The sequence below is a fragment of the Pseudomonas aestuarii genome (assembly GCF_027988105.1).
GTDB classification, from domain to species: domain Bacteria; phylum Pseudomonadota; class Gammaproteobacteria; order Pseudomonadales; family Pseudomonadaceae; genus Aquipseudomonas; species Aquipseudomonas aestuarii.
Window position 1 is genome coordinate 507,864 of record NZ_JAQJZJ010000001.1, and the last position, 110,680, is coordinate 618,543.

Below are 110,680 nucleotides of genomic sequence, written 5' to 3' on the forward strand. Positions count from 1 at the left end.
GGAACTCGTGTCCCAGGTATACGTCTTTGACCAGTTGATTGGCCAGAATGGCGTCGGCATCGCCTTCGGCGATCAGCTGGCCATCGCTGACGATGTAGGCAGTCTCGCAGATATCCAGGGTTTCGCGGACGTTGTGGTCGGTGATCAGTACGCCGATGCCCTTGGCCTTGAGGTGGTGGATGATCTGTTTGATGTCGCCGACCGAGATCGGGTCGACGCCAGCAAAGGGCTCGTCGAGCAGGATGAATTTCGGATTGGAGGCCAGGGCGCGGGCGATTTCCACGCGGCGGCGTTCGCCACCGGACAGGCTCATGCCGAGGTTGTCGCGGATGTGGCTGATATGGAATTCCTGCAGCAGACTTTCCAGTTCTTTGCGACGGCTGGCCCGATCCAGTTCCTTGCGGGTCTCGAGGATGGCCATGATGTTATCGGCCACGCTGAGCTTGCGGAAAATCGAGGCTTCCTGCGGCAGGTAACCGACGCCCGCACGGGCGCGGCCATGCATCGGCAGGTGGCTGACGTCGAGGTCGTCGATCAGTATGCGGCCCTGATCGGCCTGCACCAGGCCGACGATCATATAGAAGCAGGTGGTCTTGCCTGCGCCGTTGGGGCCGAGCAGGCCGACGATCTGCCCGCTGTCAATGCTCAGGCTGACGTCACGCACGACTTGGCGACCTTTGTAGCTCTTGGCCAGGTGCTGGGCTGTCAAAGTGGCCATTGCTACTGCGCCTGCTGTTCGGCTGGTGGGTTCTTCGGCTGGATCACCATGTCGATGCGTGGCCGCGGCGTAGTGATGTTGGTGCCTGTGGCGCGGCCTGCATTGACGATCTGGCGCTGGGTGTCATAGACGATTTTCTCGCCCTCGAAGGTATTACCTTCCTGGATCACCTTGGCCTGGTCGATCAGCACGATGCGTTCATTCTGGGCGAAATACTGGATGGTCAGGCCGTAGGCCTTGACGATCTGTTTGTCCGCGGACGGCTTCTGTTCGTAATAGGCGGGCTTGCCGACCGAGGTGAAGATTTCGATGTCGCCCTGTGCGTTCTGGGTAATGGTCACAGTGTCGCCGGTGATCTTCAGGGTGCCCTGGGTGATCACCACGTCGCCGCGATAGACCGCGACGCCTTGGCGATCGTCCAGTTCGGCACTGTCGGCCTGGACGCGGATCGGCTGCTCGCGGTCAGTGGGCAGCGCCCAAGCGCAGGTGCTCGCGAGCGCGGCGCTCAAGCTGAGCAAAAGTGGGAAGGTTTTAACGAACCTCATGCAGGCCTCTTACGTTGGACAGCAGGAGCATCCTGCCGTCATTCAAATACGCTTTCATTCCTTGTGCCGTTGTCACTCCATTGGCCGCGACGATTCTAACGGCTTGCTGGGTCTGCGCATATTCCTTATCCGGAAATACGGTAAGACGGCTGGTGGTCAGGATAGTCGGGCGGCCCTTGGCATCGGTGCGTTCAACACGGACGTTGTCGATCAACTCCACTTCCTTGCCTTGTGGCGCCACTTCGGCGCGTTCGCTGCTGACCTTCCAGGGCAGTTCGGTGCCGCGATACAAGTGCAGGAAGGGGCTGCTCAGCAGGGTGATGTCGCTGCTCTTGATGTGCTCCAGCTTGTCGCTGGTCATCTGGTAATGCAGCTTGCCGTCAGCCTGGTATTGCACGGTAGTGGCATTGACCACGTAGAAGTCGATGGTGTTTTCGCCGTCGGCTTGTGCCGGGCGCTCGGAGAAGCTGTCGGGGTTGATGTTCCAGTAGCCGACGGCGGCGAGTAGTGCGGCCGCGAAAGCGTAAAGGATGGGGGGCAGCAGTTTGCGCAGCATAGTGGGCTCTACAGGTAGGCGGCTTGGGCGGCGTCGAGGCTGCCTTGGGCACGCATGATCAGCTCGCAGAATTCGCGGGCTGCGCCTTCGCCGCCGCGGGCCAGGGTCACGCCATGGGCATGCTGGCGCACAAAAGTGTCTGCGCTGGCGACCGCCATGCCCAGGCCAACCCGGCGGATCACCGGAAGGTCGGGCAGGTCGTCGCCCAGATAGGCGACTTGCTCATAGCTTAGGCCGAGTTCGCCAAGAAGTTCGTCGAGAACCACAAGTTTGTCTTCGCGGCCCTGATACAGGTGCTGGATGCCCAGGTTTTTTGCCCGGCGCTCGACCACCGGGGTCGTGCGTCCGCTGATTATGGCGGTGCGCACACCCGAAGCGATCAGCATCTTGATGCCGTGGCCGTCGAGGGTGTTGAACGTCTTGAATTCGCTACCGTCGACCAGGAAGTAGAGTTTGCCGTCGGTGAGCACACCGTCGACATCGAAAATCGCCAGTTTGATGGCCTGGGCACGGTGTTGCAGGTCGGGGTTCATCACGTCAGCGGGCATCACATTACTCCGGCGCGTAGCAGGTCGTGCATATTCAGGGCGCCGACCGGGCGGTCGTCGCTGTCGACCACCACCAGTCCGCTGATTTTGTGGTCTTCCATGATTTTCAGTGCTTCGGCGGCGAGCATCTCGGCGCGGGCGGTTTTGCCGTGTACGGTCATCACGTCATCGATACTCGACTGGCGCACATCGATGCCGCGATCCAGGGTGCGGCGCAGATCGCCATCGGTGAAGACGCCGGCCAGGCGTCCGTCGTCCTCGACGACTACGGTCATGCCCAGGCCTTTCTGGGTCATTTCCAGCAGGGCGTCACGCAGCGAGGTGCCGCGCTGCACGCGAGGCAGGCTGGAGCCGGCATGCATGACATTCTCCACTTTCAGCAGCAGGCGGCGGCCGAGTGCGCCGCCGGGGTGGGAGAAGGCAAAGTCTTCGGCGGTAAAGCCGCGGGCTTCCAGCAGGGCAATGGCCAGGGCGTCGCCGAGGACCAGGGATGCGGTGGTGGAAGAGGTCGGGGCCAGGTTGAGTGGGCAGGCTTCCTGGGATACGCGGGCGTCCAGGTTGACTTCGGCGGCCTTGGCCAGCGCTGAATCGGGGTTGCCAGTCATGCTGATCAGGGTGATGCCGAGGCGCTTGATCAGCGGCAGCAGGGTAACGATTTCCGCCGTCGAGCCCGAGTTGGACAGGGCCAGGACCACATCGTCGCGGGTGATCATGCCCATGTCACCATGGCTGGCTTCGGCCGGATGCACGAAGAATGCGGTAGTGCCGGTGCTTGCCAGGGTGGCGGCAATCTTGTTGCCGATATGCCCTGACTTGCCCATGCCGACCACTACCACGCGGCCCTTGCTGGCCAGGATGAGGTCGCAGGCGCGAATAAAATTGCTATCGATGCGTGGCAGCAGCTCTTCAATCGCCTCGAGTTCCAGGCGAATGGTGCGTTGTGCGGACTTGATCAGCTCGTTGGACTGGCTCATTGGCGTCTTTTAGGCAGGTCGAGTAAAAGGCGGCGATTATAGCGGGAAAGATTCGCGCACTCACCTTTGAATCGTTCGGCGGCTGGCTTTGAGCGCTTTTGACGCTCGCCTGCGGGCAAATGTTCACTGGTGCAGCCGGCGGTTTGTAAACATATGTTCGGCCTTGGGCAGGCTAATTCGGCAATGTTATAGTGCCCGGCCATTTCGCCCGGTCCGGCAACTGCGGTGTCTTAGCAACGCTGGCGGGCGTCTGTCAGGGAGGCTGCATTCCAAGGAGCAGAGATGAGTGCCGAGCAGCAATATGCGGTCGAGCTGAAAAACCTCAGTTTTCAGCGGGGCGACCGCGAGATTTTCAAAAATATCGACATTTGCATTCCGCGCGGCAAGGTCACCGGTATCATGGGGCCTTCCGGCTGTGGCAAGACCACGCTGCTGCGCCTGATCGGTGCGCAGCTCAGGCCGAGCAAGGGCGAGGTGTGGGTCAATGGGCTGAACCTGCCGAGCCTTTCGCGCAGCGAGCTGTTTGACATGCGCAAGCAGATGGGCGTGCTGTTTCAGAGTGGCGCCTTGTTCACCGACCTGGATGTGTTCGAGAACGTCGCGTTTCCGCTGCGTGTGCACACTCAACTGCCTGACGAAATGATTCGTGACATTGTCCTGATGAAGCTGCAGGCCGTGGGTCTGCGCGGTGCGCTGGAGTTGATGCCGGATGAACTGTCTGGTGGCATGAAACGCCGCGTAGCGCTGGCGCGGGCGATTGCCCTCGATCCGCAGATACTGATGTACGACGAGCCTTTCGTGGGCCAGGACCCGATTGCCATGGGGGTGCTGGTGCGCTTGATTCGTTTGCTCAGCGATGCCTTGGGTATCACCAGTATCGTGGTGTCCCACGATTTGGCGGAAACCGCCAGCATTGCCGACTACATCTACCTGGTGGGCGACACCAAGGTGCTCGGTCAGGGCACGCCAGACGAGTTGATGAACTCGGATGACCCGCGTGTTCGCCAGTTCATGCAGGGCATTCCAGACGGGCCGGTGCCGTTCCACTATCCGGCGGCAGGCTACCGCGACGATTTATTGGGGGGGCGCTGATGCGCAAGACATCTACGCTCGAGCGGATCCGTCTGTTTGGTCGCGCCGGCATCGATGCGGTGGCCACGCTGGGACGGGCGACGGTATTTCTGGTGCGTGCGCTGTTCGGCCGCAGTGGGGCCGGCAACCCGCTGCAGCTGCTGATCAAACAGCTGTACTCGATAGGCGTCATGTCCCTGGCGATCATCGTCGTGTCGGGGGTTTTTATCGGCATGGTGCTGTCGTTGCAGGGGTTCAACATCCTGTCTGACTACGGTTCGGAGCAGGCGGTCGGGCAGATGGTCGCCCTGACCTTGTTGCGCGAGCTCGGCCCCGTGGTCACCGCCTTGTTGTTCGCCGGGCGCGCGGGATCCGCGCTGACCGCGGAAATCGGCAACATGAAATCCACCGAGCAATTGTCCAGTCTGGAAATGATCGGTGTCGATCCGCTCAAGTACATCGTGGCGCCGCGCCTGTGGGCCGGTTTCATCTCGATGCCGTTGCTCGCGGTGATCTTCAGCGTGGTCGGTATCTGGGGTGGGGCGATGGTCGCCATCGACTGGCTCGGCGTTTATGAAGGTTCGTTCTGGGCCAACATGCAGAACAGTGTTTCGTTTCGTGAAGACGTGCTCAATGGTGTGATCAAAAGCATCGTGTTCGGCTTTGTCGTTACCTGGATTGCCGTTTTTCAAGGCTATGACTGTGAGCCGACCTCGGAAGGCATCAGTCGGGCTACCACTAAGACAGTTGTTTACGCCTCGCTCGCCGTGCTGGGGCTGGACTTTATTCTGACCGCTTTGATGTTTGGAGACTTCTGATGCAAAACCGCACACTGGAGATTGGTGTCGGCCTGTTCCTGTTGGCCGGGCTATTGGCCCTGCTGCTGCTGGCGTTGCGCGTCAGTGGTCTGACGGTGGGTAGCAGCGATACTTACAAGGTCTATGCGCACTTTGAGAATATCGCCGGTCTAACGGTACGGGCCAGGGTGACCATGGCCGGGGTGACCATCGGTAAAGTGACCGCCATCGATCTGGATCGCGATACCTACACCGGGCGGGTCACCCTTCTGCTGGACAACAGCGTGGACAACCTGCCCGCCGACTCGACTGCCTCGATCCTGACCGCCGGTTTGCTCGGTGAGAAGTACATCGGCATCAGCGTTGGCGGTGATGAAGAGGTGCTCGTCGATGGCAGTACCATCTACGACACCCAGTCTTCGTTGGTGCTGGAGGATCTGATCGGCAAATTCCTGCTCAATTCGGTCAATAAAGACGAGGCTAATTAATGAGGACTGCCACTATGCTCAAGACCCTGCGTAACGGTCTGGTCACTCTGTTATTGGCCATGCCGCTGCTGGCTGTAGCTGCGCCAAGTGCCTATCAGGTGGTGGAGCAAACCACGACCACGCTGCTGGAAGACCTCAAGGTCAATAAAGACCAATACCGCAACGATCCAGCGGCTTTTTATGCCTCGCTGAACCAGATACTTGGTCCGGTGGTGGATGTTGAGGGCATTTCCCGTGGGGTGATGACCGTGCGTTATTCGCGCCAGGCCACGCCTGAGCAGATGCAGCGCTTTCAGGAAAACTTCAAGCGCAGTCTGATGCAGTTCTATGGCAACGCCCTGCTCGAATACAACAATCAGGATATTCGCGTGCTGCCACCCAGTGGCAAGCAGAATCCGCAGCGCACTTCGGTGAACATGGAGATCAAGGACGGCAATGGCACCCTCTACCCGCTGTCCTACACCATGGTCAACCAGGATGGCGGCTGGAAAATGCGCAACCTGATCATCAATGGCATCAACGTCGGCAAGCTGTTCCGCGATCAGTTCGCCCAGTCCATGCAGAACCACAGCAATGATCTGGACAAGGTTATCGACACCTGGGCCGATACCGTCGCCAAGGCCCGTCAGTCTAAATCTACGGGTGAGTCGTGAGTCGGGCCGCCATCGTCGAGCAGTCGCCCGGGCTGTTTCAGCTATCGGGCGTGCTCGATTATCTCAGTGGTCCACTCTTGCGCGAGCAGGGAGGGCGGCTGATTGCCGCCAGCCAGGCGGCCAGCTGTGTGATCGATTGTGGGGCTGTGGACAAGTCCAGCAGCGTCGGCCTGTCGCTGCTGTTGGCATTCATGCGCGATGCCCAGGTGGCAGGCAAGGGTTTGGTGGTGCGCGGTCTGCCCGGGGATATGCGCGAGATAGCCGGTGTCTCCGGGCTGCTGGACGTGCTGCCGCTGGAAGTTTGAGTCTGCTCGCTTGCTCGTCTCCGGTCGGGATAGCCCCGCGTGGGGTTCGCAGGCGAGTGGCTTTTTTTGTATGATGCGCGACCGCGAGCTTTGTAGTCTGTCGGGCTTGCCGCTGTGCTTCTGCGGAAAGTCCTCCAGCTCCCAAGACTCTGCTGTCGTTTTTCAATGCGTTGATCGAGGTTGAGCATGCAGGCCCTAGAAGTAAAAAGCCTCCTGGAGGCCAAACTGCCGAACACCCAGGTGGAAGTTGAAGGCGAAGGCTGTAACTTCCAGCTGAATCTGATTAGTGATGAGCTGGCCGGCCTGGGTCCGGTCAAACGTCAGCAGCAGGTCTACGCTCACCTCAATCCCTGGATTGCCGATGGCAGTATCCATGCGGTGAGCATGAAATTCTTCAGCCGTGCCGATTGGGCCGCGCGCTCCTAAATCGAGAGAGACATGGACAAACTGATTATTACCGGCGGTGTGCGCCTGAATGGCGAGATCCGCATTTCCGGGGCGAAGAATTCCGCCCTGCCGATTCTCGCGGCCACCCTGCTGGGCGATGCGCCGGTGACCATCTGCAACCTGCCGCACCTGCACGACATCACCACCATGATCGAGCTGTTCGGGCGCATGGGCATCGAGCCGGTCATCGACGAGAAACTCAGTGTCGAAGTCGATGCGCGGGCGATCAAGACGCTGATCGCACCCTACGAACTGGTCAAGACCATGCGCGCCTCGATCCTGGTGCTCGGGCCGATGGTGGCGCGTTTCGGTTATGCCGAAGTCGCCCTGCCCGGTGGTTGCGCCATCGGTTCGCGTCCGGTCGATCTGCACATTCGCGGCCTCGAGGCCATGGGTGCGACCATCGATGTGGAAGCCGGCTATATCAAGGCCAAGGCGCCCGAGGGCGGGCTGCGCGGTGCACATTTCTTCTTCGATACCGTGAGCGTGACCGGTACCGAAAACATCATGATGGCCGCCACCCTGGCCAAGGGCCGCAGCGTGCTGGAAAACGCCGCGCGCGAGCCGGAAGTGGTGGACCTGGCCAATTGCCTGATCGCCATGGGCGCGCAGATCAGTGGTGCCGGCACCGACACCATCACCATCGATGGGGTAGAGCGCCTGCACGGTGCGCGCTTTGATGTGATGCCCGACCGTATCGAAACCGGCACCTACCTGGTGGCGGCTGCGGCGACTGGTGGCCGGGTCAAGCTGAAAGACACCGATCCGACCACCCTGGAAGCGGTGCTGTCCAAGCTGCAGGAAGCTGGCGCGGAAATCACCACCGGTAGCGACTGGATCGAGCTGGACATGAAAGGCAAGCGGCCGAAAGCCGTGAACCTGCGTACGGCTCCCTACCCGGCGTTCCCCACCGATATGCAGGCGCAATTCATTGCCCTCAACGCTATTGCCGAAGGTACCGGTACGGTAATCGAGACCGTGTTCGAGAACCGCTTCATGCACGTCTATGAAATGACGCGCATGGGTGCGCAGATCATGGTCGAGGGCAACACCGCGATCGTCACCGGTGTCGACAAGCTCAAGGGTGCCCCGGTCATGGCCACCGACCTGCGTGCTTCGGCCAGCCTGGTCATCGCCGCCCTGGTCGCCGATGGCGATACCCTGATCGACCGCATCTACCACATCGACCGTGGTTACGAGTGCATCGAGGAAAAACTGCAGATGCTCGGCGCTAAAATTCGCCGCGTGCCGGGTTAGGTGATGCTGATCCCAGCGACGCCCAACAACCAGTCCGCATGGGCTGGTCTGGTCCAGTTCCAAAGGAAATCCGCTTCATGCTGACCATTGCGCTATCCAAGGGCCGCATCCTCGACGACACCCTGCCGCTGCTCGCCGCGGCAGGCATTGTGCCGACCGAGAATCCGGATAAAAGCCGCAAGCTGATCATCCCCACCACGCTCGACGACGTGCGCTTGCTGATCGTGCGTGCCACCGACGTGCCGACCTATGTCGAGCATGGCGCTGCGGATCTCGGCGTGGCCGGCAAGGACGTGCTGCTGGAGTACGGCGGCCAGGGTTTGTACGAACCGCTGGACCTGCGCATCGCCCGCTGCAAGCTGATGACCGCCGGTGCGGTCGGCGCGCCGGAGCCCAAGGGTCGGCTGCGCGTGGCGACCAAGTTCGTCAACGTGGCCAAGCGTTACTACGCCGAGCAGGGGCGCCAGGTCGACATCATCAAGCTCTACGGCTCGATGGAGCTGGGTCCGCTGGTGGGCTTGTCCGACAAGATCATCGATGTGGTCGACACCGGTAACACCTTGCGTGCCAACGGCCTGGAAGCCCAGGAGCTGATCGCCCACATCAGTTCGCGGCTGATCGTCAACAAGGCGTCGATGAAGATGCAGCACGCGCGCATCCAGGCGCTGATCGATACCCTGCGCGAAGCGGTCGAGTCGCGACACCCCAGCTAATACCTGCCATGCGGCAATTAGCCGCGTGACCGCCAAGGACGGCGGAAATGCCGAACATGCAGGAGCAATTTTCGGCCGCCTATCCGTGTCATAGCCAATTATCTCGGGCGTCCATGCGGTGGGCTTGGTAGCCTAGCGACGCCCGAGCATTTGCCAATCATGAGGCCCGCTATGACCGCTGCTATCGCCATCCGCCGACTCAACGCCGCCGACCAGGATTTCGCCCGTCATCTGGATCATCTGCTCAGCTGGGAAGGTGTGTCAGACGATGCGGTCAACCAGCGCGTGCTGGAGATCATCAAGGCCGTGCGCGAGCGTGGCGACGCGGCTCTGGTCGAATTCACCGAGAAATTCGATGGCCTCGACGTGGCCTCGATGGCCGACCTGATCCTGCCGCGCGAACGTCTGGAACTGGCCCTGACCCGCATCACCCCGGCACAGCGCCAGGCTCTTGAACTCGCCGCCGAGCGCGTGCGCAGCTACCACGAGAAGCAGGTGCAGGATTCCTGGACCTACACCGAGGCCGACGGCACCGTGCTCGGCCAGAAAGTCACCCCGCTGGATCGCGCCGGCCTCTATGTGCCGGGTGGCAAGGCCTCCTATCCGTCATCGGTGCTGATGAACGCGATTCCGGCCAAGGTCGCCGGAGTGCCGGAAGTGGTGATGGTGGTGCCGACCCCGCGTGGCGAGATCAACGAACTGGTGCTGGCGGCTGCCTGCATCGCCGGGGTCGACCGGGTGTTCACCATCGGTGGTGCCCAGGCCGTGGCGGCATTGGCCTACGGCACCGAAAGCGTGCCGGCGGTGGACAAGATCGTCGGTCCCGGCAACATCTACGTCGCCACCGCCAAACGCCATGTCTTCGGCAAGGTCGGCATCGACATGATCGCCGGTCCTTCGGAGATCCTCGTCGTCTGTGACGGCCAGACCGACCCGGACTGGATCGCCATGGACCTGTTCTCCCAAGCCGAGCACGATGAGGATGCGCAATCGATTCTGCTCAGCCCGGATGCGACCTTCCTCGACCGTGTGGCCGAGAGCATCGCCAAGCTGTTGCCGACCATGGAGCGCGCCGAGATCATCCGCGCCTCCCTCGAGGCCCGTGGTGCGTTGATCCAGGTGGTCGACATGGCCCAGGCCATCGAGGTGGCCAACCGCATCGCCCCGGAACACCTGGAGTTGTCCGTCGCCGATCCCGAGCAGTACCTGCCGCAGATTCGTCACGCCGGTGCGATCTTCATGGGCCGCTACACCGCAGAAGCATTGGGCGACTACTGCGCCGGGCCGAACCACGTGCTGCCGACCTCCGGCACTGCGCGCTTCTCCTCGCCGCTGGGCGTGTATGACTTCCAGAAGCGCTCGTCGATCATTCAGTGTTCCGCCGCCGGTGCGTCCGAGCTGGGCAAGACCGCTTCGGTGCTGGCCCGTGGCGAGTCGCTGACCGCCCACGCGCGCAGTGCCGAGTACCGCATCAAAAGCTAAATGCAGCTTCGTAGGGTGGGTCGGGCCGCGCAGGTTGAGCGCAGCGATACCCATCACAAACGCAACGAATTCGAGGAGAGAAGGGCAGATGAGCAAATTCTGGAGCCCCTTCGTCAAAGACCTGGTGCCCTATGTACCGGGCGAGCAGCCGAAGCTGGCCAAGCTGGTCAAGCTCAATACCAACGAAAACCCCTATGGTCCGTCGCCCAAGGCGATTGCGGCGATGCAGGCCGAGCTCAACGACAGCCTGCGCTTGTACCCGGACCCCAATGGCGAGCGCCTCAAGCAGGCGGTGGCCGATTACTACGGTGTGCAGCCCGCCCAGGTGTTCGTCGGCAACGGTTCCGACGAAGTGCTGGCGCATGCCTTCCATGGCTTGTTTCAGCATGACAAACCGTTGTTGTTCCCGGACATCAGCTACAGCTTCTACCCGGTGTATTGCGGCCTCTACGGCATCGCCGCGGAAACCATTGCGCTGGACGAGCAGTTCCAGATCCGCGTCGAGGACTATGCCCGGCCGAATGGCGGCATCGTCTTCCCCAACCCCAACGCGCCGACCGGCTGCCTCTTGGCTCTGGAGGCCATCGAGCAACTGCTCAAGGCCAATCCCGACAGCGTGGTGCTGGTCGACGAGGCCTATATTGACTTCGGTGGACAGAGCGCCATCGCGTTGGTGGGCCAGTACCCGAACCTGCTGGTGACCCAGACCCTGTCCAAGTCGCGTTCGCTGGCTGGCCTGCGCGTCGGCCTGGCGGTCGGCCACCCGGACCTGATCGAGGCGCTGGAGCGAATCAAGAACAGCTTCAACTCCTACCCGCTGGACCGCCTGGCGATTGCCGGCGCGGCGGCGGCCTTCGAGGATCGCGAGTATTTCGAGGGTACCTGTCAGCAGGTCATCGACAGCCGTGAGGCTACGGTGGCTGGCCTGCAGGCGCTGGGGTTCGAGGTATTGCCCTCGGCAGCGAATTTCGTCTTCGCCCGTCACCCGCACAAGGACGCGGCCACTCTGGCGGCTGGCTTGCGTGAGCAGGGGGTGATCGTGCGCCACTTCAAGCAGGCGCGCATCGCCCAGTTCCTGCGCATTACCATTGGCGCGCCGGAGCACAACCAGGCGTTGCTGGATGCGCTTGCAAGCCTGTAACTCAAGGTAGGACGGCCTGTTCGCACCGCCCTCAGCGAGGCGCACAGGCCGCAGTTGGGCGGTTGCCAAGCCGCGGGATAAAGCGCGCGGCGGGGTGGTTGTCAGTCTTCTTTCACGGGCGGGCGCACGCCTATTTCGGCGCTGAGTTCCTGTCGTTCGCCGTTACGCATGATATCGATGCGGATCTTTTCGCCGGGCTTGGTACGGGCCACCTGGTTCATCGAGCGGCGGCCGTCACCGGCTGCTTCGCCATCGATGTTGAGAATCAGGTCGCCGGGTTGCAGGCCGGCCTTCTGTGCCGGGCCATCGCGGTAGATGCCGGCAACGACGATGCCCGGGCGACCTTCAAGGCCGAAAGACTCCGCCAGTTCCGGGGTCAGCGGTTGCACTTCGATGCCCAGCCAGCCGCGTATCACCTGACCCTGTTCGATGATCGCCCGCATCACTTCCAGCGCCAGTTTCACCGGGATGGCGAAGCCAATACCTTGCGAGCCACCGGTCTCGGAGAAGATCGCGGTGTTGATGCCGACCAGGTTGCCGTGGGCATCGACCAGCGCGCCGCCCGAGTTGCCCGGGTTGATCGCCGCATCGGTCTGGATGAAGTCTTCGTAGGTGTTGAGGCCCAGCTGGTTGCGCCCGGTGGCGCTGATGATGCCCATGGTCACGGTCTGGCCGACGCCGAAGGGGTTGCCGATGGCCAGGGTGACATCGCCGATCCTGATATTGTCCGAGCGTCCGAGGGTGATCGCTGGAAGATCATGCAAATCGATTTTCAGCACGGCGAGGTCGGTTTCCGGGTCGCTGCCGATTATCCGGGCCAGGGTTTCGCGGCCATCGCGCAAGGCCACCACTATCTGGTCGGCGCCAGTCACCACGTGGTTGTTGGTCAGCAGGTAGCCCTCGGTGCTCATGATCACCGCCGAGCCGAGGCTGGATTCCATGCGCCGCTGCTTGGGCAGGTTGTCGCCAAAGAACTTGCGGAATTTCTCGTCCTCGAGCATGGGGTGAGGCGGCTTGTTGATGAATTTGGTGGTGTAGAGGTTGGCCACCGCTGGCGAGGCAGTGCCCACTGCGTCGGCATAGGACACCGGGCCTTCCTGTGTTGGGCCATAGACAGGCGCCTGGCGTAGCCGCACATCATGGATGGGCAGGCCAACCCATTGTGGGAAGTACTGAATAATCAGCAGCGCCAAAAGCACACCGACCAGCAGCGGCCAGCCGAGAAAACGCAGGGCCTTGAACATCGATGAAATCCTGAAGGTTGCGGGGAGACTGATGCGCCCCTTAAGGTGCGCCATTATAGAGGGCCGATTGCCAATGTGGCAGCGGCCTGTCACCGCAGGCGAGGAATCCATATGGCTATTGCCTTGACCACCCTGGTGGAAGAAGCACAGCGCTACTTGAATGCCGCTCGGATCAGTGACTACTGCCCGAATGGTTTGCAAATCGAAGGGCGGCCCCAGGTGCGGCGTATCGTCAGCGGAGTCACCGCCAGTCAGGCCCTGGTCGATGCCGCGGTGGAGGCTCAAGCCGATGTGCTGCTGGTGCACCACGGCTATTTCTGGAAGGGCGAAAATCCCTGTATCACCGGCATGAAACAGCGCCGCTTGAAAGCCCTGCTGAGCAACGATATCAGCTTGCTGGCCTATCACCTGCCGCTCGATCTGCACCCGGAGGTCGGCAATAACGTGCAGTTGGCCGCCCAGCTCGATATTACCGTCGAAGGGCCGCTCGACCCGGATGACCCGCGGACGGTTGGTTTGCTTGGCTCCTTGCGCGAGCCCATGAGCCCCCGCGATTTCGCCCGGCGGGTGCAGGAAGTGCTCGGCCGTGAGCCCTTGTTGGTTGAAGGCACGGAAATGGTCCGCCGGATCGGTTGGTGCACCGGCGGCGGGCAGGGCTATATCGACCAGGCTATCGCGGCTGGCGTTGACCTCTATCTGACCGGCGAGGCTTCCGAACAAACCTTCCACAGCGCTCGCGAGAACGGCATCAGCTTTATCGCCGCCGGCCACCATGCCACCGAGCGTTATGGCGTGCAGGCGCTGGGTGATTACCTGGCGCGTCGGTTTGCCATCGAACACCTGTTTATCGACTGTCCCAATCCAATCTGATGTCCGTGGGCGGCCGATTCCGTGGGTATAAAGCTAGATCGTTTCGATCTAGTTGGCCCCCTGATTAGAAGCGGGTGCTGTGCTAGAGTGCGCCATCGTCCACGGCCCGCCGGCCCAACCACACTGCAAATCGTGAGTAACCATGCTCGAAAAACTGACCCACCTGAAACAGCTGGAGGCGGAAAGTATCCACATCATTCGTGAAGTGGCCGCCGAATTCGACAACCCGGTCATGCTCTATTCGATCGGTAAAGACTCCGCCGTGATGCTGCACCTGGCACGCAAGGCGTTCTTTCCCGGCAAGCTGCCATTCCCGGTGATGCATGTCGATACGCGCTGGAAGTTTCAGGAGATGTATGCGTTTCGCGAAAAAATAGTCAACGAATACGGCCTGGACCTGATCACCCACATCAACCCTGATGGTGTGGCGCAGGATATGAACCCCTTCACCTACGGCAGCGCCAAGCACACCGACGTGATGAAGACCGAGGGCCTGAAGCAGGCTCTGGACAAGTACGGCTTCGATGCGGCCTTCGGCGGCGCCCGGCGCGACGAGGAGAAATCCCGCGCCAAGGAGCGGGTCTACTCCTTCCGCGACAGCAAGCACCGCTGGGACCCGAAGAATCAGCGCCCCGAGTTGTGGAACGTCTACAACGGCAAGGTCAAGAAGGGCGAGTCGATCCGCGTGTTCCCGCTGTCCAACTGGACCGAGCTGGACATCTGGCAATACATCTATCTGGAGCAGATCCCGATCGTGCCGCTGTACTTCGCCGCCGAGCGTGAAGTGATCGAGAAGAACGGTACCCTGATCATGATCGACGACGATCGCATCCTCGAGCATCTCTCGGATGAAGAGAAGGCGCGCATTACCAAGAAGATGGTGCGTTTCCGTACGCTCGGCTGCTATCCGTTGACCGGTGCGGTGGAATCCACGGCAACCAGCCTGACGGACATCATTCAGGAAATGCTCCTGACCCGAACTTCAGAGCGTCAGGGCCGGGTCATCGACCACGATGCGGCCGGTTCGATGGAAGAGAAAAAACGTCAGGGGTATTTTTAAGATGTCGCACCAATCCGATCTGATCAGCGAAGACATCCTCGCTTACCTGGCCCAGCACGAACGCAAGGATTTGCTGCGCTTTCTCACCTGCGGCAACGTCGACGACGGCAAAAGTACCCTGATCGGCCGTCTGCTCCACGATTCCAAGATGATCTACGAAGATCATATGGAAGCCATTACCCGCGACTCGAAGAAGTCCGGCACCACTGGCGAAGAGGTGGATCTGGCGCTGCTGGTCGACGGCCTGCAGGCCGAGCGCGAGCAGGGCATCACCATCGATGTGGCCTACCGCTATTTCAGTACCGCCAAGCGCAAGTTCATCATTGCCGACACCCCCGGCCATGAGCAGTACACCCGTAACATGGCCACCGGTGCCTCCACCTGCGACCTGGCGATCATCCTGATCGATGCCCGTTATGGCGTGCAGACCCAGACCAAGCGTCACAGCTTCATTGCCTCGCTGCTGGGTATCAAGCACATAGTCGTGGCCATCAACAAGATGGACCTGAAGGGCTTCGATCAGGGCGTATTCGAGCAGATCAAGGCCGATTACCTGAAGTTCGCCGAAGGTATCGCCCTCAAGCCGAGCTCGCTGCACTTCGTGCCGATGTCGGCGCTCAAAGGCGACAACGTGGTCAACACGAGCGAGCGCGCGCCCTGGTATGACGGCCAGTCGCTGATGGAAATCCTCGAAACCGTGGAAGTCGCCGGTGACCGCAATTTCACCGACATGCGCTTCCCGGTGCAGTACGTCAACCGCCCCAACCTGAATTTCCGCGGCTTCGCCGGCACCCTGGCCAGCGGCATCGTGCGCAAGGGCGACGAGGTAGTGGTGTTGCCGTCCGGCAAGGGCAGCAAGGTCAAGTCCATCGTCACCTATGACGGCGAGCTTGAGCATGCCGGTCCAGGCCAGGCGATTACCCTGACCCTGGAAGACGAGATCGACGTTTCCCGTGGCGACATGCTGGTACACGCCGATAACCGCCCGCAGGTGGTCGACAGCTTCGACGCCATGCTGGTGTGGATGGCAGAAGAACCGATGCTGCCGGGCAAGAAATACGACATCAAGCGTGCCACCAGCTATGTGCCGGCCTCGATTGCCAGCATCACCCACCGGGTCGATGTGAACACGTTGGAGCATGGTCCGGCGAGCAGTCTGCACCTGAACGAGATCGGTCAGGTACGCGTGGCCCTGGATGCGTCCATCGCCCTGGACGGCTATGCGCACAACCGCACCAGTGGCTCGTTCATCATTATCGATCGATTGACCAATGGCACCGTGGGTGCGGGCATGATCATCGCCGACCCGGTCAGTGCGCAGCATGCCGATGGCCACCACGGCAAGCTGGCCCACGTGTCGACCGAAGAACGCGCCGCGCGCTTGGGTCAGCAGCCGGCCACCGTGCTGTTCAGCGGCCTGTCCGGCGCCGGCAAGAGCACCCTGGCCTATGCCGTGGAGCGCAAGCTGTTCGACATGGGCCGTGCGGTCTACGTGCTGGATGGCCAGAACCTGCGCCACGACCTGAACAAGGGCTTGCCGCAGGATCGCAGTGGACGTACCGAGAACTGGCGCCGTGCCGCCCATGTGGCGCGTCAGTTCAACGAGGCCGGTCTGCTGACCCTGGCGGCTTTCGTTGCGCCGGACGCCGAAGGCCGCGAGCAGGCCAGGGCGCTGCTTGGTGCCGAGCGCTTGATCACCGTCTATGTGCAGGCTTCTCCGCAGGTCTGTGCCGAGCGCGATCCTCAGGGCTTGTACGCGGCGGCTGGCGACAACATTCCGGGGCTGTCCTTCCCCTATGATGTGCCCCTGGATGCCGACCTGGTAGTCGACACCCAGAGCTTGTCGCTGGAAGAGAGCGTCAGGCAGGTGCTGGCGTTGTTGCGTGAGCGTGGCGCGATCTAAATCCGCTGCGCAATAAAAAGCCCCGCCATGTGCGGGGCTTTTTATTGGTAATGAGATTTTGCTGATGAGTTTCGCGGGCTGCGATGGGCCTCTATCGTCAGTGCCCTTGCATAACAAAAGCCCCGCACGAGGCGGGGCGTTTGATTCGCTGCACGGTCGCCGGGGCAGCCGAGTGAGCGGTTGTTATTTTTTCTTCAGACCGTAGCTTTCGTCGAGCATGCCCGGTACATCGGCGCTTTTCGGCGCATAGTCCTTGGGCATTTCCTGGGACGCCGGAGCCTTCAGGCGCTCGCGTCGTTCGCCGCCGCCGTCTTCTGCGTGCAGGCTGGCCAGCAGGCGCTGGCGGGTCAGTTCGTCGAGTGCCAGACGGTTGGCCCCTTCGGACAGGTGTTGCTGCACGTCCTGATGGCTCTGGGAGAGCTTCTTCACCAGATTGGCAGTGGTATTGAAATGGGTTACCACTTCGCTTTGGTAGGCGTCGAAGCGTTCCTGGATCTCGTCCAACTGGCGTTGTGTGCGGCCGGGGGCTGCATTGGGCGCAAGGCGAGCAATCAGGAAACCGATGGCGATGCCGGCTACCAGGGTGATGGCCGGTAACAACCAGGCTGTGAGCGTCTGTTCCACGAGTCCTTCCTCTCTAAACGGCTTTGCTTTACGTTAACGGCTGGAACCTGCGCTGTATACCGCAATGTAAAGCTGTGCGATGCAGGCTGTCAGCTAGACGAGTCGACCCTCTACGAGGTCACGGAGTTCACCGTTGCTCACCCGCGAAACCCCTGTTTTTATCGATGGCCCCTGCGGCCAGTTGGAGGCCCTGTGGCTGGATACCCCCGACGCCCGTGGCGTGGCGCTGATCTGCCACCCCAATCCGGTGCAGGGCGGAACCATGCTCAACAAGGTCGTCTCGACCCTGCAGCGCACCGCCCGCGATGGCGGCCTGGCTACCCTGCGCTTCAATTATCGGGGTGTCGGCGCCAGTGCCGGTGATCATGACATGCACAGCGGCGAGGTGGATGACGCGCAGGCGGCAGCCCATTGGCTGCGCCTGCACTATCCGCAGCTGCCCCTGACCCTGCTGGGCTTTTCCTTTGGCGGCTTTGTCGCTGCCAGTCTCGGTGGGCGCCTGGAGCAACAGGGCATAGAGCTGGCGCATTTATTCATGGTGGCGCCAGCGGTCAGCCGGCTGACCGCCGAGAATCCGCCGGCGCAGCGCTGTCCGCTGACACTGATCCAGCCCGAGGCCGACGAAGTGATCGATCCGCAGGCGGTTTATGCCTGGTCCGCCGGCTTGGGGCGTGCCCATGAGCTGTTGAAAGTGGCAGAATGCGGCCACTTTTTTCACGGCAAGCTTACGGATCTCAAGGATCTGCTGCTGCCGCGTCTCTCGAACTGATTACAGCTTATAAGCGATAGCCATGACCACTCGTATCCTTACCGGCATCACCACCACAGGCACCCCGCATCTCGGCAACTACGCCGGCGCCATTCGTCCGGCGATAGTCGCCAGTCGCGCCGCCGATGCGGACTCCTTTTATTTTCTCGCCGATTACCACGCGCTGATCAAGTGTGATGATCCGGCGCGGATCCAGCGCTCGCGCCTGGAAATCGCCGCGACCTGGCTGGCCTGCGGACTCGATGTGAGCCGGGCGACCTTCTATCGCCAGTCCGATATCCCGGAGATCCCCGAGCTGTGCTGGCTGCTCAGCTGTGTCGCGGGCAAGGGCCTGCTCAATCGTGCGCATGCCTACAAGGCGTCGGTCGACAAGAATGTCGAGCAGGGCGAGGATCCGGATGCCGGCATCACCATGGGCCTGTTCAGCTACCCGGTGCTGATGGCCGCAGACATCCTGATGTTCAACGCGCACAAGGTGCCGGTCGGCCGCGACCAGATCCAGCACGTCGAAATGGCGCGCGATATCGCCCAGCGCTTCAATCACCTGTTCGGCCAGGGCAAGGAGCTGTTCACCCTGCCCGAGGCGGTGATCGAGGAAGACGTCGCGACTCTGCCGGGCCTGGACGGGCGCAAGATGAGCAAGAGTTACGACAACACCATTCCGCTGTTCGGCAGTGCCCGGCAGCTCAAGGACGCCATCGCGCGCATCGTGACTGACTCCAGGCTGCCCGGCGAACCCAAGGATCCGGACAGTTCCCATCTGTTCACCCTGTATCAGGCCTTCGCCGCACCGACCCAGCAGGCGGATTTTCGCGCCGAATTGCTCGGGGGCTTGGCCTGGGGTGAGGCCAAACAGCAATTGTTCCAGCTGCTCGAGGCCGAGTTGGGTGAGGCGCGTGAGCGTTACCACGCCCTGATCGAACGGCCCGCCGAGTTGGAAGATATTCTGCTGGCCGGCGCGGCCAAGGCGCGCAGGATCGCCACGCCCTTCCTCGGCGAGCTGCGCGAGGCGGTAGGCCTGCGTTCATTCCGCAGCCAGCCCATCGGCGCCGAGAGCGGTAAGAAGAAGGCGAGCAAGAGTGCGCGGTTCGTCAGCTTCCGCGACGACGACGGTAGCTTTCGCTTCCGTCTGCTGGACGCCGCTGGCGAGCAGTTGCTGCTGTCCAGGTCGTTTGCCGACGGCAAGTCGGCCGGGCAGGTGAGCAAACGCCTGCAGTCGGGCGAGCCGCTGGATCTGCGCGAGGAGGGTGACGCCTTCGGTGTATGGCTGGACGGCGAGTGTGTGGCGCATAGCCCGGACTTTGCCGATGCCAGCGCGCGTGAGACGGCGATCCAGCGTTTGCGCGAGGCGCTCGCTGCTCAGGAGTAACCAGCGATGGCTTTGTGGGAGGGGGCTTTAGCCGCGATGCATCGGCATCGGCAAGCTGTCGCGGCTAAAGCCCCTCCCACGGACCGGTCCGCCGTCTATAAGCCGATTGCCAAGCCGCGGGGGCGTCGTTAAAGTTACGCCCCCGTTTTACTGGCCCGGCTAACGAATATGACCCCCCTTGCGCGCTACCAGGCCGATCTCGAGCGGCCCGAATTTTTCCATGATGCAGCCCAGGAAACGGCGGTGCGTCATCTGCAGCGCCTGTACGACGACCTGGTCGCCGACGAGCAGGGCAAGTCAGGTCTGCTTGGCAAGTTGTTCGGCAAGAAGCCGCAGCGGCCGGTAAAGGGTCTGTATTTCTGGGGCGGGGTTGGCCGCGGCAAGACCTACCTGGTCGACACTTTCTTCGACTCGTTGCCGTTCGAGCGCAAGGTGCGCACGCACTTCCACCGTTTCATGAAGCGGGTGCACGAAGAAATGCGCACCCTCAAAGGCGAGAAGAATCCGCTGGTGATCATCGGTCAGCGCTTTGCCGCCGAGGCGCGGGTGATCTGCTTCGACGAATTCTTCGTCTCCGATATTACCGATGCGATGATCCTCGCCACTCTGCTCGAGGAGCTGTTCAAGAATGGCGTAAGCCTGGTGGCGACCTCCAACATAGTGCCGGACGGCCTGTACAAGGATGGCCTGCAGCGCGCGCGCTTCCTGCCGGCCATTGCCTTGCTCAAAGAGCATACCGAGATCGTCAACGTCGACAGTGGTATCGATTACCGCCTGCGGGCGCTGGAGCAGGCGGAATTGTTTCATTGGCCACTGGATGCGGCGGCCGAAGAGAGCCTGGAGAAGAGCTTCAGAAGCCTGTTGCCCGAGCACTGTGTGGTGCAGGAGCACGAGGCCTTGATGGTCGAGAACCGCAGCCTGACTGCGCGCAAGGTCGGCGATGACGTGGCTTGGTTCGAGTTTCGCGAGCTGTGCGACGGTCCGCGCAGCCAGAACGATTACATCGAGCTGGGCAAGATATTCCACGCGGTATTGCTGGCCAATGTCGAGCAGATGGACGTGCATATGGACGATATGGCGCGGCGCTTCATCAATTTGGTGGACGAGTTCTATGATCGCAACGTCAAGCTGATCATTTCCGCCGAAGTCGAGCTGAAGGACCTCTACACCGGTGGCCGCCTGAATTTCGAGTTCCAGCGCACCCTGAGCCGGCTACTCGAGATGCAGTCCCATGAGTTTCTGTCGCGGCCGCATAAGCCGTAACGACCGGTTTGCCCGGCAAGTCGATGAGTGTTCCGCGTCAGCCAAGGGCGCGGCCGCGCCGCCGCGCCCTGGTTCGCTTGTGGCGTGCCTAGACCTGAGCGTCCTTGTGCTGGAATTGTCGACGATACAGGTTGGGTGACAGCTCCGTGTGCTGGCGGAACAGGCGGGCGAAGAAGCTGGCGTCGTCGTAACCGACTTCGTAACTGATGGTCTTGATGCTCTTGCGCGTGGCACTGAGCAGGCTTTTCGCCGTTTCGATGCGCAGTCGTTGCAGGTAGTGCAGGGGTTTGTCGCCGGTGGCGGCCTGAAAGCGGCGCATGAAGTTACGGATGCTCATGCCGTGTTCGCGGGCCACGTCCTCGAAGCGGAATTTGTCGGCGAAGTGCTCTTCCAGCCATTGCTGGATCTGCAGGATGGTCAGGTCGTGGTGCAGTTTCTGCCCGCCAAAGCCGATTCGGCCGGGGGTGTAGCTGCGCTGCACTTCGTAGAGAATGTCGCGGGCCACGCCCTGGGCCACGCTGGCACCGCAATAGCGTTCGATCAGGTAGATATAGAGGTCGCAGGCCGAGGTCACGCCGCCGGCGCAGTACAGGTTGTCGGCGTCCGACAGGTGTTTCTCCTGGTTGAGCAGTACCCTGGGGAAGCGCTCGGCGAACTCGCGGAAGAAGCGCCAGTAGGTGGTGGCTTCCTTGCCGTCGAGCAAGCCAGCCTGGGCCATCCAGAACACCCCTTTGGCTTCGCCGCAGATTGCGCTACCGCCTGCGTGGCACTCTTGTAGCCAATGGAGTATCTGCGGGTGGCGCAGGCAGAGCGCGTCGAAATCATCCCAGAAGGTGGGCAGGATAATCACATCGGATGGGTCGAGGCCGCCGTCAACCGGGATCATCACGTTGCTGAAGCTGCGCACCGGCTGGCCGTCCGGGCTGACCAGGCGAATCTCGAAGGTTTCGGTCAGGCCGAGCCCTTGCTGTTTGCCGTAGCGCAGGCTGGCCATGTGGAAGAAGTCCTTGGCCTGCATCAGGGTCGAGGCAAAAACCCCTTCGGTGGCGAGAATGCTGACGCGCCGCAAGGGCAGTGGCTGCTGGGTAAGCATAGTTAGGGTTCTTATCAAGGCTAAGTGGTCATTGTCTGGCTGGATCGTCTTATTTATTGGCGGTTGTGTCCAGTGCGAGCAAGCGTTTGCTTGGTTAAAGTCAGGGTTTCGATAATCCGCTACGTCGCAAGGTGCCAGCATGATCCCCAGAACCCTGTTCAGCTCCGACCATGAGCTTTTCCGCGATAGCGTACGCAAGTTTCTCGAGCAGGAAGCCGTGCCCTTTCATGCGCAGTGGGAAAAGGACGGCCATATCGATCGCCAGCTGTGGAACAAGGCGGGCGAGGCGGGGATGCTCTGCTCGCATATCCCGGAAGAATACGGCGGCATGGCTGCCGATTTTCTCTACAGTACGGTGGTGATCGAGGAGGTCGGTCGTCTGGGGCTGACCGGGATCGGCTTTTCCCTGCATTCTGACATCGTCGCGCCCTACATCCTGCATTACGGTTCGGAGGCGCTAAAGCACAAATACCTGCCCAAGCTGGTGTCCGGCGAAATGGTCACGGCCATCGCCATGACCGAACCGGGCGCCGGTTCCGACCTGCAGGGCGTGAAAACCACGGCGGTGCTGGATGGTGACGACTATGTGATCAACGGCTCCAAGACCTTTATCACCAACGGTTACCTGGCCGATCTGGTGGTCGTGGTGGCCAAGACCGATCCGCAGGCCGGGGCCAAGGGCACCAGCCTGTTTCTGGTCGAGGCCAGCACGCCGGGCTTCGCCAAGGGCAAGCGCCTGGAAAAGGTCGGCATGAAGGCCCAGGACACCGCCGAGCTGTTCTTCCAGGATGTGCGAGTGCCCAAGGAGAATCTGCTGGGTCAGGCCGGCATGGGCTTCGCCTACCTGATGCAGGAACTGCCCCAGGAGCGGCTGACCGTAGGTATTGGCGCCCTGGCCTCGGCCGAGGCGGCGTTGCAGTGGACCCTGGATTACACCCGCGAGCGCAAGGCGTTCGGCAAGGCCATTGCGGATTTCCAGAACACCCGCTTCAAGCTGGCGGAAATGGCCACGGAAATTCAGATTGGCCGGGTCTTTCTCGATCGCTGTCTTGAATTGCACCTGCAGGGCAAGCTGGATGTGCCCACCGCGGCGATGCTCAAGTACTGGGGCACCGACCTGCAGTGCAAGGTGCTCGACGAGTGCGTGCAATTGCATGGCGGCTACGGCTACATGTGGGAATACCCAGTGGCGCGCGCCTGGGCCGATGCCCGGGTGCAGCGCATCTACGCTGGCACCAACGAGATCATGAAGGAAATCATTGCGCGTTCGTTGTAGGGGTGGGGGCTGGATGTAGAGCGGGTATTGGCCCGCCCTGCATCAGGCTCCGCCAGTTTTCAGGGGGCTGGGTTGGGTTGCATCTTGTGAATCGCCTCTATGCCGGCCAGCAGTTCATCGTCGAGGGTCAGCTCACTGCTCATCAGGTTGGCCTCCAACTGCTCCATGGTGGTGGCGCCGATGATGTTGCTGGTCACGAAGGGTTGGGCGGTGACGAAGGCCAGGGCCATTTGCGCCGGATCCAGGCCGCGTTCGCGAGCCAGGGCGACATAGCGTGAGCAGGCGGCCTCGGATTGCGCGTTGGTGTAGCGGGTAAAGCGGCTGAACAGGCTGATTCGTGCATTGGCCGGGCGGGCACCGCCTTCGTATTTTCCAGAGAGCATGCCGAAGGCCAGGGGCGAGTAAGCCAGCAGACCGCATTGTTCGCGCATGGCGACTTCCGCCAGGCCGACCTCGAAGCTGCGGTTGAGCAGATTGTAGGGGTTCTGAATCGACGCCACGCGCGGCCCGCCGCGGCTCTCCGCCAGTTGGAGGAATTTCATGGTGCCCCAGGGGGTTTCGTTGGACAGGCCGATGTGGCGGATCTTGCCGGCTTTGATCTGTTCCTCGAGCACTGCCAGGATTTCTTCCAGGGCGGTGAACTCGCTGTCCTGATGGCGATAGCCGAGCTGGCCGAAGAAGTTGGTCGGGCGTTCCGGCCAGTGCAGTTGGTAGAGGTCGATCCAGTCGGTCTGCAGGCGTTTCAGGCTGGCGTCCAGTGCGGCGACCAGGTGTTCCCGGTTGAATTTCAGGTTGCCGCCACGGATGTAGTCGATTCCGTTGCCCGGGCCGGCGATCTTGCTCGCCAGTACCCAGTCGGCGCGATCACCGTGTCGTTTGAAGTAATCGCCGATGATCTGCTCGGTCTTGCTGTAGGTCTCGGCGCGCGGCGGCACCGGGTACATTTCGGCAGTGTCGAGGAAATTGACGCCGTGGGCCTTGCTGCGTTCTATCTGGGCGAATGCCTCGTCAGCGCTGTTCTGTTCGCCCCAGGTCATGCTGCCGAGGCAGAGGGCGCTGACACGCAAATCGGTGCGGCCTAGCTGGCGATACTCCATTTGCTGCTCCTTTTCGTAAAACAACCATACAAGCAGGTTGAATTTTTTTTCGCAATCGGCATAATTGCGCACCTCTTTCTGCGGTGGAAGTGATGCGCCGCCTGCCGAAGAATCTTGCCGTATTACGGACGCGCTGACCCGAGCCCCCGATAGCGCCCGTTTTCGGCTGCCTTTGACTTGTCAAAGTAAGCACTATTCAGTAAGATCCGCCGTCTTATTTATCAGGGCGGCCCCTGAGGCTATAAAGAATGAAAACTTTTACTGCTAAACCGGAAACAGTAAAGCGCGACTGGTTCGTCGTCGACGCTGCGGGTCAGACACTGGGTCGTCTGGCTACCGAAATTGCCAGCCGTCTGCGTGGCAAGCATAAGCCTGAGTACACTCCGCACGTAGATACTGGCGACTACATCGTCGTGATCAATGCAGAGCAGGTACGTGTGACTGGTGCCAAGACCACCGACAAGATGTACTACTCTCACTCCGGTTTTCCGGGCGGCATCAAGTCGATCAGCTTTGAAAAGTTGATCGCCAAGGCGCCAGAACGTGTGATCGAGACCGCGGTAAAAGGCATGCTGCCGAAGAACCCGCTGGGTCGCGACATGTACCGTAAGCTGAAAGTGTACGCGGGCGCTGCTCACCCTCACACTGCTCAGCAGCCCCAAGAACTGAAGTTTTAACGGAATAGTTCATTATGTCGGCGACTCAAAATTACGGCACTGGCCGTCGCAAGACTGCAACCGCTCGCGTGTTCCTGCGTGCGGGCACTGGCAAAATTTCCATCAATAACCGCACTCTCGACGGTTTCTTCGGTCGCGAAACTGCCCGCATGGTAGTTCGTCAGCCGCTGGAATTGGTTGAGATGACCGAGAAGTTCGATATCTTCGTCACCGTTCTCGGTGGCGGTGTGAGTGGCCAGGCTGGCGCAATCCGCCACGGCATCACTCGCGCACTGATGGACTACGACGAATCGCTGCGTCCTGCCCTGCGCAAGGCTGGCTTCGTGACTCGCGATGCACGTGAAGTTGAGCGTAAGAAGGTTGGTCTGCGTAAAGCGCGTAAGCGTCCGCAGTACTCCAAGCGTTAATTCGCTACCTGCGTTCAAGAGCGCCCGGTTTCCTTTTGGAGCTGGGCGTTTTTTTTGGGCGACTGGTTCTCTGCGACATCATGCCGCAGTCGTGTGCGCCGCGCGCTGTAAGGGATTGAGCTGTTTCCTGTAAGGTAATTACCTTGTCAGAAAAGGGGCTTTTCTTTACCATTTGGCGGATTTTTTGCGCGACTCGATTTTTACCTAGTAGAGGCCTGACAACAGGCCACAAAGCTGATGGGAGACGACTGAATGAGCAATGACGGCGTGAATGCAGGCCGGCGTCGCTTCTTGGTGGCGGCCACCTCTGTGGTGGGTGCTGCTGGAGCGGTGGGTGCCGCGGTCCCGTTCGTGGGGTCATGGTTCCCGAGCGCCAAGGCTAAAGCTGCCGGTGCACCTGTGAAGGTGAACGTTGGCAAGATCGAGCCTGGCCAGCAAATGGTTGCCGAGTGGCGGGGGCAGCCGGTTTTTATCGTGCGCCGTACCGAGGAAATTCTCAGCAACCTGATAAAGCTCGAACCACAACTGGCCGATAGTGATTCGCAGAGTTCCGTGCAACCGAGCTATGTCGATCCGAAAACCCGTTCGATCAAGCCGGAGTTGCTGCTGCTGGTTGGGTTGTGCACCCACCTGGGCTGCTCGCCGTCCTTCCGTCCGGAAGTGGCGCCTGCCGACCTCGGGAGCGAGTGGTTGGGGGGATATTTCTGCCCTTGCCACGGTTCTCGCTATGACCTCGCTGGCCGGGTCTACAAAGCGCAGCCTGCGCCCTTGAACCTGCCGGTGCCGCCGCACACGTACGAGACGGATGATGTGATCATCATCGGTGTGGATCAGGAGCAAGCATGATGAGTAAGTTCATGGAATGGGTGGATGCGCGCTTCCCGGCGACCAAGATGTGGGAAGAGCATCTGAGCAAGTATTACGCACCGAAGAACTTCAACTTCTTCTATTTTTTCGGCTCCCTGGCATTGCTGGTGCTGGTCAATCAGATCGTCACCGGCGTCTGGCTGACCATGAGTTACACACCCTCGGCTGAAGAGGCGTTTGCCTCGGTCGAGTACATCATGCGTGACGTCGAGTACGGCTGGATTCTGCGCTACCTGCACTCCACCGGTGCTTCGGCATTCTTCGTGGTTGTCTACCTGCACATGTTCCGCGGTCTGCTCTATGGCTCCTACCAGAAGCCACGCGAGCTGGTGTGGATCTTCGGCATGCTGATCTACCTGATGCTGATGGCGGAAGCCTTCATGGGTTACCTGCTGCCGTGGGGGCAGATGTCCTACTGGGGCGCCCAGGTGATCATCTCGCTGTTTGGTGCCATTCCGGTCATCGGCGCGGACCTGACCCAGTGGATTCGCGGTGACTATCTGATCTCCGGGATCACCCTCAACCGCTTCTTCGCCCTGCACGTGGTTGCGCTGCCGATCGTGATCCTCGGTCTGGTGGTTCTGCACATCCTGGCATTGCACGAAGTCGGTTCGAACAACCCCGATGGCGTTGAAATCAAGAAGAAGAAAGACGCGAACGGGATACCGCTGGATGGCATCCCTTTCCATCCCTACTACACCGTGAAAGACATCGTCGGCGTGGTGGTGTTCCTGTTTGTCTTCTGCTTCATCGTGTTCTTCTTCCCGGAAATGGGCGGTTACTTCCTCGAGAAGCCCAACTTCGAGGTGGCCAACTCGTTCAAGACGCCAGCCCACATTGCCCCTGTCTGGTACTTCACGCCGTTCTACGCGATCTTGCGTGCGATCCCCGACAAGCTGATGGGGGTCATCGCCATGGGGGGCGCCATTGCCGTGCTGTTCGTGCTGCCGTGGCTGGATCGTAGTCCGGTCAAGTCGATGCGTTACAAGGGCTGGCTGAGCAAGATCTGGCTGCTGGTGTTCTGCGTGTCCTTCGTGATTCTGGGCGTGCTGGGCGTACTGGCGCCGACTCCGGGCCGCACCCTGCTGTCGCAGGTGTGTACCTTCCTGTACTTCGCGTACTTCATCCTGATGCCGTTCTACACCAGGATGGAGAAGACCAAACCGGTTCCGGAAAGGGTGACGGGCTGATGAAAAAGCTATTTGCTGCGTTTGTTATTGCTGCGCTGCCAGTCTTCGCCTTTGCTAATGAAGCGGGCGTGCATCTGGACGAAGTGGATATCGACCTGACCGATAAGGCCGGCATGCAGGATGGTGCGCGTACCTTCGCCAACTACTGCATGGGCTGTCATAGCGCCAAGTTTCAGCGCTATGAGCGGGTGGCCGATGACCTGGGTATCCCGCATGAATTGATGCAGGAGAACCTGATTTTCACTGGCGCCAAGATTGGCGACCATATGAAGATCGGCATGCAGGTCGAAGATGCCAAGGCCTGGTTCGGGGCGGCGCCTCCAGATCTGACTCTGGTCGCTCGCGTGCGTGGCACCGACTGGCTGTATACCTACCTGCGTACCTTCTACGAGGATCCGAGCCGACCTCTGGGCGTCAATAACGAGGTGTTCCCGAACGTCGGTATGCCCAACGTGCTGGCCTCCCTGCAGGGGCGTCAATACATAGGTTGCAAGCAGGTTCAGGTGGTCGAGCATGGCAAGAAGCAGTTCGATCCGTTGTCGGGCACCCCAATAACGCATGAGGCCTGCGATCAGTTGGTCATCGAGCCGAAAAGCGGTGCCCTGAGCGAAGAGGAGTTCGACACCAAGATCAAGAATCTGGTGACCTTCCTGGCTTACTCGGCGAATCCGGTGAAGCTGGAAAGTCAGCGTATCGGTGCCTATGTGCTGCTGTATCTGGCCTTCTTCTTCGTCTTCGCTTACCTGCTCAAGCGTGAGTACTGGAAGGACGTGCATTAACTTCTTGTCGCTTCACTGTTGTCCTGCGCGCCCCTTTGGGCGCGCAGTCTTTTCTGCTTCCAATAACCTATATAAGCGAGGAGGACCGCCATGAGCGTGACCAACCGGTTAGCCTGCTACTCCGACCCCGCCGACCACTATTCCCACCGCGTACGCATTGTGCTCGCCGAGAAGGGTGTCAGCGCCGAGATCATCAGTGTCGAAAAGGGCCGCTATCCGGCAAGGCTGCTGGAGGTGAACCCCTATGCCAGCTTGCCGACCCTGGTCGACCGTGATTTGGCGTTGTACGAGTCGACAGTGGTGATGGAATATCTGGATGAGCGCTATCCGCATCCACCGTTGTTGCCGGTATATCCGGTGGCGCGGGCCAATAGCCGCCTGCTGATTCATCGTATTCAGCGTGATTGGTGCGCTCAGGTCGACCTGATCCTCGATCCGCGCAGCAAGGAGCCGGCTCGCGTGCAGGCCCGCAAGGAGCTCCGCGAGAGCCTCACCGGCGTTTCGCCGCTGTTCGCCGACAAGGCCTACTTTCTCAGTGATGAGATGAGCCTGGTAGATTGTTGTTTGCTGCCGCTGCTCTGGCGCCTGCCGGTGCTGGGTATCGAGTTGGCCAAGCCGGCCAAGCCGCTGCTCGATTATATGGACCGTCAGTTTGCCCGCGAGGCCTTTCAGGTCAGTCTTTCCCCCGTTGAGCGCGATATGCGCTGAAGCTGAGGAGGCTTTGATGAACTCCAGTCGTCCTTACCTGGTTCGTGCACTTTACGAGTGGATCGTCGACAACGATTGCACGCCACATTTGTTGGTCAATGCCGAATTTCCTGGTGTGCAAGTGCCGCCAGGCTTCGCCAGTGATGGGCAGATCGTGCTTAACGTCTCGCCCAGTGCCGTGCGTCATCTGCATATGGATAATGAGGCGGTGAGCTTCGAGGGGCGCTTCGGCGGGACGCCGCACAGCCTCTATGTCCCGGCTGCGGCCATACTGGCAATTTATGCGCGCGAGAATGGTCAGGGCATGGTCTTCGATCTGGAGCCGCCAGTGCCGGATGATGACGAAGGCGATGGCCCGGGTGATCAGGGGCCGCCAGATGACGAGCCGCCGCGCCCCAGTGGGCGGCCCAGTCTGAAGGTAGTCAAGTAAACAAAAAAGGCGATCCACTGGATCGCCTTTTTTTGTGTGCGGAGAAAGGTCAGTCGGTGTATTGGAACAGCTTGACGATCTTCTGTACGCCGGAGGTGCCCTGCGCCAGGCCGGTCGCCCGATTGGCTTCCTGGCGTGAAACCAGGCCCAGCAGGTAGACGATGCCGTTCTCGGTAACCACCTTGATCCGCGAGCCCGGTACGGTGGCGTCGGCGACCATCTGGGCCTTGATCTTGGTGGTCAATAGCGTGTCGTTGCTGCGCGCGAGCAGTGAGGTCGGTTGCATTACCTGCAGCTCGTTATGCACCTTGGTGACGTCCTGAACCTTGCGTGCCGCCTGTTCGGCAGTGTTTTTCAGTTCGCTGCGTGGCGTCTGGCCGGCCAGCAGCACCACGCCGTTGTAACTGGTGACCACGATGTGCGAAGTCGGGTCGGTCAGGTCGACGTGAGCGCGGGCGATATTGGCGCTGACTTGCGGGGCGATGAACTGGTCGTCGATTTTGTTGCCGATACTGCGGCTGCCGCAGCCGGCAAGGATCAGGCTGCACAGCAGCCCGGCAAGGATCAGTGGTGAACGGGTCATTCTTCACTCCCAAACAGTTGGCGGTCGATCAAGTCACACAGGCAGTGGATCACCAGCAGGTGAACTTCCTGAATGCGCGCGGTGATCTTCGACGGTACGCGAATTTCCACATCTTCCGGTAATAGCAGTGAGGCCATGCCGCCGCCATCGCGGCCCGTGAGGGCGACCACGGTCATTTCACGGTCATGGGCGGCCTGTATGGCCTGGATCACGTTGGCCGAGTTGCCGCTGGTGGAGATCGCCAGCAGCACATCGCCCGGCTGGCCGAGCGCGCGGATCTGCTTGGAGAAGATCTCGTTGTAGCTGTAGTCGTTGGCGATTGAGGTGATGGTCGAACTGTCGGTGGTCAGGGCAATGGCCGGCAGGCTAGGACGTTCGCGCTCGAAGCGGTTGAGCAGTTCGGAGGAGAAGTGCTGGGCATCGCCGGCCGATCCGCCGTTGCCGCAGGTGAGAATCTTGCCCTCGCTGAGCAGCGCCTGAACCATGGCCATGCTGCCCTGCTCGATGAACGGAACCAGTACGTCCAGGGCCTGTTGCTTGGTTTCAATGCTGGCCAGGAACAGCTGGCGAATACGGTCTTGCATTTCCATCAGAGATTTAACCTTCAGTGTGGCGCCGGTTCAGGTGTCAAAGGCGTTTTGGATCCAGTGCAGCCGGGGAGTCGAGTTGCCTTCGGCGTTTATGGCAATCACGTCGAACCGGCACGGGTATTTGGCCCAGCGCGATTCCTGCTGCAAAAAGTACATGGCGGCTTTGGTGAGCTTCTCGCGCTTGCGCGCATCAACACTCTCCACGGCGCCGCCCCAGGCGGAGTGCCGACGGTAGCGGACTTCGACGAATACTACTGTATCGGCGTCGAGCATGACCAGATCAAGCTCGCCGCGGCGGCAGCTCCAGTTCTGCGCCAGGAGCTTCAGGCCGTGTTGCTGCAGATGCAGGCGGGCCAGTTCCTCGGCAGCCTTGCCGCTGCTTTGCGTGCTGCTGTGGTCGATCAATTGAGGCTGTCGGGCAGGCGCTCGACGCGACCGTCGCGAAACTCGGCCCAAGGCAGTTGGCGTTCGATACGCTGCGCCGGGTTGAGGCTGAGGCTGCCGGACAGACCGTCGATCCGGGTTTCCGGCAAGGCCTTGAGCTGACCCAGGCGCGGTGCCAGGAGGTAGGCGTCGGCACCCATGGCGTAGAGCCGGCCGAGACTGCCGCCGGCTTGCGGCCATTGGCTTTCGACTTGCTGGCGCACCGGGTCGTTGACGTTCAGCAGCCAGGGCGTTTCGCAAAAGCGGATGCCGTTGAGGTCGTTGTACTGCGCATCGCTGTGGTTGCCGGTAAACAGATGCGAAGTGGCATAGACGGGCACATCCCCGGCATATTGGAAGGCCAGGATCGGTTTGATCTGCTGCGCTTGCTGCGGGGTGGCCGCCAGGAAGATGAAGTCGATGTCCTGGCGCCGTGTTGGCTGCGCAGCCACCGCAACACCCAGGGTGTTCTTCAGGTGCTTGGTGCGTGCTTCGCTTTCGCGCAATTGGAACAGTTCGGCGATTTGCCGCGCCAGTTCGACGGGCTTGTCGACATGTTCGGCGGCGATCAGGGTGCCGCCCTGGGCTTGCCAGCTCTGCCGGAAAGCATCCAGTACCCGGTCGCCCCAATCACCGCGCGGCACCAGGGCTGCTGCCCGGCGCATGCCGTCGGCCCAGGCGCGGCGTGCCGCTTCGCGCGCTTCATCCTCGGCGGCGAGGCCGAACTGGAACAGCTGAGCCGGGCCTTCCTGGCCTGGGTCGCCGTAGTTCAGGGCCAGGGTGGTGATCGGTAATTGCTCGCGATCACTGAGCTGCTTGACCAGTGGTTTTTCCAGCGGACCGATAACCAGTTGCACGCCGGCGGTCTGTGCCTGACGGTAGAACTCATCCAGTGAGGCCATGCGTGAGCTGTCATAGAACTGGATGTTCGGCGGGTTTTGCCCGGCCTGCTGAGCCTGATAGTGGGCCGAGAGAAAGCCGTCGCGCAAGGCGCGCGCTACGCCTGCAAGCGGGCCTTCTTGTGGTAGCAGCAGGGCGATTTCCTGCAGGGGTTGGCTGGACAGCTCTTGCAGTTTTAGCAGTGCGGGCGGCAATTGCAGGGCGGCGGGATGCTGCGGGTGTTGTGCCAGCCAGTCATCGATGGCGGTTTGCTGTTGCTGCAAGGTGCCGGGGGTCTTGGCGGCCAGAGCCAGGCCTAGCCATCCGCTCAGGTCGGCTCCGTCGCTGGATTGCAGTTGCACGCTTGGCAGGCTGGAGACCAGGCTCCAGATGGTTTCGTGGTTGCGGGTGGCGGGTTCGCCGCTGAGCAGTGGGGCGATGTACACGCGTTCGCGCGCCGCGGCAAGGATCTGTCCGTCGGCTTGCAATGCATTGGCGCGAGCCAGTTGGGTGCGCACTTGCTGTTCGACCGGCAGTTCTGCCAGGTGCTCCAGGCTGGGATGGCTGAGCGCCTTCAAGGCGACTTTGGGTTTTTCGCGCGCCAGGGCCAGTTCGGCGGCCAGGGTGCTGGCGTAGATCTGTGGGGCCGGTTTCAGGCTGTTGAGTGGCACTTGTTCGAGGATGCTGTCGGCGCGAGCGATATTATTCTGCTGGTAAGCCAGGTCGGCGGCAGCCAGGCGCAGCAGGGCGGCTGGTTCGGCTTCGCTTTCGGTGGCCTGCAGCAGCAGTTGCTCGATGCTGGCTTGAGGCGTGCGCGGCAGTTCTCCCAGGCTGGATGAGGGCGGGCTGGCGCAGGCGGTAAGCAAGCCAGCAAGGCAGAGAACGAGGAGTGGACGCAGGCAGGCGATCATGTAAGCGTTCCTGATACTTGATCAAATGAACGGCGAATTGTACCCAAGGCCTGGCTTGGGCGCGATGTCGATGGCTAAGAACCTGTTCACGATTTGCTGCGCTCGGTGATGCTGCGTTAAAAATGCCTTCGGATTGCTCATCTACAGCTCCTAGACTCCGCATCCTCAGCCGTTTTTGCCTTGCCTGACCGTCGCTCGCTTAAATCGTGAACAGGTTCTAAACGGGCTACAATGCGCGCTTTTCCGATTGAAGAGGCTGGCGCTGTGATCACTCCCGGTGCGTTGAATTCCACTATTGGCACCCTGTATGTGGTCGCCACGCCAATTGGCAACCTGGACGACATCAGTGCGCGGGCGCTCAAGGTGCTCGGTGATGTGGCCCTGATCGCCGCCGAGGACACCCGCCACTCCGTGCGACTGATGCAGCATTTCGGGATTGCCACGCCGCTGGCCGCCTGTCACGAGCACAATGAGCGCGATCAGGGTGGGCGCTTTCTGGCGCGGCTGCTGGCCGGTGAGGACGTGGCGTTGATTTCCGACGCCGGTACGCCGTTGATTTCCGATCCGGGCTATCACCTGGTGCGTCAGGCGCGTGCCGCCGGGGTTGCCGTAGTGCCGGTGCCGGGAGCCTGTGCGTTGATTGCGGCGCTGTCGGCAGCGGGCTTGCCCTCCGACCGGTTTATTTTCGAAGGATTTCTGCCGGCCAAGACCGCCGGCCGGCGTGCACGCCTGGAGCAGGTAAAGGAAGAGCCGCGCACGCTGATCTTCTATGAGGCGCCGCACCGCATCCTCGAGTGCCTGGAAGATATGCAGGTGGTGTTCGGTGATGAGCGCCCGGCGCTGCTCGCACGGGAAATCAGCAAGACCTTCGAGACGCTCAAGGGCCTGCCATTGGCAGAGTTACGCGCCTGGGTGGCGGCTGACAGCAATCAGCAGCGCGGCGAGTGCGTGGTCTTGGTCGCTGGCTGGCAAGCACCGGAGGGCGAAGCGGCGGTCAGCACCGAAGCGCTGCGTGTGCTCGAGCTGTTGCTCAAGGAAATGCCACTCAAGCGCGCGGCGGCGTTGGCGGCGGAAATCACTGGAGTGCGCAAGAATTTGCTCTATCAGGCGGCGCTGGAGCGGCAGAAGGACGCTTGAGCCTTGTTCTATCGGGCGCGTGCCGGTAACCTTGGCGGCGGAGAGTCGATCGGACAGTCGCTGCCGTGTTTCGTTCTGCGAAATGCGGGGGAGGAAAGTCCGGGCTCCATAGGGCGGAGTGCCAGGTAACGCCTGGGAGGCGTGAGCCTACGGAAAGTGCCACAGAAAATAACCGCCTAAGCGCTTCGGCGCCGGTAAGGGTGAAAAGGTGCGGTAAGAGCGCACCGCGCGGCTGGTAACAGTCCGTGGCTAGGCAAACCCCACTCGGAGCAAGACCAAATAGGGTTCCATTGGCGTGGCCCGCGCTGGAACCGGGTAGGTTGCTAAAGGCGTGCAGTGATGTACGTCGTAGAGGAATGACTGTCCTCGACAGAACCCGGCTTACAGATCGACTCTCCACCTTTCCTCTCTACCCGTGACGCCCTCATTACTTCGCTTTTCTAAGACCAAAAAAATCTTACTCTTAACAAATCACTTTAAGTTCGAAGTGCAGCTAGCTGTACACGCTCAAATTGCCTCGCAAAACTCAGCCTAATGCTCTGCTCTTACTCCTCTTTTGTATGCTAAATCGCCGTTCTGTAAGGGTTTTTCCCTCCAGGCGCGCCTTGACGGTGGGGTGTGGGCATTCCTATAGTGTGCGTAGGTGGTAAGAAGTGGCATGAAGTGGGGTTTTTTGGGCATGGATAGCTAATTTAAGGGGAAGCGCAGCTGTGTTTCGTGGAGCCAACGCCATCAGTCTCGACGCCAAAGGGCGGCTCGCGATGCCAAGTCGGTATCGGGACGAGCTCGTGTCGCGTTGTGCGGGCCAGCTTATCGTGACTATCGATGCCATCGACCCCTGCCTCTGTGTCTACCCACTGGCTGAGTGGGAGCTGATCGAGAACAAACTGCGCGAATTGGCCTCCTTCCGTGAAGAGAACCGCCGTTTGCAGCGTCTACTGATCGGAAATGCCGTTGACCTCGAGCTGGATGCAAGCGGTCGCTTTCTGGTGCCGCCGCGTCTGCGCGAGTACGCCAGGCTGGATAAACGCGCGATGTTGGTCGGCCAACTGAATAAATTTCAACTGTGGGACGAAGATGCCTGGAATGCGGTCGCCGATGCCGATTTGGCGGCCATCAAGCAGCCGGGTGCTCTGTCCGACGAACTACGTGACTTGATCCTGTGACTATGACCAGCAACTTTCGCCATATTACTGTGCTACTCGACGAGGCTGTCGACGGGTTGGCCGTGCGAGCGGGTGGCTGTTACCTGGATGGTACCTTCGGCCGCGGCGGGCATAGCCGGTTGATCCTCGAAAGGCTCGGGCCAGATGGGCGTTTGCTGGGGTTTGACAAGGACCCCTTGGCGATCGCCACGGGGAATGAGTTAGCGGCCGAAGACGGCCGCTTTGTCGTTGTGCAGCGCAGTTTTGCGGAACTTGGCGAGGAAGCTGCTGTCCGCGGGCTGGTTGGCAAGGTCAGCGGAATCCTGCTGGACCTGGGCGTTTCCTCGCCGCAGCTGGACGATGCCGAGCGCGGTTTCAGCTTCCTCAACGACGGACCGCTGGACATGCGCATGGATCCCTCGCGCGGCGTCAGTGCGGCGCAGTGGATCGCCAGTGCCAGTGAAGAAGAAATCGCCCGGGTCTTCAAGGAGTATGGCGAAGAGCGTTTCGCCAAGCGCATGGCTCGCGCCGTGGTGTTGCGTCGTGCCGAGCAACCCTTTGAGCGCACCGCCGACTTGGCCCAGGTGCTGACGGTCGCCAACCCGGCCTGGGAGAAGGGCAAGAATCCGGCGACCCGCGCGTTCCAGGGACTGCGCATTTACATCAATAACGAGCTCGGCGATCTGCAGCGTGGTCTCGACGCCGCACTGGAGACCCTCGAAGTGGGTGGCCGCTTGGTGGTGATCAGCTTTCACTCCCTCGAGGACCGCATCGTCAAGCAGTTCATGCGCAAGCATGCCAAGGGCGAACGGGACGAGTACCCGCGCGATCTGCCGATCATCCCCAAGGCCTTCGAGCCCCGTTTGAAGCTGATCGGCAAGCCGCAGTTCGCGTCCGAAGCCGAGCTCAAGGCCAATCCGCGCTCGCGTAGCGCCGTCATGCGTGTGGCGGAGAAAATGCGATGAACGCAGTCTTCGCCAAGCCATTGCCAAAGGGCAGCCTGCTGATGCTGGTGCTGTTCCTTTGCGTGCTTGGTACGGCGTTGGCGGTCTCTTACTGTGCGCACTGGAATCGTCAGTTGCTCAATGGGCTGTATGCCGAGATGAGCATCCGCGACAGAGCCCAGGCCGAATGGGGCCGTTTGATTCTCGAGCAGAGCACCTGGACCGCCCCCAATCGTATTGAAACCCTGGCCCGCGAGCAGCTGAAGATGCGTCTGCCCGACGCCGCCGAAGTGCGCATGGTGGCCCGATGATCAAGCTCGAGGGGGCACTTTATCCCTGGCGCTTCCGCTTGGTGCTGCTGCTTCTGGCGCTGATGGTCGGTGCGATTGTGTGGCGCATCATTGATCTGCATGTGTTCGACCATGACTTCCTCAAGGCCCATGGCGATGCGCGCAGCGTGCGGCATATTCCGATTCCTGCGCATCGTGGTTTGGTCACCGATCGCAATGGCGAGCCGTTGGCGGTCAGTACCCCGGTCACCACGTTGTGGGCCAATGGCAAAGAGTTGCAGGCAGACAAGGCCCGCTGGCCGGCCTTGGCGGCGGCGCTGGGGCAAGAGCCAAAGGCGCTTGCCGTGCGCCTGCAGGCCAATGCCGAGCGCGAATTCCTCTACCTGGTGCGTGGTCTGACGCCGGAGCAAGGGCAGCGAGTTCTCGACCTGAAGCTGGCGGGTGTATACGCCATCGAAGAGTTTCGGCGTTTTTATCCCGGCGGCGAAGTGACCGCCCACGTGGTCGGCTTTACCGATATCGACGATCGCGGTCGCGAAGGCATGGAACTGGCATACGATGAGTGGCTGGCCGGCGTGCCGGGCACGCGTCAAGTACTCAAGGACCGCCGTGGTCGTTTGATCAAGGATGTTCAGGTCGCCCAGAATGCCAAGGCAGGTAAAGCGTTGGCGTTGTCGATCGACCTGCGTCTGCAGTACTTGGCGCATCGCGAGTTGCGCAATGCCCTGGTCGAGTTCGGGGCCAAGGCTGGCAGCCTGGTGATGATTGATGTGAAGACCGGCGAAGTGCTGGCGATGGTCAATCAGCCCACCTACAACCCGAATAACCGCCGCGATATGCAGCCGGCCGCCATGCGTAACCGGGCGATTATCGACGTGTTCGAGCCGGGCTCGACCATGAAGCCGTTCTCCATGAGCGCCGCGTTGAACAGCGGCCGCTGGAAACCGACCGATACCGTTGACGTGTATCCGGGCACCTTGCGGATTGGCAGGTACACGATTAGGGATGTTTCGCGCAGCACTGGGCCGTTGAACCTCACCGAAATTCTGATCAAGTCGAGCAACGTCGGCATGAGCAAGATCGCTTTCGATATTGGTGGCGAGTCCATCTACGCGGTGATGCAGCAGGTCGGGCTGGGTCAGGACACCGGTCTCGGTTTTCCGGGCGAACGGGTCGGCAATCTGCCCAATTACCGTGAATGGCGCAAAGCCGAAACCGCCACCCTGTCTTATGGCTACGGCTTGTCGGTAACGGCCGTGCAGTTGGCGCACGCCTACTCGGTGCTGGCCAATGGTGGTCGCAGTGTGCCCTTGTCGCTGACCCGCATGGACCGTAAGCCGGACAGCGTGCAGGTGATCCCTGAAACCATCGCCAAGACCATGCAGGGCATGCTCCAGGAAGTGATCGAGGCCCCCGGTGGTGTGTTCCGGGCCAAGGTTCCGGGTTACCACGTCGCGGGCAAGAGCGGTACCGCGCGCAAGGTTTCGAAAGACTCGAGAGGTTATCGGGATAATGCCTACCGTTCATTGTTTGCCGGCTTCGGTCCTGCCAGTGATCCGCGGATTGCCGTTGCCATCGTCATCGACGAGCCGAGCAAGGGCGGTTACTACGGTGGTTTGGTCTCCGCGCCGGTATTCGGCAAAGTCATGGCCGGCGCCCTGCGGCTGCTGAATGTCGTGCCGGATAACCTGGCGCCGCCGGTCGAATCGCAAGCGACGGCAGTGAACGCAGTCAAGGGAGGGCGCATCTGATGCCCATGCCTCTGAATCAATTGTTGCCTGAAGCCGCCGGTGCGGTGCTGATCCGTGAATTGACCCTGGATAGTCGCAAGGTGCGCCCCGGTGATTTGTTCCTTGCCGTGCCTGGTAGCCAGCAGGACGGCCGCGTGCATATTGCCGATGCGATTGCCCGCGGGGCCGCAGCGGTGGCCTATGAGGCCGAGGGTGCTTCAAGCATGACGGCCAGCAGCGCTGAGCTGGTGGCGATCAAGGGTTTGGCTGCTCAGTTGTCGGCCATCGCCGGGCGCTTCTACGGTGAACCGAGTCGCAGGTTGCACCTGGTTGGCATCACGGGCACCAACGGCAAGACCAGCGTCAGCCAGTTGTTGGCCCAGGCGTTGGATCTGCTGGGTGAGCGCTGCGGCATCGTCGGCACCCTGGGTAACGGATTTTACAACGCCTTGGCCCTCGGTCGGCATACCACCCCGGATCCAATCGGCGTGCAGGCCACCCTGGCCGACCTGAAGAATGCCGGTGCCCGCGCGGTGGCGATGGAAGTCTCCTCCCATGGCTTGCATCAGGGCCGCGTCACCGCGCTGGCGTTCGACGTGGCGGTGTTCACCAACCTGTCGCGCGATCATCTGGATTATCACGGTTCGATGGACGCCTATGGCGCGGCCAAGGCGGCCTTGTTCGCCTGGCCGGGTTTGCGTTGCCGGGTGCTCAATCTGGATGACCCATTCGGTCGCGAGCTGGCCCGCGCCGAGCATGATTCGCGCCTGATCAGCTACAGCCTGGAAGATCCCGCGGCCTATCTGTACTGCCGTGACGCCCAGTTCGACGAGCAGGGGGTACGGGTCAAGCTGGTCACGCCGCGCGGCGAGGGCAACGTGCGCAGCGCACTGCTGGGGCGCTTCAACCTGAGCAACCTGCTGGCCGTGGTCGGTGCGTTGCTGGGCATGGATTATCCGCTCGACGAAATCCTCAAGGTGCTCCCGCAGTTGCAGGGACCAGTGGGGCGCATGCAGCGCCTGGGCGGCGCCCGCCAGCCCCTGGTGGTGGTCGATTATGCGCACACCCCGGATGCCCTGGAAAAAGTACTCGAAGCTCTGCGCCCGCATGTCAAAGGTCGTCTGCTGTGCCTGTTCGGCTGTGGTGGTGACCGGGATCGCGGCAAGCGTCCGCTGATGGCCGCCGTGGTCGAGCGTCTCGCCGATGGCGTGCTGGTCACCGACGACAACCCGCGTGGCGAGGCTCCCGAACAGATCTTCAGCGATATTCGCGCAGGTTTTGCCATGCCCGATCATGTGCAGTTCATCCACGGACGCGGCCAGGCCATTGCCCAGTTGATCGCCGCCGCTGACCCGGCCGATGTGCTGGTGTTGGCGGGTAAGGGTCATGAGGACTATCAGGAAATCAACGGCGTGCGCCAGCCATTCTCCGATCTGGTCGAAGCTGGCAAGGCCCTGGCTGCATGGGAGGTTGGACATGCTTAAAGCCCTGCGCTTGAGCGAAATCTGCGCGCCGCTGAATGCGCGCCTGATCGGTGAAGATTGCGCCTTTGATGCGGTCAGCACCGACAGCCGGGCGATACAGCCGGGCCAGCTATTCATCGCGCTGACCGGACCGAACTTCGATGGTCACGACTATCTGGTAGATGTCGCGGCCAAGGGGGCGGTGGCGGCGCTGGTCGAGCGGGAAGTGGCGGGCGCGCCTTTGCCCCAGTTGCTGGTGGCGGATACGCGCCTGGCGCTTGGCCGGCTCGGCGCCCTGAATCGTCAGGCCTATGGCGGCCCGCTGGTTGCGGTCACCGGCTCCAGCGGCAAGACCACGGTCAAGGAAATGCTGGCCAGCATTCTGCGCACGGCGTTCGTCGAGCAGGGCTGTGCCGTGCTGGCCACCCGCGGCAATCTGAACAATGAACTGGGGGTGCCGCTGACCCTGCTGGAACTGGCCGCGCAGCACAAGGCAGCGGTGATCGAGCTGGGCGCTTCGCGCGTCGGCGAAATCGCTTACACAGTTGGCCTGGCGCAGCCCCATGTGGCGATCATCACCAACGCCGGCACCGCCCATGTGGGCGAGTTTGGCGGGCCGGAAAAAATCGTCGAGGCCAAAGGCGAGATCCTCGCAGGGCTCGGTGCGGGCGGGGTTGCCGTGCTCAATCGTGACGACTCGGCCTTTGCACTCTGGCAGCAGCGCGCCGGCGACAAGCGGGTCCTCAGTTTCGCCTTGCACGATTCGGCGGCCGACTTCCATGTCAGCGACCTGGACCGCGATGCGCGCGGTTGTTCGGCGTTCACCCTGCATTGCGCCGATGGCTTGGCACGCATCCAGCTCAACCTGCTCGGCGAGCACAATGTGGCCAATGCCTTGGCTGCAGCGGCGGCGGCGTGGGCCCTGAGCGTGCCGTTGGTCGATATCAAGAATGGTCTGGAAAACCTGCAACCGGTCAAAGGCCGCGCGGTAGCGCAGTTGGCGGCAAAGGGCGTGCGGGTGATCGATGACAGCTACAACGCCAACCCCGCGTCGATATGCGCGGCGGTTGATATACTCGCCGGCTTCTCCGGTCGCACCATTCTGGTGCTCGGGGACATGGGCGAGCTGGGCGCCTGGGCCGAGCAAGCTCACCGCGAGGTGGGCCAGTATGCGGCGGACAAGGTTGCCGCGCTTTATGCGGTTGGCCCGCTGACGGCGCATGCGGTTGCCGCATTCGGTGCAGATGGCCGGCATTTCGCCGATCAAGCCAGTCTTATCGATGCGTTACGCCACGAACAAGGCGACACCACCATTCTAATAAAAGGCTCACGCAGCGCCGCGATGGAAAAAGTCGTGGCGGCACTCTGTGGCACTTCCGGGGAGAATCACTAAATGTTGCTGCTGTTGGCGGAGTACCTGCAACAGTTCTACAAAGGCTTCGCGGTCTTTCAGTACCTGACCCTGCGCGGCATTCTCGGGGTGCTGACCGCGCTGGCGCTGTCATTGTGGCTGGGCCCCTGGATGATCCGCACCTTGCAGATCCGCCAGATCGGCCAGTCGGTACGGAGCGACGGGCCGCAATCGCACCTGTCGAAGAAGGGCACGCCGACCATGGGCGGTGCGCTGATTCTCTCCGCGATCGCCATCAGCACCCTGCTCTGGGCCGACCTGAGCAACCGCTATGTGTGGGTGGTGCTCGCGGTAACCCTGTTGTTCGGCGCGATCGGCTGGGTCGATGACTACCGCAAGGTGATCGAGAAGGATTCGCGCGGCCTACCGAGTCGCTGGAAGTACTTCTGGCAATCGGTGTTTGGCCTGGCAGCGGCCTTGTTCCTATATATGACTGCGCAGAGCCCGGCAGAAACCACCCTGATCCTGCCATTGCTCAAAGACGTCAGCATTCAGTTGGGCTTCGGCTTCGTGGTGCTGACCTACTTCGTCATCGTCGGATCGAGCAACGCGGTCAACCTGACCGATGGCCTGGATGGCCTGGCGATCCTGCCCACCGTGATGGTCGGCGGCGCCCTGGGGATCTTCTGCTACCTGTCGGGCAACGTGAAGTTTGCCGAATACCTATTCATTCCCTACCTGCCGGGGGCAGGCGAGCTGATCGTGTTCTGCGCCGCGCTGGTCGGCGCCGGCCTGGGTTTCCTCTGGTTCAACACCTACCCGGCGCAGGTGTTCATGGGCGATGTCGGCGCGCTGGCGCTGGGCGCGGCCCTTGGCACCATCGCGGTGATCGTCCGTCAGGAAGTGGTGCTGTTCATCATGGGCGGGGTGTTCGTCATGGAAACCCTGTCGGTGATCATCCAGGTCGCTTCGTTCAAATTGACCGGTAAGCGGGTGTTCCGCATGGCGCCGATTCACCACCACTTCGAGCTGAAAGGCTGGCCCGAGCCGCGCGTCATCGTACGTTTCTGGATCATCACCGTGATTCTGGTGCTGATCGGCCTTGCCACCTTGAAATTGCGTTGAGGAGACTATGAGCCTGATCGCTTCCGACCAGTTCCGCATCGTTGTCGGCCTCGGCAAGAGCGGCATGTCCCTGGTGCGTTTTCTCGCGCGCCAGGGCCTGGCCTTTGCCGTGGTCGATACCCGGGCCAATCCGCCGGAGCTGAGCACCCTGCGCGAACAGTTCCCGCAGGTGGAGGTGCGTTGCGGCGAACTGGACGTGGATTTCCTCTGCCGTGCCAGCGAGTTGCTGATCAGTCCTGGCCTGGCCATCGCCACCCCGGCGCTGCAGGAAGCGGCCAGGCGCGGAGTGAAGCTTTCCGGGGATATCGAGCTGTTCGCGCGTTATGCCAAGGCCCCGATCGTGGCCATTACCGGTTCCAACGCCAAGAGCACGGTGACCACATTGGTCGGCGAGATGGCGGCGGCGGCCGGCAAGCAGGTCGCGGTCGGCGGCAACCTGGGTACTCCGGCGCTGGATCTGCTCGGCGACGAAGTCGAACTGTATGTGCTGGAACTGTCCAGCTTCCAGTTGGAAACCACCGATCAATTGAACGCCGAAGTGGCGACCTGTCTGAACATCAGCGAAGACCATATGGATCGCTACGCCTCGCTGGCGGCTTATCACCTGGCCAAGCACCGGATCTTTCGCGGCGCGCGCCAGGTGGTGGTCAATCGCGACGATGCCTTGTCGCGACCGCTGGTAGCGGATGACATGCCGTGCTGGTCGTTTGGCCTGGGCAAGCCGGACTTCAAGCGCTTCGGTCTGCTCGAGGAGAATGGCGAGAAATACCTGGCCTATCAGTTCGACGCGCTGCTGCCGGTGCGCGAGCTGAAAATCCGTGGTGCGCATAACCAGTCCAATGCCCTGGCGGCGCTGGCACTGGGGCAGGCGGTCGGGCTACCGATGGCACCGATGCTGGAGGCCCTGAAACGCTTCGCCGGCCTGCCGCACCGCTGCCAGTGGGTCGGTGAACGTAACGCCGTGAGCTACTACGACGATTCCAAGGCGACCAATGTCGGCGCCGCCCTGGCGGCTATCGAGGGCCTGGGCGCGGACATCGCCGGCAAGCTGGTGTTGATCGCCGGCGGCGACGGCAAGGGGGCCGACTTCTGCGCCTTGGCCAAGCCGGTCGCGCAGTTCTGCCGTGCCGTGGTGTTGCTCGGCCGCGATGCCGAGCGCCTGGCTGCGGCGCTCGACGACAGCGTGCCGCTGATCCGGGTGACCAGCCTGGAGGAGGCCGTGCAGCGCTCCGCCGAACTGGCCCAACTGGGCGATGCCGTGCTGCTCTCGCCGGCCTGCGCCAGCTTGGACATGTTCAAGAATTTCGAAGAACGCGGACGCCTGTTCGCCCAAGCCGTGGAGGCGCTCGCCTGATGCTCGCCTTCCTGCGCCCATCGCCGTCCCCGCTGTCCAGTCGTCGTGGCCTGGACATGGACTTTCCGCTGCTGGCCGGCTGTCTGACCCTGCTCGGTCTGGGCCTGGTGATGATCGCGTCCGCCTCTACCGAGGTGGCCGCGGTGAATGTGGGTAGCCCGCTGTACTACATGATCCGTCACCTGATTTACCTGTTGATCGGCCTCGGCGCCGCCATTGTGGTGCTGTTGATCCCGCTGGAGACCTGGCAGCGTCTTAGCGGGGCGGCGTTGCTGGCCGCCTTGGCCATGCTGGTGCTGGTGCTGGTACCGGGAATTGGCCGCGAAGTGAATGGTTCGATGCGCTGGATCGGCTTCGGTGCATTCAACGTGCAGCCGTCGGAAATCGCCAAGTTGTTCGTGGTTATCTACCTGGCGGGCTACCTGGTGCGTCGTCAGGCAGAAGTGCGCGAAAGCTGGGCGGGTTTCTTCAAGCCCTTCGTCGTCTTGCTGCCGATGGCGGGTTTACTGCTGCTGGAGCCGGACTTTGGTGCCACCGTGGTCATGATGGGCGCCGCAGCGGCCATGCTGTTCCTCGGCGGCGTCGGCCTGCTGCGTTTCGGCCTGATGGTCGGGCTGGCCGTCGGGGCGATCTTCGTCCTGGTGCAGACCCAGGAATACCGCTTGCAGCGCCTGATCACGTTCACCGACCCCTGGGCCGATCAGTTCGGCTCCGGCTACCAATTGACCCAGGCGTTGATCGCCTTCGGGCGCGGCGAGTGGTTCGGCGTCGGCCTGGGTAACAGCATTCAGAAACAGTTCTATTTGCCTGAAGCGCACACCGACTTCGTGTTCGCCGTGCTCGCTGAAGAGCTGGGCATGGTGGGCGCCCTGGCCACCGTTGGCTTGTTCGTCTTTGTCTGCGTACGCGCCCTGTATATCGGCCTGTGGGCCGAGAAGGCCAAACAGTTTTTCGCCGCCTATATCGCCTACGGCCTGGCGTTCCTCTGGATCGGCCAGTTTCTGATCAATATCGGGGTCAATATCGGCCTGCTGCCGACCAAGGGCCTGACCTTGCCGTTCCTCAGCTATGGCGGCAGTTCCCTGGTGATCTGCTGCGTCAGCCTGGCGTTGCTGCTGCGGATCGAGTGGGAGCGGCGCACCCAGTTGGGCAGCGAGGATGCCGATTTCAGCGAGTCTGATTTTTTTGACCCGAAGCCTGCGCAGGAGCCTGCCAATGCCCGGTAATGTGCTGATCATGGCCGGCGGTACCGGCGGGCATGTGTTCCCGGCGCTGGCCTGTGCCCGCGAGTTCCAGGCGCGCGGTTACCGCGTGCATTGGCTGGGCACCCCGCGCGGCATCGAGAACGAATTGGTCCCGGCCGCCGGCCTGCCGTTGCACTTGATCAACGTCACGGGGCTGCGCGGCAAGGGCGCGCTGTCGCTGCTCAAGGCGCCGTTCCAGCTTATCAAGGCACTGTTCCAGGCGCGTAAAGTGGTGCGTCAGCTGCAGCCCGTGTGCGTGCTCGGTATGGGCGGCTTCGTCACCGGCCCCGGCGGCCTAGCGGCCCGGCTGGGCGGTGCGCCGCTGATCATCCATGAGCAGAATGCCGTGGCCGGCACCGCCAATCGCAGCCTGGCGCCATTTGCCAGCCGCGTGTGCGAGGCCTTCCCCAATACCTTCGGTGCTTCGGCCAAGCGCCGCACCACTGGCAATCCGGTGCGCGAGGAGCTGTTTCTGGAGACCCCGCGCGCAGCGCTGCGCGATCGCCGGCCGCGCCTGCTGATTCTCGGTGGCAGCCTGGGCGCCGAGCCGCTGAACAAGCTGCTGCCCGCGGCACTGGCAATGGTGCCCGGCGAGGTGCGCCCGGAAGTGTTCCACCAGGCCGGCAAGCAACACGATGTCATTACTGGCGAACGTTACCGCGATGCCGGCGTCGAAGCGCAGGTCGCTCCGTTTATCAAGGACATGGCCCGCGCCTACGCCTGGGCCGATCTGGTGGTATGCCGCGCCGGTGCCTTGACCGTCAGCGAACTGGCCGCGGCCGGTCTGCCGTCGTTCCTGCTGCCGCTGCCCCATGCCATCGACGATCACCAGACGCGTAACGCCGACTATCTCGCCAGGGAGGGCGCTGCCGTCCTTCTGCCACAACGCTCCACAGACGCCGCCACGTTGGCTGCACAGCTGTCCGAGGTCTTGATGCACCCTGAACGATTGAACGAAATGGCGCGTACCGCGCGGCGTCTGGCCAAGCCCGATGCAACCCGCACTGTTGTTGATATTTGTCTGGAGGTGGCCCGTGGTTGAGAGTCGCAAAACTTTCCCGCAGCCTGAAATGCGCCGTATCCACCGCATCCACTTCGTCGGCATCGGTGGTGCCGGCATGTGCGGCATCGCCGAAGTGCTGCTCAACCTGGGCTATCAAGTGTCCGGCTCCGATCTCAAAGCATCGGCGGTCACTGAGCGACTGCAGAGCTTTGGTGCGCAGATCCACCTCGGCCATCGCGCCGAGAACGCCGAGAACGCCGATGTGCTGGTGGTCTCCAGTGCCGTGAATACCTCCAACCCGGAAGTGGCCGCCGCCTTGGAACGACGTGTTCCGGTGGTGCCGCGTGCGGAAATGCTCGCCGAGCTGATGCGTTACCGGCATGGCATTGCGGTGGCCGGCACCCATGGCAAGACCACCACCACCAGCCTGCTGGCTTCGGTGTTTGCCGCCGGTGGCCTGGACCCGACCTTCGTCATCGGTGGTCGGCTGAATGCGGCGGGCACCAATGCCCAGCTGGGCGCCAGCCGCTACCTGATTGCCGAAGCGGATGAAAGCGATGCCAGCTTCCTGCATTTGCAGCCGATGGTCGCGGTGGTCACCAATATCGACATGGACCACATGAGCACCTACGAGGGCGACTTCAACAAGTTGAAGAAAACCTTCGTCGAGTTTCTGCATAACCTGCCGTTCTACGGCCTGGCGGTGATGTGTGTCGACGATCCGATCGTGCGCGAGATCCTGCCACAGGTGAAGCGCCCGGTCATGACCTATGGCTTCGGCGAAGATGCCGACGTGCGCGCGATCAACGTGCGCCAGCAAGGCATGCTGACCTTCTTCACCGTGTTGCGGCGCGACTGCGAACCGCTGGATGTCTCGGTCAACATGCCGGGCAATCACAACGTCCTCAATGCCCTGGCGACCATCGCCATCGCCACCGATGAAGGCATCAGCAATCAAGCCATCGTCCAGGGCCTGTCGGGCTTCCAGGGTGTCGGCCGGCGCTTCCAGGTTTACGGTGATCTGCCAGTAGACGGCGGCAGCGTGATGCTGGTCGACGACTACGGCCACCACCCGCGCGAAGTCGCGGCGGTGATCAAGGCGGTGCGCGGTGGCTGGCCGGATCGTCGTCTGGTGATGGTCTACCAGCCACATCGCTTCAGCCGTACCCGCGACCTCTACGAGGACTTCGTCCAGGTTCTGGCCGACACCAACGTGCTGCTGCTGATGGAGGTCTATCCGGCCGGCGAAGAACCGATCCCGGGCGCCGACAGCAAGCACCTGTGCCACAGCATTCGTCAGCGTGGCCAGTTGGATCCGATCTACATCGAGCGTGGCGTCGACCTGGCGCCGCTGATCAAGCCGCTGTTGCGCGCTGGCGACATCCTGCTGTGTCAGGGCGCCGGTGATATCGGGGGGCTGGCCCCGCAACTGCTGCAAAGCACGCTGTTCGCCGCGGCTGCCGGCGAGTCGAAAGAAGCGGAGGCCAAATGAGCGCCGAAACCTTGAAGTCGCATCTGCCCGTATCTGCTTTCGGCCGGGTGGCCGTGCTGTTCGGCGGCAAGAGCGCCGAGCGCGAAGTCTCGCTGAACTCCGGTAATGCCGTGCTCAAGGCGCTGCAGGGTGCCGGCGTGGATGCCTTCGGCATCGATGTCGGTGACGATTTTCTGCAGCGTCTGTTAGCCGAGAAAATCGACCGCGCCTTCATCGTACTGCACGGTCGCGGCGGTGAAGACGGCAGCATGCAAGGCCTGCTCGAGTGCGCCGGCATCCCCTACACCGGCAGCGGTATTCTGGCTTCTGCCCTGGCCATGGACAAGCTGCGCACCAAGCAGGTCTGGCAAAGCCTCGGCCTGTCGACTCCGCGTCATGCGGTATTGACCAGTGCCGAGGACTGCCGCGCCGCCGCCGCTGAGTTGGGTTTCCCGCTGATCGTCAAGCCGGCCCATGAGGGCTCCAGCATTGGCATGGCCAAGGTGGCCGATGTCGACGCCTTGATCGCCGCCTGGCAGGACGCCGGCCAGTACGATTCGCAGGTGCTGGTCGAACAATGGATTCACGGTCCGGAATACACCATCGCCCTGCTGCGCGGCCAGGTGCTGCCGCCGATTGCCCTGGGCACGCCGCATTCGTTCTACGACTACAACGCCAAGTACCTGGCCAGCGACACCCAGTACCGCATCCCCTGTGGCCTCGATGCGGCCAAGGAAGAAGAGCTGAAAAACCTCAGTGTGCGGGCCTGTGAAGCGGTCGGTACCCAGGGGTGGGCGCGGGTCGATGTGATGCAGGACGCAGCCGGGAAGTTCTGGCTGCTGGAGGTCAACACCGTGCCGGGCATGACCGATCACAGCCTGGTGCCAATGGCGGCGCGTGCTGCCGGTCTGGACTTTCAACAACTGGTGTTGGCGATCCTCGCCGACAGCCTTGAGGCGCGGGGTTAAACCATGATCGCCACTCTGCGTCACCAGCCAGGCTCTGCCCGTGCACCGTTGCGCGGCAAGCCTGCGCAGCGCGGTGCCAGCCGCCCGGTGGCCAAGGAGCCGATCAGCCTGCGTTTGCCGAAACCCAATTTCGCTCTGCTCAAGCGCATCACCTGGCCGCTGTTGTTGCTGGTGTTGGGCTTCGCGGCATACGAGTTGGCGCAACGCCTGCTGCCCTACGCGGACCGGCCGATTGCCAAGGTCAGCGTCGAGGGCGATCTCAGCTACATCAGCCAGCAAGCGGTTCAGCAGCATATCGAGCCGTTCGTCAAGGCGAGCTTCTTCAGTGTCGACTTGCCGGGCATGCGTCATGAGCTGGAACAGATGCCCTGGATCGCCAGTGCGCAGGTGCGGCGGGTTTGGCCTGACCAGTTGGTGGTGCGTCTCGAAGAGCACCTGCCGATCGCTCGTTGGGGCGATGAGGCCCTGCTGAACAACCAGGGCAAGGCCTTCGCCCCCAAGGAGCAGGCGAACTATCAGCACCTGCCGCAACTCTATGGCCCCAAGCGGGCACAGCAGAAGGTAATGCAGCAGTACCAGATGCTCAGCCAGATGTTGCGTCCCCTGGGCTTTTCCGTGGTGCGCCTGGAGCTGCGTGAGCGCGGCAGCTGGTTCCTCTCCACCGGTCAGGGGATCGAGATGCTGTTGGGTCGCGACCACCTGGTGGAAAAAGTGCGTCGTTTCATCGCCATCTACGACAAGGCGTTGAAAGAGCAACAAACGAATATCGCGCGAATCGATCTGCGTTACGCCAACGGCCTGGCCGTGGCGTGGCGTGAGCCGGTTGCGCCCACGGCGGCTGATACCGCTGTCGTGCAGTGAATCAGGAGAAGGCGAGACCCATGGTAAACGTGCAGAGTGGCAAGATGATCGTTGGCCTCGATATCGGCACCTCCAAGGTGGTGGCGCTGGTTGGTGAAGTGACTGCCGATGGTCAGTTGGAGATCGTTGGTATCGGCACCCATCCGTCACGCGGCCTGAAGAAGGGCGTGGTGGTCAATATCGAATCGACCGTGCAGTCGATTCAGCGCGCGGTGGAAGAGGCGCAGCTGATGGCGGGTTGCCGCATCCACTCGGCCTTTGTCGGCGTGGCCGGTAATCACATTCGCAGCCTCAACAGCCACGGCATCGTGGCCATCCGTGATCGTGAAGTCAGCCCGGCCGACCTCGAGCGCGTACTGGATGCGGCCCAGGCCGTGGCGATCCCGGCGGATCAGCGGGTGCTGCACACCCTGCCGCAGGATTACGTGATCGACAATCAGGAAGGCGTGCGCGAGCCGTTGGGCATGTCCGGCGTGCGCCTGGAAGCCAAAGTGCATGTGGTGACCTGTGCGGTGAATGCGGCGCAGAACGTCGAGAAGTGTGTGCGTCGTTGCGGCCTGGAGATCGACGACATCATTCTCGAGCAGTTGGCTTCGGCCTATGCGGTGTTGACCGACGACGAGAAAGAGCTGGGCGTATGCTTGGTCGACATCGGCGGCGGTACCACCGACATCTGCATCTTCACCGAGGGGGCGATCCGGCATACCGCGGTGATCCCGATCGCCGGCGACCAGGTCACCAACGACATCGCCATGGCGTTGCGCACGCCGACCCAGTACGCCGAAGAAATCAAGATTCGTTATGCCTGCGCCCTGGCCAAGCTGGCCGGTGCCGGCGAGACCATCAAGGTGCCGAGCGTCGGCGATCGTCCGCCGCGCGATCTGTCGCGCCAGTCCCTGGCCGAAGTAGTCGAGCCGCGCTATGACGAGCTGTTCACCCTGATCCAGGCCGAGCTGCGTCGCAGCGGCTACGAGGACCTGATCCCGGCGGGCATCGTGCTCACCGGCGGCACCTCGAAGATGGAAGGCGCGGTCGAACTGGCCGAGGAGATTTTCCACATGCCGGTGCGCCTGGGCATGCCGCAAGGCGTCAAGGGCCTGGCCGACGTGGTGCGCAACCCGATTTATTCCACCAGCGTTGGCCTGTTGCTGTATGGCCTGCAGAAGCAGGCTGACGGTATCTCGATGTCTAGCATCGGCAGCTACAGCGATGAAGCCAAGACCCCGGTATTCGAGCGCATGAAGCGCTGGGTACAGAGCAATTTCTGATTTGAAAAGCGTTTTTGCAGTAGGCGTTACAACTAGAAGGCAAAGGAGAGGGAAAATGTTCGAACTCGTAGACAACATCCCGCAAAGTGCGGTCATCAAGGTAATTGGCGTGGGCGGCGGCGGCGGTAATGCAGTCAACCACATGTCGAAGAACAACATCGAAGGCGTCGAGTTCATCTGCGCCAATACCGATGCACAGGCACTGAAAAACATCGGTGCGCGGACCATTCTGCAGCTGGGCACTGGCGTGACCAAAGGCCTGGGCGCGGGCGCCAACCCTGAAATCGGCCGCCAGGCTGCCATGGAAGACCGCGAGCGCATCGCCGAAGTACTGCAAGGTTGCGACATGGTCTTCATCACCACCGGTATGGGTGGCGGTACCGGCACTGGCGCTGCGCCGGTGATCGCCCAGGTGGCGAAGGAAATGGGCATTCTCACCGTCGCTGTGGTGACTCGTCCGTTCCCGTTCGAAGGTCGCAAGCGGATGCAGATCGCCGAAGAGGGCATTCGTGCCCTGGCGGAAAGCGTCGACTCGCTGATCACCATTCCCAACGAAAAACTGCTGACCATCCTCGGCAAAGACGCCAGCCTGCTGTCGGCGTTCGCCAAGGCGGATGACGTGTTGGCCGGTGCCGTGCGCGGCATCTCCGACATCATCAAGCGTCCGGGCATGATCAACGTCGACTTCGCCGACGTGAAAACCGTGATGAGTGAAATGGGCATGGCCATGATGGGCACTGGCTGCGCCAGCGGTCCGAACCGTGCGCGTGAAGCCACTGAGGCGGCAATCCGCAATCCGCTGTTGGAAGACGTCAACCTGCAGGGCGCGCGTGGCATCCTGGTCAACATCACCGCCGGTCCCGATCTGTCCCTGGGCGAATACTCCGACGTGGGTAACATCATCGAGCAGTTCGCTTCCGAGCACGCCACCGTCAAGGTGGGCACCGTGATCGATCCGGACATGCGCGACGAGCTGCACGTCACCGTGGTTGCCACGGGGCTGGGCGCTAAAATCGAGAAACCGGTCAAGGTGATCGACAATACCGTGCAGGTCACGACCAGCAGTGCTGCTTCGTCGGCTGCGACGCCAGCTTCGCGTAGCGAGCAAAGCGTCAATTACAAGGACTACGAACGCCCAACCGTTCAGCGTCAAAGCCACGCCGGCGGTGCCGCCGCGGCCAAGCTGAACCCACAGGATGACTTGGATTATCTGGACATTCCGGCCTTCCTGCGTCGTCAGGCCGATTGATGGAATGTATCAGGAGTATTGGGGTGATTGGTGTTCAGCAAAGGCCGGTTCTGCTATTATCGCCGGCCATTGTTGAAAACAATTCGCAACTAGTGCTATAGCGGCCAAAGCCATGATCAGACAACGTACCCTGAAGAACATTATCCGCGCCACTGGCGTCGGCCTGCATTCCGGGGAGAAGGTATACCTGACCCTGAAGCCGGCACCTGTGGACACCGGTATCGTGTTCCGTCGTACCGACCTTGACCCTGTCGTGGAAATTCCCGCGCGAGCAGGCAATGTCGGTGAAACCACCATGTCGACCACGTTGGTCAGTGGTGACGTCAAGGTGGATACGGTAGAGCACCTGCTTTCGGCCATGGCTGGCCTGGGCATCGATAACGCCTACGTCGAGCTCTCCGCATCCGAAGTGCCGATCATGGATGGCAGTGCTGGTCCCTTTGTATTCCTGATTCAGTCCGCTGGGTTGGAGGAGCAGGAAGCCCACAAGAAGTTCATCCGTATCCTTCGCGAAGTGACGGTCGAAGAGGGCGACAAACGCGCCACCTTCGTGCCTTTCGAAGGCTTCAAGGTGAGCTTCGAGATCGATTTCGATCACCCGGTTTTCCGCAACCGTACCCAGTCGGCCAGTGTGGATTTTTCCAGCACCTCCTTTGTCAAGGAAGTCAGTCGCGCACGTACCTTTGGTTTCATGCGTGACATCGAGTTCCTCCGCTCGCAGAACCTGGCCCTTGGCGGCAGCGTGGATAACGCCATCGTGGTCGACGAGTTTCGCGTGCTGAACGAAGACGGCCTGCGTTACGAGGACGAATTCGTCAAACACAAGATCCTCGATGCCATTGGCGATCTTTACCTGCTGGGCAATAGCCTGATCGGTGAGTTTCGCGGCTTCAAATCGGGGCATGCCCTGAACAATCGTCTACTGCGCGCGTTGATCGAGCAGACGGACGCTTGGGAAGTGGTTACCTTCGATGACATCAAGAATGCGCCTATCTCTTACATGCGTCCGGTTGCGGCGGTGTAAGTAAAAACTCTCTCTTCCTTTGTTTTCGAAGCCACCTCAGGGTGGCTTTTTTTTAGCTGCGAAACAGCAGCCGGCCTGGGCTTTATCCAGGGGCGCGATGGCGATGCACCTGCGGGTAATCGGCCTGTCATCGGGTGGGTTGGGCGCACCATTGGCAATGGCGATGACCCGGCCAGATTGCTTACGCGGTGCGCCCCGATAGTGGTACCTGCCCGCTGAGCACGTGGCGCCGCTAACCCACCCTTCGTATTTCAGGACTGGCGCGACACTGGCCGGGTGTGGCGCTATTCGCGGGGTTGGCCGTGCTTGGCCAGACGCTCCAGGGCGGCGCGCAGCTTGGGGTCGGTTATGCCATCGGCAGTTGCCTGAAGGTTCTCGGCAGCACTGCTGGACAGGCTGTTTGTGCGACCGGGTGCACGCCTTTCGACAGTTGGCGGTTGCACCTTGAACAGGATCTTGGTTAAGGTCGCGAACTCTTCGAGTGTCTGCAGCTGCCTGAGCAGGCGCCGTTGCTGATAACGCAAGCGGGTGGCCCAGTGGCCGTCGTTGACTATAAGAAGCAGGCAGCCCTCGCGCCAGGACGCTACATGGCAGTGTTCGCGGGCCGCGGGTTGCAGCTGGCTTTCGAGCAAGTGCTGCAGGCGATCAATGCGTTGCGCCTGATTGAACAGCGCTTTCAAGGGCTTCGCTTCGCGCATTAGCGCGGCGGGGGCTTTGGCCGGCAAAGGACGAAACGTCATGGCAGGACGCCTGAGATTGTGGGGTCACCATGGTAGCAGACTCTCTGCTGCCGACTTGGACTCCACCTTAAAGGGGAAGCCATGCACATCATTCTACTCAGTCGGGGCCATGGCGCCGCGCGTTCGCTGAGCCTGGATTTACGTTGGCTGCTGGTGGCGTTGCTCGTGCTCATAGCGGCGGCGCTTGGCAGTGGCGTCGCGGTGGGGGCGTGGGTCACGCCGCAAGTGGAAAACGCGCCAGGCAGTGCGCAGTTGACCGAGGCACTGAATCGGCAACGTGCAGAAGTGGGCGCGGTGCGGGTCGATGCGCAGCGTCAGTTGGATGCCTTCGCCGCCCATGTTGCCGAGTTGCAGTCCCGCTTGACTCGCCTGGATGCGCTGGGTGAGCGCTTGACCGAGCTGGCCGAGCTGGATGCCAGTGAGTTCGATTTTTCCTTGAGCGTGGGTCAGGGCGGTCCCGAGGAACTGTTCGGTGGCTCGGCCTATGCGCCACCGTCATTCATCAGCACCCTCGATGATCTGGCCCTGCGCCTGGACAGCCGCGAGCAGCAGCTCGAGGTGCTGGAGCAGCTGCTCGCCGATCGCCAGCTCAATGAGGCCGAGTACCTCGCGGGTCGGCCGGTACTGCAAGGCTATATCTCCTCGCCATTTGGTCGGCGTACCGACCCCATGAACGGGCGCTTGAGCATGCACAAGGGCGTCGACTTCGCCGCCAAGGCTGGCAGTGATGTGGTTGCAGTGGCCGCTGGCGTGGTGACCGCGTCCGGGCGGCGCTCGGGCTACGGCAATGCCGTGGAAATCAGTCATGCCGATGGCTACGTGACCCTGTATGGGCATAACCAGGCCAATCTGGTGCAGGTTGGCGATCTGGTGCAGCGTGGCCAGGTTATCGCCAAGGTTGGCAGCACCGGCCGTTCTACCGGTCCGCATGTGCATTTCGAAGTCAGTCAAAATGGCCGGGTGGTCAATCCCACCAGCTACATCGCTCGAGTCAGCGACGTCGAATAACGCCGCTTTCTTCATCTCCGTTTCCGGGTAGAATGCCCCCTTCGCACGCAGCCATGAAGGCTGCATGGGCGACTCATGGGCCGCCCTCCATCCATACGCGTGGAAGACCCTGCCGATATGTTTGCGCCTTTGTTGAAAAAACTCTTTGGAAGCAAGAACGAGCGTGAAGTCAAACGCATGCTCAAGACGGTTCAGGTCGTCAATGCCTTCGAGGAGCAGATGCTCGCACTCTCGGATGAGCAACTGCGTGCCAAGACTGCCGAGTTCAAGACCCGCCTGGGCAAAGGTGAAACCCTCGATCAGTTGCTGCCGGAGGCCTTCGCGGTAGCCCGTGAAGCGGGCAAGCGCGTCATGGGTATGCGCCACTTCGATGTGCAGCTGATCGGTGGCATGACCTTGCATGAAGGCAAGATTGCCGAAATGCGTACCGGCGAGGGCAAGACCCTGGTGGGGACCCTGGCGGTCTACCTCAACGCGCTGGAAGGCAAAGGCGTGCATGTGGTCACGGTCAACGACTACCTGGCGCGGCGTGATGCCAACTGGATGCGTCCGCTGTACGAGTTCCTCGGTTTGTCATTGGGCATCGTTACGCCCTTCATGCCGCCGGAAGAAAAGCGTGCCGCCTATGCTGCCGACATCACCTATGGCACCAACAACGAATTCGGTTTCGACTACCTGCGCGACAACATGGCCTTCAGCATGGAGGACAAGTTCCAGCGCGAGCTGAATTTCGCCGTGATCGACGAAGTCGACTCGATCCTTATCGACGAGGCGCGTACCCCGTTGATCATCTCCGGTCAGGCCGAAGACAGCTCCAAGCTGTATACCCAAATCAACCAGCTGATTCCGACCCTCAAGCTGCACATCGAGGAAGAGGAAGGCGAGGTCACTCAGGAAGGCCATTACACGGTCGACGAGAAGACCCGCCAGGTCGAACTGAATGAAGCAGGCCACCAGTTCGTCGAGGAAATGCTCACCGAGGTAGGCTTGCTGGCCGAGGGCGAAAGCCTCTATTCGGCGCATAACCTCGGCTTGCTGACCCACGTCTATTCCGGCTTGCGGGCGCACAAGCTGTTCAACCGCAACGTCGAATACATTGTGCAGAACGATCAGATACTGCTGGTCGACGAACACACCGGTCGCACCATGCCGGGCCGGCGCCTGTCCGAGGGCCTGCACCAGGCCATCGAGGCCAAGGAAGGTTTGCCGATCCAGGCCGAGAGCCAGACCCTGGCCTCGACCACCTTCCAGAACTACTTCCGCCTGTACAGCAAGCTGTCCGGCATGACCGGTACCGCCGACACCGAAGCCTTCGAGTTCCATCAGATCTACGGTCTGGAGGTGGTCGTGATTCCGACCAACCGGCCGATGGCACGTAAGGATTTCAACGACCTGGTCTATCTGACCCAGGAAGAGAAGTACGCGGCGATCATTACCGATATCAAGGAATGCCAGGCCCTGGGCCGGCCGATTCTGGTCGGTACGGCGACCATCGACAGTTCCGAATATGTCTCGCGCCTGCTGACCAAGGAAGGCATCGAGCACAAGGTGCTGAATGCCAAGTTCCATGAAAAAGAGGCCGAGATCATCGCTCAGGCAGGGCGTCCTGGCGCACTGACCATCGCCACTAACATGGCCGGTCGCGGTACCGATATCGTCCTGGGTGGTAACTGGGAGGTCGAAGTGGCGGCCCTGGAAAATCCCACCGACGAGCAGATTACCCAGATCAAAGCCGACTGGCAGAAGCGCCATCAGCAGGTGATCGAGTCCGGCGGCCTGCATGTGGTCGCCTCCGAGCGTCACGAGTCTCGGCGCATCGACAACCAGTTGCGTGGTCGCTCCGGTCGTCAGGGCGACCCGGGCTCCAGCCGCTTCTACCTGTCGCTGGAAGACAACCTGATGCGCATTTTCGCCTCGGATCGGGTGAAGAATTTCATGAAGGCCCTGGGCATGCAGCCCGGCGAAGCGATCGAGCATCGCATGGTCAGCAACGCCATCGAGAAGGCGCAGCGCAAGGTCGAGGGACGTAACTTCGACATGCGCAAGCAGCTGCTGGAATTCGATGACGTCTCCAACGAGCAGCGCAAAGTGATTTATCACATGCGCAATAACCTGCTGGCTGCCGATGATATTGGCGAAACCATCGCCGAGTTCCGCAAGGAAGTGCTGGAAGGCATCATCAACCAGCATATCGCACCGCAATCGTTGCCCGAGCAATGGGACATCGCCGGCCTGGAGGAGGCCCTGTTCGCCGGCTTCGGCCTCAGGCTAGTGATCCAGCAGTGGCTCGACGACGATCACAAGCTCTACGAAGAAACCCTGCGCGAGCGCATCTTGCAAGAGCTGATCGCGGCCTACAACGAGAAGGAAGAGTTGGCCAGCGCCGAGGCGCTGCGAAGCTTCGAGAAGCAGATTCTGCTGCGCGTGCTCGACGACCTGTGGAAAGACCATCTGTCGACCATGGATCACCTGCGCCACGGCATTCACCTGCGCGGCTACGCGCAGAAGAACCCCAAGCAGGAGTACAAGCGCGAGTCGTTTAACCTGTTCCAGGAGCTGCTTAATTCGATCAAACGCGACACCATCCGGGTCTTGTCCCATGTCCAGGTGCGTCGCGATGACCCGGTCGAGGAAGAGGCACGTCTGCGCCGCGAGGCCGAGGCGTTGGCCGAACGCATGCAGTTTCAGCACGCCGAGGCTTCTGCCCTGATGCCGCCCGCCGCTGAAGCTGAAGACGGTGAAGTGGCAGTGGCGTCGCCGCCAGTGCGTACCGAGCCGAAGATCGGCCGTAACGAGCCTTGCCCCTGCGGTTCCGGCAAGAAGTACAAGCATTGTCACGGCCAGGTCAACTGACAGGCTCGTAGATAAGCGACGGCGGGCTTCGCGCGCCGGGTTTCTCAACGGCCTGTTGCTCACCGGCTTGAATGGGTAGATTGCTCATGCTACCTACAACGCCGCGAACGGCTTGGCCGCTCGCGGCGTTTTACCATCGAATTCGCTCGTGCCCTGTGGCGCGACACTTACATCCCTCAAGGAGCACACCCTATGGCTGTTGGTCTTGGCCCGCTGTCTACCCTGCACCCGGTTCCAGGTTTCGAGCTGGGTATCGCTTCGGCCGGCATCAAGCGCCCTGGGCGCAAGGATGTGGTAGTCATGCGCTGCGCCGAAGGCTCCAGCGTGGCCGGGGTGTTCACCCTCAATGCCTTCTGCGCCGCACCGGTGATCCTGGCGCGCAAGCGGGTGCTGGGGAGCGTGCGCTATCTGCTAACCAATACCGGCAATGCCAACGCCGGCACCGGCGAGCCCGGCTTGCAGAATGCCATGCGCTGCTGCGCCAGCCTGGCGCAGCTGGCGGGTGTCGAGGAGGGGGCAGTGCTGCCGTTCTCGACCGGGGTGATCGGCGAGCCCTTGCCGGTGGAGAAAATCGAGGGTGCCTTGCAGGCAGCCCTGGACGACCTGGCGACCGACCACTGGGCCGCAGCGGCCACCGGCATCATGACCACCGACACCCTGCCCAAGGGCGCCAGCCGCCAGTTCGTGCATGACGGGGTAACGGTCACTGTCACCGGCATCAGCAAGGGCGCCGGGATGATCAAGCCGAACATGGCGACCATGCTCGGTTACATCGCTACCGACGCCAAGGTCAGCCAGAGTGTGTTGCAGGACCTGTTGCGCGATGCGGCGAACAAGTCGTTCAACCGTATCACCATCGACGGCGATACCTCGACCAACGATTGCTGCATGTTGATCGCCACTGGCCAGGCACCGCTGGAGGAGATTACCCAGGCCAGCGGCGCGCTGTTCGCCGCACTCAAGCAGGCGGTGTTCGAGGTGTGCATGGAGGTGGCTCAGGCCATCGTGCGCGACGGCGAGGGTGCGACCAAGTTCGTCACCGTCCAGGTCAATGGCGGGGCGACCCACCAGGAGTGCCTGGACGTCGGCTACGCGGTGGCCCATTCGCCGCTGATCAAGACGGCGCTGTTCGCCTCCGACCCGAACTGGGGGCGCATCCTCGCCGCCGTCGGTCGCGCCGGTGTGGCGCAACTGGATGTCAACCTGATCGACGTGTTCCTCGGCGACGTGTGCATCGCCAGCCATGGTTGCCGTGCTGCCAGCTACACCGAAGAGCAGGGCGCGGCGGTGATGGCCGAAGCGGAAATCACCATTCGCATCGAGCTGGGGCGTGGCACCTGCAGCGAGACGATCTGGACCACCGACCTGTCCCATGAGTACGTGAAGATCAACGCCGAATATAGGACTTGAAGGCAGCCTGCTGCCTTTAGGGCGCAGGGTTGCAGCGATCGGGCCCGGGTTATTCCCGTTGTTCATGGGGGCATGAACAACGGGAATTTGCTATTGAGCGGCGCGGCGTCTTAATGTCCGTTGACCCTTCAGTCACCGCATATCGCAAGGAGTGCCCCCCCCATGTCCCTGGTTCTGATCATTGGCGACAAAACCTACTCTTCCTGGTCGCTGCGCGCCGCCTTGGCCATGGAGCTGGCCGAGGCGCCATATAGCGAAGTGTTGATCCCGCTCGATCGCCCGGACACCCGCGCGCGCATCCTGGCGCACTCGCCGACCGGCAAGGTGCCGCTGCTGCAGACCGAGGAGGGGCCGGTGTGGGATTCCCTGGCGATTGGCGAATACCTCGCCGAAAGCTACCCCGAGGCCTACCTGTGGCCGCGCGGTGAATACGCCCGCGCGGTGGCACGCAGTGTCTGTGCCGAGATGCACAGCGGTTTTATGGCGCTGCGCACGCATCTGCCGATGGACCTCAAACGCGATCAGGCAGTAGACGAGATGCCGGTTGATGCCGACGCCGATATCCGGCGCATCTGTGCGCTCTGGGCCGAGTGCCGCGGCAACTTCGGCGAGGGCGGGCCCTTCCTGTTCGGTCACGCCAGCCTGGCGGATGCCTTCTTCGCCCCTGTCGCGGCGCGGCTGCGCAGCTATCGGGTGGCGTTGCCCGAGGTGGCGGCGGCGTATGTGGCTACGGTCTATCAGTGGCCGGCCTTCCAGCGCTGGTTTCAGGCGGCTCAGGCGGAGCGGTTGGAGTGAAACGCATTCATGTAGCCGCTGCGGTGATCCGCGCGGCAGATGGCCGCATCCTGATCGCCAAGCGCCCGGACGATAAGCATCAGGGTGGGTTGTGGGAGTTTCCTGGCGGCAAGGTTGAGCCCGGCGAGGCGGTGGAGGCTGCCCTGGCTCGCGAGTTGGAGGAGGAGTTGGGGATTCGCCCGACGGATGCACGGCCATTGATTCAGGTGCATCACGACTACCCGGACAAGCAGGTGTTGCTGGATGTCTGGGAGGTGTCGGCTTTCGTCGGCGAACCCCACGGTGCCGAAGGTCAGGCGCTGGCCTGGGTCGGCTCGCGGCAGTTGGCCGAGTATCAGTTTCCGGCGGCGAACCAGCCGATTATTGCCGCAGCCCGTTTGCCCGACCGCTACCTGATCACCCCAGAGGGGCTTCCCCCGCAGGCTTTGTTGCAGGGGGTGCGCCTGGCGCTGGCTAGCGGCATCCGGCTGATCCAGCTGCGTGCGCCGGGTATGTTCGACGCCGAGTACCGTGACTTGGCCCTGGATATCCAGGGACTCTGCGCGGGCAAGGCGCAGTTGATGCTCAAGGGACCGCTGGAGTGGCTGGGCGATTTCCCTGCAGCGGGCTGGCACCTGACCGCCGAGCAGCTGCGCCGCTATGCCGACCAGGGACGCCCCTTGGCCCAGAGTCGTTGGTTGGCGGCTTCCTGTCATTCGGCGCACGAGCTGGCACTGGCAACGCAGATGGGGGTGGATTTCGTCACCCTGTCACCGCTGCAAGCCACCCCGACTCACCCCGATGCACCGGCGCTGGGCTGGGCTCTGGCCGGTGAATGGCTGCGCCGTTTCAATCAGCCAGCCTACCTGCTTGGCGGTGTTGGCCCGCAGCACCTGGCGCACGCATGGCAAGTGGGCGCTCAGGGAGTCGCCGGCATCCGGGCGTTCTGGCCAGCGCCGGCGGATTGAGGGAGCAGGCTTACTGCAATGCTCTAGCCCATGCAATTGCTGTTAGACACATCGAGCTGCGGCCCTTAACCTGCGCGATCACTTTCGCTCGTAGGTGATCCGGCCCATGGCCTCCGTGTTGAACGTTATCCTGCCGGTCTTTGCCCTGATCCTGGCCGGCTACCTGTGCCGGCGCGCGGGCATTCTCGGGCCGAGCGCCGCCTCGGAAATCAATCGCCTGGTGGTCTGGCTATGCCTGCCGGCGTTGCTGTTCGAGGCCACGGCCACAGCGGTGTGGGCGCAGATCTGGCAGCCGCAGTTCATCCTCGCCTATAGCCTGGGCACCCTGGCGGTGTTCCTGTTGACGCTGTTCTGGCGTCTGCGCCGGGTCGGCAATCTGGCCGATGCCAGCATCCAGGGGCTCAGTGCGTCTTACGCCAACACCGGCTACATGGGCATTCCGTTGTGCCTGCTGGTCTTCGGCGACGAGGGCCTGCAGCCGGCACTGATCGCCAGTCTGATCGTGATCTGTGTGCTGTTTGCCCTGGCGGTGGTGTGCATCGAGGTCGCCCTGCAGGATGAAAAGAACCTGCCGCGGGCGACGGCCAAGGTGCTGCTGGCGTTGGCCAAGAACCCGCTGGTCGTTGCGCCCTTGCTCGGCGGTCTGTGGGCGCTGGGCGGCCAGCCGCTGCCAGCGCCGCTGCATCGCTTTATCGACCTGCTGGCCAGTGCCACCGCGCCCTGTGCGCTGATTTCCCTCGGTCTGTTTCTCGCTCACAAGCAGGTCGGCCGCAGTGAGGGTAGCGTCGGCCTGGTGCTGATCAAGCTGATCGCTCACCCCCTGATTACCTGGGTACTGGCGTTCCATGTACTGCAACTGCCCCCCATGTGGGCCGCTGCGGCTTTACTGTTGAGCGCGCTGCCGACCGGCACTGGCCCCTATATGCTGGCCGAGTTCTATCGCCGCGACGCGGCGGTGGTCTCCAGCACTATCCTGCTGTCGACGCTCGGCTCGCTGCTCAGCTTGTCGCTGTGCCTGCTGCTGCTTGAGCGTTGAGGCTGGTAACGGTAACGGTAGCGGGGAGCGGTCGGTACAGCAGCAGGCGGTAGCAGCCCAGGCTGATCAGCCAGTCGAACAGGGCTGTCCACAGGTTGTGCGAGAAGAAGTGCGCGCCCTGCAGCATGCGGCCGACCGAGAAGGTAATGCCCAATGTCAGCGCCACGACGAGCGCCGCCCTGGCCAGGCCCGGGCGGCGGTCGCGCAGCACGAAGAACAGCGCGAACAGCGCGAAACCCGCACCAGCGTGGCCGCCGGGCCAGCAGCGACCGGGGTGCTCGGTCGCGGCGCGGCTGCTGAGCAGTGGCGTGTAGCTTTCCTCGCCGCCGAACTCGCTGAGGCTCCAGGGGCAGTGCACGCCGGTCAGGGTTTTCACCGGCGTCACATAGCTGGTCGACAGGCCCATCGCCAGTACCAGGTAACCCAGCGGCCGGCGCCATGTCCGCCAGCGGTCTATCAGCAGGCTGAGGACGAAACCGACAATGGCCAGTACGCCGATGGTGATCACGGCCTGTTTGGCGCGGTCATGCAGGATGTCTTCGAGAAACCTGCTATGGCGACCGATAAAGCCGCTCTGCGGATCGTAGGCCAAGTGGGCGATGGCGAAGTCCAGCGCGGTTGGATCTGCCAGCAACAACACCAGCATCAGGGCCAGGGGCAGGCCAAAGCCCAGGTAGAAGTTGAACGGCCTTGATACGGCTGGATGAAGTTCAAAACGCATGATCACGATCCTTGGTCTGGGCGGTGGTGGCGAGTCGCTCGGTGCCGGTTGCGTGCGTCTGCTGCCAGCCAAGCAGGTGATGGCTGAAGTCGTAACTGGCGCTCTGGTAGTAGCTGATATCGCGTTTGACCAGCGGGTCGCTGGCCGTGACACTCGATTCGTGGCTCAGGCCCAGGGCGTCCTCATGACGGCGCATGCTCTGGTGTGGGCTGAGAATCGCCAGGTCATGCCCGTCGAACAGGCCCAGGTGCTGGTAATTGCCAATCAGGGCGCGGCCTGGCGCTGCATCCGCGCGCAGTACATTGCGGCCAAAGAAGGTCGAGGTGTAGTCGACATTGAGCAGGCCGAGCAAGGTTGGGGCCAGATCAATTTGGCTGGTCAGGCCGGCATGTTCGCCTGGTTGGATAAAGGCCGGGGCGTAGATGAACAGCGGGATATGGTAGTTGGCCACCGGCAGGTCTTCGGTGCCGGCACTGCCCGCGGTGTGATCGGCGACGAAGACGAACAGGGTGTTGGCAAACCAGGGTTTGTGCCGCGCCTGCTCGAGAAACTGGCCGATGGCATGGTCGGTGTACTTGACGGCGCCTTCGCGGCCATAGCCCGATGGGATGTCGATACGTCCGCTCGGGTAGGTGTACGGCCGGTGGTTGGAGGTGGTCATCAACTGCAGGTAGAACGGTTTGCCAGCGGCATGGTCGGCGTCGGCCAGCCTCAGCGTCTCTGCGTAGAGGTCTTCGTCAGCCATGCCCCAGGCATTCTTGAAGTGGATGTCGTGCTCATTCACATTGCTCTGATCGACCACGCGGTAACCATTGCCGCCGAAAAACGCGCTCATGTTGTCGAAATAGCCGCGCCCGCCATAGACGAAGGCACTGTCGTAGCCGAGGGCCTGGAATTGTTGACCGAGGCTGGCAAAACCGCTTTCACGGCCGATGCGTTTGACGATTGAGCGCCCGGGCGTCGGCGGCATCGACAGGCTGATGGCTTCGAGCCCGCGGTCGGTGCGGGTGCCTGTGGCATAGCAGTGGGTGAAGAACAGACTCTGCTGGCTGAGGCGGTCGAGGTTGGGGGTCAGGCCGCGAGTGTCGCCGAAGCTGCCCAGGTATTTGGCGCTGAGGCTCTCTATGGTTACCAGTATCACGTTGCGCCGCTGTGCCAGACCGGGATTATCAATCAGCCGGCGAATATCCATAGGTTCGCTGCCGATGAAGCGTGCGTTGGGTTCGCTCAGCTCGGCGCGTAATTGCTGGGCGATTTGCTCCTGGTCCAGGGTGGCGTAGAACTGGGGATAATCCAGCTCGTTGTTGCGAAAGGCGGCGAAGAATTGGTAGGGGCCATTGCTGGCCAGTTCACGTTGATAGGCATTGCCGTCCGCGCCGCGGGGGAAGTCCTGGTCGAGCAGCAGGCTACTGATGCAGGCCGCCAGGACAATGCCGGCCACGGCCCATGCACGATTGCGCCAGCTCAGCAGCGGTGCCTTGAGGGCGGCATCTGTGGCGCTGCGCAAGAGCATGGCGGCAACCGCCGCCATGACGGCCAGAGCCGCCAGCAGCGGGTAGATCGGATAAGACTCGAGAATGTTGTTGAGCACCTCGTCGGAGTAAACCAGGTAATCGACGGCGATAAAGTTGAAGCGCACGCCAAACTCGTCCCAGAACAGCCACTCCGCCACGGCGGTAAACAGCATGGCGAACAGGCTGACAGCCACTACGCCATGGAGCAGGCCGCGGTGCCAGGGCTGCAGCCAGATGCGTCGTGGGCAAAGCAGCAGGTAAAAGGCCAGCGGCAGTGCCGCGTAAACCACAAAACCCAGGTCATAGCCCAGGCCGGTGGCATACACACGGGCGAGTTCGCTCAAGCCGAGATCCGCTTCGCCGAGGTGACTGAGCAGCAAGGCGCTGCGGGTAAGGGTAAAGATCGTCAGCCAAACCAGTAGAATCAGCGCCAGGTAACGCAGTTGAGCAAACTTCAAGGCTGGCATCGTATGATCCGTCAGCGGAAAGATGCCGTGCACTCTGCCGATCTGGATGTGAGGTAAATGTAGAAGCCGCGTGAAAAAAACATCAAATCGTAGCGGCACGCTTGAGGATTGAACCGATATGCGCATTCTTGTGGTGGAAGACAACCGGGATATTCTGGCCAATATCCTCGATTACCTGACCCTGAAGGGTTATAGCGTCGACTGCGCGCAGGATGGCCTGAGTGGCCTGCATCTGGCGGCCTCCGAGCACTATGATCTGATCGTGCTGGATATCATGCTGCCGGGCATCGATGGTTATCAGCTGTGCAAACGCCTGCGCGAGGATGCCCGGCGTGATACGCCGATCATCATGCTGACCGCGCGCGATGCCCTCGACGACCGTCTGCATGGCTTGAGCGCGGGGGCCGACGATTACCTGCTCAAGCCGTTTGCCCTGTCCGAACTGGTGGCGCGCATCGAAGCGATCCTGCGGCGCAGTCAGGGTAATCGTAAGCGCCAGTTGCAAGTCGGCGAGCTGGTCTATGACCTTGACACCCTGCATGTCAGTCGCGCCGGTCAGCCGTTGAAGCTCAACCCCCTGGGCCTGAAGCTGCTCGCCGTGTTGATGCAGCGCAGCCCGGCGGTGGTGCGCCGCGAGGCCCTGGAAGAGGCCCTGTGGGGCGACAATTGCCCGGACAGCGACAGCCTGCGCAGCCATATCCATCAGTTGCGCCAAGTGCTCGACAAGCCTTTCGCCACACCCTTGCTGCACACCATTCACGGTATCGGCTATCGCCTGGCGGAGTCTGCAAGTGGTGTCTAAACAACCGTTGCTGAGGCGCATCGTGATCGCCTTCGTGCTGATGACACTGGTGGTCAGCGGCGTGTTTTCATTGAGCATCGTGGCGATTGTGCACTTCGTCGAAGAGCACCTGGTGTCGCAGGAGCTCGATCGCGAGCTGAGCATCGTTATCGATGAAGATCTGCAGCGTGGTGCCAGGCCGCGGCTGGATTCCAGTACCCGGTTTTTCGCCTCGCATCTGCCGGAGTATCAGGTGCCGCCGCAGTTCGCCGAGGCGGACGACGGGTTTTCCGAGGTGGTCGAGGGTGACCAGGCCTTTTATCTGTTCAAGCGCAGCAAGAACGGTCGGGCCTTCATGCTGGTGCAGCAGCAGCACGAGTTCGAGGCCCGTGAACAGGTGCTGTTCAATGTGGTGCTGGCCGGCTTTCTGCTCAGCATGCTGGTCGCCTGGAGCCTTGGCTGGCTGTTGGCGCGGCGGGTGATGGCGCCGGTGATACGCCTGGCCAATCAGGTGCGCCATCGCGATCAGTTGCATGCGCTGGCCCCGGCCCTGGCGCCGGAATATCCGGACGATGAGGTCGGTCACCTGGCGGCGGCCTTCGACAGTACCCTCGGCCAGTTGCGCCATTCCCTGGAGCGCGAGCGGCTGTTCACCAGTGATGTCAGCCATGAGCTGCGCACGCCGCTGATGATCATCGCCAGCTCCTGTGAGCTGCTGGCGGAGGCGCCCAACCTGGATGCGCGCCAGCTTGAACAGATCCAGCGCATCGCTCGTGCTACCGAGGAAATGGGGGACCTGGTGCAGACCTTTCTGATGCTGGCGCGGGCCAGCCCTCAGGAATCGAGCCAGGGCGGTAGCGCGACCCTGGCCGCGGTCGCCGATGAGCAGAGCAAGCGCTGGGCGCCACTGATGCACGAGAAGGGCCTGCAGTTCCAGTTGATCGAGGAGGGCGAAGATGACTCGCACTACAACCTGACGTTTCTGCGTACGGTGATCTCCAATCTGCTGCGCAATGCCTTGCACTACACCGAACGGGGCTCGGTGCGGCTGATTCTCCAGAATGGTGGTTTTCGGGTCGAGGACAGCGGCGTTGGCATCCCCCTGGATCAGCAGGAACAGATGTTCCAGCCCTTTGTGCGCGGCGTCCAGTCACGTGGCGAGGGCCTGGGACTGGGCCTGTCCCTGGTCAGGCGGATCTGCACGCATCAGGGCTGGACGGTGCAGGTGCGTGACCTGCCGCCGCAGGGGAGTGCGTTCGAGGTCAGCTTGCACCGCTGAAGCCGCCGTCGTGCGACCTGCGGCCGATGCACCGGCGCTTCACGTTTTTTTCACAGTCTGTTGACGCTAACTTGATGCCTTGGTCGTTAGTTTGGCAGCCGTGGATTCCTCTGTGGAGCAGGTTGTCATGTCTAGCGCTAAACCCGTCGAGTTGGATTTCTCGCGCAAGTACGACCCCGAACACGCCCGTCAGTATTTGGCCAAGCATCAGGATGGCCTGTCCCGCCGGTTATCCCATTGGCGCGACGAGCAACTGGCCCGACATGCCCTGAAGTTGGCGGGTGAGCCCAACCTGGTGCTCGACTTGCCGTGCGGCGCCGGGCGTTTCTGGCCGCTGCTGGCTAAGCAGCCGAACCGGGTGATCCTCGCTGCCGACAACTCAGCGGACATGCTGGCGATGGCCATGGCCGGGCAACCGGCAGATGTCGTGGCAAGGGTAAAGCCCTTTAAAACCTCGGCTTTCGCCATCGACCTTGGTGACAACGCGGTCGACAGTATTTTCTGCATGCGCCTGCTGCATCACATCGCCGAGCCCGAACATCGCCTGATCATGCTGCGTGAACTGCACCGGGTGACGCGCGATACCCTGATCATTTCGCTGTGGGTCGATGGCAACTATAAATCCTGGAAGCGCCGGCGCCTCGAGGCCCGCCGTGCGGCGCAGAGCAGTACTGCGAGCAATCAGAACCGTTTCGTCATCGCCCGAGCAACCATCGAGGCGGAGTTCAAACAGGCCGGTTTCGATATCCTCGGCCACAAGGATTTTCTCCCGGGCTATGCCATGTGGCGGGTCTATGTCCTGCGCAAGGGCAACTGAGATGAGTAGCCTGATTACGCGAGTACGGACCGAGCCGGTGCCCAGTACCTTCGAGCGTTGGTGGCAGATCCAGGGCGAGTGGGTGGAGGCGCCCAATCAACGTCGTGGCGGCGAGAGCGGTGTGCAGCGTCGGCGTAACCAGGCGGGGCAGCTGCTGTACCTCAAGCGCCAGACCGGGCACCTGTATCGCTCCTGGCTGCACCCCTTGGGCCGGCCCACGGCGTTGCGTGAATTGCATGCAATGCAGCAACTGCAGCGACTCGGCATCCGTGTGCCCACGCTGGTCTATGCCGCTGCGCAAAAACAAGCCGGACAGTGGCGTGCGCTCTTGGTCACCGAGGCGCTGGATGGCTTCGTCAGCCTGGAGCAGTGGTACGGCAGCGAAGCGCTGCGGCATGGCGGCACGCAACTGAATCGCTGCATGCTGGAGCAACTGGCGGCGATGCTCAGTCGCCTGCACCGGTTCGGCTGGCAGCATGGCTGCTTGTATGCCAAGCACATCTTCATCAAACCTCAGGCCGTCGACGACGGCGGTGGGGTCGAAGTGGCGCTGCTCGACCTGGAGAAAAGTCGTCGCCGGTTGTTCAGCCGCTCCGCATCGCGGCGTGACATGGGGCAACTGTCTCGCCATCGTGGGGACATGCCGGCTGCCGATTGGCAGCTGTTGTTCGAGGCCTACAATCGTTCGATGGCCACCGGAGAGGCTGTTTCCCATGAGTTCTGAAGTCGCAGTCACCGGGCTCGATGGCAGCGCGCTGAAGGGGCAAACCGGCTGGCGGCGTATCGTCCATGCGTTCGGCTATTCCCGGGCGGGGCTGCTGGCCGCGTTCAGGGGCGAGGCTGCGTTTCGTCAGTTGCTGCTGCTCAATGCCGTGCTATTGCCCCTGGCGTTCTACCTGGATGTTGGCAAGGTCGAGCGCGCGCTGTTGATCAGCGTATGTGTGCTGGCGCTGATCGTCGAGCTGCTCAACTCGGCGATCGAGGCCACGGTGGATCGTATCTCCCTGGAATTGCACCCCTTGTCGAAACAGGCCAAGGATCTGGGCAGCGCCGCGCAATTGGTGACCATGAGCCTGATTGCCCTGGTCTGGGCAGTGATACTGCTGTAACCGTACCGGCCTTTGACGGCAGGCGAGTGGCTGCGGCCTAATGGACGCTGGTTACCTTTGTCGCTGCCCGCCGAGCCCCTCATGCCTGTGTCTGCCCGCTCCCCCTCCAACATGCGTCCCAGCACCCTGCATCTGCCGCAGGGCAGCTGGCCGACGGTACTCGATTGCTTGTGTGCGCATTTTCCGGCGATCAGTCGCGAGGTATGGCTGCAGCGCATGGCACGTGGGCGTGTGCTGGATGCCGACGGCGCGCCAATCGGTCCGGCGCATGTTTATCGGGTTGGCCTGCGCGTGCATTACTTTCGCGAGGTGGTAGCGGAGACGCCGATTCCCTTCGTCGAAACTGTGCTCTATGTCGACGAGCACCTGCTGGTGGCCGACAAGCCGCATTTTCTCCCGGTGATGCCCGCCGGCGAATACGTCGAGCAGACGCTGCAGGCGCGGCTGGCCAAGCGCCTGGGTAATGCCGACCTGGTGCCGCTGCACCGTATCGACCGGCATACGGCCGGCCTGGTGCTGTTTTCCTGTAACCGGCAGAGCCGCGGCCAGTATCAGGCGCTGTTCCGTGAGCGGCAGATGGACAAGCGCTATGAAGCCCTGGCGCCAGGCCTGCCTGGGCTGGATTTCCCCCTGCGACGGGCCACACGCCTGGCCGCCGGCGAGCCGTTTTTCCGCATGCAGGAAGTCGCCGGCATGGCGAATACCGAGACCCGCATCGAGGTGGCGCAGCAGTTGGGCGAGCACTGGCTCTACGGGCTCTATCCGGTAACGGGGAAAAAGCACCAGCTGCGGGTGCATATGGCCGCCTTGGGCGCGCCCATCGTCAACGATCCCTTCTACCCCGACATCAGCGAAGGGCCCGATGCGCCCGACGACTACAGTCGGCCGCTCAAGCTGCTGGCCCAGGGCCTGGCCTTCATCGACCCGCTGAGTGGCGAGCAACGCCGCTTCGAGAGCCGGCTGAGTCTGCTCTGAGGGTTTTTCCTTGAAGCCGGGCGCAAGGCTTCAAGGTTGCAGGGCGTTCCGTTCGGCGCGCAGCGACAGCCCGCCGGTGAGCCCCGATGCGCTGTCTGCGGCCGCGACAGCTTAGGCTGTCGCAGTGCTTGCACATCAACAGGTGATCACGCCGGTTGCTTCGGCGCCGCCTGCCAGAGCACTTCATCGACGCCCTGGCGCTTGGCGATCAGGCGGGCGGCAACGAACAGCAGATCGGAGAGGCGGTTGACATAGGCCAGTCCGACGCCGCGCAATGGCTCCAGCGCGTTCAGCTGCTGGCAGCGGCGTTCGGCGCTGCGCGCCAGGCTGCGGCAGACGTGGGCCTGGGCGACCAGGCGGGTGCCGCCCGGCAGGATGAAATTCTGCAGCGGGCCGAGTTCTTCGTTCCAGCGATCGATGGCGGCTTCCAGGCGTTCCACTTCGGGCTGTTGCAGGGCCTGGTACTCGGGCATGGCCAGCTCGCCTCCGAGGTCGAACAGGCGGTGCTGGCAGGGCGCGAGCACCGCGCTGATTTCGCTCAAGCCCGGCCACCTCGCCTGGTATTCAACGAGGTCGGCCAGCAGCAGGCCGAGCTGGCTGTTGAGTGTATCCACCTCGCCCATGGCCTCCACCCGCGGGTGATCCTTGGCCACCCGACGGCCGTCGGCCAGCCCGGTTTCGCCGGCATCGCCGGTGCGTGTATAAATCTTCGACAGTCGATAACCCATGTTCAATGACCTGTGTGGGGGACGGCTTCAGCCAGAGGCAGGCGCAGGGTGAAGCAAGTGCCCTGGGCTTCCTTGGACTGCACTTCCATCTGCCCTTTGTGGTTGTTGGTGATGATGAAGTAGGAGACCGACAGGCCCAGCCCGGTACCTTGGCCGACTTCCTTGGTGGTGAAGAACGGCTCGAAGATGCGCTTGCGCACTGATTCAGGCATGCCGACGCCGTTGTCTTCCACCTGGATTTCCGCCCAGGGCGGCGCCAGCCGGGTGCGCAAGGTGATCTGTCCGGGCGGGTTGCAGTCTTCGCGTTGATGAATCGCCTGGGCGGCATTTTTCAGCAGGTTCAGCAGGACCTGTTCCAGTTCGTTGGCGATGCCCGGCACCGGGCCGAGGCTTGGGTCGAATTCGCGGCGGATGACCAGGCTTTTGAAGTCAAAGCTGTCCGTGAGGTCGAAGTTGTTGCCAGCGATTTCCAGCGCCTGGTCGATCACGGCACTCAGTTGGCAGGGTGCCAGTTGGCGGTTGCTGCGGCGACTGAAGCTGAGCATGTGGCTGACGATTTTCGCCGCACGCGTGCCGGCCCGCTGGATGTCATCGAGCAGGCGCGGGATCTCCCGTGCGTGCAGGTAACGGTCGATGGTTTCCAGGCACACGCCAATCTGCTCGGCCTGTTCGCGATTCTTCTCCAGTTCCGGGGACAAGCGCCGGCGGATATTCTGCACGTTGTGCAGGATGGCGCCGAGCGGGTTGTTGATCTCATGGGCCATGCCCGCCGCGAGGCCGCCGACCGAGAGCATCTTTTCCGACTGCACCATCATCTCTTCCAGGCTCAGGCGCTGGCTGATGTCGTCGATGCGGATCACCACGCCGCGCCCGGCCCCACCGGTCAGCGGGTAGAAGGTCAGGGCGTAGTGATGCGGTTCTTCGTCCTTGCTCCAGGTCACACGCTCGATTTTTTCCACCCTGTGCTGTTCGACGGTGCGTCTGAGCATCGGCAGAAAGGGTTTCAGCGGCGGGAAGGCGAGGAACACCGGCTGGTTCAGCGCCTGAGCCAGGCGCGTGCCGGAAATGGCGCTGGCCTCCTGGTTCCATTGGGTGACGTAAAGCTGTTCGTCGAGGGCGATCAAGGCCGAGGGCATGGAGTCGATGATGCTGTTGAGGTAGTTCTGGAAGCCGGTGAGTTTTCTCTCGATCTTGCTGCGAACCTGCACTTCCAGCTCCAGTTTGCGGTTGGAATGGCGGGTTTCTTCGGCCTGGTGCTGCGCCTGGTCGAACGCGGCCTGGGCGTCGTCGCGGGCGCGTTTGAGTTGTTGCTCGCGTGCCTCGATACGCATCAGCATGGTATTGAAGGCGTCGGCCAGACTGCCGATCTCGTCCTGGTTGCCACGCTTGGCCCGTAGGGCATAGTTCTCCTCGCGGGTGACCTGGCGCGACAGTTCTTCCAGCCGGCGAATCGGCTTGGTCACCAGGCGGCGGATCTGCCGTGCTACCAGCAGCCAGAGCAGCACGCTGAACGCGAGAATCGCCAGGCTGGCGCTCAGGGTGCCGGTATAGAAGGCGCCGGGCAGTTCGCCGGAGGCGACCAGTAACAGGTGGCCGGGGGCGGCGTCGGGCTGCGGCAGTTCGATCAGCAGGTTGGTGCGCAATTCGCGGTGGCGCCAGCTGTCCAGTTGTTCGACGCGCTGTGGCAAGTCGAGGAAGTCCCCGTGCTGCAGCTGTGCCAGGCTCACGCCCTGGCTGTCGTAGATCACTGCGGCGCGCAGTGGCGGGTAGTCATCCAGGCGCTGCAGCAGGGCCTGGGCAGCGCTCGCCGAGCTCAGCGCCTCCTGGCCCATGGCGGGGCTGGCGATCAGTCGGCCGAGGGTGTGCAAGGCCTGCGGTGCGACGCTCTGCTGGGAAATCCAGTAGGCCGCGCTGATAAACGCCAGGTTGGCCATCAGCAACACGGCGGCCAGCAATACCAGGAGCGCGGTGAGCAGTTTGCGGCCGACGGGCAGGTTTTCGAGGCGCTGACGCAATTGCATGGACGGGCACGTCGCAGTGGCGAGGAAGTTCGAGCAGGGTAACGCGCGGCTTAATGGCTGGGCAATCCGCATGCATCAAGGTGCTGCACCAGGCGCTCATGCAGCGCCGCCAAGAGCGGCAAGGCCAGGCCATGGTGCTGCGCCGCGGCACAGGCATGGCCGAGCAGGTAGGCAATTTCGGTGCGCCGGCCCTGGGCGACATCCTGATGCATCGAGGAGTAGTTCGCCGCGGTAGCCTGGATTACCCGTTGCACGTCGGCATATAAGTCCTGTGCGGCAGCAGGCTGGCCACAGCTGTGCAGCAGTTGCCCAAGCTCGGCGCAGAGCGTGGCGACCTCGGCCCGGTGTTCACTCAGGCCGCCATTGCGGCAAGCGTAGAGCACGGTCAGTGGGTTAATGGCGCAGTTCAGTGCCAGCTTGCGCCATAGCCGGCTGAGGATGTCCGGGCTCCACTGGTGGGGAATGCCGCTGCGTTCGAGGTCGGCCAGCCAGGCCGGCGGGTGGTCGTCGAGCGGATCGCCGAGCCAGGTGTGGCCATGGCCGGCGAAGACCACACGCCACTCTCCGTCAGGGGCGGCGCCATCGCGAAAGGCGCCTTCGGTGCTGGAGGCGAGAATACAGCGCGCCTGGGGGACTCGAGCGGCCACGGCCTCCTGGCTGCCCAGGCCGTTTTGCAGAAGAACCAGCTCGGCGCCAGGCGCCAGGCGCGGCTTGACCGCTGCAATGGCGCTTTCGACATCGTAGGCCTTGCACGCCAGCAGCAGGCGCTGAATTGGCGCCGGATCGGCAGCGGTTTGTCCCGGCACGGGGTAGTGTCGGGCTTGGCCCTGCTCGACCAGGGTCAGGCCGCCCGCGCGCTGATAAGCGTCGAGCCGAGCCGAGTCGCGCAGGATCAACTGCACCGGCACGCCGGCACGCGCCAGGCGTGCGGCCCACAGGCAACCCAGGCTGCCGGCGCCGAGGACATGCCAGCTCATTGCCGGCGCCGTCTAGGTCGCATGCGGCAGGCGCATGGCGGCGACCCGGCCGCTGACATAAGATTCCGGCAGCAGCTTGGTCGCATGCGCGATCAGGCTCTCCGGGCCGATGGGCAAGGCTTTGGCGTCGAGGCCGACCAGGCAGATCCCGGCCTTGAGGCTGATGAAGCCTTCGCTGGTCTTGAACGTTTTGAGGTTAAGCCCTTCGTGCAGGCGCTTGAAGCTGCTCGGCGAACACTCGTGCAGGTCTTCGAGCAGGGTAATGAGGGCGAAATGGGTGTCGTCCAGCCGCACCAGCACGTCCAGCGGGCGCACCAGTTGCTGCAGGCGGCGGGCGACGCCATGCAGCAGCTCGGTGTAGAACCCGCTGCCATGACGCTGGCGCAGTTCGCCGGCCTCCTGCAGGCCGATCAACAGGTAACAGAGCGCGCCACCGCGCGATTCGATCTGGCGCAGGCTGTCGAGCAGCTTCTGCCGCAGGTAGCGGGCGTTGCCCAGGCCGGTAAGGGTATCGACGAGGTTGCGCTGTTCCAGGCTGGCGATGTTTTCCGTTAGCAGGCGGTTTTCCTGCAGCAGGCGTTGCAGGGTGTTGCACAGGCGGTCGGCGGCGTAGACCCGTGGCACCAGTTGTTCGTTCATCTGCGCCTTGTTGATGAAGTCGTCGACCCCGCGATCGAAGGCTTCGCTCAGCACGTTTTCACCTTCCTTGCCGGTCAGCAGCATGACGTAGGTGTAGTGATCGGCCATTTCATCCAGCTGGCGGACCCGCCCGGTCAGTTCCAGACCATCCATTTCCGGCATCAACCAATCCGCCAGCAGCACGCTGGCCGGACGCAGTTCAAGCTGACTGATGGCTTCTGCGGCGCTGTAGGCGAAGCGTACATCCTGGTAGCCGGCCTGCCTCAGGGCGCGACCGATCATTGCGCTGGAGAACTTGGCGTCGTCCACCACCAGGATGCTGAGATGGGGGTTGGGCATGGGCAGGCTCGTAGGGGGAATCGCATGAGCCCGGTACATCGCCAGGCAGTGTGTATCGCTATGGCTATATAATGGCCGGGTTTTTCAATCGTCATCAAGCCACGCGTGCCCCGTCCGTGATCTGGGTCGCGCCGTCTATCTGGAGAAAACCCATGCCCTCGTTCGACGTGGTGTCCGAGCTGGACAAACACGAAGTCACCAATGCTGTCGACAACGCCATCAAAGAACTTGAGCGTCGTTATGACTTGCGCGGCAAAGGCAGCTTCGAGCTCAAAGATCTGACGGTCAACCTGACCGCCGATGCGGATTTCCAGCTGGAGCAGATGGTCGAGATTCTCAAACTCTGCCTGGTAAAGCGCAAGATCGATGTGCAGTGCCTGGAGTTCAAGGACGCCTATCCCTCGGGCAAGAGCGTCAAGCAGGAAATGACCCTGCGTGAAGGCATCGACAAGGAGCTGGCGAAGAAAATCGTTGCTCACATCAAGGACAGCAAGCTCAAGGTGCAGGCTGCCATCCAGGGTGAGCAGGTACGGATTACCGGCAAGAAGCGCGATGACCTGCAGGAAGCGATTGCCGTCCTGCGCGCCAAGGACTTCGGCATGCCACTGCAATTCGATAACTTCCGCGACTGATGCGGCAAGCCTGTCGGGCCAGTGGCTCGTCGGCAGTGAGTGGAAAGCGCCCGCCAAGGCTTGCCATGGCGGGCGCGTTTTAACCGTTGTAAAAGGAGTGTCAAATGGAGATGAGTGTCGAGCAACTGGTGAAGCTGTCTGAAGCTTGGCTGCCGGCGGTACTGCAATACAGTGGCCAGTTTACCCTGGCGATCATCACACTGCTGGTCGGTTGGTGGTTCATCAACACCCTGACCCATAGAGTCAGTGCTGTACTGGCTCGGCGTAATGTCGACCGCGCCCTGCACAGTTTTATTGGCAGCCTGGCCAGCATGGTTCTCAAGGTGCTGCTGCTGGTCAGCGTCGCCTCGATGATCGGTGTGGAAACCACGTCCTTCATCGCCGTGATCGGTGCCGCAGGCCTGGCCATCGGCCTGGCCCTGCAAGGCAGTCTGGCGAATTTCGCCGGTGGCGTATTGATCATGCTGTTCCGGCCGTTTCGCGCCGGCGACTGGATCGAGGGGCAGGGCGTCTCGGGCAGCGTCGACAGCATCCATATCTTCCACACCACCCTGAAGACCGCGGACAACAAGGTGATTGTCGTGCCCAATGGCAGCCTGTCCAACGGCAACATCACTAATTATTCGCGCGAAGCCACGCGCCGCGCCGACATCAACCTGGGCATCGACTATTCCAGCGACATCAAGAAAGCCCGTGATGTGCTGCTGAAAATCGCCGAGGACCCGCGTATCCATCGCGAGCCGGCTCCCGTGGTATTCGTCACGGGCCTGGGCGACAGTGCTGTCAACTTGTCATTGCGCGTCTGGGTGGCCACGCCGGATTTCTGGCCGGTGACCTTCGGCTTCACCGAGTTGGCCAAGGAGCGTTTGACCGAAGCCGGCATCGGTATTCCGTTCCCGCAGCGCGTGGTGCATCTGGTTCAGCCCAGCTGAGCCGGCGCAAGTAAGCTGTCGCGCAGGATGCGCCTATGAAAATGCCGCTTTCCCTCGACAGGAATGCGGCATTTTTTTTTGCGCCTGGGCCCGCCCGGGTTGCCCGCGGTGTGCGGATTGGTGCGGGCGGCAGGCCGGACGGTTACTGGAGTTACAGGCGCAGGCCGCCATCCAGCTCGAGGATGCGACCGGTGTAGTAGTCGTTCTCGAGGATATAGGCCACCGAATGGGCGATCTCGGCCGGTTTGCCCATGCGCCGCAACGGGATGCCCAGGGTCATTTTCTCCAGTGCTTCCGGTTTCATGCTCAGGGTCATCTCGGTTTCGATGAAGCCCGGCGCCACGCCGGCCACGCGAATGCCGTAACGCGCCAGTTCCTTGGCCCAGACCACGGTATCGGCGGCGACGCCGGCCTTGGCCGCAGAATAGTTGGCCTGGCCCATGTTGCCAGCGCGGGAGATGGAGGAGATGTTGACGATCGCGCCCTGGTCCTTCAGTTCGATCATCTTCGCCGCCACTTCACGGGTGCAGAGGAATACGCCGGTCAGGTTGACGTCGATCACCGACTGCCACTGGGCCAGGCTCATCTTGCTCATTTCGCCGTCTTTGACCTTGATGGTCAGGCCGTCACGCAGGATGCCCGCGTTGTTGATCAGGCCATTGATCGCCCCGAAATCTTCGGCGACCTGGGCGACCATGTGCGTCACCTGCTCTTCGTTGGCCACGTTGCACAGGTAGGCGCGCGCTTCGGCGCCAAGGGCCTTGCAGGCGGCTACGGCTTCGTCGAGTTTTTCCTGGTTGAGGTCGACCAGCGCCAGTTTCACGCCTTTCTCCGCCAGGTATTCGCCCATGGCGCGGCCCAGACCCTGGCAGCCGCCGGTGATGATGATAACTTTGTCTTTGAGTTGCATCGCGATTCCCCTAAAAGTGTGCCGTGTAGCCCCGCTGGCGCGCTGTAACAGCTATTCTAGGGCGCCTGTCCGTTAGTGACGGATTCTTTGCAAGGAGTCATAAGGTGAGCGTGAAAGCCGCTAAGCATGCCCGAGAATTGCTTCTCAAGGAATACCGAGGGGTGCTCTCGACTCATTCGAAGGCCATGCCGGGCTTTCCTTTCGGATCAGTGGTGCCCTACTGCCTGGACGCTCAGGGCCTGCCTCTGATCCTGATTAGCCGTATTGCCCAGCACACCCATAACCTCAGGCAGGACGCCAAGTGCTCGCTGTTTGTCGGTGAGCGTGGCGCCGCGGACGTGCAGGCCGTCGGTCGCCTTACGCTACTCGCCGAAGCACGACAATTGTGTGACCAGGATGCAGTCGAAGCGGCCGCTCGGCGTTATTACCGCTATTTTCCAGAATCGCAGAACTATCACCGCGCCCACGATTTCGACTTCTGGGTGCTGGAGCCAGTGCGCTGGCGCTACATCGGCGGATTCGGCGCGATCCACTGGCTGGCGCAAGTAGCACTGAGCAACCCGTTTGCGGCGACAGACAATGCGGGTGCCCGCGAGCAGGACATGCTGGAACACATGAACAGTGACCATGCCAGTGCCATCGGCCATTATGTCGCGCTGGCCGGTCTGCCGGCCCAGGTGCCGGCCGAACTGGTGGGCATCGACAGTGAAGGTTTCCACCTGCGCATTGGCCAAAGCGTGTATTGGCTGGCCTTCCCCGCACCCTGCAACACCCCCGGCGAGGTGCGCCAGGCCTTTGTGCAGCTGGCTCGGGCAGAAGTCTGGCCGACCGGTGGTGCCGTTTCCGCTTGAATTCAGCGCAATGCCCCATACTTCTAACTTATTGGAAGCCGTTCTTCCGTTAAGGAATCCTTGATGCGTGTTTTTCTGTTTTTGTTCTTGTTGTTCCCGATCATCGAGCTGACGCTACTGATCCAGGTCGGCAGTGCGATTGGCGCACTGCCGACGGTGTTGCTGGTTATCGGTACGGCCATTGCGGGCGGCATTCTGCTGCGCGTTGCCGGACTGGCCACCGCCTGGCGCGCGCGCGAGAAGCTGGCGCGCGGCGAGTTGCCCGAGCAGGAAATGCTCGAAGGCTTGCTGATTGCCGTGGGTGGCGGCCTGTTGCTGTTACCGGGTTTTATCAGCGACATATTCGGTGCGCTGTGCCTGATCCCCTTCATTCGGCGCTTGCTGGTCAACAAGATTCGCCTGCGGGCGGCCGAGCAAGCCATGCGTCAGCGGGCCTTTGCCGATGATCTGGCGGCACGCTCCGGGCAGGCGCGGCCGGGTGCCAGTCAGCCAAATGTGCTGGAAGGTGAGTACAAGCGTCACGACTGACAGGTTGGTACTGGATCCAGTCGCACGGCAAGGGCTGGACGCTGCCCTGTGCCTGGCATTTTCGCTTGCCTGGTCAGTGTCGATACAGCGTCGCTGGCGTCCCTCGACAGCAAAAAAAACATCGCTGACCCTTGAAATCCCCTTGTGCGCCCTTATGTAGCGGTCACCGCAAGGTTTTCTGCTGGTTTCGGCAGAACAGACTTCCGCGTCGCACTTCGGTGCAGCGCAACCGGCTCCGCCGGACTTTGCCAACCTGCTGGTGTGAACGCCAGCCGATGTAAATAACTATTTGGGAGAGATCGACAATGAAGCTTCGTCCTTTGCATGACCGCGTCGTGATCCGTCGCAGCGAAGAAGAAACCAAAACCGCAGGCGGCATTGTGCTGCCGGGTTCCGCTGCCGAGAAGCCAAACCAGGGCGAAATCGTCGCCGTAGGCACCGGCCGCGTGCTGGACAACGGTGAAGTGCGCCCGCTGGCCGTCAAGGTCGGTGACAAAGTGGTGTTTGGTCCTTACTCCGGCAGCAACGCCATCAAGGTCGATGGCGAAGAGCTGTTGGTCATGAGCGAGAGCGAAATCCTGGCCGTTGTCGAAGCCTGATTGCCGTCTCCGCCACAACGTATTGCGCTCCACCAAAACGAATTTTGAGGAATATCCATCATGGCTGCTAAAGAAGTTAAGTTCGGCGACTCCGCTCGCAAGAAAATGCTCGCCGGTGTAAACGTCCTGGCTGATGCCGTTAAAGCGACCCTCGGGCCAAAAGGCCGTAACGTGATCATCGAGAAGAGCTTCGGCGCTCCGACCATCACCAAGGACGGCGTTTCCGTTGCCAAAGAAATCGAGCTGAAAGATCGCTTCGAGAACATGGGCGCCCAGCTGGTCAAAGACGTGGCTTCGCGTGCCAACGATGACGCTGGCGACGGCACCACCACCGCCACCGTACTGGCTCAGTCGATCGTCAACGAAGGCCTGAAGGCCGTCGCTGCCGGCATGAACCCGATGGACCTGAAGCGCGGCATCGACAAGGCGACCATCGCCATCGTTGCTCAGCTGAAGGCTCAATCCAAGCCGTGCTCCGACAGCAAGGCCATTGCTCAGGTCGGTACCATCTCCGCCAACTCCGACAGCTCCATCGGCGACATCATTGCCGAAGCCATGGGCAAAGTCGGTAAAGAAGGCGTGATCACCGTTGAAGAAGGCTCGGGCCTGGAAAACGAACTGTCGGTTGTAGAAGGCATGCAGTTCGACCGTGGCTACCTGTCGCCGTACTTCATCAACAAGCCGGACACCATGGTCGCCGAACTCGACGGCCCGTTGATCCTGCTGGTCGACAAGAAGATCTCCAACATCCGCGAAATGCTGCCAGTACTGGAAGCCGTGGCTAAAGCCGGCCGTCCGCTGCTGATCGTTGCCGAAGACGTTGAAGGCGAAGCCCTGGCGACTCTGGTAGTGAACAACATGCGCGGTATCGTCAAGGTTGCTGCCGTCAAGGCACCGGGCTTCGGCGATCGTCGCAAGGCCATGCTGCAGGACATCGCCATCCTCACCGGCGGTACCGTGATCAGCGAAGAAGTTGGTCTGAGCCTGGAAAGCGCCACCCTGGAACACCTGGGTAATGCCAAGCGCGTCATCCTCAGCAAGGAAAACACCACCGTCATCGACGGCGCTGGCGTGCAAGCCGATATCCAGGCGCGTGTTGCCCAGATCCGCAAGCAGGTCGAAGACACCTCGTCCGACTACGACAAAGAGAAGCTGCAAGAGCGTCTGGCCAAACTGGCTGGCGGTGTTGCCGTGATCAAGGTCGGCGCCGGTTCCGAAGTAGAAATGAAAGAGAAGAAAGCCCGCGTTGAAGACGCCCTGCACGCCACCCGTGCAGCCGTTGAAGAAGGCGTTGTACCTGGCGGCGGTGTTGCCCTGGTACGCGCGCTGCAGTCCATCAGCGAGCTGAAAGGCGATAATGCCGACCAGGACGTTGGTATTGCTCTGCTGCGTCGCGCCGTCGAAGCGCCGCTACGCCAGATCGTTGCCAACTCCGGCGACGAGCCGAGCGTAGTGGTCGACAAGGTCAAGCAAGGTTCGGGTAACTTCGGTTACAACGCAGCCACCGGCGAGTACGGCGACATGATCGAGATGGGTATTCTCGATCCGGCCAAGGTGACCCGTTCGGCGTTGCAGGCGGCTTCCTCGATCGCCAGCCTGATGATCACCACCGAAGCGATGATCGCCGAGGTCGTCGACGACAAGGCAGCCGGCGGCGGCATGCCGGACATGGGCGGCATGGGCGGCATGGGTGGCATGGGCGGCATGATGTAAGCCAGCCTGCTTCCCGGCAGTCCTTGAAAAAACCCGCGCCTCGGCGCGGGTTTTTTTATGCGCCAGATAAAGTCGGTTGTGCTGATCATGGCGGGTTCGCGGCCGATGATTTGTCGTGCCTATGCCCCTGCTTATCTGCGCATGCCGATCGGCGCTGGCGTGGCCGGTTGCTTACCGGGTTTCATCGCCTGGATGGGCAGCGGTGCCATGCAAAAACGCGCGTCCGAGCGGCGCGGTTCCACGCCTGGCGCACACCGAAGCTTTCTATGGTGCGGAAATTGCTGCAAGTTTCAGTCTGGGTGTAAACCAGGCGGCGCTACTGGTCGCCGCCGCCATGCAGCTTGGGCCGTGTCGGCTATGGGCGGTGGCGTGCAGAGATGGGTGAGGGTTACATAGTTACCCTGTGATTCGTTACTGACGGTGACCGGCCAGGGCTGCTGGCCACGTGCGGTCAGGTTGAGATTAGGCTTACAGGCGGATGAAATGACAGCAGCGCTGGCGTTCGAAACGTGGTGGCAACAGCAGGGTGAATGGGTCGAAGAGCCGAATCATCGGCGTGGTGGCGAGAGCGGCGTGCAACGTCTGTATCAGGACAATGGCCGAGTGCTCTATGCCAAGCGCCAGGTCGGGCACTTCTATCGCAGCCTGCGCTACCCCTTTGGACGACCCACGGTGTTGCGAGAGCGCGACGCCTTGTTGGCCCTGCCGCGGCTTGGCGTCAAGGCGGCGAACCTGTTCTATTGCGACGTGCAGCGCGATGCTGCCGGGCGCTGGCGTGGTTTGTTGGTGACGGAGGAACTCAAGGGTTTTCAGCAGCTCGATCACTGGTATGCCGAGGGTGGCCGTGAGCGTTTCGGCGTGGCGGTGAACGAGCAACTGCTGGCGCAAGTGGCCGATATGCTGGCGCGCTTTCATCGGGCGGGCTGGCAGCATGGTTCCCTCTATCAAAAGCATCTGTTCGTGCGAGTCGAGCAGGTGGGCGAGCGGGTCGAGGTTGAGACGGCCTTGTTGGATCTGGAGAAAAGCCGGCGGCGTATCAGCAAGTTGCAGGCCGCCCGTCACGACATGCTGCAGCTTCAACGCCATTCGTCGTGGCGTGCTGGTGATTGGGAGCGATTGGTCTACCTTTACCAGCAAGCGTTTGGCAGCGCTATCAAGGGGTTGCGGTTATGAAGTTAGAAATTGCTAGAGGTTTTTTTCTCATCGCGGCGCTGGGCGTGGCTTCATTGGCTGCGGCCGCCTGGCATGAGCCGGGCCCACTCATGCTGGGTAGTGCCGGTGGCCCGGAGCACTGCCCGCTGCCCCGCAACGCCAGCATGACGACGCAACAGCTCGCTCCGGATAAGGATTTGCTGCTGTTCATGTTCAGCCTGTCGCAGAGCCTGGCCGGGCAGAAGTGAGCAAGCGGTCCGCCTGACAAATCCTCCGGCCATGCCAATGCCGTGCACTCGAGTCGAGGGCACGGCATTTTTTTCGGTTGACTTGGTCGTCTGGCTGTTCAATTGGCTTGTTGTCACTGTGGTGGTGCCAGCGCCAGCCCACCATTGCCAATGCCCGGCTATCATCCCCGGTTTGCGCCCCCGGTCACGGTTGCCGGTAGCGTCGTCGGCTCTGCGTCCGGCTTGGCCAGCACGCTGTAGACGCAGGGCAGGACGAACAGGGTGAACAGGGTGCCGACCGTCATGCCGGTGGCTATCACCAAGCCGATGTCGAAACGACTCACCGCGCCGGCGCCGGTGGCGAAGATCAGCGGAATCATGGCGAAGACCATCGCTGCGGTGGTCATCAGCACCGGCCGCAGGCGAATTGCCGCAGCCTCCTCGACCGCGGCGCGGCGCGACATGCCCTGGCTGCGGCGCAGCTGGTTGGCGAACTCGACGATCAGAATGCCGTGCTTGGTGATCAGCCCGATCAGCGTCACCAGACCCACCTGGGTGTAGATGTTCATGCTGGAGAAACCGAGGAACAGCGGGATCAGCGCGCCACAGATCGACAGCGGCACCGTCACCAGGATCACCAGCGGATCGCGGAAACTCTCGAACTGTGCCGCCAGTACCAGAAAGATCAGCGCCAGGGCCAGGCCGAAGGTGGCATACAGGGCACTGCCCTCCTGAATGAACTGGCGTGCAGCACCGGCATAGTCGGCGGCGAAACCGGCCGGAGCCTCCTCGGCCATGATCTGCTGCACGGTGTCGATCGCTTCGCCCATGCTGACGATAGGCATGCCCTGGATGATCGCCGAGTTGAGTTGCTGGAACTGGTTCAGCTGGGTTGGGCGCGCACGGTCGCTCACCATGATCAGGGTCGATAACGGCAGCATCTCGCCACTTTCGCTCTTGACCTGATAGCTGCCGAGCCAGGCCGGGTTATCGCGGTAGGCGCGCTCGACCTGGGCGATCACCTTGTAGCTGCGGCCCTCGATGGTGAAACGGTTGATCTCGCCCTCGCCGAGCAGGGTCGCCAGGGCCAAGCCGATATCCTCCATGGACACGCCCATCTGCGCCGCCTTGGCGCGGTCGATGTCGACCACCAGCTCGGGCTTGTCGAAGGCCAGGTCGATGTCGAGGAAGGCGAACTTGCCGGAGGCCAGGGCGCGTTGCTTGACCCGCTCGGTGACCTGCAGCAGCGACTCGTAATCGTTCGGCGTATTGATCACGAACTGAAAGGGCAAACCGCTACCGGTACCCGGCAGGGATGGCAGGTTGAAACCGAAGATCTGCAGGCCGGCGATCTGGCTCAGGCGCGCCTGCACCTGCGGCAGGATCTCCATCTGGGTGCGGTCGCGCTCGTTCCAGGGGGTCAGCAAGAAACCGCCGATACCCGATTGCACACCGTTGAACCCGTTGATCTGGAACGAGGAGTAGTACTCGGGGAACTCCTGGAAAATCTCGACGAACTCATCGGTATAGCGATTCAGGTACTGCAGGTTGGTCGGTTGCGGTGCGTTGCTGATGAGGAAGACGATACCGCGGTCTTCGTCGGGCGCCAGCTCGCTCTTGGTGAACATCAACAGCAACGGAATCAGGCACAGTACGATCAGGGCGAACATCAGCACCACCGGACGAGTGTTCAGGGTGCCGTGCAGGGTGTGTTGGTAGCGCTGCTTGAGCCGCGCGAACAGCACATCGAGACGATGGGCCAGGCCGCTGGGGTTTTCGTCGTGGCGCAGCAGCTTGGCGCACATCATCGGCGACAGGGTGAGGGCGACGATGCCGGAGATGATCACCGCGCCAGCCAGGGTCAGGGCGAACTCCTTGAACAGGGCCCCGGTCAGGCCTTCGAGGAAGCCGATCGGGGCATAGACCGCCGCCAGGGTGATGGTCATCGACACCACCGGCATGGCTATCTCGCGGGCGCCCTCGATGGCGGCTGCGAAGGGCGTCTTGCCCTGCTCGATATGCCGGTGGATGTTCTCCACCACGACAATGGCGTCGTCCACCACCAGGCCGATGGCCAGCACCATGGCCAGCAAGGTCAGCAGGTTGATCGAGTAGCCCATCAGTTGCATGAAGAACAGCACGCCGATCATCGACAGCGGAATAGTGATCACCGGGATCAGCACCGAGCGCAGCGCTCCGAGGAACAGGAACACCACGACGATGACGATCAGCACCGCCTCCAGCAGCGTTTTCACCACCTCATCGATGGACACCTGGATGAACAGGGTGGCGTCGTAGGCGATGGACACCTTGAGGCTGGGCGGTAGCTGCGCCTCAAGCTCGGGCATGATCTTGCGCACTTCCTTGATCACGTCCAGCGGGTTGGCGCTCGGCGTGCCCTTGATGGCGATATAGACCGAGGGCGTTCCATCGAAGGAGCTGATCGCGTCGTAGCTCTGTGCCCCCATCTCCACCCGTGCCACATCGCCGAGTAGCACCCGGCTGTCGCCGATGGTTTTCAGCGGGATGGCGGCGAAGGCATCGGGGGATTTCAGGTCGGTTTCGGCATTGATGCTGGTGACCACGTATTCGCCCTGCACTTCGCCAGCGGCGGCGAGGAAGTTGTACTGGCGCACCGCCGCGTTGACGTCACTGGCAGTCAGTTGATAGGCGGCCATCTTCAGCGGGTCGAGCCACAGGCGCATGGCGAACACCTGATTGCCGAGGATTTCCGCTTCGGCCATGCCTGGCAGAGTCGCGAGCTTGGGCTGGATGACCCGCGACAGGTAGTCGGTGATCTGTGGGTTGGACAGTTCATCACTGAAGAAGCTGATGTACATCAGCGCCGAGGCGTCGGCCGCCTGCTTGCTCAGCACCGGGTCTTCGGCGTCCTGCGGCAGCCGGTTCTTCACCTCGTTGGCCTTGGCCAGCAGCTCGGTGAACAGACGGTCGCTGTCAGCGCCGATGCGCGCGTAGATGGACACGGTCGAGACATTCTGCCTGCTCACCGAGGTCATGTAGTCGATGCCTTCGGCGCTGGCCAGGCTCTGTTGCAGGGGCTGGGTGATGTAGCCCTGGATGGTCTCGGCGTTGGCGCCCGGGTAGGCGGTGGTGACCGTGATCAGGGCGTTTTCCAACTCCGGGTACTGGCGGATGGTCAATTTGTCGAAGGCCTGCAGGCCCAGCAGGATGATTAGCAGGCTGACCACGGTCGCCAGCACCGGGCGACGGATAAAGGGATCGGTTAAAGCCATGGGGCAGTTCCTTTACGCCAGCCGCGCTCTGCGCGGCTGGCTGGAGTGTGCTATTCGGCGGTTTCGCCGGCCTCGGCGACGATCACTACGCGGGCGCCGTTATCCAGCTTGAGCTGGCCGGCGCTGACCACTCGTTCGCCGGCCTGCAGGCCCTTGAGAATCACCACCCGGCCTTCACGGCGTTCGCCCGTCTCGACGAAGCGGCGCTCGACCTGCAGGATCGGTTGGCCGTCGGCAGGGTTGGCCGGGCTGGTTTCGTCGGCAGGCGGCGCTTCGATCACGTACACCGAGTTGCCGTACAGGGTGAAGGTGATGGCGGTTTCCGGTACCAGCACCTGCGGCGTCTCGTCGCCGAGCAGCACCTGCAGGTTGGCGAACATGCCGGGCAGCAGCTTCTCGTCCGGGTTAACCAGCCGGGCGCGCACCAGCAGGTTGCGCGTGGTCGCCTCGACCTTGGGGTTGATCGCGTCGATCCGCCCCTCGAACACCTCGTCGGGATAGGCCGCTACCTGGACGCGCACGCGTTGGCCGATAGCCAGTTGCGGCACGTTCTGTTCCGGCAGGAAGAAATCGACGAACAGGGTCGACAGGTCCTGCAGGGTGGCAATAGTGGTGCCGGACTCCAGGTAGTCGCCGACGTCGATCTGGCGGATGCCGATAGTGCCGGCGAATGGCGCGAGGATGCGCTTCTTGGCCAGGGTGGCTTGCAGTTGGGCGACGCTGGCGTTGGCTTTCTGCAGATCGGCGGAGAGCCGATCAAACTCGCTCCTGGAAATGGCCTGGCGGTTGACCAGGTTGCGGCCGCGTTGGTACTCGACCCGTGCCAGGCCCCGTTCGGCCTGGGCGGTGCCCAGGCTGGCCCGCTCCACGTCGTTGTCCAGCTGGATCAGTGGTTGCTCGAGACTGACCTTCTCGCCGGATTGGAACAGCACATCGCGCGCGATGCCCGCGACTTCGACAGTCAGTTCGATACCCTGAAATGCCCTCAGCGTACCTATGGCCGATAGACGGCGCTGCCAGGGCCGCTCGACGGCTGCTGCTGCATTGACGCTGATCGGCGGCCGCGGGGCGGCAAATTGCTGGACTTCCTGGTAGATGGCCAGGCCTTTATAGGCGGCTAGGACGAGCACCCCAAGGGCAACCACGCCCAGCATGATCAGCATGCGGCGGAGCAACATATGCCGGTTCCTTGGCGAGGCAGATTGGATCTGGTAATAGGCTAGAGGGCACCTTAGTACTCCGGCCGAAACAAGTCAAAACGGCGATTTTTGCAATCAGCAGCCAGGCATTTCCTGGCTGTTGAAGTGCGTTGCATAGCAGGTGTTTGAGCATGCCGCGCCTGGTCGCACGGTCGAGACCTGGGCTTGTGAGGGGGCGAGCCGAATACCGGCGAGCGCCGGCGTTTTTGCCCCGCGAGCGGGGCAAAAACGGGGGTTAGGCGCTCAGGCGTTGGCTGACTTCGCTGAGTTGACTGGATAGCGCATTGAGGTTCTGGCTGGCGGCTTCGGTGCGCTGGACATTTTCCTGGTTGGTGGTGGCGATTGCGGTGATCTCGGTGAGGTTGCGCGAGATATCTTCGGCCACCGAGGTCTGCTCCTCGGCGGCCGTGGCGATCTGCCGATTCATGTCGCGGATCGCTTCCACCGCCTGGGTGATGCGCTGCAGCATGACGCCGGCTTCGGTCACCTGTTCGACGCCTTCGTCACTGCGACTCTGGCCACTCTCGATGGCGCGCACGGCATTCACCGCGCCGTTTTGCACCGTATCGATGATCTGGTGGATCTCGGCGGTGGATTCGGCGGTGCGCTGGGCCAGGGTGCGCACTTCATCGGCGACCACGGCGAAGCCACGCCCGGCTTCGCCTGCGCGAGCGGCCTCGATGGCGGCGTTGAGGGCGAGCAGGTTGGTCTGCTCGGCAATGCCGCGGATCACTTCGAGGACCTTGCCGATACGGCCGCTGTCAGTTTCCAGGCGACGGAGCACCTCGGCGGTGTTGGCAATCTCGCCGCGCATCGCGGTGATGGACGTGATCGTCGACTGCATGACCTGTCCGCCCTGTTGCGCGGAGCGGTCGGCGTCGTCCGCCGCGTTTGCGGCTTCGGCAGCGTGACGTGCTACTTCCTGGGCGGTGGCGGACATCTGGTGCATCGCCGTGGCCACCTGGTCGGTGCGCGAGAATTGATCGCGGGTGCCTTGGGCCATCAGGGTCGCGATGGTGTTCAGGTCGCCGCTGGCGCTATCCAGATTGGCGGTGCTGCGCTGCAGGCGGGCGAAGGTGTCGGCGAGAAAATCGCGCAAGGTGTTGGCGGCCACGGCCAGGTGGCCGAGCTCGTCGTGACGGCGGCTATCGACCGGCTGGCCGAAGTTGCCGTGGCTGAGCTGGGTAATGTACTCGATCAGCTCGCGAATCGGGTTGACCAGGCTGCGGTTGACCAGCCACAGGCTGAACAATCCGACCGCCAGGCTGGACAGCAGCATCAGTGCCAAACCGATCTGCAGGGTGCGATCGGCGGCGGCGCTGATCGTCGCCGCCTGGGTCAGGCCTTGCTCGCCAAGTTGTTGCACCAATGCGCTCATCTGCTCGCTGGCCGCCCGGTCGATGCCTTTGACTGCGGCATCGCCCGCGACCGGGTCGGCACCCGCCGCGACAAAGGCGTCATAGCCCTGGCGGTAGGCACGTCCCATGCTCTGGTGTTCGTTGCGCAGTTGCCCGACTTGGCCTGTCAATCCGGCAATCTGCTGGCGCTCGGCGACCTCCAGCAGTTGCCCCAGCAGATCCTGAACCGTATTTTCCTGAGCCTGGAAGCGTCCCCAGTATTTATCCAGGTCGGCCGGGTTCTTGCCGCGCAACAGTACGTTCTTCCACTCCTGAACCTGGGTTTTGAATTCAAGGTTGGCGCTGTCCACCAGCCGGGAGGCGTGCAGAGGTCCGTTGATCAGCCCGCGGTAAGCGTCAATGCCATTGGAGAGGAAGCTGAAGCTGGCCAGTGCGACCAGCAGAACCAGCAGCAGGCTGCTACCCAGGAGGGTGAGGATCTGGGCGCGTAGTGATTTTTTTAACATGCTCTAAGCCTTGTCGTGCCAAAGAAGTCAGGGTCCGGGCTGTCAGGATATCGAGGCGATGTGACTGGCATGTGCGGTAAACGCGGCGCGGATTCTGTTAGTCAGGTGTCGGCATCGCGCGGCTATTCTTGAGCGCCAGCCGCGTCTGATTTCGGGTGCTGATCAAAGCCGCCGGTTAAGTCAGGCGCAGGTGGTTATCCCACAGGCCTGCCGGCAGTTGCAGCGGCTGAGTCAGAATGCGCTCGCCGCGACAATCGTAGTGGCGACAGCGGCCAATGCCCGCGCTGACCACAAAGCCCTCGGGCACCGCGCCGACCCCGGCGCAGTCGGGTAGTGCTGCGTCCAGGCGCAGCTCGGCACTGTCCAGATCCCAGATGAATACCCGGTTGCCGCGCGGCGCGGTCAGGGCCAGAAGGCGCAGCTCGTTGTTGATCGCCAGGCTGGCGGTGTATTGGTTCATTTCCAGGCGCTGCGCCTCGGCCAGGGGGAAGGGCTGGAAGGCTTGCCCGGGGCGCTTGATCGCCAGCAGTGGCGCCGCGTCGCCGGGGTCGCCCATGTATTGCTGGCCGCTGACCACCGTGCCGTCGCTGGCGACGGCGAGGTGACGCACGCTGTTCTTGCGTTCTGGCAGCTGCTCCTTGCTGAGCAGGGTGCCGTCGCGCTGGAGCAGGACCAGGCTGGACTCCATGGTGTCGAGGTTCATTTCCACCCGACTGTCGGCTTCGGTGCGGATACCGCCGTTGGCCACCACCAGGGTTTCGCCATCGGCCAGCCAGAGCAGTTGGTGCGGGCCCAGGCCGTGACTCGAGAGTTCGCCAGTGCGTTGCAGCTGCAGAGCCTGCAGGCGATAGACGCCAATCACCCCGCGGCCGGGATCGCTGGTGTCGTTCTCGGTGGTGTACAGCCACTCACCGTCTTTGTGGAATACCGCATGGCCGAAGAAGTGCCGTTGTGCCGGTGTGTGCAGGGTTTGCAACAGGCGGCCGTCGCGGGTATCGATCAGGTAGCTCTGGGGGCTGGGCCGGCGGCCGACGAACAGTGCCAGCGGCAGGCAGGGGTGTGGCACCACATCGTGACAGCGCTCGCTGACCTGGGTGGCGAATGCCTGGCTGCCGTCCAGGCGATAGCCCACTGCAAAGTGTTTGCCGGCGGCATCGTTGCGCGCCGACAGCAGCAGTGGCTGCGCGCCGTTATCGCTCAGGGTCCAGCCGGCGAAGGCGCCGGCAGCTGCAGCGGTGACGGCCAGGGTAGCGCCGGTCAGGCCGAGAAAGGCTCTGCGCTTCATCAGGGGCATCTCCTAGTCGCCATCGTGGGAGTTGAAACCCATCTGGATACCGAGGGCTTTCGCCAGCTCGGTTTCATGCAGGCGGTGCAAGGCGTTGAGGCTGTCGTACAGTGCGTTCAGCTCGCTACGCCCGGCCGGGTCGGCGAGCAGTTCGCCGAGTGGGCGTTGCAGGGCGGCCAGGCGTTGGCGGGTATCGCTGTAGGCGGCGTCGATGCGTTGCTGCAGGGGCGACTGATCAGCGCTCAGCAGGGCTTGCACGCCGTCCTGCTCGGCACCGCGCCAGATGCGTTCGGCGCTGGCCAGGCCGGCTGCCAGGTTAGCCAGGCTGGCCTTGCTGCGCCACGCCTCGGCCTGATACGGCTGCGGCTGGCCTTTGCTCTGTCGGCCGAGGGGGGTGCCGAGTTTCTTTTTCAGGCCATCGATGGCGTTGACCTGGGTGCGCAGCAGCTCGGCTACGGCTTCGGCAGGCTCGGCGTAGCGCTCGTTGGGAAAGCCGTGCAGTTGCGCGGCCATGCCGTCCTCGGCTTGCCAGCGATCGAGTACGTCAGCGGCCAGGGCTTGCTGGTGTTGACCGATGGCGACCAAGAGTGGGCAGTAGCGGGCCTTCTGTTCGGCGTTGCCGAGGTCGATGGCCGAGTCGTACATCAGGTATTCGTAAGCGGTCAGGCCTTGGACCACCACGCTGGATTTATCCAGGTCGGCGGGCGTCAGCTTGGGTTTGTTCTTGAGCAGTGCTTCGACCTGGCGCGCCACCAGATTCTTCTTGTCCGGCCAGAACTGTACCTGCCAGGCACGGTTGCCCTCGGCCAGCGGGCCGATCAGCAGCGGCTGCAGGCTGGCCCAGGCACTTTGCGCCGTGAGGAAGGCCTGGCGGGCCTCGCTCAGGGTTTGCTGGTCGGCGCAGAAGGCCCGGCCGCTGCTGGCCAACTGGCTATTGGCCTCGCTCCAGCTGCCGTAGGCCGGCAGCAGTACGCCGTTGGCCAGGGCGCTGCTGACACCCTGCTGCGGATCTGCGGGTGAGCAGGCGGCGAGGGCCAGGCTGAGCAAGGCGAGGGTGAGGGGCGAACGGATCATGCACAGCTCCTTAGTGAGTGTTTACACAGTACTGCGCTTGGCCCTGCTGCGTTGCAATCAGCCCGGCCAGCGCTCGCTACTTGTGCAAACACCCTCTTACAGCGAATTCAAGAAAGCCAGCAGCGCGGCACGCTGCTGGGCGGAAAAGGTCAGTACTTGCTGCTTGGCCGTCTCGGCTTCGCCGCCGTGCCAGGCTATCGCCTCCAGCAGGTTGCGCGCACGGCCGTCGTGGAGGTACTGCGTATGGCCGCTTACCCTTGCTGTGAGGCCTATGCCCCATAGCGGCGGGGTGCGCCATTCTTGCCCAGTGGCGAGAAACTCGCGACGGTTATCCGCCAAACCTTCCCCCATGTCGTGTAGCAGCAGGTCGGTGTAGGGGCGAATCAGCTGGTTGGCCAACTCCGGCTCGGCAGCATCGCCGGCGGTGGTGAATTGTGGACTGTGGCAGCGCTGACAACCCGCCTGGTGGAACAGGCTCTTGCCCTCGAGTACCGCAGGCGCCTCGACATCGCGCCGCGCCGGCACCCCCAGGTTGCGGCTGTAGAACAGCACACTGGCGAGAATGCTGTCGCTGACGTCCGGTTCGCCGCCGTTGTTGGCGCTGCGGCAGTCGCTTTGCGCTGGCATGCAGTCGTCGGCGGCCAGCAATGAACTGGTCAGGCCCATGTCGCCGGCGAAGGCGTGGGCATTCTGCTGGTTGAGTGTTGGTTGCCCGGCCTTCCAGCCGAAGCGACCGAGTACGGTTTGCTCCAGGGCATCGTCCCACACCCGGTTGGCGCGCCCGGAGATGCCGTCACCATTGCTGTCGTCCGGGTCGGCATTGGCCAGGATTGCCGCCTCGGGGATGGCTTCGAGCAAGCCCAGGCCGATCATCGGCGGGGCGATGCGGGCGGAGAAGCGGGTGTCGGCATGCAGCGGGCCGTAACCGAGCTGGCTGATCTCCAGTTGCGGCTGGCGCAGCTCGATGGCGCTGCCATCGGCCAGGTACAGGCTGTGCAGGTTGTAGCTGACCCGCACTTTGCCCTCGGGGGCGACGCCGGGATTGGCCATGTCTTGCAGTTGACCGCCGTAGGTCGGTTCGGCCAGAACGCCCAAGCGCTTGATGATTTCGGCGTGCTGGTTGCCCGCCGGTAGCGAGAGGCGCACCAGCATGGAGACGGCGCTAACGGCATCCGGCGCCGGGGGGTGACCGCGGCCGTCCTTGATGTGGCAGTTCTGGCAGGCGTTGGTGTTGAACAGCGGCCCCAGGCCGTCGCGCGCGGTGGTGGTCGCCGGGGCTGTCACCCAGGGATTGCGGAAAAAGCTGTTGCCGACGCTGAAGTCCAGGCGGCGCGAGGGCGACAGGTTGGCCGAGGGCATGGAGAAGGCATTCTGCCCGTGTTGGAACACGGTGGCATTGCCGGCCGACAGCGCTTCCGCTGGTTCGGCCTGGGTAAAGCGGGGTGACTGATCACAGCCTGCCAGGCCGAGGAAAAGGCCTAGGAGCAGGTGAGGGAGCGGGGCTCGCATCGACGGGAGTCCATGGCAGGAAAATCAGGCAGGCAAGCTTAGCAGGCTGCCAGAGATTAAATAAGACGGATTTGCGTTAGCGTTGGTGGCGAAAAGTCGCAGGCCGAACGACCCGGGTGATCGTGCGATCGCCCGGGCCGTCTGATAGACCTAGAAGCTGTGGTCGGCAGTGTCCGGGTTGAGATCGTCGAGGCCCAGCTTGCCCGCGACCTGCTCGATCGAGGCGGTCTGCTTGACCAGGGTGCCGATGGCGTCGCGCACGATCTGCTGGCCGGCGGTGTTGTCGGCCGCGATCAGTTGATCAAAGTGCTGGCCGTTGCTGGCGCTGTCGACCAGGGCCTGCAACTTGGCTTCGGTCGTTGCGAGGTCGGCCTTGAGCGTGCTGTCGGCCTGGACGTCGATCTTGGCCACCAGCGCGGACAGGCTCGGGCCGGTCAGGGTTGTGCCGTCGCTCTTGAGGTATTCGCCCAGGTAAACGTTACGAATGCCTTTGCCATCGTAGAAGTGCGAGTTGTGGGTGTTATCGCTGAAGCAGTCTTGCTCGTCTTCGGTGGAGTTGGCTTCCAGGGCGACCTTCATGCGCTCACCCGCCAGTTCGCCCAGGGACAGGCTGCCCATGCCGAAGAGCATCTTGCGTAGGCCGCTCTCGGCCGATTCGGCAAGCAGGCTGGCGCGGTAGTTGTCCGCGACGCCGGCCTGCCATTGCTCGACCATCTCGTCCAGGTCGCTGACCAGCAGGTCGCTGGCCGCCTTGATGAAGGCGCGGCGGCGCTCGTTGCTGCCACCAGTGGCACCTTCGCCGACCACGAAGTCGGTGGCTGGGCGTTCGCCGGCACCCGGGTTGCTGCCATTCAGATCCTGGCCCCAGAGCATGAACTCGATGGCGTGGTAGCCGGTGGCGACGTTGGCTTCGGAACCGCCCAGTTCGTTCAGGCTGGCGAGCAGTTGCGGGGTGATCGTCGTGACGTCGAGCATGTCCTCACCAACCTGGATCTGTGTGTTGGCGATGATGTTGGCAGTGGCGCCCGGGTTGCCCAGGGCCGACTGGTAGTCGGCCGCCACGTAATCGATCAGACCTTCGTCCAGCGGCCAGGCATTGAGCTGGCCTTCCCAGTCGTCGACCACGGCATTGCCGAAGCGGAAGACTTCGGACTGCATGTAGGGCACCCGTGCAGCCAGCCAGGCATCGCGGGCGGCTTGCAGGGTGGCGTCAGTCGGGTTGGCGAGCAGCGCGTCGATCGCGGTCTGCAGCGCCTTGCCGGTGCTGGCCGCGTCGCTGAAGACAGCCAGGGCCAGGTCGGCATAGTGGCTGACCACGGCGCCGGCAGCGACTTCGTCGAAGTGGTTGGCCGCGGCTACCGGGGTGCTGGCGACAGCTGCTGGAGCATGGCTGCCAGGTGCCTTGTCTTCGCCGCAGCCGGCGAGGGAGATAGCGATGGCCAGCAAGCCGGCGGAAGCCAGGGGCATACGAATCATGACGAAATCCTTTGCATAGAGATGAGAGCTGTACGCGGATGCGTACGCAAAGCTGCACCATAATGCGAAAGATTTGCATTATGCGCAAAGGGTTATTGCGATTAAATCGCATAAACTCGTGCGCAGCATCTCTGTCTGGGCAGGCCGATGCCGTTAGAATGCCAGCATCCCTCGCAGTCATGGCCGCCGTTATGGAGCAAGCCGCATGAGTCTAACCACCGTTGCCGTCCTCGTGATCCTGCTACTTATCGCCGCCTACGCGGTGATTCTCTACAACGCCCTGGTGCGTTTGAAGCACGGCCTGAGCAAGGCCTGGGCGAATATCGATGTGTTGCTCAAGCAACGCCACGAAGAGCTGCCCAAGCTGGTGGAAACCTGCAAGCAGTACATGCAGTACGAGGGCCGTACCCTGGAGCGGGTGATTGCCGCGCGCAACGCCGTCGCCAGCGCCCGCGAGCAGCATGATCTTGCTGCCCTGGGCAAGGCCGAGAGTGGTCTGCGTGTTGGTCTCGGCCAGCTGTTTGCACTGGCCGAGAACTACCCGCAATTGAAGGCCAATGACAGTTTTCAGCACCTGCAGCTGCGCATCAGCGGCCTGGAGAACGGCATCGCCGACCGCCGTGAGCTGTATAACGAGGCGGTCAACCTGAACAATGTGCGCATCGAGCAGTTTCCCGACGTATTGATCGCCCGGGGCTTTGCCTTCAAGGCGGGCGAGTTGCTGGAGTTCAGCGATGCGCAGAAGGCTGACGTCGATCTCAAGTCGCTGTTCAGTTAAGCCGTGGAGTTCGAAGGGCTGTTGCTCAGCCTGCTGTTCAGCGGCGGCACGACTCTCGGTGGCGCCTGGTGGAGCCTGAAGCGCTGGTCCCAGGCACGCCATCTACTGGACACGCCGACCTCGAAGGTCCGCTCGGCAGCCCAAGGCTATGCCGAATTCTATGGCGTGCTGGCCGAGTCGGCCGAGGCGCAGCTGCGTGCGCCACTGACCGGAAAAGCCTGCCTGTGGTGGCGGTTCAAGATCGAGGAGTACCAGTCCAGCGGCAAGAAACGCAGTTGGCGGGTGGTCGAGAGTGCTAGCAGCGAAGCCTGGCTGCGCTTGAACGATGGCACCGGCGACTGCCTGATCGATCCGTGCGGCGCCGAGGTGCGTCCGGCAATCCGCGAAGTCTGGCAAGGCAACCTGCGCCACCCGATGGTGTCAGCCACGCGTGGGGTGCTCGGCTGGCTGGGCAGCGGCAAGCGTTATCGCTACAGCGAGGAGCGCTTGCAGGTCGGCCAGCCACTGTACGCCATCGGCGATTTTCGCAGCAGTGGCGGCGGTCGCCAGGCCCGTGATCTGGAGGCGGCGCAGAGTGCGGTGATCCGTGAGTGGAAGGGCGAATTCAGCGGCCTGTTGCAGCGTTTCGACAGTGACCGCAACGGTCAGCTGGACGAGCAGGAGTGGAGCCGCGTGCGTCTGGCCGCGCAACTGGAGGCCGAAGACCGGCACCATCAGGAGAGTGCGCAGCCGGCGCAGCACCATCTGGGCAAGCCTGCCGAGTCGCGGCCGTTCATCCTGGCCAATGCCGGCGAAGACGAACTGGCGCGGCATTTCTATTGGCAGGCGGCCGGCGCCGCCGCGCTCTGCCTGGTTGGCGCTTTGGCGACGGCCTGGTTGCTTGGGGTGAGGGTGCTCTAGCAGGCCTGCACCTGCCGCGGACCGCTACGCTGGGCCAAGGCGGATCGTCGCTCGGCCCAGCCTAGAGCCCGTGTCTACAGGGTGGCCGGGGTGGTGACGGCCTGGTTGAGGCGCCGGGACTGCTTGAGAAAGAGCAGCAGTTCGCGGGCCGGCAGCGGTTTGCTGTAGAAGTAGCCCTGACCTTCGTTGCAGCCCTGGGCAATGATATAGGTCTCTTGCTCGAGCGTTTCCACGCCCTCGGCGATCACCTGCATGCCCAGGCTCTTGCCGAGCTGGATGATGGCCCGCACGATGGTGGCGTCGTCTTCGTCGTCGAGCAGGTCCTGGACGAAGCTCTTGTCGATCTTGATCTTGTCCAGCGGCAGGCTTTTCAGGTAACTCAGCGAGGAGTAGCCGGTGCCGAAGTCGTCAATCGCGATCAGGGCACCGGAGCGGCGCAGGCTCAGCAGGTGCTGGGCGGCGGTGGTGATGTCTTCCATCAGGCCGGTTTCGGTGACTTCCAGTTCCAGGCTGCGCGGTGGCAGGCGATAGACTTGCATCAGGTTGTTGACCACCCGCGGCAGTTCGGCGTGATGCAACTGCACGGTGGACAGGTTGATCGCCATGCGCAGCTCGCTGAAGCCCTGATCGTGCCATTCGCGCAGTTGCCGGCAGGCCTGGTCGAGAACCCATTCGCCGATTGCGATGATGGTGCCATTCTGCTCGGCCAGCGGGATGAACAGGTCCGGTGGCACCAGGCCGTGCTGCGGATGTTGCCAGCGCAGCAGCGCCTCGACCCCGACTATGCGGTGATCGCGGTAGTCCACCTGGGGTTGATACACCATGAACAGTTGGTTGAGGGCCAGGGCTTCGCGCAGGTCCTTCTCCAGCTCGCGGCGGCGGCGCATTTCGCTGTCGACGCTGGCAATATAAAACTGGTAGCGATTGCGTGAGCGGCTCTTGGCCAGGGTCATGGTCTGTTCGGCTTTCTGCAGCAGCTTCTCGGTGCTGTCGCCGTCTTCCGGGAACAGGGTGATGCCGATGGTGGCGCGCAGGCGCACTTCCTGCTGGTCGAGCATGAAAGGACGCTCCAGGTCGTCGAGGATGCTTTGCGCCAGCTCGGCGGCCTCATAGGGCTGCTCGATGTCGGCTTGCACCAGGGCGAACTGGTCACCACCCAGGCGGGCCAGGGCGCCGAGGCGACCGCTGTGGCTGCGCAGGCGGTCGGACAGCGCCAGAAGTAACTGGTCGCCGGTCTGGTAGCTGAACTGTTCGTTGATGCCCTTGAAATCGTCCAGGCCGACGCAGAGTATGGCAACCCGGCGCTGCAGGCGGCCGGCATCATGGAGGATCTGGTCGAGTTGCTGTTGCAGTTGCTGGCGGTTCGGCAGGCCAGTGAGGAAGTCGTACTGGGCCATGCGCAGCAGGCTGTTTTCCGCTTCGCGGCGCAGGTGAGTGTTGCGCTCGATGGATGAGAGCAACTGATTGGCCGTGTTGATCCACAGGCCCAGTTCGTTTTTCTCGTTGCCGGCAAGCATCGGCAGCTTGTGTGCGCTGGGTCGATCCGGGTTGATCTGGCTGAGGTGCTCGATGATTTTCGACAGGGGTTTGGTCAACAGCCAGTGGTAGACCAGGTACAGCACCAGGCCCATGGCCAGCGCGCGGAGCACCCCGGCAATGAAGATGACCACCGAGCTGGTGATGAAACTCTCGCCGTAGCGCGCGGTGTCGAGGGTAATGCTGAGGTCGCCGTAATACTCGCTGTAGGGGCCGCGGCCCACCAGCTTGGTGGTGAAGTTCTGTTCCTGGCCGAGGATCGGGTCGGTCAGCCAGCGGGTGGGCAGTGGCGTCAGGTCGCGGGATTTTTCCGCAAGCATTGGTTCGTTGGGATGGCCGATGGACGCCAGCCGGACCGACTCATGCTGGAACAGGCCTTCGATGACCTGCATGCCCATTTCGCGATCCAGGCTGTAAACCGCCTGGGTCGAGGGGTCGCGAAACATGCCGAGAATGCGCTGGGCATCGTTGGTCACCGCCTGACGGGTCTTGTACGCATCGAAGACAATCTGCGCGCAGCTCAATACTACCCCAACGGCAAGCGCCGAAAGCAGCACTACACGTAGCAGCTTCAGAGACAGGCTGTGCTTGAGTTCCAGCTTCAAATGGCGGTTCCTTGTTCGATGCCAGAGGCGTCAGACCGCTGTGAGTATTAGCAAACTAGCGGTTGCCGTCAAAGGGCCATTACATCAATACCCAGCAGTTTATCGGGTGAACCGCGCTGGCACGGTTGCGCCATAGTGTTTGCAGTCTCTCCAGTATGTCGGTGCGCAGGGCAGAATACTTGAGCGGTATCTGCTGATTTGTTGCACAGACCACTGCTCCGCATGTCGAGTCCGGCTTGGATCCTGCTCTTGTAGTAAGGGCGAGGTGCGGGCGGCACGGCCATCGGCTCTCGCGGGGGGGCACCCTGGAAAGTAAAAGCCCGGCGCGAAGCCGGGCTTTTTTGCTACTGGCGTGGACCCTGAGGACCAGCCAATGGCAGGTCTCAGGCGGCGTAGTTGTTGGCTACGAAGTCCCAGTTGACCAGGTTCCAGAACGCTTCGACATACTTCGGCCGCATGTTGCGGTAGTCGATGTAGTAGGCGTGTTCCCAAACGTCGCAGGTCAGCAGCGGGGTGTCGCCGCTGGTCAGCGGGTTGCCGGCGCCGATGGTGCTGGCCAGGGCCAGGGAACCGTCGGCTTTCTTCACCAGCCAGCCCCAGCCGGAACCGAAGGTGCCGATGGATACTTTGCTGAACTCTTCTTTGAACTTGTCGAAGGAACCGAAGGCCGCGTTGATTGCGTCGGCCAGGGCGCCGGTCGGTTGACCGCCACCGTTGGGCTTCATGCAGTTCCAGTAGAACGTGTGGTTCCAGACTTGAGCGGCGTTGTTGAAGATGCCGCCCGAAGAGGTCTTGACGATCTCTTCCAGGGTTTTGCCTTCGAACTCGGTGCCAGGCACCAGGTTGTTCAGGTTCACGACATAGGTGTTGTGGTGCTTGTCGTGGTGGTATTCCAGGGTTTCCTGGGAAATATGCGGCTGCAGAGCGTCATGTGCGTACGGCAGTGGCGGCAATTCGAAAGCCATGGTTGATCTCCTCATCAGGTCAGGTCAGGTGCGGTGTTCGCGAGGCCGATCACGGGCGGCCATATTGCGGCGGGTGTTATCTCTTTGCGCCGCGAACCCAGAATCATAGCACTGGGTCCGCGGCTTAACCACGCGGGAACTGTGTGGGAAACCCGTCTGGAACAGCTCGCCCGGGCTTGTCGGACACCTGACTCAGGCAGTGGCGGGAGCGGCCAGCAACTGCCAGGCGATGGCAAACATCATCAAGGCTACGGCCAGATCGATCAGGCGCCAGGTTAGCGGTCGTGCCAGTTGCGGGGCCAGCCAGGCGGCGCCGAGCGCAAGGCTGAGGAACCAGATCAGCGAGGCACTGGCAGCGCCCATGGCGTAGGCCCCGGGCACAGGTTGCTGGGCGCCGAGCGAGCCGATCAACAGCACGGTGTCGAGATACACATGGGGGTTGAGCAGGGTCACCGCCAGTGTCGCCAGCAGCACGGTGCGCAGCGAACTGGGGGTGGCCTCTGCCGCTTGCTCGAGCCCCTGCGGCCGGCAAGCGCGCAGCAGGGCCTGAGCGCCATACCAGAGCAGGAAGGCTGCGCCGCCCCAGCGGGCAACAGCCAGCAGCAGTGGGTTCTGCGCCAGCAGCGCAGCCAGGCCGAATACGCCGGCGGTCACCAGCAGGGCATCGCAGGCCACGCAGAGCAAGGCCACCGGCAGGTGATGTTCGCGGCGCAGGCTTTGCGCCAGGACGAAGGCATTTTGCGCGCCGAGGGCGATGATCAGGCCGGCGGCGACCAACAAGCCATTGCTGTAGCTCTGCCACATGGCGCTCACTCCCCTTGTTCGGCCAACTGGCGCAGCCGTGCTTGGGCACGGGGGCCATCGGCGGCGGCCACGAACAGGTGATCGTGGTAATAACCGGCGATCACGTTGCAGCTGATCCCGGCCTCGGCCAGGGCGCTGGCTACCGCTGCGGTGAGGCCCACCGCGCTGAGCGCCGAATGCACCTCGAGGGTCAGCCACGCGGCCACGTAGTCGAAGCTCAGGCCCAGTTGCTCGGCCTGCTGGCGCGGCAGGATCACGGTCAGCCCCTCGCGTTCGTGGAAGCTGCCGAGCGGCTGAAGCCCCTGCAGCTGGGTGCGATCCTGCAGGCAGCAGAACACGTAGTCGCCGGCATTCAGCACCGGTTGCATGCTGCGTAGCAGGGTAGGGAGCGCGGTCTCGCCGGTCATGGTGAAGTCTCTGGTCAGTGGTTTGGGTGTGGCCAGTCTGTGGGGTTCGCCTGTATAAGAAAAAGCAATATTGCTAATCGCACATTAGGAGAACTGATTTGTTCGACTACAAGCTGCTGGCGGCCCTGGCGGCGGTGGTGGAGCAGGCCGGCTTCGAGCGCGCCGCCCAGGTGCTCGGCCTGTCCCAGTCGGCGGTGTCGCAGCGGATCAAGCTGCTCGAGGCACGGGTCGGCCAGCCGGTGCTGGTGCGCGCGACCCCGCCGACGGCGACCGAGATCGGTCGCCGGCTGCTCAACCACGTGCAGCAGGTGCGCCTGCTCGAGCGCGACCTGCAGGAGCAGGTGCCGGCGTTGGACGAAGGCGGCTTGCCCGAGCGCCTGCGCCTCGCCCTCAATGCCGACAGCCTGGCGACTTGGTGGGCGCCGGCGCTGGGCGAGTTCTGCGCCGAGCAGCGGGTCCTGCTGGACCTGGTGGTGGAGGATCAGGAGGTCGGTCTCAAGCGCATGCGCGCCGGCGAGGTGGCCGGTTGCGTCTGCGCCGCCGAACGTCCGTTGGCCGGCGCCCGCTCGCTGGCGCTGGGCGCCATGCGCTATCGGGCGCTGGCCAGTCCGGCCTTCATCGCCCGGCACTTCCCGGACGGCGTGATGGCCGCGCAGCTGGCGCGGGTGCCGGCGATCGTGTTCGGCCCGGATGACCAGTTGCAGCATCGCTACCTGGCCGGGTTGGGCGTGGCGGGTGGCTTCGCCCATCACCTGTGCCCGTCCTCCGAGGGCTTCGTGCGCTTGATCAGTGCCGGTCTGGGCTGGGGGCTGGTGCCCGAGCTGCAGGTCGAGCCGGCGCTGGCCAGCGGTGCCCTGCAGGAAATCCTCCCGGGACGGCCGCTGGACGTGCCGCTGTACTGGCACCACTGGCGCAACGGCGGCGAACTGATGGCGACGCTGACCCACCACCTGCGGCAGGCGACGAAGGCCTGGCTGGTGACGCCCGCGGTTTAGAGCTGGAAGTGCGCCACCAGTTGCTGCTGGCTGCCGGCGACTTTCTCCAGGTGCTCGCCGCAGTCGCGGGTATGGGCTGCGGTCTGGCGGTTTTCCCCGGTCATCTGGTGCAGGCGATGCATGTGCTGATTGACCTCCTGGGTGGTCGCCGCCTGCTGCTCGGCGGCCGCGGCGATCTGAAAGGCCAGGGCATGCACGCCCTGCAGCGAGTCGTCGAGGTGAGCGAGCGAGCCGAGCACGGCCTGGGTCTGCTCCTCCAGGGCGCGGGCCTGGGTGGTCGAGTCCTGCATGCAGCCCTGCGCCTCGTTGGACGAGGCACCGATGCTGGCGATGGTCTGCTCGATTTCTTCGGTGGCGGTACGGGTGCGCAGGGCCAGGCTGCGCACCTCGTCGGCGACCACGGCAAAGCCGCGACCCTGTTCGCCGGCACGGGCTGCCTCGATGGCGGCATTGAGGGCGAGCAGGTTGGTCTGCTCGGCGATGCCGCGAATCACCGCCAGCACCGAACCGACCTGCTGGCTGCTGGCGGCCAGGGTGTGCACCACGCCGTCGGCCTGGCGCAGGCCGGCGAGCAGCTGGTCCTGACGGCCGATCATGCGCTGCAGGGTGACCTGCATGGCGGTGAAGGCCTCGCGCGCCGCGGCGCTGCCATCGGCGCTCTGGCTGGCATTGGCGGCGATCTCCTGCACGGTGGCGGCCATCTGGTCGACCGCACTGACCACCATCTCCAGCGCTTCCTGCTGCTGGTCGAGGCGGCTGCTGGTCTGGCCGGCGGCGCCGAGGATATCGCCACTGGCATCGCCGACCGCCTGGCTGGCGTGGCGCAGCTGTTCGATCACCGTGCGCCAGGCCCCGGCCATTTCATGCAGGGCCTGCATCAGGCCACTGTGACCGGGCGCCTGCGCGGGCAGGCGCAGCTCGCCCGCGGCCAGACGGCGGGCCAGGGCCGCCATGCTGCTCGGCTCGCCGCCCAGGGGGCGCATCACGCTCCGGCTGACCAGCCAGGTCGCCAGGGCTACCGCGCCAATGGTCAGCAGACCGAGCACCAGCATCTGCCACATCAGTTGGCGCACCGCGGCAAAAGCCTGTGACTGGTCCATCTCGGCGATCAATGCCCAGTGCTGGTCGCCAAATTCGAGCGGTACGAACGCCTTGAAGGCCGCCTGGCCATTTAGGCCTGGTTCGGCCAGGCGCCCCTGCTGGCCCTGCAGGGCCTGGGTGATTGCCGTGCCGGCGAGCGCCGTGCCCGGCTGCTCGTCGCGGCTGACCCGTTGTTCGGCGAAGCGTGCCGAGTCGGAGCGCAGCAGGCCGTCGGCCCCGACCAGGTAGGTCTCTCCGGCTTCGCCGAGGCCCTGGCGGGTCTGCATCACCTGATTGAGCGGGGCGATTGGCAGCTCCAGCATCAGCAGGGCCAGTAGCTCACCGTCGGCGATGATCGGCGCGGCCAGGAACTGGCTGGGTTCGCCGCTCTGCGGGTTGATCACCAGGTCGCCGATCTGTATCTGCTGACTGCTCAGGGCGGCCTTGGCCAGCCGGGCCATGGGCAGGTCGCGCCATGCGCCGTCGTTGAGGTTCTGCTGATAGTCGGTGCCGCGCTGCACGCTGAAGATCACGCCGGCGTCGCTGTCGATCAGCTTCAGCTCACTGAAACCGAAGGTCTTGATGAAGTTCTCGAAGATCGGCCGGTCGTAGTTGGCCGCGCTGACCAGTGCCGCATCGTTCAGGCCTTGATAACTGGTGGCCAGGTTGCTGGCCAGGGTGCTGAGCTGGTTGTGCCGTGACTGCCAGTTGTCCAGCAATTGCCGCTGTTTGATATTCGCGACAGCCTCCAGGGCGTTGAGGGTCTGTTCCTGCAGCGCCTGGCTGGCCTGGTGGTAGGCGGTAAAAGCCATGGCGAGCACCGGGATCAGGCCAATTGCCAGGTAGCTGAGGGCGAGTCTGAGGCGTAATGGCATGTCGGGGGCTCCGCGGGTAGAAGGGTTACACAGTGAAAGGGCTGTTGAATATTCTGCAAGATTCGTGCGAATTACTTGACGGGTGTAAGAAATAAGCAGCGGCACACTCGTGCAGCCGCCATCCTGCCTGGCTGCGCAGGGGCGAGAGGCGCACCGCGTCGACGGAACAGAAGGGCGGGGGGGGGGTGGCTCAGGGCGGGGTGCACGCGCTTTGCACCGATGCGGTGCTTGACGCTGGCGGACGGCGGATTGCGCTCCGGCTGGGCGCAATCCACCCAGCCGGGCATTCAGGCAATGATGATCTTGCCTGAGCCGGGCAGTTGCTCCACGCAGCGTTCGCCGAACAATCGGGAGGGGGTGAAGTAGCCGCCGGGGCCGCTGTAGGCCAGGAGGTGACCGACTGCCAGTAGCGCGCCATGCACGGTCACCTGATAGCCGTTGGCCGTTTCCAGGTGGGCGGTTTTCATCTGGCCGGCGGCGTTGCGTACTTCGCCCCACAGCCAGGTGCGCTGCTGTTCGCGGCTGGCCTGATCGGGGCCCGAAACGCGCCTGTCGACCAGGCGCTTGAGCCAGTGCTGGACGCCATCCAGGCCGAGCAGTGGGCGCAGCGGGTCGACCAGGCGCATGCCGATGGCCAGGGCGGTCGGGGCAGACAGATAGACCTCGATGTTGTCGATGCCGGTCGAATAATAGGCCGTCGCCACGTCGCCCCAGGGAATGCTGACTGCGGATTTTTCGCCGCGGCCGAAGTCGATCTGGCGGCGCCTATAGCCCAGCGGCACATCGGTGATGATGCCCGCGCGGCGTACCTTGCCGCCCAACTTGAAGCCTTCCACCAGGGTCTTGGCAGTGCCCGGCGATAGCCCGCTGGCCGTGTCGAAACCCAGTGCCAGGTGGCTGGCATCGGGCAGCGCCTGGTGCAGGCAGGCCGCCAGGCAATCACTGGGGATGACGTCGAAGCCAACGCCGGGGCAGACCACCAGGCCGGCCTCCCGGGCTTGCCGGTCACGGCCGTGAGCCGCTTCGAACACGCCGATCTCGCCGGTGATATCGACATAATGGGTCGCGCTGGCCAGGCAGGCATCGAGCATCGGCGCGCTGGTGGCGGAAAAAGGGCCGGCGCAGTGGACGACCAGCGCTACATCGGCCAGTGCCTCGCGCGCACGCTCGGGCTGGGCAATGTCGAAAATCCGGCATTCCAGGCCGAGCAGGCTGCCCAGGGCATGCACCGCCGCCGGGTTGCGACCGGCCAGAATAGGCGTCAGGCCCTGGCGCTGCGCTTCGGCGGCCAGCAGGTGGCCGGTGTAACCGTTGGCGCCGTAGATCATCCAGTTGCTCGTGGTCATGCCTGACTCCTGTGGGGGGGATGCGCTGAATAACAGCGTAGTAGCTATATGCCGGCTGTCGTGTATCCCGGTGGCGGCCGCCTGGTTCGCTCGGTCGCTGTTCTGGCGAGTTGCGACACGGCGGGCCGGCGTCGGCACTGCTAGAGTGCGCAGACGGTCAAGTACGGCGGGGAGTGGCGATGAAGATTCTGGTTACCGGTGCGAGTGGCTTTATCGGCGGTCGCTTCGCCCGCTTCGCCTTGGAACAGGGCTTGAGTGTGCGGGTCAATGGCCGCCGCGCAGAAGGGGTGGCGCACCTGGTCGAACGCGGCGCCGAGTTCATCCAGGGCGACTTGTCCGACCCCGAACTGGTGCAGCGGCTCTGCCAGGACGCCGAGGCGGTGGTGCACTGCGCCGGTGCCGTCGGCGTGTGGGGCAGCTATCAGCACTTCTATCAGGCCAATGTGGTGGTGACCGAGAACGTGATTGACGGCTGTTTGAAGCAGCGCGTGCGGCGCTTGGTGCACCTGTCCTCGCCGTCGATCTATTTCGATGGCCAGTCGCACGTGGCGATCAAGGAAGAGCAGGTGCCCACCCAGTTCTTCGATCATTACGGCAAGACCAAGTACCTGGCCGAACAGCAGGTATTTGGCGCCCAGGCGTTCGGTCTCGAGGTTCTGGCCTTGCGCCCGCGCTCGGTCACGGGGGCCGGCGATACCAGTCTCTTTCCCAGGTTGATCAATATGCAGCGCAAGGGGCGCCTGTCGATCATCGGCGACGGCCTGAACCGGGTCGACTTCACCAGCATGCAGAATCTCAACGATGCCTTGTTCAGCTGCCTGCTGGCTGCCGGACCGGCGCTGGGCAAAGCCTACAACATCAGCAACGGCGCCCCGGTCCCTTTGTGGGATGCGGTCAATTATGTGTTGCGCCAACTCGAGCTGCCGCCGGTGACCCGGCATCTGCCCTACGCCCTGGCTTATGGCGCCGCGGCGCTCAACGAAGGGCTGTGCACGCTGCTGCCAGGTCGCCCCGAGCCCACCCTGTTTCGCCTGGGGGTGGCGCTGATGGCCAAGGATTTCTCACTGGATATCAGTCGTGCCCGCGAATACCTGGACTATGAGCCGCAGGTCAGCCTGTGGACGGCGCTGGATGAGTTCTGCCTGTGGTGGAGGGCCCAGCATCCCGGCTGAAAACGCTCAGCCCAGGCTGAAGGCTCAGGCGTAGACCCGCTGGCCGCGGTACATGCGCAGCGAACCGCTCGGCGGTTTGGCCTGTGGGTCTTCAATCAGCCGTGGATGGCCAGCCTGCAGGCGGGGCGTCGAGCCCTCGGCCGTAGGGGCAAACGGTCGGTCACTGTACTGGGCGAGGAGCTGACCGAGCTGGCGCGTCTCTGCGCTGGTCGATGTCAGGCAGGCGCTGAGCATGCTGCTGATCGCATCCGGCTGGCTCATGCGGATATCCACTGCCAGTTCCTCGCGCAGCCTGCGGCGCAAACGCTTCATGCAATCCAACACTTCTCTGTTCAGTTCCATATGCCTTCCCCCTGTGCTTGGAGTGGGCTGGGTGTCACTCATCCTGAAGGACACGAAGCTCGTTGTGTCAGGTGCAACCGTTCGGGTCGCCGCCGCCATCGCCACCACCCCGACCCCGGGTGCTGCGAGTAGCTCGCAGATGGTTAAGTGCAAAGCGCATACCAGTTCACATTATGTGGAACTGCGCGCCCTGCAGCCGGTCTCTGAGGCAGTGCCGCGCTCTGCGTCGGTGCGAGTTGCACTGGCTTGGCGCGCCGCTGAAGCGTCGCGCGCTAACCGGTATACTGGCCGGCATTTCGTGTCCTTAGCGTTTTCTAAAGGTTTACTCATGCGTAACGATGCCCACGACGAACTCGATCATGTGCCCAGCCTGACCACCGACCAGCGTGATCGTGATTATTTGGAAACGGGTCACCAGGAGTCCGCCTTGCGCATGCCAGCGCGCGCCGCTGCACCCAAGGCGGCCGGCACCGGCGCGCTGTGGGCGTTGGTCGGCGCCCTGACGATCGCCCTCGGTGGGCTGGGCTGGTGGAGTTTCCAGCAGATCAGCCTGATGGAGCAGCAATTGGTGGCCACCCAGGAAAGCTTCGCGCGGATCAGCGAGGAAGCTGCCGGGCGTATCCAGGACATCAACGGCAAGGTGGTGGCGACCGAGTCCACGGTCACCAGCGGCAGTGAAGCGCTCAAGCTGCAAGTCAAACAGCTGGAAAGCAAGCTGGCCGAACTGAACAAGCAGCAGCAGGGCGTGGCCGGTCAGCAGAGTGGCCAGGACAAGCGCATCGAGCAGTTGGCCGCCGAGTTGAAGACTCAGCAGGGCGCGACCAGCCAGTTCGATGGCAGCCTGAAGAGCCTGAGTAGCGAGCAGGCCGCGCTGAAAAAAGCTCAGGCGTCGTTGCAAACCGAGCAGGCGGCCCTGAAAACCGCGCAAGCCGGGTCGGCCAAGCTCGACGGTCAACTGCAAGGCCTGAGTGACGAGGTCGCGGCGCTGAAAAAGATCGGCAATCCGAATCAGGCCATCGGCCGTCTGGAGCAGGATCTGCTGGTGTTGCGCAGCGAACTGGACAACCGTCCTGCGGCGAAAAGCAACACCGCCGAGTTCGATGCCTTCCGGGCGCAGATGACCCGCAACATCAGCACCCTGCAGAACCAGATCCAGAACCTGCAGCAGCAAATCGACGCGCGCTGACCGGCACGCTCAATACCGCCCATGCGCCCACACCAACCATGCTCGCCGGTCGGTTCGGGCGTTCAGGGCGCCTGACGCATGCGCCGGCGGAATGCCCCCGGGGTTTCGCCGCAGAGTTGCTTGAAGCGTTTGGCGAAGCTCGCCCGATCGGCATAACCGACCTGTTCGGCCACCTGCTCCAGCGAGCGCGCGGGCTGGCGCAGGGCGTTCTGTGCGGCGCCGATGCGCAGGCGCTGCAGGTAGTCGTTGGGCGTCAGTCCGGTACTCGTCTTGAACCGGCGCAACAAGGTGCGCGGCGAGCAATTGGCCCGTTCAGCCAGGCGTTTGAGGTCGATCGGCTCGGCGTGATGACGCTGCATCCAGTCCAGTAGCGGGGCCAGTGGGCTATCGGCGCCGCTGCTGGCCGGCAGCAGCGGGGCAAACCGCGACTGCTGGCCGCGCTGGGTGTCGAACACCAGCGCGTTGGCGACTTGTTGCGCGAGCCACTCACCGGCATACCGGGTGATCAGGTACAGGCACAGGTCCAGTCCGGCATGGGCGCCGCCTGAGCTGTGCAGGTTACCGTCGTGGCAGAGCAGTGCGTCGATTTCCAGGTGTACCAGCGGGAAGCGCTGGCGGAACTGGCTGGCCAATGCCCAGTGGGTGGTGGCCCGACGGCCATCGAGCAGGCCGGCGGCGCCGAGCAGGAAGGCGCTGCTGCACAGGCTGGCGATTGCCTGGCTGCTCGGGCGTTGCGCCAGCCAGGGCAGCAAGGCGGCATTGGCGGCAAGACTCAGGTCGATGGCGCTGCCGGTGGCTGGCAGCATCAGCAGATCGGCCCGTTCGGCCAGCGCCAAGCCGCCGTCGACCTGGATCCGCGCGAAGTCGAGGTCGACCGGCTGGGCATCCAGGCTGAAGCGCTGCAGCTTGAACAGGGGCGCCTCGGCCAGGCGGTTGGCCAGGGCGAAGGCATCACAGGCCATGCTCAGGCTGGAGCAGACGGTTTGCGGACAGACATAGAGTGCGAGGGTGAGCATGGCGAGTGACTCATTGCTGGTTTGTGGCGATTATTGACACAAGGTTGGCGTGCGCGCCAATCGCCAGCGGCCCCTTCGCCGGCAATACTGAGGGCACCCTTACCCTTGGAGCCGTTCCCATGACTCACCCCAACGCCGAACTCATCAGCCGTTTCTACCAGGCTTTCCAGCGGCGTGACGCCGAGACCATGGCGACGTGCTATGCCGAGGATGTGCACTTCAGCGACCCGGTGTTCGAGGATTTGCGTGGCAGCGAAGCGGCGGATATGTGGCGAATGTTGACGGCGCGGGCGCAAAATTTCTCGCTGACCTTCGACAATGTCCAGGCCGACGAGCGGCAGGGCAGCGCGCAGTGGGTGGCGACCTATCTGTTCAGCCAGACCGGCAATACGGTGGTCAACCGGATCGAGGCCCATTTCGTCTTTCGTGACGGCAAGATCGTCGAGCACCACGACCATTTCGACCTGTGGCGGTGGGCGCGTCAGGCCTTGGGTATGAAGGGGCTGTTGCTGGGCTGGGCGCCGCCGGTGCAGCACGCCATTCGTCGTCAGGCGGCCAAGGGCCTGGCGCAGTTCAGGGCCTCTCGCTAAGCCTTGATGCAGGGCTTTTAGCCGCAATAGCGAAGCTAATGGTAGGCTTTCCGGTCTGAGCCATCAGCGACGTCAGGCGCAAGTTGTAAACCTGGACGATTCGTTGCATCACAGACCGTTGCTGAACGCGCACTCACCGAGTGCCGTGGTTCTCCAGCCGCCAGACAAGAGCCCGCGCGCCAGGAAGCCTGATCATGAGTGTAATAGTGCTGTGCGCAAGCAAAGCCAAGGCTTGGACGGCGCATGCCGTCACCTCCAGTGGGGTGATTCTGGCCTTGCTGGCCTTGCTGGCTTTACTTGAGGGGCGGCCGCAGGCCTGTCTGCTCTGGCTGGGATTGGCCTTGCTGGTCGATGGTCTGGACGGCACCCTGGCCCGCAAATTCGACGTCAAGGGGGTATTGCCGCACTTCGATGGGGCGACCCTGGACCTGGTGATCGACTACCTCACCTATGTGTTCATCCCGGCGATCTTCGTCTACCGCTTCATCCCCCTGCCCGAATACACCCTGCTGCCTGCGCTCGGACTGATCCTGCTGTCGTCGCTGTTCTGCTTCTGCAACCTCGGCATGAAGAGCCAGGACAACTACTTCGTCGGCTTCCCGGCGGCCTGGAACGTGGTGGTCGTCTACCTCTACCTGCTGGACTTCGACCCCTGGCTAAGCCTCGCCACCATCGTGCTGTTGGCGGGCCTGACCCTGACCACGATGAAATTTCTCCACCCGTTTCGGGTCAAGCAGTTCATGCCACTGAACATCGCCATGACCCTGGTGTGGATGTCGGCCTGTGCCTGGCTGATTGTGCAGTACCCCCTCAACCAGACCTGGCTGCTGGCGGTCTGGGGGCTGGCCTCGGTCTATTTCGTCGCGATCTGCCTGTGGCGTACGGCCCGTGAATGGTTCGCCTGACCCGGTTCGCGGACGGTGCCGGCGATGACTGAGGCCACCGAGAAAACCTGGTTCGTCTACCTGGTGCGGACGCAGAACGGTGCGCTGTATTGCGGCATCAGCGACAACCCGCAGCGGCGTTTCGCCCAGCATCAGAGTGGCAAAGGCGCCCGTTTCTTCCATTCCAGCCCGGCGCTGGCACTGGTCTATATCGAAGCCTGCGCAGGCAAGGGCGATGCCTTGCGCCGGGAGCGAGCGATCAAGCGCCTGGGCAAACCGGCCAAGGAAGTGCTGGTGGCCGCTGGCAGTCTTATCGCTGCGGCTGATAGCACGCTATCACCCTGAGTGGGTAGGCCGTAGTGGTGTGCGCAGGTAAGCTGGCGGCTTATGAATAGTTGCGGAGCCTGTCATGCACGAGTTGATCCTGCACCATTACCCCACCTCGCCGTTTGCCGAGATGACGCGCCTGATGCTGGGCTTCAAGCAATTGTCCTGGCGCTCGGTGATGATCCCCGCGGTGATGCCCAAGCCGGATCTGACCGCCTTGACCGGCGGCTACCGCAAGACGCCGGTGTTGCAGGTCGGCGCCGACATCTATTGCGATACCGCGCTGATCGCCCGGCGTCTGGAGGCGGAAAAAGCCACGCCGGCGTTGTTCCCCGAAGGCCAGGAATTCAATGTCGCCAGCTTCGCCCACTGGGCCAGCGCGCTGGTGTTCCAGCATGCGGTGAGTCTGGTGTTCCAGCCTGAGTCCATCGCTGCGCGCTTCGGTAGCCTGCCGCCGGAATTCCTCAAGACCTTTATCGCCGACCGTACCGCGCTGTTCAGTGGCGGTAATGCCAGCCGCGTGCCGTTGGAACAGGCCAGGCATCAATGGCCGGTGCTGATGAGCCGGTTGCAGCAGCAACTCGAGCGTGAGCAGGGCGACTTCCTGTTCGGCGAACCGTCGCTGGCCGACTTCGCCATGGCCCATCCGCTGTGGTTCCTGCGTGGCACTCCGGTCACCGCACCGCTGGTTGACGAGTATCCGGCCGTGGCGGCCTGGCTCGGCCGGGTGTTGGGCTTCGGTCATGGTGCGCACAGCGAGATGAGCGGTGAAGAAGCCGTGGCGATCGCGCGTGAGGCCACCCCGGCAGCCCTTCCCGGCGAGGCATTGACTGACCCGAATGGTTTCACGCTCGGCCAGCAAGTGGCCATTGCGGCCATTGATTACGGCGTCGATCCGGTCGAGGGCGAGTTGTTGTTCAGTGGCAGCGAAGAGCTGATCCTGCGTCGCGAAGATCCGCGTGCCGGGCTTGTGCATGTGCATTTTCCGCGCATGGGCTTTCGCATCGAGGCGCGCTGAGGCACACCTAGCAGCCTGTCGGACTTGACCGTCCGTAGCGAGGGAAAGTTCGGTTTGAAGCAGTTCTTGCGCGCTTTTGAGGCGAATAGTCGCTCTATTTAACGAGAAAGCGCGCAAGAAATGATCAAATCCGGCTTTTCCGCAGTAGGACAGTGTTAAGTCCGACAGGCTGCTAGGGCCTGCGACAGCTGTCGCAGGCTTGGAGGGCCGCCTGGCGCAGGTGCGGTAACTGCAAGGCCAGTAGCTGGAAGTAGGTCAGGCGTTCGTAGCACAGCACCAGTTCGCCGCCGGTGCGGCTGTACCAGGCGTCGGGTGCGCCGCAGCTGACCAGGCGCAGTACCAGGTCACGGGGCAGGCGGTACGTCTCGCTGGCGCGGGCGGCAATGGCCTCCACTTCGCCAGCGCGGCGGATCTGTTCGAGCAGGCGCCGACTCTCTTCCGGGCGCAGGTTCGGCGGCTCGTAGATTACCCGGATACGATGGTCGATCGACTCGCCGGGGCGGCGGCCGTGTAGTTGCTCGACCCAGGCCAGCGCCTGGCGCACCTGGGCGTACTCCTGGTCGCAGTAGAGGGCGCGCTCCACCGGCAAGCCGGTGAGCTTGGGCACCCATTCCAGCCGATCCGGATCGCTGCCGTAGATCAGGCAGGCCAGGTTGTAGAACCGCTGGGCGTCGAGGCTGTGGCTGGCCCAGGCATACACTTGCTCATCCCTCGATTTCGCGCGATGCCATTCCAGCCGCCAGTAATCGGCGATGTCCAGCAGTTTGGCGTAGAAATCGGGGTCGCGCTGACGCCCGATGGAGAGGAACAGGCTGATGAAACCGAGTTGATCGGCGGCATCCTCCTCGCGGCCGAGCAGCGGAAGGTTCAGCTCGGCGATCAGCAGGTGACCCATTTCGTGCGCCAGGGTGAAGCCGGTGTTGACGGCGACGAAGCGCGCGCTGTCGCTGCGCAGGGCTTCCGGTGGCGGTTCTTCGCTGGCCCTGCTCGCCGCGCCGTTCAGCAGCAGTGCCAGGCATAGCGTGGCGTACACCAACAGGCGGCAACACTGGGTCGCAGGACCTGGTTGGCTGCAGGACGGCTTCATCCCCGACTCCTCGCGTCAGACGCTGGAACCTCTTTATCTGACTCTAGCAGCCCGTGGTGCTTGGGGTGGCCT

The 110,680-nt window shown here is 62.6% G+C and carries 107 protein-coding genes and 1 other RNA gene (1 of these 108 running past the window's edge); 71 read left to right on the plus strand and 37 right to left on the minus strand.

Annotation, left to right across the window (positions count from 1 at the left end):
- The 5 genes in view from lptB to PH586_RS02300 are tightly spaced (at most 8 nt apart) and all read right to left on the minus strand, a layout consistent with a single transcriptional unit that may run on beyond the window.
- Positions 1 to 718, minus strand: the 5' portion of a protein-coding gene (lptB, locus tag PH586_RS02280; protein WP_271346148.1) for an LPS export ABC transporter ATP-binding protein. 8 nt of this gene lie to the left of the window's left edge; 718 of the gene's 726 nt are visible here — the first part of the coding sequence; its start codon is at positions 716 to 718; the stop codon falls past the left edge of the window.
- A gap of 2 nt (positions 719 to 720) precedes the next feature.
- Positions 721 to 1,263, minus strand: coding sequence for a lipopolysaccharide transport periplasmic protein LptA (gene lptA / locus PH586_RS02285; protein ID WP_271346149.1), 543 nt, complete (start codon positions 1,261 to 1,263; stop codon positions 721 to 723).
- A complete protein-coding gene (lptC, locus tag PH586_RS02290; protein WP_271346150.1) occupies positions 1,250 to 1,819 on the minus strand; it encodes an LPS export ABC transporter periplasmic protein LptC in 570 nt (189 codons plus the stop codon). Before lptC ends, lptA begins: the two co-directional genes overlap by 14 nt.
- An 8-nt stretch (positions 1,820 to 1,827) precedes the next feature.
- Positions 1,828 to 2,367, minus strand: coding sequence for a KdsC family phosphatase (locus PH586_RS02295; protein WP_408636732.1), 540 nt, complete (start codon positions 2,365 to 2,367; stop codon positions 1,828 to 1,830).
- Positions 2,367 to 3,341, minus strand: a complete 975-nt coding sequence (locus PH586_RS02300; protein WP_271346151.1) for a KpsF/GutQ family sugar-phosphate isomerase — start codon at positions 3,339 to 3,341, stop codon at positions 2,367 to 2,369. The genes PH586_RS02295 and PH586_RS02300 overlap by 1 nt, the downstream gene beginning before the upstream one ends.
- A gap of 282 nt (positions 3,342 to 3,623) precedes the next feature.
- Here PH586_RS02300 and PH586_RS02305 point away from each other — a divergent pair, with 282 nt between their 5' ends.
- The 10 genes from PH586_RS02305 to hisC all read left to right on the plus strand — a co-directional run bounded on the left by PH586_RS02305 (position 3,624) and on the right by hisC (position 11,695).
- A complete protein-coding gene (locus tag PH586_RS02305; protein ID WP_271346152.1) occupies positions 3,624 to 4,433 on the plus strand; it encodes an ATP-binding cassette domain-containing protein in 810 nt (269 codons plus the stop codon).
- A complete protein-coding gene (gene mlaE, locus PH586_RS02310; protein WP_271346153.1) occupies positions 4,433 to 5,230 on the plus strand; it encodes a lipid asymmetry maintenance ABC transporter permease subunit MlaE in 798 nt (265 codons plus the stop codon). The genes PH586_RS02305 and mlaE overlap by 1 nt, the downstream gene beginning before the upstream one ends.
- Positions 5,230 to 5,697, plus strand: coding sequence for an outer membrane lipid asymmetry maintenance protein MlaD (gene mlaD, locus PH586_RS02315; protein ID WP_271346154.1), 468 nt, complete (start codon positions 5,230 to 5,232; stop codon positions 5,695 to 5,697). The genes mlaE and mlaD overlap by 1 nt, the downstream gene beginning before the upstream one ends.
- A 14-nt stretch (positions 5,698 to 5,711) precedes the next feature.
- Positions 5,712 to 6,350 carry an MlaC/ttg2D family ABC transporter substrate-binding protein gene (locus tag PH586_RS02320; protein ID WP_271346450.1) on the plus strand — a complete coding sequence of 213 codons (639 nt, stop codon included), beginning with the start codon at positions 5,712 to 5,714 and terminating at the stop codon, positions 6,348 to 6,350.
- On the plus strand, positions 6,347 to 6,655 hold the full coding sequence (locus PH586_RS02325; RefSeq protein ID WP_271346155.1) for an STAS domain-containing protein: 309 nt from the start codon (positions 6,347 to 6,349) through the stop codon (positions 6,653 to 6,655). Before PH586_RS02320 ends, PH586_RS02325 begins: the two co-directional genes overlap by 4 nt.
- A 186-nt stretch (positions 6,656 to 6,841) precedes the next feature.
- Positions 6,842 to 7,081, plus strand: a complete 240-nt coding sequence (locus PH586_RS02330) for a BolA family protein (protein ID WP_172144079.1) — start codon at positions 6,842 to 6,844, stop codon at positions 7,079 to 7,081.
- Positions 7,082 to 7,093: 12 nt separating this feature from the next.
- Positions 7,094 to 8,359, plus strand: a complete 1,266-nt coding sequence (gene murA, locus PH586_RS02335) for a UDP-N-acetylglucosamine 1-carboxyvinyltransferase (protein WP_271346156.1) — start codon at positions 7,094 to 7,096, stop codon at positions 8,357 to 8,359.
- Positions 8,360 to 8,436: 77 nt separating this feature from the next.
- On the plus strand, positions 8,437 to 9,072 hold the full coding sequence (gene hisG, locus PH586_RS02340) for an ATP phosphoribosyltransferase (RefSeq protein ID WP_271346157.1): 636 nt from the start codon (positions 8,437 to 8,439) through the stop codon (positions 9,070 to 9,072).
- Between the two features lie 171 nt (positions 9,073 to 9,243).
- Positions 9,244 to 10,554 (plus strand): histidinol dehydrogenase, encoded by a 1,311-nt coding sequence (gene hisD, locus PH586_RS02345; RefSeq protein ID WP_271346158.1) that lies wholly within the window; start codon positions 9,244 to 9,246, stop codon positions 10,552 to 10,554.
- A gap of 88 nt (positions 10,555 to 10,642) precedes the next feature.
- On the plus strand, positions 10,643 to 11,695 hold the full coding sequence (hisC, locus tag PH586_RS02350) for a histidinol-phosphate transaminase (protein WP_271346159.1): 1,053 nt from the start codon (positions 10,643 to 10,645) through the stop codon (positions 11,693 to 11,695).
- Positions 11,696 to 11,796: 101 nt separating this feature from the next.
- Here hisC and algW read toward each other — a convergent pair whose 3' ends face one another.
- Entirely contained in the window at positions 11,797 to 12,939 is a 1,143-nt protein-coding gene (algW, locus tag PH586_RS02355) for a Do family serine endopeptidase AlgW (RefSeq protein ID WP_271346160.1), read from the minus strand.
- Between the two features lie 111 nt (positions 12,940 to 13,050).
- Here algW and PH586_RS02360 point away from each other — a divergent pair, with 111 nt between their 5' ends.
- The 3 genes from PH586_RS02360 (at position 13,051) to cysN (ending at position 16,772) form a co-directional block, all read left to right on the plus strand.
- Positions 13,051 to 13,809, plus strand: a complete 759-nt coding sequence (locus PH586_RS02360) for a Nif3-like dinuclear metal center hexameric protein (RefSeq protein ID WP_271346162.1) — start codon at positions 13,051 to 13,053, stop codon at positions 13,807 to 13,809.
- Positions 13,810 to 13,951: 142 nt separating this feature from the next.
- On the plus strand, positions 13,952 to 14,869 hold the full coding sequence (gene cysD, locus PH586_RS02365) for a sulfate adenylyltransferase subunit CysD (RefSeq protein ID WP_271346163.1): 918 nt from the start codon (positions 13,952 to 13,954) through the stop codon (positions 14,867 to 14,869).
- A gap of 1 nt (position 14,870) precedes the next feature.
- The gene (gene cysN / locus PH586_RS02370) at positions 14,871 to 16,772 is read left to right on the plus strand and encodes a sulfate adenylyltransferase subunit CysN (RefSeq protein WP_271346164.1); all 1,902 of its coding nucleotides are present in this window, start codon (positions 14,871 to 14,873) and stop codon (positions 16,770 to 16,772) included.
- A 183-nt stretch (positions 16,773 to 16,955) separates the two neighbouring features.
- Here the strand turns inward: cysN and PH586_RS02375 are convergent, their stop codons facing one another.
- Positions 16,956 to 17,396 (minus strand): YhcB family protein, encoded by a 441-nt coding sequence (locus tag PH586_RS02375; RefSeq protein ID WP_271346165.1) that lies wholly within the window; start codon positions 17,394 to 17,396, stop codon positions 16,956 to 16,958.
- 133 nt (positions 17,397 to 17,529) lie between these two features.
- Between PH586_RS02375 and PH586_RS02380 the strand changes: the two genes are divergently transcribed.
- From PH586_RS02380 to zapE, 3 genes are all read left to right on the plus strand, one after another.
- Entirely contained in the window at positions 17,530 to 18,165 is a 636-nt protein-coding gene (locus PH586_RS02380; protein ID WP_271346166.1) for an alpha/beta hydrolase, read from the plus strand.
- Positions 18,166 to 18,187: 22 nt separating this feature from the next.
- Positions 18,188 to 19,534, plus strand: coding sequence for a tryptophan--tRNA ligase (locus PH586_RS02385; protein ID WP_271346167.1), 1,347 nt, complete (start codon positions 18,188 to 18,190; stop codon positions 19,532 to 19,534).
- Between the two features lie 168 nt (positions 19,535 to 19,702).
- On the plus strand, positions 19,703 to 20,797 hold the full coding sequence (zapE, locus tag PH586_RS02390; protein WP_271346168.1) for a cell division protein ZapE: 1,095 nt from the start codon (positions 19,703 to 19,705) through the stop codon (positions 20,795 to 20,797).
- A gap of 88 nt (positions 20,798 to 20,885) precedes the next feature.
- On the opposite strand, the gene PH586_RS02395 is transcribed toward zapE, so the two are convergent.
- On the minus strand, positions 20,886 to 21,791 hold the full coding sequence (locus PH586_RS02395) for a GlxA family transcriptional regulator (RefSeq protein ID WP_271346451.1): 906 nt from the start codon (positions 21,789 to 21,791) through the stop codon (positions 20,886 to 20,888).
- A 238-nt stretch (positions 21,792 to 22,029) separates the two neighbouring features.
- Here PH586_RS02395 and PH586_RS02400 point away from each other — a divergent pair, with 238 nt between their 5' ends.
- Positions 22,030 to 23,166: an acyl-CoA dehydrogenase family protein gene (locus tag PH586_RS02400; RefSeq protein ID WP_271346169.1), complete on the plus strand. Its 1,137-nt coding sequence runs from the start codon at positions 22,030 to 22,032 to the stop codon at positions 23,164 to 23,166.
- A gap of 59 nt (positions 23,167 to 23,225) precedes the next feature.
- Here the strand turns inward: PH586_RS02400 and PH586_RS02405 are convergent, their stop codons facing one another.
- Positions 23,226 to 24,263, minus strand: coding sequence for an NADP(H)-dependent aldo-keto reductase (locus tag PH586_RS02405; RefSeq protein WP_271346170.1), 1,038 nt, complete (start codon positions 24,261 to 24,263; stop codon positions 23,226 to 23,228).
- Positions 24,264 to 24,511: 248 nt separating this feature from the next.
- Here PH586_RS02405 and rplM point away from each other — a divergent pair, with 248 nt between their 5' ends.
- The 7 genes from rplM (at position 24,512) to PH586_RS02440 (ending at position 29,321) form a co-directional block, all read left to right on the plus strand.
- On the plus strand, positions 24,512 to 24,940 hold the full coding sequence (gene rplM, locus PH586_RS02410) for a 50S ribosomal protein L13 (RefSeq protein ID WP_079203113.1): 429 nt from the start codon (positions 24,512 to 24,514) through the stop codon (positions 24,938 to 24,940).
- A gap of 14 nt (positions 24,941 to 24,954) precedes the next feature.
- The gene (gene rpsI, locus PH586_RS02415; RefSeq protein ID WP_238039943.1) at positions 24,955 to 25,347 is read left to right on the plus strand and encodes a 30S ribosomal protein S9; all 393 of its coding nucleotides are present in this window, start codon (positions 24,955 to 24,957) and stop codon (positions 25,345 to 25,347) included.
- A 252-nt stretch (positions 25,348 to 25,599) separates the two neighbouring features.
- The gene (petA, locus tag PH586_RS02420; RefSeq protein WP_271346171.1) at positions 25,600 to 26,193 is read left to right on the plus strand and encodes a ubiquinol-cytochrome c reductase iron-sulfur subunit; all 594 of its coding nucleotides are present in this window, start codon (positions 25,600 to 25,602) and stop codon (positions 26,191 to 26,193) included.
- Positions 26,193 to 27,404: a cytochrome b gene (locus PH586_RS02425; protein WP_271346452.1), complete on the plus strand. Its 1,212-nt coding sequence runs from the start codon at positions 26,193 to 26,195 to the stop codon at positions 27,402 to 27,404. Before petA ends, PH586_RS02425 begins: the two co-directional genes overlap by 1 nt.
- Positions 27,404 to 28,183 carry a cytochrome c1 gene (locus PH586_RS02430; RefSeq protein WP_271346172.1) on the plus strand — a complete coding sequence of 260 codons (780 nt, stop codon included), beginning with the start codon at positions 27,404 to 27,406 and terminating at the stop codon, positions 28,181 to 28,183. Before PH586_RS02425 ends, PH586_RS02430 begins: the two co-directional genes overlap by 1 nt.
- Before the next feature lie 90 nt (positions 28,184 to 28,273).
- Positions 28,274 to 28,891, plus strand: a complete 618-nt coding sequence (locus PH586_RS02435) for a glutathione S-transferase N-terminal domain-containing protein (RefSeq protein ID WP_271346173.1) — start codon at positions 28,274 to 28,276, stop codon at positions 28,889 to 28,891.
- A gap of 16 nt (positions 28,892 to 28,907) precedes the next feature.
- On the plus strand, positions 28,908 to 29,321 hold the full coding sequence (locus PH586_RS02440) for a ClpXP protease specificity-enhancing factor (protein WP_271346174.1): 414 nt from the start codon (positions 28,908 to 28,910) through the stop codon (positions 29,319 to 29,321).
- Positions 29,322 to 29,370: 49 nt separating this feature from the next.
- Here PH586_RS02440 and PH586_RS02445 read toward each other — a convergent pair whose 3' ends face one another.
- Genes PH586_RS02445 through PH586_RS02460 form a run of 4 tightly spaced genes read right to left on the minus strand, consistent with a single transcriptional unit; the run spans position 29,371 to position 32,707 of the window.
- Positions 29,371 to 29,904 carry a BON domain-containing protein gene (locus tag PH586_RS02445; RefSeq protein ID WP_271346175.1) on the minus strand — a complete coding sequence of 178 codons (534 nt, stop codon included), beginning with the start codon at positions 29,902 to 29,904 and terminating at the stop codon, positions 29,371 to 29,373.
- Positions 29,901 to 30,494 (minus strand): phosphoheptose isomerase, encoded by a 594-nt coding sequence (locus PH586_RS02450; protein WP_271346176.1) that lies wholly within the window; start codon positions 30,492 to 30,494, stop codon positions 29,901 to 29,903. Before PH586_RS02450 ends, PH586_RS02445 begins: the two co-directional genes overlap by 4 nt.
- Before the next feature lie 30 nt (positions 30,495 to 30,524).
- Positions 30,525 to 30,899, minus strand: a complete 375-nt coding sequence (locus PH586_RS02455; protein WP_271346177.1) for a YraN family protein — start codon at positions 30,897 to 30,899, stop codon at positions 30,525 to 30,527.
- Entirely contained in the window at positions 30,896 to 32,707 is a 1,812-nt protein-coding gene (locus PH586_RS02460) for a penicillin-binding protein activator (protein ID WP_271346178.1), read from the minus strand. The genes PH586_RS02455 and PH586_RS02460 overlap by 4 nt, the downstream gene beginning before the upstream one ends.
- A 231-nt stretch (positions 32,708 to 32,938) precedes the next feature.
- On the opposite strand from PH586_RS02460, the gene rsmI reads away from it, so the two are divergent.
- From rsmI to lpxC, 18 genes are all read left to right on the plus strand, one after another.
- Entirely contained in the window at positions 32,939 to 33,844 is a 906-nt protein-coding gene (gene rsmI, locus PH586_RS02465) for a 16S rRNA (cytidine(1402)-2'-O)-methyltransferase (RefSeq protein WP_408636733.1), read from the plus strand.
- Positions 33,845 to 33,885: 41 nt separating this feature from the next.
- Positions 33,886 to 34,244: RNase P RNA component class A (gene rnpB, locus PH586_RS02470), an RNA gene on the plus strand.
- Positions 34,245 to 34,554: 310 nt separating this feature from the next.
- Positions 34,555 to 35,010, plus strand: coding sequence for a division/cell wall cluster transcriptional repressor MraZ (gene mraZ, locus PH586_RS02475; protein ID WP_090447645.1), 456 nt, complete (start codon positions 34,555 to 34,557; stop codon positions 35,008 to 35,010).
- 2 nt (positions 35,011 to 35,012) lie between these two features.
- Positions 35,013 to 35,954, plus strand: a complete 942-nt coding sequence (gene rsmH, locus PH586_RS02480; RefSeq protein ID WP_271346179.1) for a 16S rRNA (cytosine(1402)-N(4))-methyltransferase RsmH — start codon at positions 35,013 to 35,015, stop codon at positions 35,952 to 35,954.
- Complete coding sequence (gene ftsL, locus PH586_RS02485) at positions 35,951 to 36,244, plus strand: cell division protein FtsL (protein ID WP_271346180.1); 294 nt, start codon at positions 35,951 to 35,953, stop codon at positions 36,242 to 36,244. The genes rsmH and ftsL overlap by 4 nt, the downstream gene beginning before the upstream one ends.
- Complete coding sequence (locus PH586_RS02490) at positions 36,244 to 37,974, plus strand: peptidoglycan D,D-transpeptidase FtsI family protein (RefSeq protein WP_271346454.1); 1,731 nt, start codon at positions 36,244 to 36,246, stop codon at positions 37,972 to 37,974. Before ftsL ends, PH586_RS02490 begins: the two co-directional genes overlap by 1 nt.
- Positions 37,974 to 39,437, plus strand: coding sequence for a UDP-N-acetylmuramoyl-L-alanyl-D-glutamate--2,6-diaminopimelate ligase (locus tag PH586_RS02495; RefSeq protein ID WP_271346181.1), 1,464 nt, complete (start codon positions 37,974 to 37,976; stop codon positions 39,435 to 39,437). The genes PH586_RS02490 and PH586_RS02495 overlap by 1 nt, the downstream gene beginning before the upstream one ends.
- On the plus strand, positions 39,430 to 40,809 hold the full coding sequence (locus PH586_RS02500; protein WP_271346182.1) for a UDP-N-acetylmuramoyl-tripeptide--D-alanyl-D-alanine ligase: 1,380 nt from the start codon (positions 39,430 to 39,432) through the stop codon (positions 40,807 to 40,809). The genes PH586_RS02495 and PH586_RS02500 overlap by 8 nt, the downstream gene beginning before the upstream one ends.
- A complete protein-coding gene (gene mraY / locus PH586_RS02505; RefSeq protein WP_271346183.1) occupies positions 40,810 to 41,892 on the plus strand; it encodes a phospho-N-acetylmuramoyl-pentapeptide-transferase in 1,083 nt (360 codons plus the stop codon).
- Positions 41,893 to 41,899: 7 nt separating this feature from the next.
- Positions 41,900 to 43,246 (plus strand): UDP-N-acetylmuramoyl-L-alanine--D-glutamate ligase, encoded by a 1,347-nt coding sequence (gene murD, locus PH586_RS02510; protein WP_271346184.1) that lies wholly within the window; start codon positions 41,900 to 41,902, stop codon positions 43,244 to 43,246.
- Positions 43,246 to 44,472, plus strand: coding sequence for a putative lipid II flippase FtsW (gene ftsW / locus PH586_RS02515; RefSeq protein WP_271346185.1), 1,227 nt, complete (start codon positions 43,246 to 43,248; stop codon positions 44,470 to 44,472). Before murD ends, ftsW begins: the two co-directional genes overlap by 1 nt.
- Entirely contained in the window at positions 44,462 to 45,532 is a 1,071-nt protein-coding gene (gene murG / locus PH586_RS02520) for an undecaprenyldiphospho-muramoylpentapeptide beta-N-acetylglucosaminyltransferase (protein WP_271346186.1), read from the plus strand. The genes ftsW and murG overlap by 11 nt, the downstream gene beginning before the upstream one ends.
- A 28-nt stretch (positions 45,533 to 45,560) precedes the next feature.
- The gene (gene murC, locus PH586_RS02525) at positions 45,561 to 46,985 is read left to right on the plus strand and encodes a UDP-N-acetylmuramate--L-alanine ligase (RefSeq protein ID WP_271346455.1); all 1,425 of its coding nucleotides are present in this window, start codon (positions 45,561 to 45,563) and stop codon (positions 46,983 to 46,985) included.
- A complete protein-coding gene (locus PH586_RS02530; protein WP_271346187.1) occupies positions 46,982 to 47,932 on the plus strand; it encodes a D-alanine--D-alanine ligase in 951 nt (316 codons plus the stop codon). The genes murC and PH586_RS02530 overlap by 4 nt, the downstream gene beginning before the upstream one ends.
- Before the next feature lie 3 nt (positions 47,933 to 47,935).
- The gene (locus tag PH586_RS02535) at positions 47,936 to 48,793 is read left to right on the plus strand and encodes a cell division protein FtsQ/DivIB (RefSeq protein ID WP_271346188.1); all 858 of its coding nucleotides are present in this window, start codon (positions 47,936 to 47,938) and stop codon (positions 48,791 to 48,793) included.
- Positions 48,794 to 48,813: 20 nt separating this feature from the next.
- Complete coding sequence (gene ftsA, locus PH586_RS02540) at positions 48,814 to 50,061, plus strand: cell division protein FtsA (RefSeq protein ID WP_271346189.1); 1,248 nt, start codon at positions 48,814 to 48,816, stop codon at positions 50,059 to 50,061.
- Positions 50,062 to 50,116: 55 nt separating this feature from the next.
- A complete protein-coding gene (ftsZ, locus tag PH586_RS02545) occupies positions 50,117 to 51,310 on the plus strand; it encodes a cell division protein FtsZ (RefSeq protein WP_271346190.1) in 1,194 nt (397 codons plus the stop codon).
- A 112-nt stretch (positions 51,311 to 51,422) separates the two neighbouring features.
- On the plus strand, positions 51,423 to 52,334 hold the full coding sequence (gene lpxC / locus PH586_RS02550; protein ID WP_271346191.1) for a UDP-3-O-acyl-N-acetylglucosamine deacetylase: 912 nt from the start codon (positions 51,423 to 51,425) through the stop codon (positions 52,332 to 52,334).
- 284 nt (positions 52,335 to 52,618) lie between these two features.
- Here the strand turns inward: lpxC and PH586_RS02555 are convergent, their stop codons facing one another.
- Positions 52,619 to 53,074, minus strand: a complete 456-nt coding sequence (locus PH586_RS02555) for a DciA family protein (protein WP_271346192.1) — start codon at positions 53,072 to 53,074, stop codon at positions 52,619 to 52,621.
- Between the two features lie 81 nt (positions 53,075 to 53,155).
- Between PH586_RS02555 and PH586_RS02560 the strand changes: the two genes are divergently transcribed.
- The 6 genes from PH586_RS02560 to PH586_RS02585 all read left to right on the plus strand — a co-directional run bounded on the left by PH586_RS02560 (position 53,156) and on the right by PH586_RS02585 (position 61,123).
- The gene (locus tag PH586_RS02560; protein WP_271346193.1) at positions 53,156 to 54,082 is read left to right on the plus strand and encodes a M23 family metallopeptidase; all 927 of its coding nucleotides are present in this window, start codon (positions 53,156 to 53,158) and stop codon (positions 54,080 to 54,082) included.
- Positions 54,083 to 54,199: 117 nt separating this feature from the next.
- The gene (gene secA, locus PH586_RS02565) at positions 54,200 to 56,935 is read left to right on the plus strand and encodes a preprotein translocase subunit SecA (protein WP_271346194.1); all 2,736 of its coding nucleotides are present in this window, start codon (positions 54,200 to 54,202) and stop codon (positions 56,933 to 56,935) included.
- Positions 56,936 to 57,127: 192 nt separating this feature from the next.
- Positions 57,128 to 58,345 carry a bifunctional glutamate N-acetyltransferase/amino-acid acetyltransferase ArgJ gene (gene argJ, locus PH586_RS02570; RefSeq protein WP_271346195.1) on the plus strand — a complete coding sequence of 406 codons (1,218 nt, stop codon included), beginning with the start codon at positions 57,128 to 57,130 and terminating at the stop codon, positions 58,343 to 58,345.
- Positions 58,346 to 58,507: 162 nt separating this feature from the next.
- On the plus strand, positions 58,508 to 59,140 hold the full coding sequence (locus PH586_RS02575) for a glutathione S-transferase family protein (RefSeq protein WP_271346196.1): 633 nt from the start codon (positions 58,508 to 58,510) through the stop codon (positions 59,138 to 59,140).
- Positions 59,137 to 60,087, plus strand: coding sequence for a Nudix family hydrolase (locus tag PH586_RS02580; RefSeq protein ID WP_271346197.1), 951 nt, complete (start codon positions 59,137 to 59,139; stop codon positions 60,085 to 60,087). Before PH586_RS02575 ends, PH586_RS02580 begins: the two co-directional genes overlap by 4 nt.
- A gap of 106 nt (positions 60,088 to 60,193) precedes the next feature.
- Positions 60,194 to 61,123, plus strand: coding sequence for an AEC family transporter (locus PH586_RS02585; RefSeq protein ID WP_271346198.1), 930 nt, complete (start codon positions 60,194 to 60,196; stop codon positions 61,121 to 61,123).
- On the opposite strand, the gene PH586_RS02590 is transcribed toward PH586_RS02585, so the two are convergent.
- Together PH586_RS02590 and PH586_RS02595 are read right to left on the minus strand one after the other, a co-directional pair.
- Complete coding sequence (locus tag PH586_RS02590; protein WP_271346199.1) at positions 61,086 to 61,844, minus strand: phosphatase PAP2 family protein; 759 nt, start codon at positions 61,842 to 61,844, stop codon at positions 61,086 to 61,088. The genes PH586_RS02585 and PH586_RS02590 overlap by 38 nt on opposite strands.
- Positions 61,834 to 63,825: an LTA synthase family protein gene (locus PH586_RS02595; RefSeq protein WP_271346200.1), complete on the minus strand. Its 1,992-nt coding sequence runs from the start codon at positions 63,823 to 63,825 to the stop codon at positions 61,834 to 61,836. Before PH586_RS02595 ends, PH586_RS02590 begins: the two co-directional genes overlap by 11 nt.
- Before the next feature lie 118 nt (positions 63,826 to 63,943).
- Here PH586_RS02595 and PH586_RS02600 point away from each other — a divergent pair, with 118 nt between their 5' ends.
- From PH586_RS02600 to PH586_RS02625, 6 genes are all read left to right on the plus strand, one after another.
- A complete protein-coding gene (locus tag PH586_RS02600) occupies positions 63,944 to 64,627 on the plus strand; it encodes a response regulator transcription factor (RefSeq protein WP_271346201.1) in 684 nt (227 codons plus the stop codon).
- A complete protein-coding gene (locus PH586_RS02605; protein ID WP_271346202.1) occupies positions 64,617 to 65,885 on the plus strand; it encodes a sensor histidine kinase in 1,269 nt (422 codons plus the stop codon). The genes PH586_RS02600 and PH586_RS02605 overlap by 11 nt, the downstream gene beginning before the upstream one ends.
- A 127-nt stretch (positions 65,886 to 66,012) precedes the next feature.
- Positions 66,013 to 66,702, plus strand: coding sequence for a class I SAM-dependent methyltransferase (locus tag PH586_RS02610; protein ID WP_271346203.1), 690 nt, complete (start codon positions 66,013 to 66,015; stop codon positions 66,700 to 66,702).
- 1 nt (position 66,703) lies between these two features.
- On the plus strand, positions 66,704 to 67,426 hold the full coding sequence (locus PH586_RS02615; RefSeq protein WP_271346204.1) for a lipopolysaccharide kinase InaA family protein: 723 nt from the start codon (positions 66,704 to 66,706) through the stop codon (positions 67,424 to 67,426).
- Positions 67,416 to 67,811, plus strand: coding sequence for a diacylglycerol kinase (locus PH586_RS02620; RefSeq protein ID WP_271346205.1), 396 nt, complete (start codon positions 67,416 to 67,418; stop codon positions 67,809 to 67,811). The genes PH586_RS02615 and PH586_RS02620 overlap by 11 nt, the downstream gene beginning before the upstream one ends.
- 81 nt (positions 67,812 to 67,892) lie before the next feature.
- The gene (locus PH586_RS02625; RefSeq protein ID WP_271346206.1) at positions 67,893 to 68,786 is read left to right on the plus strand and encodes a pseudouridine synthase; all 894 of its coding nucleotides are present in this window, start codon (positions 67,893 to 67,895) and stop codon (positions 68,784 to 68,786) included.
- A gap of 146 nt (positions 68,787 to 68,932) precedes the next feature.
- Here PH586_RS02625 and PH586_RS02630 read toward each other — a convergent pair whose 3' ends face one another.
- The 4 genes from PH586_RS02630 to PH586_RS02645 are packed head-to-tail and all read right to left on the minus strand — an operon-like array spanning position 68,933 to position 73,490.
- Positions 68,933 to 69,514 carry a cob(I)yrinic acid a,c-diamide adenosyltransferase gene (locus PH586_RS02630; RefSeq protein WP_271346207.1) on the minus strand — a complete coding sequence of 194 codons (582 nt, stop codon included), beginning with the start codon at positions 69,512 to 69,514 and terminating at the stop codon, positions 68,933 to 68,935.
- 2 nt (positions 69,515 to 69,516) lie between these two features.
- Positions 69,517 to 71,535, minus strand: coding sequence for an ATP-binding protein (locus PH586_RS02635; RefSeq protein WP_271346208.1), 2,019 nt, complete (start codon positions 71,533 to 71,535; stop codon positions 69,517 to 69,519).
- Positions 71,536 to 71,585: 50 nt separating this feature from the next.
- On the minus strand, positions 71,586 to 72,512 hold the full coding sequence (locus tag PH586_RS02640) for a putative 2-dehydropantoate 2-reductase (protein WP_271346209.1): 927 nt from the start codon (positions 72,510 to 72,512) through the stop codon (positions 71,586 to 71,588).
- Between the two features lie 12 nt (positions 72,513 to 72,524).
- Positions 72,525 to 73,490, minus strand: coding sequence for a GGDEF domain-containing response regulator (locus PH586_RS02645; RefSeq protein ID WP_271346210.1), 966 nt, complete (start codon positions 73,488 to 73,490; stop codon positions 72,525 to 72,527).
- A gap of 152 nt (positions 73,491 to 73,642) precedes the next feature.
- On the opposite strand from PH586_RS02645, the gene PH586_RS02650 reads away from it, so the two are divergent.
- Both PH586_RS02650 and PH586_RS02655 read left to right on the plus strand, forming a co-directional pair.
- Complete coding sequence (locus tag PH586_RS02650; protein WP_271346211.1) at positions 73,643 to 74,122, plus strand: YajQ family cyclic di-GMP-binding protein; 480 nt, start codon at positions 73,643 to 73,645, stop codon at positions 74,120 to 74,122.
- Positions 74,123 to 74,226: 104 nt separating this feature from the next.
- Positions 74,227 to 75,054, plus strand: coding sequence for a mechanosensitive ion channel family protein (locus tag PH586_RS02655; protein ID WP_271346212.1), 828 nt, complete (start codon positions 74,227 to 74,229; stop codon positions 75,052 to 75,054).
- A gap of 151 nt (positions 75,055 to 75,205) precedes the next feature.
- On the opposite strand, the gene PH586_RS02660 is transcribed toward PH586_RS02655, so the two are convergent.
- Positions 75,206 to 75,964 carry an SDR family oxidoreductase gene (locus PH586_RS02660; protein WP_238039896.1) on the minus strand — a complete coding sequence of 253 codons (759 nt, stop codon included), beginning with the start codon at positions 75,962 to 75,964 and terminating at the stop codon, positions 75,206 to 75,208.
- 104 nt (positions 75,965 to 76,068) lie between these two features.
- On the opposite strand from PH586_RS02660, the gene PH586_RS02665 reads away from it, so the two are divergent.
- The 6 genes from PH586_RS02665 to PH586_RS02690 all read left to right on the plus strand — a co-directional run bounded on the left by PH586_RS02665 (position 76,069) and on the right by PH586_RS02690 (position 81,055).
- Entirely contained in the window at positions 76,069 to 76,815 is a 747-nt protein-coding gene (locus PH586_RS02665; protein ID WP_271346213.1) for a HugZ family pyridoxamine 5'-phosphate oxidase, read from the plus strand.
- Between the two features lie 63 nt (positions 76,816 to 76,878).
- Positions 76,879 to 77,343, plus strand: a complete 465-nt coding sequence (locus tag PH586_RS02670) for an FxsA family protein (protein WP_271346214.1) — start codon at positions 76,879 to 76,881, stop codon at positions 77,341 to 77,343.
- Between the two features lie 305 nt (positions 77,344 to 77,648).
- Positions 77,649 to 77,942, plus strand: coding sequence for a co-chaperone GroES (locus PH586_RS02675; protein ID WP_079203065.1), 294 nt, complete (start codon positions 77,649 to 77,651; stop codon positions 77,940 to 77,942).
- A gap of 60 nt (positions 77,943 to 78,002) precedes the next feature.
- Entirely contained in the window at positions 78,003 to 79,655 is a 1,653-nt protein-coding gene (gene groL, locus PH586_RS02680; RefSeq protein WP_271346215.1) for a chaperonin GroEL, read from the plus strand.
- 483 nt (positions 79,656 to 80,138) lie between these two features.
- Positions 80,139 to 80,828 carry a lipopolysaccharide kinase InaA family protein gene (locus PH586_RS02685; RefSeq protein WP_271346216.1) on the plus strand — a complete coding sequence of 230 codons (690 nt, stop codon included), beginning with the start codon at positions 80,139 to 80,141 and terminating at the stop codon, positions 80,826 to 80,828.
- Positions 80,825 to 81,055, plus strand: a complete 231-nt coding sequence (locus PH586_RS02690; protein WP_271346217.1) for a hypothetical protein — start codon at positions 80,825 to 80,827, stop codon at positions 81,053 to 81,055. Before PH586_RS02685 ends, PH586_RS02690 begins: the two co-directional genes overlap by 4 nt.
- A 161-nt stretch (positions 81,056 to 81,216) precedes the next feature.
- Here PH586_RS02690 and PH586_RS02695 read toward each other — a convergent pair whose 3' ends face one another.
- From PH586_RS02695 to PH586_RS02725, 7 genes are all read right to left on the minus strand, one after another.
- Positions 81,217 to 84,288: a multidrug efflux RND transporter permease subunit gene (locus PH586_RS02695; protein ID WP_271346218.1), complete on the minus strand. Its 3,072-nt coding sequence runs from the start codon at positions 84,286 to 84,288 to the stop codon at positions 81,217 to 81,219.
- 50 nt (positions 84,289 to 84,338) lie between these two features.
- A complete protein-coding gene (locus PH586_RS02700; RefSeq protein WP_271346219.1) occupies positions 84,339 to 85,466 on the minus strand; it encodes an efflux RND transporter periplasmic adaptor subunit in 1,128 nt (375 codons plus the stop codon).
- Between the two features lie 256 nt (positions 85,467 to 85,722).
- Positions 85,723 to 87,351, minus strand: coding sequence for a methyl-accepting chemotaxis protein (locus PH586_RS02705; RefSeq protein WP_271346220.1), 1,629 nt, complete (start codon positions 87,349 to 87,351; stop codon positions 85,723 to 85,725).
- Between the two features lie 175 nt (positions 87,352 to 87,526).
- Entirely contained in the window at positions 87,527 to 88,636 is a 1,110-nt protein-coding gene (locus tag PH586_RS02710; protein ID WP_271346221.1) for a DUF1513 domain-containing protein, read from the minus strand.
- Positions 88,637 to 88,648: 12 nt separating this feature from the next.
- Entirely contained in the window at positions 88,649 to 89,710 is a 1,062-nt protein-coding gene (locus PH586_RS02715) for an imelysin family protein (RefSeq protein WP_271346222.1), read from the minus strand.
- A gap of 96 nt (positions 89,711 to 89,806) precedes the next feature.
- Positions 89,807 to 91,219, minus strand: coding sequence for a di-heme oxidoreductase family protein (locus PH586_RS02720; protein ID WP_271346223.1), 1,413 nt, complete (start codon positions 91,217 to 91,219; stop codon positions 89,807 to 89,809).
- A gap of 150 nt (positions 91,220 to 91,369) precedes the next feature.
- Positions 91,370 to 92,695, minus strand: a complete 1,326-nt coding sequence (locus PH586_RS02725; RefSeq protein WP_271346224.1) for an imelysin family protein — start codon at positions 92,693 to 92,695, stop codon at positions 91,370 to 91,372.
- Positions 92,696 to 92,900: 205 nt separating this feature from the next.
- Between PH586_RS02725 and PH586_RS02730 the strand changes: the two genes are divergently transcribed.
- Together PH586_RS02730 and PH586_RS02735 are read left to right on the plus strand one after the other, a co-directional pair.
- Positions 92,901 to 93,473: a LemA family protein gene (locus tag PH586_RS02730; RefSeq protein WP_271346225.1), complete on the plus strand. Its 573-nt coding sequence runs from the start codon at positions 92,901 to 92,903 to the stop codon at positions 93,471 to 93,473.
- 3 nt (positions 93,474 to 93,476) lie between these two features.
- Positions 93,477 to 94,373 carry a GIDE domain-containing protein gene (locus PH586_RS02735; RefSeq protein ID WP_271346226.1) on the plus strand — a complete coding sequence of 299 codons (897 nt, stop codon included), beginning with the start codon at positions 93,477 to 93,479 and terminating at the stop codon, positions 94,371 to 94,373.
- 74 nt (positions 94,374 to 94,447) lie between these two features.
- Here the strand turns inward: PH586_RS02735 and PH586_RS02740 are convergent, their stop codons facing one another.
- From PH586_RS02740 to PH586_RS02755, 4 genes are all read right to left on the minus strand, one after another.
- Complete coding sequence (locus PH586_RS02740; protein WP_271346227.1) at positions 94,448 to 96,514, minus strand: putative bifunctional diguanylate cyclase/phosphodiesterase; 2,067 nt, start codon at positions 96,512 to 96,514, stop codon at positions 94,448 to 94,450.
- 383 nt (positions 96,515 to 96,897) lie between these two features.
- Positions 96,898 to 97,479, minus strand: coding sequence for a superoxide dismutase (locus PH586_RS02745; RefSeq protein ID WP_238039871.1), 582 nt, complete (start codon positions 97,477 to 97,479; stop codon positions 96,898 to 96,900).
- A 192-nt stretch (positions 97,480 to 97,671) separates the two neighbouring features.
- Positions 97,672 to 98,283, minus strand: a complete 612-nt coding sequence (locus tag PH586_RS02750; RefSeq protein WP_271346228.1) for a LysE/ArgO family amino acid transporter — start codon at positions 98,281 to 98,283, stop codon at positions 97,672 to 97,674.
- A 5-nt stretch (positions 98,284 to 98,288) separates the two neighbouring features.
- Positions 98,289 to 98,690, minus strand: coding sequence for an ACT domain-containing protein (locus tag PH586_RS02755; protein ID WP_271346229.1), 402 nt, complete (start codon positions 98,688 to 98,690; stop codon positions 98,289 to 98,291).
- Positions 98,691 to 98,788: 98 nt separating this feature from the next.
- On the opposite strand from PH586_RS02755, the gene PH586_RS02760 reads away from it, so the two are divergent.
- Complete coding sequence (locus PH586_RS02760) at positions 98,789 to 99,685, plus strand: LysR family transcriptional regulator ArgP (protein WP_271346230.1); 897 nt, start codon at positions 98,789 to 98,791, stop codon at positions 99,683 to 99,685.
- Here PH586_RS02760 and PH586_RS02765 read toward each other — a convergent pair.
- Entirely contained in the window at positions 99,682 to 101,640 is a 1,959-nt protein-coding gene (locus PH586_RS02765) for a methyl-accepting chemotaxis protein (RefSeq protein ID WP_271346231.1), read from the minus strand. The genes PH586_RS02760 and PH586_RS02765 overlap by 4 nt on opposite strands.
- Before the next feature lie 287 nt (positions 101,641 to 101,927).
- Positions 101,928 to 102,986: a saccharopine dehydrogenase family protein gene (locus PH586_RS02770; RefSeq protein ID WP_271346232.1), complete on the minus strand. Its 1,059-nt coding sequence runs from the start codon at positions 102,984 to 102,986 to the stop codon at positions 101,928 to 101,930.
- Positions 102,987 to 103,165: 179 nt separating this feature from the next.
- Here PH586_RS02770 and PH586_RS02775 point away from each other — a divergent pair, with 179 nt between their 5' ends.
- On the plus strand, positions 103,166 to 104,158 hold the full coding sequence (locus PH586_RS02775) for an NAD-dependent epimerase/dehydratase family protein (RefSeq protein WP_271346233.1): 993 nt from the start codon (positions 103,166 to 103,168) through the stop codon (positions 104,156 to 104,158).
- A 24-nt stretch (positions 104,159 to 104,182) separates the two neighbouring features.
- On the opposite strand, the gene PH586_RS02780 is transcribed toward PH586_RS02775, so the two are convergent.
- Positions 104,183 to 104,500: a hypothetical protein gene (locus tag PH586_RS02780; RefSeq protein ID WP_271346234.1), complete on the minus strand. Its 318-nt coding sequence runs from the start codon at positions 104,498 to 104,500 to the stop codon at positions 104,183 to 104,185.
- Positions 104,501 to 104,828: 328 nt separating this feature from the next.
- Between PH586_RS02780 and PH586_RS02785 the strand changes: the two genes are divergently transcribed.
- Positions 104,829 to 105,686, plus strand: coding sequence for an ATPase (locus PH586_RS02785; protein WP_271346235.1), 858 nt, complete (start codon positions 104,829 to 104,831; stop codon positions 105,684 to 105,686).
- 62 nt (positions 105,687 to 105,748) lie between these two features.
- On the opposite strand, the gene PH586_RS02790 is transcribed toward PH586_RS02785, so the two are convergent.
- The gene (locus PH586_RS02790; protein WP_271346236.1) at positions 105,749 to 106,702 is read right to left on the minus strand and encodes a GlxA family transcriptional regulator; all 954 of its coding nucleotides are present in this window, start codon (positions 106,700 to 106,702) and stop codon (positions 105,749 to 105,751) included.
- Positions 106,703 to 106,821: 119 nt separating this feature from the next.
- Here PH586_RS02790 and PH586_RS02795 point away from each other — a divergent pair, with 119 nt between their 5' ends.
- The 4 genes from PH586_RS02795 to PH586_RS02810 all read left to right on the plus strand — a co-directional run bounded on the left by PH586_RS02795 (position 106,822) and on the right by PH586_RS02810 (position 109,521).
- On the plus strand, positions 106,822 to 107,292 hold the full coding sequence (locus PH586_RS02795) for a nuclear transport factor 2 family protein (protein ID WP_271346237.1): 471 nt from the start codon (positions 106,822 to 106,824) through the stop codon (positions 107,290 to 107,292).
- Positions 107,293 to 107,486: 194 nt separating this feature from the next.
- Positions 107,487 to 108,197, plus strand: coding sequence for a phosphatidylcholine synthase (gene pcsA, locus PH586_RS02800; protein WP_271346238.1), 711 nt, complete (start codon positions 107,487 to 107,489; stop codon positions 108,195 to 108,197).
- Between the two features lie 24 nt (positions 108,198 to 108,221).
- The gene (locus PH586_RS02805; RefSeq protein ID WP_271346239.1) at positions 108,222 to 108,521 is read left to right on the plus strand and encodes a GIY-YIG nuclease family protein; all 300 of its coding nucleotides are present in this window, start codon (positions 108,222 to 108,224) and stop codon (positions 108,519 to 108,521) included.
- Between the two features lie 64 nt (positions 108,522 to 108,585).
- A complete protein-coding gene (locus PH586_RS02810; RefSeq protein ID WP_271346240.1) occupies positions 108,586 to 109,521 on the plus strand; it encodes a glutathione S-transferase family protein in 936 nt (311 codons plus the stop codon).
- Positions 109,522 to 109,693: 172 nt separating this feature from the next.
- Here PH586_RS02810 and PH586_RS02815 read toward each other — a convergent pair whose 3' ends face one another.
- Positions 109,694 to 110,608 (minus strand): DUF4344 domain-containing metallopeptidase, encoded by a 915-nt coding sequence (locus PH586_RS02815; RefSeq protein WP_271346241.1) that lies wholly within the window; start codon positions 110,606 to 110,608, stop codon positions 109,694 to 109,696.
- Positions 110,609 to 110,680 lie beyond the last annotated feature (72 nt).

What these genes read in the sequence shown, in the direction of transcription:
- PH586_RS02785 (WP_271346235.1), top strand. Translation starts at nt 104,829, where the DNA reads ATGCGTAACGATGCCCACGACGAACTCGATCATGTGCCCAGCCTGACC.
- PH586_RS02300 (WP_271346151.1), bottom strand. Translation starts at nt 3,341, where the DNA reads ATGAGCCAGTCCAACGAGCTGATCAAGTCCGCACAACGCACCATTCGC.
- PH586_RS02425 (WP_271346452.1), top strand. Translation starts at nt 26,193, where the DNA reads ATGAGTAAGTTCATGGAATGGGTGGATGCGCGCTTCCCGGCGACCAAG.
- PH586_RS02755 (WP_271346229.1), bottom strand. Translation starts at nt 98,690, where the DNA reads ATGACCGGCGAGACCGCGCTCCCTACCCTGCTACGCAGCATGCAACCG.
- PH586_RS02730 (WP_271346225.1), top strand. Translation starts at nt 92,901, where the DNA reads ATGAGTCTAACCACCGTTGCCGTCCTCGTGATCCTGCTACTTATCGCC.
- PH586_RS02555 (WP_271346192.1), bottom strand. Translation starts at nt 53,074, where the DNA reads ATGACGTTTCGTCCTTTGCCGGCCAAAGCCCCCGCCGCGCTAATGCGC.
- algW (WP_271346160.1), bottom strand. Translation starts at nt 12,939, where the DNA reads ATGTTCAAGGCCCTGCGTTTTCTCGGCTGGCCGCTGCTGGTCGGTGTG.
- PH586_RS02330 (WP_172144079.1), top strand. Translation starts at nt 6,842, where the DNA reads ATGCAGGCCCTAGAAGTAAAAAGCCTCCTGGAGGCCAAACTGCCGAAC.
- PH586_RS02460 (WP_271346178.1), bottom strand. Translation starts at nt 32,707, where the DNA reads ATGATCGCCTGCCTGCGTCCACTCCTCGTTCTCTGCCTTGCTGGCTTG.
- PH586_RS02560 (WP_271346193.1), top strand. Translation starts at nt 53,156, where the DNA reads ATGCACATCATTCTACTCAGTCGGGGCCATGGCGCCGCGCGTTCGCTG.
- PH586_RS02690 (WP_271346217.1), top strand. Translation starts at nt 80,825, where the DNA reads ATGAAGTTAGAAATTGCTAGAGGTTTTTTTCTCATCGCGGCGCTGGGC.
- mlaD (WP_271346154.1), top strand. Translation starts at nt 5,230, where the DNA reads ATGCAAAACCGCACACTGGAGATTGGTGTCGGCCTGTTCCTGTTGGCC.
- groL (WP_271346215.1), top strand. Translation starts at nt 78,003, where the DNA reads ATGGCTGCTAAAGAAGTTAAGTTCGGCGACTCCGCTCGCAAGAAAATG.
- cysN (WP_271346164.1), top strand. Translation starts at nt 14,871, where the DNA reads ATGTCGCACCAATCCGATCTGATCAGCGAAGACATCCTCGCTTACCTG.
- lptC (WP_271346150.1), bottom strand. Translation starts at nt 1,819, where the DNA reads ATGCTGCGCAAACTGCTGCCCCCCATCCTTTACGCTTTCGCGGCCGCA.
- argJ (WP_271346195.1), top strand. Translation starts at nt 57,128, where the DNA reads ATGGCTGTTGGTCTTGGCCCGCTGTCTACCCTGCACCCGGTTCCAGGT.
- mraY (WP_271346183.1), top strand. Translation starts at nt 40,810, where the DNA reads ATGTTGCTGCTGTTGGCGGAGTACCTGCAACAGTTCTACAAAGGCTTC.
- PH586_RS02530 (WP_271346187.1), top strand. Translation starts at nt 46,982, where the DNA reads ATGAGCGCCGAAACCTTGAAGTCGCATCTGCCCGTATCTGCTTTCGGC.
- PH586_RS02660 (WP_238039896.1), bottom strand. Translation starts at nt 75,964, where the DNA reads ATGCAACTCAAAGACAAAGTTATCATCATCACCGGCGGCTGCCAGGGT.
- PH586_RS02805 (WP_271346239.1), top strand. Translation starts at nt 108,222, where the DNA reads ATGACTGAGGCCACCGAGAAAACCTGGTTCGTCTACCTGGTGCGGACG.
- PH586_RS02700 (WP_271346219.1), bottom strand. Translation starts at nt 85,466, where the DNA reads ATGTTGCTCCGCCGCATGCTGATCATGCTGGGCGTGGTTGCCCTTGGG.
- zapE (WP_271346168.1), top strand. Translation starts at nt 19,703, where the DNA reads ATGACCCCCCTTGCGCGCTACCAGGCCGATCTCGAGCGGCCCGAATTT.
- PH586_RS02810 (WP_271346240.1), top strand. Translation starts at nt 108,586, where the DNA reads ATGCACGAGTTGATCCTGCACCATTACCCCACCTCGCCGTTTGCCGAG.
- PH586_RS02775 (WP_271346233.1), top strand. Translation starts at nt 103,166, where the DNA reads ATGAAGATTCTGGTTACCGGTGCGAGTGGCTTTATCGGCGGTCGCTTC.
- ftsL (WP_271346180.1), top strand. Translation starts at nt 35,951, where the DNA reads ATGAACGCAGTCTTCGCCAAGCCATTGCCAAAGGGCAGCCTGCTGATG.
- rplM (WP_079203113.1), top strand. Translation starts at nt 24,512, where the DNA reads ATGAAAACTTTTACTGCTAAACCGGAAACAGTAAAGCGCGACTGGTTC.
- PH586_RS02575 (WP_271346196.1), top strand. Translation starts at nt 58,508, where the DNA reads ATGTCCCTGGTTCTGATCATTGGCGACAAAACCTACTCTTCCTGGTCG.
- ftsW (WP_271346185.1), top strand. Translation starts at nt 43,246, where the DNA reads ATGCTCGCCTTCCTGCGCCCATCGCCGTCCCCGCTGTCCAGTCGTCGT.
- hisD (WP_271346158.1), top strand. Translation starts at nt 9,244, where the DNA reads ATGACCGCTGCTATCGCCATCCGCCGACTCAACGCCGCCGACCAGGAT.
- hisG (WP_271346157.1), top strand. Translation starts at nt 8,437, where the DNA reads ATGCTGACCATTGCGCTATCCAAGGGCCGCATCCTCGACGACACCCTG.
- PH586_RS02305 (WP_271346152.1), top strand. Translation starts at nt 3,624, where the DNA reads ATGAGTGCCGAGCAGCAATATGCGGTCGAGCTGAAAAACCTCAGTTTT.
- PH586_RS02815 (WP_271346241.1), bottom strand. Translation starts at nt 110,608, where the DNA reads ATGAAGCCGTCCTGCAGCCAACCAGGTCCTGCGACCCAGTGTTGCCGC.
- PH586_RS02670 (WP_271346214.1), top strand. Translation starts at nt 76,879, where the DNA reads ATGCGTGTTTTTCTGTTTTTGTTCTTGTTGTTCCCGATCATCGAGCTG.
- PH586_RS02385 (WP_271346167.1), top strand. Translation starts at nt 18,188, where the DNA reads ATGACCACTCGTATCCTTACCGGCATCACCACCACAGGCACCCCGCAT.
- PH586_RS02430 (WP_271346172.1), top strand. Translation starts at nt 27,404, where the DNA reads ATGAAAAAGCTATTTGCTGCGTTTGTTATTGCTGCGCTGCCAGTCTTC.
- PH586_RS02645 (WP_271346210.1), bottom strand. Translation starts at nt 73,490, where the DNA reads ATGCCCAACCCCCATCTCAGCATCCTGGTGGTGGACGACGCCAAGTTC.
- PH586_RS02400 (WP_271346169.1), top strand. Translation starts at nt 22,030, where the DNA reads ATGATCCCCAGAACCCTGTTCAGCTCCGACCATGAGCTTTTCCGCGAT.
- PH586_RS02750 (WP_271346228.1), bottom strand. Translation starts at nt 98,283, where the DNA reads ATGTGGCAGAGCTACAGCAATGGCTTGTTGGTCGCCGCCGGCCTGATC.
- ftsZ (WP_271346190.1), top strand. Translation starts at nt 50,117, where the DNA reads ATGTTCGAACTCGTAGACAACATCCCGCAAAGTGCGGTCATCAAGGTA.
- rsmI (WP_408636733.1), top strand. Translation starts at nt 32,939, where the DNA reads ATGCGCGCTTTTCCGATTGAAGAGGCTGGCGCTGTGATCACTCCCGGT.
- murD (WP_271346184.1), top strand. Translation starts at nt 41,900, where the DNA reads ATGAGCCTGATCGCTTCCGACCAGTTCCGCATCGTTGTCGGCCTCGGC.
- murA (WP_271346156.1), top strand. Translation starts at nt 7,094, where the DNA reads ATGGACAAACTGATTATTACCGGCGGTGTGCGCCTGAATGGCGAGATC.
- PH586_RS02725 (WP_271346224.1), bottom strand. Translation starts at nt 92,695, where the DNA reads ATGATTCGTATGCCCCTGGCTTCCGCCGGCTTGCTGGCCATCGCTATC.
- PH586_RS02320 (WP_271346450.1), top strand. Translation starts at nt 5,712, where the DNA reads ATGCTCAAGACCCTGCGTAACGGTCTGGTCACTCTGTTATTGGCCATG.
- PH586_RS02615 (WP_271346204.1), top strand. Translation starts at nt 66,704, where the DNA reads ATGAGTAGCCTGATTACGCGAGTACGGACCGAGCCGGTGCCCAGTACC.
- PH586_RS02685 (WP_271346216.1), top strand. Translation starts at nt 80,139, where the DNA reads ATGACAGCAGCGCTGGCGTTCGAAACGTGGTGGCAACAGCAGGGTGAA.
- pcsA (WP_271346238.1), top strand. Translation starts at nt 107,487, where the DNA reads ATGAGTGTAATAGTGCTGTGCGCAAGCAAAGCCAAGGCTTGGACGGCG.
- PH586_RS02720 (WP_271346223.1), bottom strand. Translation starts at nt 91,219, where the DNA reads ATGCGAGCCCCGCTCCCTCACCTGCTCCTAGGCCTTTTCCTCGGCCTG.
- lptA (WP_271346149.1), bottom strand. Translation starts at nt 1,263, where the DNA reads ATGAGGTTCGTTAAAACCTTCCCACTTTTGCTCAGCTTGAGCGCCGCG.
- PH586_RS02535 (WP_271346188.1), top strand. Translation starts at nt 47,936, where the DNA reads ATGATCGCCACTCTGCGTCACCAGCCAGGCTCTGCCCGTGCACCGTTG.
- PH586_RS02630 (WP_271346207.1), bottom strand. Translation starts at nt 69,514, where the DNA reads ATGGGTTATCGACTGTCGAAGATTTATACACGCACCGGCGATGCCGGC.
- PH586_RS02745 (WP_238039871.1), bottom strand. Translation starts at nt 97,479, where the DNA reads ATGGCTTTCGAATTGCCGCCACTGCCGTACGCACATGACGCTCTGCAG.
- PH586_RS02610 (WP_271346203.1), top strand. Translation starts at nt 66,013, where the DNA reads ATGTCTAGCGCTAAACCCGTCGAGTTGGATTTCTCGCGCAAGTACGAC.
- PH586_RS02445 (WP_271346175.1), bottom strand. Translation starts at nt 29,904, where the DNA reads ATGACCCGTTCACCACTGATCCTTGCCGGGCTGCTGTGCAGCCTGATC.
- PH586_RS02500 (WP_271346182.1), top strand. Translation starts at nt 39,430, where the DNA reads ATGCTTAAAGCCCTGCGCTTGAGCGAAATCTGCGCGCCGCTGAATGCG.
- cysD (WP_271346163.1), top strand. Translation starts at nt 13,952, where the DNA reads ATGCTCGAAAAACTGACCCACCTGAAACAGCTGGAGGCGGAAAGTATC.
- secA (WP_271346194.1), top strand. Translation starts at nt 54,200, where the DNA reads ATGTTTGCGCCTTTGTTGAAAAAACTCTTTGGAAGCAAGAACGAGCGT.
- PH586_RS02655 (WP_271346212.1), top strand. Translation starts at nt 74,227, where the DNA reads ATGGAGATGAGTGTCGAGCAACTGGTGAAGCTGTCTGAAGCTTGGCTG.
- PH586_RS02770 (WP_271346232.1), bottom strand. Translation starts at nt 102,986, where the DNA reads ATGACCACGAGCAACTGGATGATCTACGGCGCCAACGGTTACACCGGC.
- petA (WP_271346171.1), top strand. Translation starts at nt 25,600, where the DNA reads ATGAGCAATGACGGCGTGAATGCAGGCCGGCGTCGCTTCTTGGTGGCG.
- PH586_RS02625 (WP_271346206.1), top strand. Translation starts at nt 67,893, where the DNA reads ATGCCTGTGTCTGCCCGCTCCCCCTCCAACATGCGTCCCAGCACCCTG.
- PH586_RS02795 (WP_271346237.1), top strand. Translation starts at nt 106,822, where the DNA reads ATGACTCACCCCAACGCCGAACTCATCAGCCGTTTCTACCAGGCTTTC.
- rpsI (WP_238039943.1), top strand. Translation starts at nt 24,955, where the DNA reads ATGTCGGCGACTCAAAATTACGGCACTGGCCGTCGCAAGACTGCAACC.
- hisC (WP_271346159.1), top strand. Translation starts at nt 10,643, where the DNA reads ATGAGCAAATTCTGGAGCCCCTTCGTCAAAGACCTGGTGCCCTATGTA.
- PH586_RS02715 (WP_271346222.1), bottom strand. Translation starts at nt 89,710, where the DNA reads ATGATCCGTTCGCCCCTCACCCTCGCCTTGCTCAGCCTGGCCCTCGCC.
- lpxC (WP_271346191.1), top strand. Translation starts at nt 51,423, where the DNA reads ATGATCAGACAACGTACCCTGAAGAACATTATCCGCGCCACTGGCGTC.
- mlaE (WP_271346153.1), top strand. Translation starts at nt 4,433, where the DNA reads ATGCGCAAGACATCTACGCTCGAGCGGATCCGTCTGTTTGGTCGCGCC.
- rsmH (WP_271346179.1), top strand. Translation starts at nt 35,013, where the DNA reads ATGACCAGCAACTTTCGCCATATTACTGTGCTACTCGACGAGGCTGTC.
- PH586_RS02595 (WP_271346200.1), bottom strand. Translation starts at nt 63,825, where the DNA reads ATGCCAGCCTTGAAGTTTGCTCAACTGCGTTACCTGGCGCTGATTCTA.
- PH586_RS02435 (WP_271346173.1), top strand. Translation starts at nt 28,274, where the DNA reads ATGAGCGTGACCAACCGGTTAGCCTGCTACTCCGACCCCGCCGACCAC.
- ftsA (WP_271346189.1), top strand. Translation starts at nt 48,814, where the DNA reads ATGGTAAACGTGCAGAGTGGCAAGATGATCGTTGGCCTCGATATCGGC.
- PH586_RS02295 (WP_408636732.1), bottom strand. Translation starts at nt 2,367, where the DNA reads ATGCCCGCTGACGTGATGAACCCCGACCTGCAACACCGTGCCCAGGCC.
- PH586_RS02635 (WP_271346208.1), bottom strand. Translation starts at nt 71,535, where the DNA reads ATGCAATTGCGTCAGCGCCTCGAAAACCTGCCCGTCGGCCGCAAACTG.
- PH586_RS02710 (WP_271346221.1), bottom strand. Translation starts at nt 88,636, where the DNA reads ATGAAGCGCAGAGCCTTTCTCGGCCTGACCGGCGCTACCCTGGCCGTC.
- murG (WP_271346186.1), top strand. Translation starts at nt 44,462, where the DNA reads ATGCCCGGTAATGTGCTGATCATGGCCGGCGGTACCGGCGGGCATGTG.
- PH586_RS02650 (WP_271346211.1), top strand. Translation starts at nt 73,643, where the DNA reads ATGCCCTCGTTCGACGTGGTGTCCGAGCTGGACAAACACGAAGTCACC.
- PH586_RS02585 (WP_271346198.1), top strand. Translation starts at nt 60,194, where the DNA reads ATGGCCTCCGTGTTGAACGTTATCCTGCCGGTCTTTGCCCTGATCCTG.
- PH586_RS02620 (WP_271346205.1), top strand. Translation starts at nt 67,416, where the DNA reads ATGAGTTCTGAAGTCGCAGTCACCGGGCTCGATGGCAGCGCGCTGAAG.
- PH586_RS02405 (WP_271346170.1), bottom strand. Translation starts at nt 24,263, where the DNA reads ATGGAGTATCGCCAGCTAGGCCGCACCGATTTGCGTGTCAGCGCCCTC.
- PH586_RS02590 (WP_271346199.1), bottom strand. Translation starts at nt 61,844, where the DNA reads ATGCGTTTTGAACTTCATCCAGCCGTATCAAGGCCGTTCAACTTCTAC.
- PH586_RS02675 (WP_079203065.1), top strand. Translation starts at nt 77,649, where the DNA reads ATGAAGCTTCGTCCTTTGCATGACCGCGTCGTGATCCGTCGCAGCGAA.
- PH586_RS02600 (WP_271346201.1), top strand. Translation starts at nt 63,944, where the DNA reads ATGCGCATTCTTGTGGTGGAAGACAACCGGGATATTCTGGCCAATATC.
- PH586_RS02450 (WP_271346176.1), bottom strand. Translation starts at nt 30,494, where the DNA reads ATGGAAATGCAAGACCGTATTCGCCAGCTGTTCCTGGCCAGCATTGAA.
- PH586_RS02695 (WP_271346218.1), bottom strand. Translation starts at nt 84,288, where the DNA reads ATGGCTTTAACCGATCCCTTTATCCGTCGCCCGGTGCTGGCGACCGTG.
- PH586_RS02640 (WP_271346209.1), bottom strand. Translation starts at nt 72,512, where the DNA reads ATGAGCTGGCATGTCCTCGGCGCCGGCAGCCTGGGTTGCCTGTGGGCC.
- PH586_RS02780 (WP_271346234.1), bottom strand. Translation starts at nt 104,500, where the DNA reads ATGGAACTGAACAGAGAAGTGTTGGATTGCATGAAGCGTTTGCGCCGC.
- PH586_RS02790 (WP_271346236.1), bottom strand. Translation starts at nt 106,702, where the DNA reads ATGCTCACCCTCGCACTCTATGTCTGTCCGCAAACCGTCTGCTCCAGC.
- PH586_RS02395 (WP_271346451.1), bottom strand. Translation starts at nt 21,791, where the DNA reads ATGGCCAGCCTGCGCTACGGCAAACAGCAAGGGCTCGGCCTGACCGAA.
- murC (WP_271346455.1), top strand. Translation starts at nt 45,561, where the DNA reads ATGCGCCGTATCCACCGCATCCACTTCGTCGGCATCGGTGGTGCCGGC.
- PH586_RS02440 (WP_271346174.1), top strand. Translation starts at nt 28,908, where the DNA reads ATGAACTCCAGTCGTCCTTACCTGGTTCGTGCACTTTACGAGTGGATC.
- PH586_RS02705 (WP_271346220.1), bottom strand. Translation starts at nt 87,351, where the DNA reads ATGTTAAAAAAATCACTACGCGCCCAGATCCTCACCCTCCTGGGTAGC.
- PH586_RS02360 (WP_271346162.1), top strand. Translation starts at nt 13,051, where the DNA reads ATGGCTATTGCCTTGACCACCCTGGTGGAAGAAGCACAGCGCTACTTG.
- PH586_RS02495 (WP_271346181.1), top strand. Translation starts at nt 37,974, where the DNA reads ATGCCCATGCCTCTGAATCAATTGTTGCCTGAAGCCGCCGGTGCGGTG.
- PH586_RS02765 (WP_271346231.1), bottom strand. Translation starts at nt 101,640, where the DNA reads ATGCCATTACGCCTCAGACTCGCCCTCAGCTACCTGGCAATTGGCCTG.